The organism is Allobosea sp. TWI1241, assembly GCF_039673065.1.
Classification (GTDB): domain Bacteria; phylum Pseudomonadota; class Alphaproteobacteria; order Rhizobiales; family Beijerinckiaceae; genus Allobosea.
On sequence record NZ_JBDJKW010000012.1, the window covers coordinates 1 to 109,929 of the forward strand.

Annotated in this window: 113 protein-coding genes and 1 tRNA gene (1 of these 114 only partly in view); 65 read left to right on the forward strand and 49 right to left on the reverse strand. The window is 71.1% G+C overall.

All coding sequences use genetic code 11. The features are described from left to right. The coding region (gene mutS / locus ABE438_RS15150; protein ID WP_346503479.1) for a DNA mismatch repair protein MutS at nt 1–1,558 on the forward strand (1,558 nt) is incomplete at its 5' end. A gap of 52 nt (nt 1,559–1,610) precedes the next feature. Here the strand turns inward: mutS and grpE are convergent. Together grpE and ABE438_RS15160 are read right to left on the reverse strand one after the other, a co-directional pair. Then, on the reverse strand, nt 1,611–2,183 hold the full coding sequence (gene grpE, locus ABE438_RS15155; RefSeq protein WP_346503480.1) for a nucleotide exchange factor GrpE: 573 nt from the start codon (nt 2,181–2,183) through the stop codon (nt 1,611–1,613). Between the two features lie 93 nt (nt 2,184–2,276). After that, complete coding sequence (locus ABE438_RS15160; protein WP_465248625.1) at nt 2,277–5,084, reverse strand: [protein-PII] uridylyltransferase; 2,808 nt, start codon at nt 5,082–5,084, stop codon at nt 2,277–2,279. A 290-nt stretch (nt 5,085–5,374) separates the two neighbouring features. On the opposite strand from ABE438_RS15160, the gene ABE438_RS15165 reads away from it, so the two are divergent. The 4 genes from ABE438_RS15165 to ABE438_RS15180 all read left to right on the forward strand — a co-directional run bounded on the left by ABE438_RS15165 (nt 5,375) and on the right by ABE438_RS15180 (nt 8,628). Continuing rightward, the gene (locus ABE438_RS15165; RefSeq protein WP_346503481.1) at nt 5,375–6,355 is read left to right on the forward strand and encodes an aliphatic sulfonate ABC transporter substrate-binding protein; all 981 of its coding nucleotides are present in this window, start codon (nt 5,375–5,377) and stop codon (nt 6,353–6,355) included. 20 nt (nt 6,356–6,375) lie between these two features. After that, complete coding sequence (locus ABE438_RS15170) at nt 6,376–7,230, forward strand: ABC transporter permease (RefSeq protein ID WP_346503482.1); 855 nt, start codon at nt 6,376–6,378, stop codon at nt 7,228–7,230. A 2-nt stretch (nt 7,231–7,232) separates the two neighbouring features. Further along, nucleotides 7,233–8,021: an ABC transporter ATP-binding protein gene (locus ABE438_RS15175; protein ID WP_346503483.1), complete on the forward strand. Its 789-nt coding sequence runs from the start codon at nt 7,233–7,235 to the stop codon at nt 8,019–8,021. A 97-nt stretch (nt 8,022–8,118) separates the two neighbouring features. Then, entirely contained in the window at nt 8,119–8,628 is a 510-nt protein-coding gene (locus tag ABE438_RS15180) for an OsmC family protein (RefSeq protein ID WP_346503484.1), read from the forward strand. 32 nt (nt 8,629–8,660) lie between these two features. Here ABE438_RS15180 and ABE438_RS15185 read toward each other — a convergent pair whose 3' ends face one another. Together ABE438_RS15185 and ABE438_RS15190 are read right to left on the reverse strand one after the other, a co-directional pair. After that, nucleotides 8,661–9,902, reverse strand: coding sequence for an MFS transporter (locus tag ABE438_RS15185; protein ID WP_346503485.1), 1,242 nt, complete (start codon nt 9,900–9,902; stop codon nt 8,661–8,663). A 196-nt stretch (nt 9,903–10,098) separates the two neighbouring features. Beyond that, complete coding sequence (locus ABE438_RS15190; RefSeq protein WP_346503486.1) at nt 10,099–11,280, reverse strand: DNA recombination protein RmuC; 1,182 nt, start codon at nt 11,278–11,280, stop codon at nt 10,099–10,101. 130 nt (nt 11,281–11,410) lie between these two features. Here ABE438_RS15190 and ABE438_RS15195 point away from each other — a divergent pair, with 130 nt between their 5' ends. From ABE438_RS15195 to truA, 3 genes are read left to right on the forward strand one after another with little or no spacing between them, the layout of a single operon-like run. Further along, nucleotides 11,411–11,944, forward strand: coding sequence for a peptide deformylase (locus tag ABE438_RS15195; protein WP_346503487.1), 534 nt, complete (start codon nt 11,411–11,413; stop codon nt 11,942–11,944). 19 nt (nt 11,945–11,963) lie between these two features. Continuing rightward, nucleotides 11,964–12,893 carry a methionyl-tRNA formyltransferase gene (fmt, locus tag ABE438_RS15200; RefSeq protein WP_346503488.1) on the forward strand — a complete coding sequence of 310 codons (930 nt, stop codon included), beginning with the start codon at nt 11,964–11,966 and terminating at the stop codon, nt 12,891–12,893. Nucleotides 12,894–12,897: 4 nt separating this feature from the next. After that, nucleotides 12,898–13,635, forward strand: a complete 738-nt coding sequence (gene truA / locus ABE438_RS15205) for a tRNA pseudouridine(38-40) synthase TruA (protein WP_346503489.1) — start codon at nt 12,898–12,900, stop codon at nt 13,633–13,635. 10 nt (nt 13,636–13,645) lie between these two features. Here truA and ABE438_RS15210 read toward each other — a convergent pair whose 3' ends face one another. The 3 genes from ABE438_RS15210 to ABE438_RS15220 all read right to left on the reverse strand — a co-directional run bounded on the left by ABE438_RS15210 (nt 13,646) and on the right by ABE438_RS15220 (nt 15,912). After that, nucleotides 13,646–14,233 (reverse strand): hypothetical protein, encoded by a 588-nt coding sequence (locus ABE438_RS15210; protein WP_346503490.1) that lies wholly within the window; start codon nt 14,231–14,233, stop codon nt 13,646–13,648. A gap of 69 nt (nt 14,234–14,302) precedes the next feature. Next, nucleotides 14,303–15,496, reverse strand: a complete 1,194-nt coding sequence (gene dapE, locus ABE438_RS15215) for a succinyl-diaminopimelate desuccinylase (RefSeq protein WP_346503491.1) — start codon at nt 15,494–15,496, stop codon at nt 14,303–14,305. Beyond that, nucleotides 15,493–15,912, reverse strand: a complete 420-nt coding sequence (locus tag ABE438_RS15220) for a DUF805 domain-containing protein (protein WP_346503492.1) — start codon at nt 15,910–15,912, stop codon at nt 15,493–15,495. The genes dapE and ABE438_RS15220 overlap by 4 nt, the downstream gene beginning before the upstream one ends. Nucleotides 15,913–16,134: 222 nt before the next feature. On the opposite strand from ABE438_RS15220, the gene ABE438_RS15225 reads away from it, so the two are divergent. The 11 genes from ABE438_RS15225 (at nt 16,135) to ABE438_RS15275 (ending at nt 26,863) form a co-directional block, all read left to right on the forward strand. Continuing rightward, nucleotides 16,135–16,749: a ribonuclease D gene (locus tag ABE438_RS15225; protein ID WP_346503493.1), complete on the forward strand. Its 615-nt coding sequence runs from the start codon at nt 16,135–16,137 to the stop codon at nt 16,747–16,749. A gap of 123 nt (nt 16,750–16,872) precedes the next feature. Continuing rightward, nucleotides 16,873–17,622 carry an LPS export ABC transporter periplasmic protein LptC gene (gene lptC / locus ABE438_RS15230; protein WP_346503494.1) on the forward strand — a complete coding sequence of 250 codons (750 nt, stop codon included), beginning with the start codon at nt 16,873–16,875 and terminating at the stop codon, nt 17,620–17,622. A 43-nt stretch (nt 17,623–17,665) separates the two neighbouring features. Beyond that, a complete protein-coding gene (locus ABE438_RS15235) occupies nt 17,666–18,337 on the forward strand; it encodes an LptA/OstA family protein (RefSeq protein ID WP_346503495.1) in 672 nt (223 codons plus the stop codon). A 121-nt stretch (nt 18,338–18,458) separates the two neighbouring features. Continuing rightward, nucleotides 18,459–19,340 (forward strand): LPS export ABC transporter ATP-binding protein, encoded by an 882-nt coding sequence (gene lptB, locus ABE438_RS15240; RefSeq protein ID WP_346503496.1) that lies wholly within the window; start codon nt 18,459–18,461, stop codon nt 19,338–19,340. 94 nt (nt 19,341–19,434) lie between these two features. Continuing rightward, nucleotides 19,435–20,964: an RNA polymerase factor sigma-54 gene (gene rpoN, locus ABE438_RS15245; protein WP_346503497.1), complete on the forward strand. Its 1,530-nt coding sequence runs from the start codon at nt 19,435–19,437 to the stop codon at nt 20,962–20,964. Between the two features lie 189 nt (nt 20,965–21,153). Further along, a complete protein-coding gene (gene hpf, locus ABE438_RS15250) occupies nt 21,154–21,738 on the forward strand; it encodes a ribosome hibernation-promoting factor, HPF/YfiA family (protein WP_346503601.1) in 585 nt (194 codons plus the stop codon). A gap of 87 nt (nt 21,739–21,825) precedes the next feature. Beyond that, complete coding sequence (ptsN, locus tag ABE438_RS15255; protein ID WP_346503498.1) at nt 21,826–22,287, forward strand: PTS IIA-like nitrogen regulatory protein PtsN; 462 nt, start codon at nt 21,826–21,828, stop codon at nt 22,285–22,287. Nucleotides 22,288–22,422: 135 nt separating this feature from the next. Continuing rightward, entirely contained in the window at nt 22,423–24,039 is a 1,617-nt protein-coding gene (locus ABE438_RS15260; protein ID WP_346503499.1) for a fumarate hydratase, read from the forward strand. After that, nucleotides 24,036–24,383 carry a hypothetical protein gene (locus tag ABE438_RS15265; RefSeq protein WP_346503500.1) on the forward strand — a complete coding sequence of 116 codons (348 nt, stop codon included), beginning with the start codon at nt 24,036–24,038 and terminating at the stop codon, nt 24,381–24,383. The genes ABE438_RS15260 and ABE438_RS15265 overlap by 4 nt, the downstream gene beginning before the upstream one ends. A 60-nt stretch (nt 24,384–24,443) precedes the next feature. Continuing rightward, nucleotides 24,444–25,100, forward strand: coding sequence for an MBL fold metallo-hydrolase (locus tag ABE438_RS15270; RefSeq protein ID WP_346503501.1), 657 nt, complete (start codon nt 24,444–24,446; stop codon nt 25,098–25,100). A gap of 287 nt (nt 25,101–25,387) precedes the next feature. Continuing rightward, nucleotides 25,388–26,863, forward strand: coding sequence for a phospholipase D-like domain-containing protein (locus tag ABE438_RS15275; RefSeq protein WP_346503502.1), 1,476 nt, complete (start codon nt 25,388–25,390; stop codon nt 26,861–26,863). A 382-nt stretch (nt 26,864–27,245) separates the two neighbouring features. Here ABE438_RS15275 and efp read toward each other — a convergent pair whose 3' ends face one another. Further along, nucleotides 27,246–27,815 (reverse strand): elongation factor P, encoded by a 570-nt coding sequence (gene efp / locus ABE438_RS15280; RefSeq protein WP_346503503.1) that lies wholly within the window; start codon nt 27,813–27,815, stop codon nt 27,246–27,248. Between efp and ABE438_RS15285 the strand changes: the two genes are divergently transcribed. From ABE438_RS15285 to ABE438_RS15315, 7 genes are all read left to right on the forward strand, one after another. Next, nucleotides 27,802–27,933, forward strand: coding sequence for a hypothetical protein (locus ABE438_RS15285; protein ID WP_346503504.1), 132 nt, complete (start codon nt 27,802–27,804; stop codon nt 27,931–27,933). The genes efp and ABE438_RS15285 overlap by 14 nt on opposite strands. Then, nucleotides 27,930–28,994: an EF-P lysine aminoacylase EpmA gene (gene epmA, locus ABE438_RS15290; protein ID WP_346503505.1), complete on the forward strand. Its 1,065-nt coding sequence runs from the start codon at nt 27,930–27,932 to the stop codon at nt 28,992–28,994. Before ABE438_RS15285 ends, epmA begins: the two co-directional genes overlap by 4 nt. Then, nucleotides 28,991–30,085 carry a lysine-2,3-aminomutase-like protein gene (locus ABE438_RS15295; RefSeq protein WP_346503506.1) on the forward strand — a complete coding sequence of 365 codons (1,095 nt, stop codon included), beginning with the start codon at nt 28,991–28,993 and terminating at the stop codon, nt 30,083–30,085. Before epmA ends, ABE438_RS15295 begins: the two co-directional genes overlap by 4 nt. A 33-nt stretch (nt 30,086–30,118) precedes the next feature. After that, on the forward strand, nt 30,119–30,781 hold the full coding sequence (locus ABE438_RS15300) for a DsbA family oxidoreductase (RefSeq protein ID WP_346503507.1): 663 nt from the start codon (nt 30,119–30,121) through the stop codon (nt 30,779–30,781). Nucleotides 30,782–30,845: 64 nt separating this feature from the next. Then, entirely contained in the window at nt 30,846–31,550 is a 705-nt protein-coding gene (pyrF, locus tag ABE438_RS15305; protein ID WP_346503508.1) for an orotidine-5'-phosphate decarboxylase, read from the forward strand. Between the two features lie 33 nt (nt 31,551–31,583). After that, nucleotides 31,584–31,871, forward strand: coding sequence for a DUF1330 domain-containing protein (locus tag ABE438_RS15310; protein ID WP_346503509.1), 288 nt, complete (start codon nt 31,584–31,586; stop codon nt 31,869–31,871). A gap of 2 nt (nt 31,872–31,873) precedes the next feature. Beyond that, complete coding sequence (locus ABE438_RS15315; RefSeq protein ID WP_346503510.1) at nt 31,874–32,182, forward strand: DUF1330 domain-containing protein; 309 nt, start codon at nt 31,874–31,876, stop codon at nt 32,180–32,182. Nucleotides 32,183–32,266: 84 nt separating this feature from the next. Here ABE438_RS15315 and ABE438_RS15320 read toward each other — a convergent pair whose 3' ends face one another. From ABE438_RS15320 to ABE438_RS15330, 3 genes are read right to left on the reverse strand one after another with little or no spacing between them, the layout of a single operon-like run. Further along, on the reverse strand, nt 32,267–33,364 hold the full coding sequence (locus ABE438_RS15320) for an NADH:flavin oxidoreductase/NADH oxidase (RefSeq protein ID WP_346503511.1): 1,098 nt from the start codon (nt 33,362–33,364) through the stop codon (nt 32,267–32,269). Nucleotides 33,365–33,422: 58 nt separating this feature from the next. Continuing rightward, nucleotides 33,423–34,442 carry an AEC family transporter gene (locus ABE438_RS15325; protein WP_346503512.1) on the reverse strand — a complete coding sequence of 340 codons (1,020 nt, stop codon included), beginning with the start codon at nt 34,440–34,442 and terminating at the stop codon, nt 33,423–33,425. A 60-nt stretch (nt 34,443–34,502) separates the two neighbouring features. Next, a complete protein-coding gene (locus tag ABE438_RS15330; RefSeq protein WP_346503513.1) occupies nt 34,503–35,219 on the reverse strand; it encodes an SDR family NAD(P)-dependent oxidoreductase in 717 nt (238 codons plus the stop codon). A 273-nt stretch (nt 35,220–35,492) separates the two neighbouring features. Here ABE438_RS15330 and ABE438_RS15335 point away from each other — a divergent pair, with 273 nt between their 5' ends. The 3 genes from ABE438_RS15335 to ABE438_RS15345 are packed head-to-tail and all read left to right on the forward strand — an operon-like array spanning nt 35,493 to nt 40,371. Continuing rightward, nucleotides 35,493–36,506, forward strand: coding sequence for an HlyD family secretion protein (locus ABE438_RS15335; RefSeq protein WP_346503514.1), 1,014 nt, complete (start codon nt 35,493–35,495; stop codon nt 36,504–36,506). After that, nucleotides 36,503–39,235 carry a ribosome-associated ATPase/putative transporter RbbA gene (gene rbbA, locus ABE438_RS15340; protein ID WP_346503515.1) on the forward strand — a complete coding sequence of 911 codons (2,733 nt, stop codon included), beginning with the start codon at nt 36,503–36,505 and terminating at the stop codon, nt 39,233–39,235. The genes ABE438_RS15335 and rbbA overlap by 4 nt, the downstream gene beginning before the upstream one ends. Then, nucleotides 39,232–40,371, forward strand: coding sequence for an ABC transporter permease (locus ABE438_RS15345; protein ID WP_346503602.1), 1,140 nt, complete (start codon nt 39,232–39,234; stop codon nt 40,369–40,371). The genes rbbA and ABE438_RS15345 overlap by 4 nt, the downstream gene beginning before the upstream one ends. 73 nt (nt 40,372–40,444) lie before the next feature. On the opposite strand, the gene ABE438_RS15350 is transcribed toward ABE438_RS15345, so the two are convergent. Further along, a tRNA-Gly gene (locus ABE438_RS15350) sits at nt 40,445–40,518 on the reverse strand. Between the two features lie 167 nt (nt 40,519–40,685). Between ABE438_RS15350 and ABE438_RS15355 the strand changes: the two genes are divergently transcribed. Continuing rightward, a complete protein-coding gene (locus ABE438_RS15355; RefSeq protein WP_346503516.1) occupies nt 40,686–40,862 on the forward strand; it encodes a hypothetical protein in 177 nt (58 codons plus the stop codon). A 30-nt stretch (nt 40,863–40,892) separates the two neighbouring features. Continuing rightward, on the forward strand, nt 40,893–41,486 hold the full coding sequence (locus ABE438_RS15360; RefSeq protein ID WP_346503517.1) for an SCO family protein: 594 nt from the start codon (nt 40,893–40,895) through the stop codon (nt 41,484–41,486). Nucleotides 41,487–41,532: 46 nt separating this feature from the next. Here the strand turns inward: ABE438_RS15360 and ubiB are convergent, their stop codons facing one another. Continuing rightward, nucleotides 41,533–43,089 (reverse strand): 2-polyprenylphenol 6-hydroxylase, encoded by a 1,557-nt coding sequence (gene ubiB / locus ABE438_RS15365; RefSeq protein ID WP_346503603.1) that lies wholly within the window; start codon nt 43,087–43,089, stop codon nt 41,533–41,535. Between the two features lie 151 nt (nt 43,090–43,240). After that, nucleotides 43,241–44,002: a bifunctional demethylmenaquinone methyltransferase/2-methoxy-6-polyprenyl-1,4-benzoquinol methylase UbiE gene (gene ubiE / locus ABE438_RS15370; RefSeq protein WP_346503518.1), complete on the reverse strand. Its 762-nt coding sequence runs from the start codon at nt 44,000–44,002 to the stop codon at nt 43,241–43,243. A 97-nt stretch (nt 44,003–44,099) separates the two neighbouring features. Between ubiE and mutM the strand changes: the two genes are divergently transcribed. After that, a complete protein-coding gene (gene mutM / locus ABE438_RS15375; RefSeq protein WP_346503519.1) occupies nt 44,100–44,993 on the forward strand; it encodes a bifunctional DNA-formamidopyrimidine glycosylase/DNA-(apurinic or apyrimidinic site) lyase in 894 nt (297 codons plus the stop codon). Here mutM and ABE438_RS15380 read toward each other — a convergent pair. Next, nucleotides 44,984–45,415: a GFA family protein gene (locus tag ABE438_RS15380; RefSeq protein ID WP_346503520.1), complete on the reverse strand. Its 432-nt coding sequence runs from the start codon at nt 45,413–45,415 to the stop codon at nt 44,984–44,986. The two genes, mutM and ABE438_RS15380, sit on opposite strands and share 10 nt — an antisense overlap. 166 nt (nt 45,416–45,581) lie before the next feature. Between ABE438_RS15380 and ABE438_RS15385 the strand changes: the two genes are divergently transcribed. The 6 genes from ABE438_RS15385 to recF all read left to right on the forward strand — a co-directional run bounded on the left by ABE438_RS15385 (nt 45,582) and on the right by recF (nt 52,550). Next, nucleotides 45,582–46,355: an enoyl-CoA hydratase gene (locus ABE438_RS15385; RefSeq protein WP_346503521.1), complete on the forward strand. Its 774-nt coding sequence runs from the start codon at nt 45,582–45,584 to the stop codon at nt 46,353–46,355. A 107-nt stretch (nt 46,356–46,462) separates the two neighbouring features. Further along, nucleotides 46,463–47,437: a threo-3-hydroxy-L-aspartate ammonia-lyase gene (locus ABE438_RS15390; RefSeq protein ID WP_346503522.1), complete on the forward strand. Its 975-nt coding sequence runs from the start codon at nt 46,463–46,465 to the stop codon at nt 47,435–47,437. Nucleotides 47,438–47,622: 185 nt separating this feature from the next. Then, nucleotides 47,623–47,889, forward strand: coding sequence for a 30S ribosomal protein S20 (rpsT, locus tag ABE438_RS15395; protein ID WP_346503523.1), 267 nt, complete (start codon nt 47,623–47,625; stop codon nt 47,887–47,889). Nucleotides 47,890–48,705: 816 nt separating this feature from the next. Continuing rightward, complete coding sequence (dnaA, locus tag ABE438_RS15400; protein WP_346503524.1) at nt 48,706–50,157, forward strand: chromosomal replication initiator protein DnaA; 1,452 nt, start codon at nt 48,706–48,708, stop codon at nt 50,155–50,157. Between the two features lie 134 nt (nt 50,158–50,291). Next, nucleotides 50,292–51,410, forward strand: a complete 1,119-nt coding sequence (gene dnaN, locus ABE438_RS15405) for a DNA polymerase III subunit beta (protein WP_346503525.1) — start codon at nt 50,292–50,294, stop codon at nt 51,408–51,410. Between the two features lie 12 nt (nt 51,411–51,422). Further along, entirely contained in the window at nt 51,423–52,550 is a 1,128-nt protein-coding gene (gene recF / locus ABE438_RS15410; RefSeq protein WP_346503526.1) for a DNA replication/repair protein RecF, read from the forward strand. Nucleotides 52,551–52,557: 7 nt separating this feature from the next. Here the strand turns inward: recF and ABE438_RS15415 are convergent, their stop codons facing one another. The 4 genes from ABE438_RS15415 to ABE438_RS15430 are packed head-to-tail and all read right to left on the reverse strand — an operon-like array spanning nt 52,558 to nt 56,073. Then, nucleotides 52,558–53,211, reverse strand: a complete 654-nt coding sequence (locus ABE438_RS15415) for an ankyrin repeat domain-containing protein (RefSeq protein ID WP_346503527.1) — start codon at nt 53,209–53,211, stop codon at nt 52,558–52,560. Continuing rightward, nucleotides 53,208–54,290 (reverse strand): heat-inducible transcriptional repressor HrcA, encoded by a 1,083-nt coding sequence (hrcA, locus tag ABE438_RS15420; RefSeq protein ID WP_346503528.1) that lies wholly within the window; start codon nt 54,288–54,290, stop codon nt 53,208–53,210. The genes ABE438_RS15415 and hrcA overlap by 4 nt, the downstream gene beginning before the upstream one ends. A 56-nt stretch (nt 54,291–54,346) precedes the next feature. After that, nucleotides 54,347–55,270 carry a DUF6492 family protein gene (locus ABE438_RS15425; RefSeq protein ID WP_346503529.1) on the reverse strand — a complete coding sequence of 308 codons (924 nt, stop codon included), beginning with the start codon at nt 55,268–55,270 and terminating at the stop codon, nt 54,347–54,349. Further along, the gene (locus tag ABE438_RS15430) at nt 55,267–56,073 is read right to left on the reverse strand and encodes a WecB/TagA/CpsF family glycosyltransferase (RefSeq protein ID WP_346503530.1); all 807 of its coding nucleotides are present in this window, start codon (nt 56,071–56,073) and stop codon (nt 55,267–55,269) included. Before ABE438_RS15430 ends, ABE438_RS15425 begins: the two co-directional genes overlap by 4 nt. Nucleotides 56,074–56,393: 320 nt before the next feature. Here ABE438_RS15430 and ABE438_RS15435 point away from each other — a divergent pair, with 320 nt between their 5' ends. From ABE438_RS15435 to trxA, 4 genes are all read left to right on the forward strand, one after another. Beyond that, the gene (locus ABE438_RS15435) at nt 56,394–57,851 is read left to right on the forward strand and encodes an undecaprenyl-phosphate glucose phosphotransferase (RefSeq protein ID WP_346503531.1); all 1,458 of its coding nucleotides are present in this window, start codon (nt 56,394–56,396) and stop codon (nt 57,849–57,851) included. Nucleotides 57,852–57,960: 109 nt separating this feature from the next. Continuing rightward, nucleotides 57,961–58,707 (forward strand): SDR family NAD(P)-dependent oxidoreductase, encoded by a 747-nt coding sequence (locus ABE438_RS15440; RefSeq protein ID WP_346503532.1) that lies wholly within the window; start codon nt 57,961–57,963, stop codon nt 58,705–58,707. A gap of 77 nt (nt 58,708–58,784) precedes the next feature. Further along, on the forward strand, nt 58,785–60,059 hold the full coding sequence (locus ABE438_RS15445; protein WP_346503533.1) for an allantoate amidohydrolase: 1,275 nt from the start codon (nt 58,785–58,787) through the stop codon (nt 60,057–60,059). Nucleotides 60,060–60,220: 161 nt separating this feature from the next. Next, nucleotides 60,221–60,541 carry a thioredoxin gene (gene trxA, locus ABE438_RS15450; protein ID WP_346503534.1) on the forward strand — a complete coding sequence of 107 codons (321 nt, stop codon included), beginning with the start codon at nt 60,221–60,223 and terminating at the stop codon, nt 60,539–60,541. Between the two features lie 94 nt (nt 60,542–60,635). Here the strand turns inward: trxA and ABE438_RS15455 are convergent, their stop codons facing one another. Next, on the reverse strand, nt 60,636–61,031 hold the full coding sequence (locus ABE438_RS15455) for a DoxX family protein (protein ID WP_346503535.1): 396 nt from the start codon (nt 61,029–61,031) through the stop codon (nt 60,636–60,638). Nucleotides 61,032–61,347: 316 nt separating this feature from the next. Here ABE438_RS15455 and ABE438_RS15460 point away from each other — a divergent pair, with 316 nt between their 5' ends. After that, the gene (locus ABE438_RS15460; RefSeq protein WP_346503536.1) at nt 61,348–63,504 is read left to right on the forward strand and encodes a transglycosylase domain-containing protein; all 2,157 of its coding nucleotides are present in this window, start codon (nt 61,348–61,350) and stop codon (nt 63,502–63,504) included. 27 nt (nt 63,505–63,531) lie between these two features. On the opposite strand, the gene ABE438_RS15465 is transcribed toward ABE438_RS15460, so the two are convergent. Further along, nucleotides 63,532–64,551: a glycosyltransferase family 2 protein gene (locus ABE438_RS15465; protein ID WP_346503537.1), complete on the reverse strand. Its 1,020-nt coding sequence runs from the start codon at nt 64,549–64,551 to the stop codon at nt 63,532–63,534. A 143-nt stretch (nt 64,552–64,694) separates the two neighbouring features. Between ABE438_RS15465 and ABE438_RS15470 the strand changes: the two genes are divergently transcribed. Further along, the gene (locus ABE438_RS15470) at nt 64,695–65,885 is read left to right on the forward strand and encodes a glycosyltransferase (RefSeq protein ID WP_346503538.1); all 1,191 of its coding nucleotides are present in this window, start codon (nt 64,695–64,697) and stop codon (nt 65,883–65,885) included. Here ABE438_RS15470 and ABE438_RS15475 read toward each other — a convergent pair. After that, a complete protein-coding gene (locus ABE438_RS15475) occupies nt 65,851–66,951 on the reverse strand; it encodes an AbrB family transcriptional regulator (RefSeq protein WP_346503539.1) in 1,101 nt (366 codons plus the stop codon). The genes ABE438_RS15470 and ABE438_RS15475 overlap by 35 nt on opposite strands. A 323-nt stretch (nt 66,952–67,274) precedes the next feature. Between ABE438_RS15475 and ABE438_RS15480 the strand changes: the two genes are divergently transcribed. Further along, nucleotides 67,275–68,210, forward strand: coding sequence for an acetamidase/formamidase family protein (locus ABE438_RS15480; RefSeq protein ID WP_346503540.1), 936 nt, complete (start codon nt 67,275–67,277; stop codon nt 68,208–68,210). A gap of 40 nt (nt 68,211–68,250) precedes the next feature. Here ABE438_RS15480 and ABE438_RS15485 read toward each other — a convergent pair whose 3' ends face one another. From ABE438_RS15485 to ABE438_RS15525, 9 genes are all read right to left on the reverse strand, one after another. After that, nucleotides 68,251–69,117 (reverse strand): aldo/keto reductase, encoded by an 867-nt coding sequence (locus ABE438_RS15485; RefSeq protein ID WP_346503541.1) that lies wholly within the window; start codon nt 69,115–69,117, stop codon nt 68,251–68,253. Nucleotides 69,118–69,134: 17 nt separating this feature from the next. Further along, nucleotides 69,135–69,554 (reverse strand): hypothetical protein, encoded by a 420-nt coding sequence (locus tag ABE438_RS15490; protein WP_346503542.1) that lies wholly within the window; start codon nt 69,552–69,554, stop codon nt 69,135–69,137. Between the two features lie 27 nt (nt 69,555–69,581). Then, nucleotides 69,582–70,904, reverse strand: a complete 1,323-nt coding sequence (locus ABE438_RS15495) for a bifunctional folylpolyglutamate synthase/dihydrofolate synthase (RefSeq protein ID WP_346503543.1) — start codon at nt 70,902–70,904, stop codon at nt 69,582–69,584. 29 nt (nt 70,905–70,933) lie between these two features. Next, on the reverse strand, nt 70,934–71,848 hold the full coding sequence (gene accD, locus ABE438_RS15500; RefSeq protein ID WP_346503544.1) for an acetyl-CoA carboxylase, carboxyltransferase subunit beta: 915 nt from the start codon (nt 71,846–71,848) through the stop codon (nt 70,934–70,936). Between the two features lie 33 nt (nt 71,849–71,881). Continuing rightward, nucleotides 71,882–72,730: a tryptophan synthase subunit alpha gene (gene trpA, locus ABE438_RS15505; protein WP_346503545.1), complete on the reverse strand. Its 849-nt coding sequence runs from the start codon at nt 72,728–72,730 to the stop codon at nt 71,882–71,884. A gap of 56 nt (nt 72,731–72,786) precedes the next feature. Further along, on the reverse strand, nt 72,787–73,173 hold the full coding sequence (locus tag ABE438_RS15510) for a DUF488 domain-containing protein (RefSeq protein WP_346503546.1): 387 nt from the start codon (nt 73,171–73,173) through the stop codon (nt 72,787–72,789). A gap of 62 nt (nt 73,174–73,235) precedes the next feature. Next, complete coding sequence (locus ABE438_RS15515; protein WP_346503547.1) at nt 73,236–73,985, reverse strand: SIMPL domain-containing protein; 750 nt, start codon at nt 73,983–73,985, stop codon at nt 73,236–73,238. Nucleotides 73,986–74,017: 32 nt separating this feature from the next. Continuing rightward, nucleotides 74,018–75,235 (reverse strand): tryptophan synthase subunit beta, encoded by a 1,218-nt coding sequence (gene trpB / locus ABE438_RS15520; RefSeq protein ID WP_346503548.1) that lies wholly within the window; start codon nt 75,233–75,235, stop codon nt 74,018–74,020. Next, nucleotides 75,232–75,954, reverse strand: a complete 723-nt coding sequence (locus tag ABE438_RS15525) for a phosphoribosylanthranilate isomerase (protein WP_346503549.1) — start codon at nt 75,952–75,954, stop codon at nt 75,232–75,234. Before ABE438_RS15525 ends, trpB begins: the two co-directional genes overlap by 4 nt. 139 nt (nt 75,955–76,093) lie before the next feature. On the opposite strand from ABE438_RS15525, the gene ABE438_RS15530 reads away from it, so the two are divergent. The 3 genes from ABE438_RS15530 to typA all read left to right on the forward strand — a co-directional run bounded on the left by ABE438_RS15530 (nt 76,094) and on the right by typA (nt 79,781). Beyond that, complete coding sequence (locus ABE438_RS15530; RefSeq protein WP_346503550.1) at nt 76,094–77,410, forward strand: TAXI family TRAP transporter solute-binding subunit; 1,317 nt, start codon at nt 76,094–76,096, stop codon at nt 77,408–77,410. Nucleotides 77,411–77,427: 17 nt separating this feature from the next. Continuing rightward, nucleotides 77,428–77,823: a hypothetical protein gene (locus ABE438_RS15535; RefSeq protein ID WP_346503551.1), complete on the forward strand. Its 396-nt coding sequence runs from the start codon at nt 77,428–77,430 to the stop codon at nt 77,821–77,823. 134 nt (nt 77,824–77,957) lie between these two features. Next, complete coding sequence (gene typA, locus ABE438_RS15540; RefSeq protein WP_346503552.1) at nt 77,958–79,781, forward strand: translational GTPase TypA; 1,824 nt, start codon at nt 77,958–77,960, stop codon at nt 79,779–79,781. 79 nt (nt 79,782–79,860) lie between these two features. Here the strand turns inward: typA and ABE438_RS15545 are convergent, their stop codons facing one another. The 3 genes from ABE438_RS15545 to ABE438_RS15555 form a co-directional block, all read right to left on the reverse strand. Continuing rightward, the gene (locus ABE438_RS15545; protein ID WP_346503553.1) at nt 79,861–80,646 is read right to left on the reverse strand and encodes a YoaK family protein; all 786 of its coding nucleotides are present in this window, start codon (nt 80,644–80,646) and stop codon (nt 79,861–79,863) included. Continuing rightward, on the reverse strand, nt 80,643–80,942 hold the full coding sequence (locus ABE438_RS15550) for a helix-turn-helix domain-containing protein (RefSeq protein WP_346503554.1): 300 nt from the start codon (nt 80,940–80,942) through the stop codon (nt 80,643–80,645). The genes ABE438_RS15545 and ABE438_RS15550 overlap by 4 nt, the downstream gene beginning before the upstream one ends. 112 nt (nt 80,943–81,054) lie before the next feature. Beyond that, nucleotides 81,055–81,516, reverse strand: a complete 462-nt coding sequence (locus ABE438_RS15555) for an MmcB family DNA repair protein (RefSeq protein WP_346503555.1) — start codon at nt 81,514–81,516, stop codon at nt 81,055–81,057. A 124-nt stretch (nt 81,517–81,640) separates the two neighbouring features. Between ABE438_RS15555 and ABE438_RS15560 the strand changes: the two genes are divergently transcribed. Then, nucleotides 81,641–82,654: an MraY family glycosyltransferase gene (locus tag ABE438_RS15560; protein ID WP_465248627.1), complete on the forward strand. Its 1,014-nt coding sequence runs from the start codon at nt 81,641–81,643 to the stop codon at nt 82,652–82,654. Between the two features lie 10 nt (nt 82,655–82,664). Continuing rightward, the gene (locus tag ABE438_RS15565) at nt 82,665–83,588 is read left to right on the forward strand and encodes an NAD-dependent epimerase/dehydratase family protein (protein WP_346503557.1); all 924 of its coding nucleotides are present in this window, start codon (nt 82,665–82,667) and stop codon (nt 83,586–83,588) included. Here ABE438_RS15565 and ABE438_RS15570 read toward each other — a convergent pair. The 3 genes from ABE438_RS15570 to ABE438_RS15580 form a co-directional block, all read right to left on the reverse strand. Beyond that, nucleotides 83,518–85,521 (reverse strand): SDR family NAD(P)-dependent oxidoreductase, encoded by a 2,004-nt coding sequence (locus tag ABE438_RS15570; RefSeq protein ID WP_346503558.1) that lies wholly within the window; start codon nt 85,519–85,521, stop codon nt 83,518–83,520. The two genes, ABE438_RS15565 and ABE438_RS15570, sit on opposite strands and share 71 nt — an antisense overlap. 84 nt (nt 85,522–85,605) lie before the next feature. After that, nucleotides 85,606–86,205 (reverse strand): TetR family transcriptional regulator, encoded by a 600-nt coding sequence (locus ABE438_RS15575; protein WP_346503560.1) that lies wholly within the window; start codon nt 86,203–86,205, stop codon nt 85,606–85,608. A gap of 129 nt (nt 86,206–86,334) precedes the next feature. Then, entirely contained in the window at nt 86,335–87,834 is a 1,500-nt protein-coding gene (locus tag ABE438_RS15580) for a cobyric acid synthase (RefSeq protein ID WP_346503604.1), read from the reverse strand. Between the two features lie 320 nt (nt 87,835–88,154). Between ABE438_RS15580 and ABE438_RS15585 the strand changes: the two genes are divergently transcribed. After that, nucleotides 88,155–89,303 carry an aminotransferase gene (locus ABE438_RS15585; protein WP_346503561.1) on the forward strand — a complete coding sequence of 383 codons (1,149 nt, stop codon included), beginning with the start codon at nt 88,155–88,157 and terminating at the stop codon, nt 89,301–89,303. Nucleotides 89,304–89,313: 10 nt separating this feature from the next. Here ABE438_RS15585 and ABE438_RS15590 read toward each other — a convergent pair whose 3' ends face one another. The 10 genes from ABE438_RS15590 to hisB form a co-directional block, all read right to left on the reverse strand. Beyond that, entirely contained in the window at nt 89,314–90,702 is a 1,389-nt protein-coding gene (locus ABE438_RS15590; RefSeq protein ID WP_346503562.1) for a hypothetical protein, read from the reverse strand. Nucleotides 90,703–90,733: 31 nt separating this feature from the next. After that, entirely contained in the window at nt 90,734–91,084 is a 351-nt protein-coding gene (locus ABE438_RS15595; RefSeq protein ID WP_346503563.1) for a RidA family protein, read from the reverse strand. Nucleotides 91,085–91,162: 78 nt separating this feature from the next. Continuing rightward, on the reverse strand, nt 91,163–91,609 hold the full coding sequence (locus ABE438_RS15600) for a YqaA family protein (RefSeq protein ID WP_346503564.1): 447 nt from the start codon (nt 91,607–91,609) through the stop codon (nt 91,163–91,165). Continuing rightward, on the reverse strand, nt 91,610–92,569 hold the full coding sequence (gene coaA / locus ABE438_RS15605; protein ID WP_346503565.1) for a type I pantothenate kinase: 960 nt from the start codon (nt 92,567–92,569) through the stop codon (nt 91,610–91,612). A 67-nt stretch (nt 92,570–92,636) separates the two neighbouring features. After that, nucleotides 92,637–92,954 (reverse strand): phosphoribosyl-ATP diphosphatase, encoded by a 318-nt coding sequence (locus ABE438_RS15610; RefSeq protein WP_346503566.1) that lies wholly within the window; start codon nt 92,952–92,954, stop codon nt 92,637–92,639. A 53-nt stretch (nt 92,955–93,007) separates the two neighbouring features. After that, nucleotides 93,008–93,772, reverse strand: coding sequence for an imidazole glycerol phosphate synthase subunit HisF (gene hisF / locus ABE438_RS15615; protein WP_346503567.1), 765 nt, complete (start codon nt 93,770–93,772; stop codon nt 93,008–93,010). Nucleotides 93,773–93,887: 115 nt separating this feature from the next. Then, complete coding sequence (gene hisA / locus ABE438_RS15620) at nt 93,888–94,628, reverse strand: 1-(5-phosphoribosyl)-5-[(5-phosphoribosylamino)methylideneamino]imidazole-4-carboxamide isomerase (protein WP_346503568.1); 741 nt, start codon at nt 94,626–94,628, stop codon at nt 93,888–93,890. Further along, nucleotides 94,616–95,272, reverse strand: coding sequence for an imidazole glycerol phosphate synthase subunit HisH (gene hisH / locus ABE438_RS15625; protein WP_346503569.1), 657 nt, complete (start codon nt 95,270–95,272; stop codon nt 94,616–94,618). The genes hisA and hisH overlap by 13 nt, the downstream gene beginning before the upstream one ends. Continuing rightward, nucleotides 95,269–95,757 (reverse strand): DUF2628 domain-containing protein, encoded by a 489-nt coding sequence (locus ABE438_RS15630; protein ID WP_346503570.1) that lies wholly within the window; start codon nt 95,755–95,757, stop codon nt 95,269–95,271. Before ABE438_RS15630 ends, hisH begins: the two co-directional genes overlap by 4 nt. A gap of 31 nt (nt 95,758–95,788) precedes the next feature. After that, a complete protein-coding gene (hisB, locus tag ABE438_RS15635; RefSeq protein ID WP_346503571.1) occupies nt 95,789–96,376 on the reverse strand; it encodes an imidazoleglycerol-phosphate dehydratase HisB in 588 nt (195 codons plus the stop codon). A 128-nt stretch (nt 96,377–96,504) separates the two neighbouring features. Here hisB and hslV point away from each other — a divergent pair, with 128 nt between their 5' ends. The 3 genes from hslV to hslU are packed head-to-tail and all read left to right on the forward strand — an operon-like array spanning nt 96,505 to nt 99,522. Next, nucleotides 96,505–97,074, forward strand: a complete 570-nt coding sequence (gene hslV, locus ABE438_RS15640; RefSeq protein WP_465248626.1) for an ATP-dependent protease subunit HslV — start codon at nt 96,505–96,507, stop codon at nt 97,072–97,074. Continuing rightward, nucleotides 97,071–98,165 (forward strand): hypothetical protein, encoded by a 1,095-nt coding sequence (locus tag ABE438_RS15645; protein WP_346503573.1) that lies wholly within the window; start codon nt 97,071–97,073, stop codon nt 98,163–98,165. The genes hslV and ABE438_RS15645 overlap by 4 nt, the downstream gene beginning before the upstream one ends. Nucleotides 98,166–98,214: 49 nt before the next feature. Next, nucleotides 98,215–99,522, forward strand: coding sequence for an ATP-dependent protease ATPase subunit HslU (gene hslU, locus ABE438_RS15650; protein WP_346503574.1), 1,308 nt, complete (start codon nt 98,215–98,217; stop codon nt 99,520–99,522). Here hslU and ABE438_RS15655 read toward each other — a convergent pair. Together ABE438_RS15655 and ABE438_RS15660 are read right to left on the reverse strand one after the other, a co-directional pair. Beyond that, entirely contained in the window at nt 99,512–99,775 is a 264-nt protein-coding gene (locus ABE438_RS15655; RefSeq protein WP_346503575.1) for a hypothetical protein, read from the reverse strand. The genes hslU and ABE438_RS15655 overlap by 11 nt on opposite strands. 5 nt (nt 99,776–99,780) lie before the next feature. Beyond that, entirely contained in the window at nt 99,781–100,317 is a 537-nt protein-coding gene (locus tag ABE438_RS15660) for a Panacea domain-containing protein (protein WP_346503576.1), read from the reverse strand. A 60-nt stretch (nt 100,318–100,377) separates the two neighbouring features. Between ABE438_RS15660 and murJ the strand changes: the two genes are divergently transcribed. The 11 genes from murJ to ABE438_RS15715 form a co-directional block, all read left to right on the forward strand. Then, complete coding sequence (gene murJ, locus ABE438_RS15665; RefSeq protein ID WP_346503577.1) at nt 100,378–101,991, forward strand: murein biosynthesis integral membrane protein MurJ; 1,614 nt, start codon at nt 100,378–100,380, stop codon at nt 101,989–101,991. Between the two features lie 50 nt (nt 101,992–102,041). Continuing rightward, nucleotides 102,042–103,103, forward strand: a complete 1,062-nt coding sequence (gene trpS, locus ABE438_RS15670) for a tryptophan--tRNA ligase (RefSeq protein WP_346503578.1) — start codon at nt 102,042–102,044, stop codon at nt 103,101–103,103. A gap of 82 nt (nt 103,104–103,185) precedes the next feature. Next, nucleotides 103,186–103,680, forward strand: a complete 495-nt coding sequence (locus ABE438_RS15675; protein WP_346503579.1) for a universal stress protein — start codon at nt 103,186–103,188, stop codon at nt 103,678–103,680. Nucleotides 103,681–103,779: 99 nt separating this feature from the next. After that, the gene (locus ABE438_RS15680) at nt 103,780–104,346 is read left to right on the forward strand and encodes a NifU family protein (protein WP_346503580.1); all 567 of its coding nucleotides are present in this window, start codon (nt 103,780–103,782) and stop codon (nt 104,344–104,346) included. 66 nt (nt 104,347–104,412) lie between these two features. After that, nucleotides 104,413–105,096, forward strand: coding sequence for a tRNA (adenosine(37)-N6)-threonylcarbamoyltransferase complex dimerization subunit type 1 TsaB (gene tsaB, locus ABE438_RS15685; RefSeq protein WP_346503582.1), 684 nt, complete (start codon nt 104,413–104,415; stop codon nt 105,094–105,096). A gap of 1 nt (nt 105,097) precedes the next feature. Further along, on the forward strand, nt 105,098–105,595 hold the full coding sequence (locus ABE438_RS15690) for a GNAT family N-acetyltransferase (RefSeq protein WP_346503583.1): 498 nt from the start codon (nt 105,098–105,100) through the stop codon (nt 105,593–105,595). 115 nt (nt 105,596–105,710) lie between these two features. Next, nucleotides 105,711–106,511: a lysophospholipid acyltransferase family protein gene (locus tag ABE438_RS15695; protein ID WP_346503584.1), complete on the forward strand. Its 801-nt coding sequence runs from the start codon at nt 105,711–105,713 to the stop codon at nt 106,509–106,511. A 106-nt stretch (nt 106,512–106,617) separates the two neighbouring features. Beyond that, nucleotides 106,618–107,970, forward strand: a complete 1,353-nt coding sequence (miaB, locus tag ABE438_RS15700) for a tRNA (N6-isopentenyl adenosine(37)-C2)-methylthiotransferase MiaB (RefSeq protein WP_346503585.1) — start codon at nt 106,618–106,620, stop codon at nt 107,968–107,970. 117 nt (nt 107,971–108,087) lie between these two features. Next, nucleotides 108,088–109,218: a PhoH family protein gene (locus ABE438_RS15705; protein ID WP_346503586.1), complete on the forward strand. Its 1,131-nt coding sequence runs from the start codon at nt 108,088–108,090 to the stop codon at nt 109,216–109,218. 47 nt (nt 109,219–109,265) lie between these two features. Beyond that, nucleotides 109,266–109,829 carry an rRNA maturation RNase YbeY gene (gene ybeY, locus ABE438_RS15710; RefSeq protein WP_346503587.1) on the forward strand — a complete coding sequence of 188 codons (564 nt, stop codon included), beginning with the start codon at nt 109,266–109,268 and terminating at the stop codon, nt 109,827–109,829. Further along, a protein-coding gene (locus ABE438_RS15715; protein WP_346503588.1) for a hemolysin family protein crosses the window boundary here: on the forward strand, nt 109,826–109,929 show its start. 871 nt of this gene lie beyond the right edge of the window; only the first 104 of its 975 coding nucleotides appear in the window; it begins with the start codon at nt 109,826–109,828; its stop codon lies off the right edge, out of view. Before ybeY ends, ABE438_RS15715 begins: the two co-directional genes overlap by 4 nt.

The following is a 109,929-nucleotide window of genomic DNA, read 5'->3' on the forward strand; positions in this document are numbered from 1 at the left end:
GCGCGACCTCGCCGCGCTCGGCGCCGGGCTCGACGCGGCCCGCGGCGTCGCCGCCGCGCTGCTGCGCCATGGCGAGATCCCCGACGAGCTGCGCGAGGCGGCGCTGGCGCTCGGCCGCACCGATCCCGACCTCGCGCCGCGCCTGGCCGCGACGCTGGCCGAGGAGTTGCCGCTGATCCGCCGCGACGGGCGCTTCGTGCGCGAGGGCTTCGACCCGACGCTCGACGAGTTGCGGCTGCTGCAGGTCGATTCGCGCAAGGTCATCGCCCAGCTGCAGGCGCGCTACGCCGCCGAGACCGGCTGCCGCACCCTGCGCATCAAGCACAATTCCATGCTCGGCTATTTCGTCGAGGTGCCGCAGGCGGCCGGCGAGGAGTTCCTCAAGGAGCCCTGGCGCTCGGTGTTCGTGCATCGCCAGACCATGTCGGACGCGATGCGCTTCTCCTCGGTCGAGCTCGGCGAGCTCGAGGCCAAGATCGCCTCGGCCGCCGACCGGGCGCTGAAGCGCGAGCTGGCGATCTTCGCAAGCCTCGCCGAGGCAGTTCTGGCGCAGGCCGAGCCGATCAAGGCCGCCGCCCAGGCGCTGGCGGCGATCGACGTCGCCGCGGCGCTGGCCGAGCTCGCGGCCGAGGGCGGCTGGACGCGCCCGCTGGTCGACGACAGCGCCGCCTTCGCCATCAAGGCCGGGCGTCATCCCGTGGTCGAGGCGGCGCTGCGGCGCGAGGGCCAGCCCTTCGTCGCCAATGACAGCGACCTCTCCGCCGCCGCCAAGGGCCGCGACGGGCAGATCTGCCTGATCACCGGTCCCAACATGGCGGGTAAGTCGACCTTCCTGCGCCAGAATGCCCTGATCGCCGTGCTCGCCCAGATGGGCGCCTTCGTCCCTGCGGAGAAGGCGCATATCGGCGTGGTCGACCGGCTGTTCTCGCGCGTCGGCGCCGCCGACGACCTCGCGCGCGGTCGCTCGACCTTCATGGTCGAGATGGTCGAGACCGCCGCGATCCTCAACCAGGCCGGCCCGCGCGCCCTCGTCATCCTCGACGAGATCGGCCGCGGCACCGCGACCTTCGACGGGCTTTCGATCGCCTGGGCCGCGATCGAGCACCTGCACGAGGGCAATCGCTGCCGCGCGCTCTTCGCCACGCATTATCACGAGCTGACCGCATTGGCCGACCGGCTGGAGCGCGTCACCAATGCGACGGTGCGCGTCACCGAGTGGAAGGGCGAGGTCGTCTTCCTGCACGAGGTCGTGCCGGGCGCCGCCGACCGCTCCTACGGCATCCAGGTCGCCAAGCTCGCCGGCCTGCCGCCCGCCGTGGTCGAGCGGGCGCGCGCCATCCTGTCGGAGCTGGAGAAGAGCGAGCGTGAGAAGCCGGTGGCCGCGCTGGTCGACGATCTGCCGCTCTTCGCGGCACAGCTGCGGGCGCCGCCGCCGCCGGCACCTGTGGCCGAAGCCGGGCCGGACCGGCTGCGCGAGGCGCTGTCCGGGCTCGATCCCGACGAGATGACCCCGCGCGATGCGCTGGAGGCGCTCTATCGCCTGAAGGCGCTCGGCTGAGGCGCCGGGCGCCGGGCGGGAGCGGCTTGCCGCTCCCGGTGACGTCGCCGGCTCAGGAGGCCTGGCCTTCGCCGCCCTCCTGCGGGGCGGGCTTCGGCGCGCCGGCCGAGACACCGACCAGCGCCGGGCGCAGCACGCGCTCGCCGATGCTGTAGCCGGTCTGGATCACCTTGGAGACCAGGCCCTTGGCCAGCGTCTCGTCGGGCGCCTCGAACATCGCCTGGTGCATGTTCGGGTCGAACTTCTCGCCCTGCGGGTCGATCTTGCGCACGCCATGGCGCTCCAGCGTCTTGAGCAGCTCGCGCTCTGTCAGCTCGACGCCCTCGACGATCGCCTTCAGCGCGCCCTCGGCGCCCTCCGGCACGTTCTCCAGCGCGCGGCGCAGATTGTCGGCGGAGCCAAGCAGGTCGCGGGCGAAGCTCGTCACCGCATAGGCCTTGGCGTCGGCGATCTCGCGCTCGGTGCGCCGGCGCAGGTTCTCCATCTCGGCGAGGGTGCGCAGCAGCTTGTCCTTGAGGTCGTCGCGCTCGGCCTCGATCGCCGCCAGCGCCTCGGCGGCCTGCGCCTCGGTGCCCTCGGTTGCGGTCTCGGGGGTGGGATCGTCCATCGCGGGGTTCTGCGTCATCGCGTCATCCGGCTCCAAATCGGCTGCCATGCCGGAGCGGCGTCGAGCGCCGCTTCCGTTCCGTCGCCGATATCGGCTTTCGAGGGGGCGAAATCAAGCACGCGCCGGCGCGCGGCCCTTGGCCCCCGGGACTTTCTGGAGTTCGAGGTTGAACACGGCGAGCAGCGCCTGGCGGATCACCAGCTGGCGCCCCGTCGAGGTGATCTTCGCCCCCGTCAGGTCGGTGACGTAGAACACATCGACCGCCTTCTCGCCGAAGGTGGCGATATGGGCCGAGGCGATGTTGAGGTTGAGCTTCCCGATCGCGGTGGTCAGGTCGTAGAGCAGGCCCGGCCGGTCGAGGCCCGAGACCTCGAGCACCGAATGGCGGGCCGAGAGCACGTTGTCGATGATCACCTCGGGCGCGAGCTGGAAGGTCTGGCCGCGCGGCGGCGGGGCGCGGCGCTGCTCGACTAGGTCGGCGATGCGGATCTCGCCCTTCAGTGCCCGCTCGATCGCGGCGGCGATGCGCTCGCCGCGGCGCATCTCGTCCTCGTCCTGCTCGAAGGCGCGCGACAGGAAGATGGTGTCGAGCACCAGCCCGTCGCTGGTGGTGAAGATCTGCGCGTCGACGATGTTGCCACCGCCGGCCGCGCAGGCGCCGGTGATGATGGCGAGCAGGCGCGGATGGTCGGGCGCCAGGATGGTCAGCTCGGTCACGCCGCGGAAGCGGTCGGTGACGACGCGGGTGGCGGTGGTGCGCCCCGCGCGCTCCGCCTCGCGCAGGAAGCGGGCGTGCAGCTCCTGCCGCTCGGGATCGACCTTGATCCAGTAGGCCGGGTAGTGGCGGGCGAGATAGGCCTCGCGCTCCTGCGGCGTCCAGTCGGTCAGCCGCGCTTCCAGCGCCGCCTGCTTGTGGCCGACGCGCGCCTTGCGCTCGATGGCGGAATGGCCGCCGGCCAGCACCATCTCGGTCTCGTAGTAGAGCGTGCGCAGCAATTCGCCCTTCCAGCCGTTCCAGACCCCGGGGCCGACCGCCTTGATGTCGGCCACCGTCAGCACCAGCAGCAGCTTCAGCCGTTCCAATGTCTGAACGATGCCGGCGAAGCTCTCGATCGTCTTCGGGTCGCCGAGATCGCGGCTCTGGGCGGTGGTCGACATCACCAGGTGGTTCTCGACCAGCCAGGCGACCGTCCCGGTCTGCGCCTCCGTCAGCCCCAGCCGCGGGCCGAGCTTGCGGGCGATCTTCGCCCCGGCGATCGAATGGTCCTCCGGCCGGCCCTTGGCGATGTCGTGCAGGAAGACCGCGACATAGAGCGCGCGCCGGTTGGCGATGCCCGGGAAGATCGCATTGGCGAGCGGATGCTCGGCCTCCAGCGCCCCGGCGTCGATCTCGGCCAGGATGCCGATCGCGCGGATCAGGTGCTCGTCCACCGTGTAGTGATGATACATGTTGAACTGCATCATCGCGACGACCCGGCCGAAATCCGGGATGAAGCGCCCGAGCAGCCCGGATTCGTTCATGCGGCGCAGCACGATCTCGGGCGAGCGCCGCGCCGTCAGGATCTCGAGGAAGATGCGGTTGGCCTCGCGGCTGGCGCGCAGCTGCGCCGAGACCAGCCCGAGCGACTGCGTCACCAGCCGGCTGGTGTCGGGATGGATGGCGAGGTCGTCGCGGCTGGCGATCTCGTAGAGCCGCAGCAGGTTGACGGGATCGCGCCGGAAGGCCTCGTCGTCGATCACCGCCAGCCGCTGGCTCCGCAGCGTGAAGTCGGGATGGCCGAGCGCCCGCACGCGGCGGCGCTTGGCGATCGAGCCGATCAGCCGGCTCAGCGTGGCGCGGGGCTTCTGCTGGCGTGCCTCCAGCTCGGCGCAGACGATGGCGGTCAGGTCGCCGACATCCTTGGCGACGAGGAAATACGCCTTCATGAAGCGCTCGACCGGGGCCTGGCCCGAGCGCCCGGCATAGCCGATCGCCGCCGCGACCTGGCGCTGCAGGTCGAAGGAGAGCCGCTCCTCGGCGCGCCCGGTGATGAAGTGCAGCCAGCAGCGCACCCGCCAGAGGAACTCCTCCGAGCGCTGGAACATCCGGAATTCGCGCTGGTCGAACAGCCCGGCCTCGACCAGCTCGGCCGCGTCGCCGACGCGATAGGCGTATTTCGCGATCCAGAACAGGGTGTTGAGGTCGCGCAGCCCGCCCTTGCCGTCCTTGACGTTGGGCTCGACCAGGTAGCGCGAGGCGCCGGCGCGCGCCACGCGGGTCTCGCGCTCGGCCAGCTTCGCCTCGGTGAACGCGGCGGCGCTGCCCTCGACCACCTCGGCGCCGTAGCGCGCCGTCATCTCGCGGAACAAGGCGGCGTCGCCGGTGACCAGCCGCGCCTCCAGCAGCGCGGTGCGGATCGTCATGTCGCCGCGCGCCTCGCGGATGCAGTCGTCGATCGAGCGCACCGAATGGCCGACCTTCAGCTTCAGGTCCCAGAGCGGGTAGAGCATCGCCTCGACCACGCTCTCGCCCCAGGCGGTCTGCTTGTCGGGGAAGAGGAAGAGCAGGTCGACGTCCGAACCCGGCGCGAGCGTGCCGCGGCCATAGCCGCCGACCGCGACGATGGCGATGCGCTCGCCCGAGGACGGGTTGTCGACCGGGTAGAAGTGCCGGGTGGCGGCGACGTGCAGGGCGCAGACCACCGCATCCATCACCGCCGAGAGCCGGCGCGCGCAATTCAGCCCGTTGCGGGTGCGGGCCAGCAGCTCGCGCGCCGCGGCATGGCCGTCGTCGAGGCTCGCCCTGAGCGAGGCGACCAGGGCTGCGCGCAGCGCGTCGCGCTCGCAGACAGGGATGGCGCGGGCCAGGCCCTGCACGGCGGCGGCCGGGTCGGCGGTGAGCTCGGACAGGCGGAAACGGGCGGCGTCGGTGGCGGGCACGCGGGTGCTTTCGGCGACAGGAGGCAGGCGAGGACCGGGAACTCGCGACGATGCCTAGCACGATCCGGGCCAGCGTCGAAATCGGTTTAAACAGAATAAAAATGTAAAATAAGGCAAAGCACGCCGTTCTCTGCGTTGTTTGACAAAACGAACGGATGGCCCTACGAAACGGATACGCGCCGATTTGAGCCACCAGCTTGCGGGCGCGAAACAAGTGCAGCTAAAGCGTGGGGCGACGGGCCGCTTCGAGGCTCGATCCCTCCGCAGGATCAGACCAGGAGGGACCGCCCATGTTCGTTTCATCGACCCGCCGCATCCTCGTCGCCGGCCTCGCCGCCGCGAGCCTCGCCGGGCTTCTGCCCGTCGCCGCCGCCCGCGCCCAGGGGCCGAAGGAGGTGCGGATCGACTATGCCACCTACAACCCCGTCAGCCTCGTGCTGAAGGAGCGCGGCCTGCTCGAGAAGGCGCTCGCGCCCGACGGCATCACGGTGCGCTGGGTCCAGTCCGCCGGCTCGAACAAGGCGCTGGAATTCCTCAATGCCGGCTCGCTCGATTTCGGCTCGACCGCCGGCGCCGCCGCCCTGATCGGCCGGATCAACGGCAATCCGATCAAGTCGATCTACGTCTACTCCCGCCCGGAATGGACCGCGCTGGTCACCGGCGCCAAGAGCGACGTCACCAGCGTCGCCGACCTCAAGGGCAAGCGCGTCGCCGTCACCCGCGGCACCGATCCGCACATCTTCCTGGTGCGCGCCCTGGCCGAGGCCGGGCTGACGGAAAAGGATGTCCGCCTCGTCCTGCTCCAGCACGCCGACGGCCGGCTGGCGCTGGAGCGCGGCGACGTCGCCGCCTGGGCCGGGCTCGACCCGATGATGGCGGCCGCCGAGGTGGAATCGGGCGCGAAGCTGTTCCACCGCAAGGCGCAGGACAACACCTGGGGCGTGCTCAACGTCCGCGAAGAGTTCGCCCGGGACAATCCGGCGCTCGTCGCCAAGGTGCTCGCCGCCTATGAGCAGGCGCGCGCCGTGGCGCTGGCCGAGCCGGCGGTGGTGCGCAAGGCGCTGGTCGAGGCGACGAAGCTGCCCGAGCCGGTGATCGAGCGCCAGCTGACCCGCACCGAGCTGACCCACAGCACGATCGGCGCCGCCCAGGCTGAGACCATCCTCGCCGCTGGGCTGGCGCTGCAGCAGGCGGGCGTGATCAAGCCCGAGGTCGACGTGAAGGCGACCGTCGACGCGCTGATCGACCGCCGCTTCGCCGTCGGCAACTGACGCTGGAGCGGGCGCCCGCGATGAGCAGCACGGTCGGGATCGCGCCGGCGGAAGCGACGCAGACCACCGCGACGCAGGCCGTCGCGGTGGCGCCGGCCCGGCGAGCCGGCCGGCTGCGCCTGCGCCTCGCCGGGCTGCTCCTGCCCGTGCTGATCGCCGCGCTCTGGGAGGCGCTGGTTGCAGCCGGCCTCGCCAATGGCCGGCTGATGCCGCCGCCCAGCGTGGTCGGCGCGACGCTGCGCGATCTCGCGGCGAGCGGCGAGCTGTTGACCCATGCGGCGGCGACGCTCTGGCGCGTCGGCGCCGGCTTCGGCATCGGCGCGGCCGCCGGCACGGTGCTCGGCGCGCTGACCGGGGCCCTGCCGGTGGCGCGTGCCCTGCTCGACCCGACGCTGCAGGCCCTGCGCGCCATCCCCTCCATCGCCTGGGTGCCGCTCTTCATCCTCTGGTTCGGCATCTTCGAGGCCTCGAAGGTCGCGCTCATCGCGGTCGGCGTCTTCTTCCCGGTCTATCTCGGCGTCGCAGCCGCCATCCTCGGCATCGACCGCAAGATCGTCGAGGTCGGCCGGGTCTTCCGGCTGTCGCGGCTCGCCATGGTCCGGCGCGTGCTGCTGCCCGCCATCCTGCCCGACTGGTTCACCGCGCTGCGCGGCGGGCTCGGCCTCGGCTTCATGTTCGTGGTCGCCGCCGAGATCATGGGGGCGAGCGAGGGGCTGGGCTATCTGCTGGTCGATGGCCAGCAGCTCGGCCGGCCGGATACGATCATCGCCGCCATCATCGCCTTCGCCGTGCTCGGCAAGCTGGCGGACGGGGTGCTGCTCGCCCTGACGCGCCCGCTGCTGCGCTGGCAGGACACCTCGCGGGACAGGCTGTGACCATGGCTGCGCTGCGCTTCGAGGCCTTGTCCAAGACCTATGCCGACGGCACGCGCGCCCTGTCGGGCATCACGCTCGGCGTCGGGGCCGGCGAGATCCTGGCGCTGGTCGGCGGCTCGGGCTGCGGCAAGACCACGCTGCTGCGCCTCGTCGCCGGGCTAGACCGGCCGAGCGCCGGCCGCATCCTGCTCGGCGGCGCCGCCATCACCGAGCCGCGCGCCGATGTCGGGGTGATCTTCCAGGAGCCGCGGCTGTTTCCCTGGCTCAGCGTCGCCGACAATGCCGGCTTCGGCCTGGCCGACCGGCCGGCGGCCGAGCGGCGGCGCCTGGTCGAGGCGGCCCTCGAACGGGTCGGTCTCGCCGGCTACGGGCCGCGCTGGCCGCGCGAGCTCTCCGGCGGCCAGCAGCAGCGCGTCGCCATCGCGCGGGCCCTGGTGACGCGGCCGGCGCTGCTGCTGATGGACGAGCCCTTCTCGGCGCTCGACGCCACCACCCGCGCCAGCCTGCACGGCCATCTGCTCGCGCTGTGGGAGGAGAGCCGGCCGACCGTGCTGATGGTCACCCACGATGTCGAGGAGGCGGTGACGCTGGCCGACCGCATCGTGGTGATGCAGCCGCGGCCGGGCCGCGTCTTCGACGAGCTCGACAACCCGCTGGCGCGCCCGCGCGATCCGCTCTCGCCCGCCTTCGAGGCCGGCAAGCGCGAGGTTCTGCGCGCGCTCGACCGCTCGCTGCGCGGCGAGGCGCCGCTGCAGGAGCAGGCGGCCGAGAACGCCGGCATGTGGTGGTGAGCGCGGCCGGGGCGGCGACGGAGTTCCCTCGGCGCCCGGCCGGCGCTACAGCCGGCAGCAGGACATCGCCACGCGACTTCATCGAGAGGACATGATCATGGACGTCACCGCCCTGCGCGCGCTTCAGGCCCCGCTCAAGGACAAGTATCGCGACAGCCCCGACGCGGCCGTGATCACCCTCAAGGCCCGCGGCGAGCTCGACGACCAGCACATCGCCTGCAAGGTCGAGACCGGGCGCGCCATCGCCCTGGCCGGCCTGCATCCGGCCACCGGCGGCTCGGGCGCGGAACTCTGCTCCGGCGACATGCTGCTGGAGGCGCTGGTCGCCTGCGCCGGCGTGACGCTGAAGGCGGTCGCCACCGCGCTCGAGATCGAGCTGAAGCGCGGCGAGGTCCGCGCCGAGGGCGATCTCGACTTCCGCGGCACGCTCGGCGTCGCCAGGGACGCCGCCGTGGGCTTCACGGCGATCCGGCTGATCTTCGACGTCGAGACCGACGCGCCGCAAGAGAAGCTCGACACGCTGTTCAAGCTGACCGAGCGCTATTGCGTCGTGTTCCAGACCCTCAACGTCAAGCCGCAGCTCTCGGCCGCGCTCCAGCGCGGCTGAGGCGGGGCCAAGGGGGCAGCTTCGGGGCAGCCTCAGGCCGGCAGCGGCCGCGGGCTGCCGTCGGCCTCCGTCGCCTCGGGCTCCTGCGAGATCGGCGCGGTCATTGGGTCGATGATGGCGAAGGGCCGCTCCGCCATCTGCTCGGCCGGGGCACGCGCCTTGATGCGCCAGAAGGTGATCGCGGCCAGCGCCGCCGTGATCGCCGCCATGAAGTAGAGCAGCCCGTTGATGTCGAGGCGCGCCATCACCTGCGCGCCGAGGATCGGGCCCATCGCCGAGCCGATGCCGCCGATCAGGATGAGATGGCCGCTCACCGCCACGACGCGGTCCTGCGGCATGCGGTCCAGCGCATGGGCGACGCAGACCGGATAGAGCGTCGACATGAAGCCGCCGAGCAGCGCCGCCACCGGCAGCACCGCCGCCAGCGATTTCGGCACGAGGTCGAGCGCGATCGCCGCCACCGAATAGCCGAGCGCCAGCCCGGCCAGCACGATGCGCCGGTCGCCGCGATCCGACAGCCGCCCCACCGGCACCTGCAGCGCGAAGCCGCCGAGCACCGCCACCAGCATGAACAGCGCGATCGTCTCCTGCTGGATGGCGTTGGTCGCCATCCAGGCCGGGAAGAGCGCGTAGAAGGCGCTGGTCACCATGCCGGCGATCACCACGCCGATCACCGAGATCGGCGCCTGGCGCACCAGCTCCATATAGGGCAGCGAGCTGTCGCCCGGCAGCGCCGGCTGCTCGGCGCGCGTGCCGCTGACCAGCACCAGCGCCAGCGCGAACAGCGCCGCGATGATGTTGAAGGGCAGGGCGCTGTCGACCTTGAGCAGGCCGATCAGCAATTGCCCGCAGGCCAGCGCCAGGAAGGTGCCGACCATGTAGATCGAGAACACCCGGCCGCGCTGCTCGGGCGCCGCCTTGCTGCTGAGCCAGCTCTCGGTGGTGATGAACAGGCCGACGCAGCCGACGCCGATCGCCATGCGCGCCACGATCCAGCCGGCGGGCGAGACCAGGATCGGCATGGCCGAGGTGCCGATCACCACCATGCCCGCGAAGGCGGCATAGGCGCGGATATGGCCGATGCGCCGCAGCACCCGCCCGCAGCCGACCGCGCCCAGCGTGTAGCCGATGAAATAGGCCGAGAGGATGATGCCGGTCAGCGTCGGGCCGAAATTCTCGGTGGTCAGCCGCAGCGAGAGGAAGGTGTTGAAGAAGCCGTTGGCCAGCTGGACGAGGCTCGTGGCGATGATGAGCGTTCCGATCTGGACGGGCACGGCTGGCAAGACTCCCGGGAGGCTGTGGACCGGCCGTGCGAGCGGGGCAGGCTCGCCGGATCGAACCGGTCTGGGGACTAAGGCCGGACGGCCGCGGGCGCATCGCGATGCGGCGGCGAGTCGGCGGTTGGCCGCCCAAGGAGGCCTGCGATTGTGATCTGCCGATGGCGGCTTACCATTTTCCGAACCGCTTGCGTCACTCCGCCGCCTTGAGGCGGGTCGCGGCGGCGAAATCCGGCGCCGGCGGCGCGGCCGGCTCGTCGAAGTCGAGCGCGCCGATCCGCTCGGCCCGGCCGGTGACCTTCCCGGCCGAGGTGCGGATCTGGGCGACGTCGTCCTGCGCCTGGCGGAAATGGCCATCGAGCTTTTCGACGCGCTCGCCGAGCCGGCGGACATCGTCGAGCAGCCGGCCGACCTCGGTCTGGATGACGCGGGCCTCCTCGCGCATGCGGGCGTCGCGCACCAGCGACTGCATCAGCTGGATCGCCAGCGCCAGCAGCGAGGGCGAGACGATCATCACCCGGGCCCGGTGGGCGCGCTGGACGATGTCGGCGAAATGCTCGTGCAGGTCGGCGTGGATCGCTTCCGAGGGCACGAAGAGCAGCGCCATCTCCTGCGTCTCGCCGGGTAGGAGATAGCGCTCGGCGATGTCCTTCACATGCTGGCCGACATCGCCGCGCACCCGCGCGGCTGCGGCCTTGCGCGCCTCCTCGCCGCGCGCCTCGCGCAAGGCGGTGAAGCTCTCCAGCGGGAACTTGGCGTCGATCACCAGGCCGCGCCCGTCGCCCGGCAGGGTGACGACGCAGTCCGGCCGGCGCCCGTTCGAGAGCGTCGCCTGGAAGGCGTAGAGGCTCGCCGGCAGCCCGTCGCGGACGATCGCCTCCATCCGGCCCTGGCCATAGGCGCCGCGCGCCTGCTTGTTGGCGAGCACGTCGCGCAGCGTCACCACCTCGCCGGTCAGGTCGGTGAGGTTCTTCTGCGCCGCGTCGATCACGGCGAGCCGCTCCTGCAGGCGCCCCAGCGTCTCGCCGGTCTGGCGCACATTCTGCTCCAGCCCGCTGCCGACCTGCTGGCGCAACCCGTCCATCCGGTCGGCGACGAAGCGGGCGAGGTCGCCCTGCCGGGTCGAGAGGATTTCGGCCATGGTCTGCATCCGGCCGGTCAGCTCGGCCTGGAGCCGGTTCATCTCGGCGATCTTGTCGTCCATCTCGCGGGCGCGCTCGGCCTGCGCCGCAGCCTCGGCCGCGCGGCGCCGCCCGCCCCGCCAGGCGAGCAGCAGCGCCAGCGCCGGCAGCAGCAGGGCGAGCACGCCTGCGGCCAGCGCGAACGTCGCCCAGCTCACGGGGCGCTCCAGCAGGGTGAAGGCGATCTGGTCCATCCGCGCATCCTGCCACGAAACCGGGCGTCGATCCAGAACGTATGGGGAACGGTTTGACCGTGCCGTCACAAGCGCTTATGTCGCGGGGCAAGTGCCCGACACGCTCCAGAAAGCCCGCCAGAGCCCCGCCATGGCCATCCGTCCCCTCGTCATCCTGCCCGATGCCCTCCTGCGCAAGCCGTCGGAGCCGATCGGCGAGATCACCCCCGCCATCCGCGCGCTGGCGCAGGACATGCTGGACACCATGTACGACGCGCCCGGCATCGGGCTCGCCGCGGTGCAGATCGGCGAGATGGTGCGTCTCGTCACCATTGACATCTCGAAGAAGAGCGAGGACGACGAGGAGACGCCGAAGGCGCCGATGGTCTTCGTCAATCCGGAGATCGTCTGGGCCTCGGACGAACTGAACGTCCACGAGGAGGGCTGCCTCTCGATCCCCGACTACTATGAGGAGGTCGAGCGCCCGGCGCGGGTGCGGGTGCGCTATCGCGATCTCGACGGCGCGGCCCAGGAGATCGAGGCCGACGGCATCCTCGCCACCTGCCTCCAGCACGAGATCGACCATCTCGAGGGCGTGCTGTTCATCGACCATCTCTCGCGGCTCAAGCGCGAGCGCGTCACCAAGCGCTTCGCCAAGCAGGCCAGGCGGGAGAGCGCGGCCTGACCGGCCGGAGCCTGATGTCATGAGTTTGCGCGTCATCTTCATGGGCACGCCGGATTTCGCCGTGCCCACCCTCACCGAGATCATCGGCCAGGGCCACGAGGTCGTCTCGGTCTACACGCGTCCGCCGGCCCCGGCCGGGCGCGGCATGGATCTGCGGCTCTCGCCGGTCCACGTCACCGCCGAGCGCTTCGGCATCCCGGTCTTCACGCCGCGCTCGCTGAAAGGCGAGGAGGCGGCCGCGATCATGGCGACGCATGGCGCCGATGTCGCGGTGGTGGTCGCCTACGGGCTGATCCTGCCGCAGGCGATCCTCGACCTGCCGGAGCTCGGCTGCCTCAACCTGCACGCCTCGCTGCTGCCGCGCTGGCGCGGCGCCGCGCCGATCCAGCGCGCCATCATGGCCGGCGACGCCGAGACCGGCGTCTGCGTCATGAAGATGGAGGCCGGGCTCGATACCGGCCCGGTCGGCATGGTCGAGCGGTTGCCCATCGACAGCGACGCCACCGCCGGCGAGATGCACGACCGGCTGGCCGGCCTCGGCGCCGACCTGATGGTGCGTGCGCTGGCGGCGCTCGGCCGCGGCGGCCTGCGCTTCACGCCGCAGGCGGAGGAGGGCGTCACCTATGCCAGCAAGATCGGCAATGACGAGGCGCGGCTGAGCTGGAACCGGCCGGCGCAGCAGGTCCACGATCTGGTGCGCGGCCTGTCGCCCTTCCCGGGCGCCTTCGTCGAGGTCGATCTCGGCAAGGGGCCGGAGCGGCTGAAGCTCCTGCGCACCGCGCGCGCCGGCGGCGCGGCCGAGCCCGGCACGCTGCTCGACGACGAGGGCACGGTCGCCTGCGCGGTCGGGGCGGTGAAGCTGCTGCAGGTGCAGCGCGCCGGGCGCGGCCCGGTCAGCGGCGCCGAGTTCCTGCGCGGCGCCCGGCTTTCGGCCGGCGCGAAGCTCTGACGCGATGCCGCGCTACAAGCTCGTCATCGAATATGACGGCACCCCCTTCTCGGGCTGGCAGCGCCAGGCCAACGCGAATTCGGTGCAGCAGAGCGTCGAGGAGGCGGTCGAGGCCTTCTGCGGCCATCCCGTGCGCCTGCACTGCGCCGGCCGCACCGATGCCGGCGTCCACGCCACCCATCAGGTCGCCCATGTCGACCTCGCCCGCGACTGGCGCACCGACGTGGTGCGCGACGCCAGCAATGCGCGGCTGAAGCGCCTGCCCGTGGCGGTGCTGTCGGCGGAGGCCGTGCCCGAGAGCTTCGACGCCCGCATCTCGGCGACGCGGCGCCATTACGTCTACCGCATCCTCGACCGGCGGGCGCAGCCCGCGCTCGATGTCGACCGCGTCTGGCACGTGCCGGTGCGGCTCGACCACGAGGCGATGGACCGGGCCGCCAAGGCGCTGCTCGGCCATCACGACTTCACCACCTTCCGCGCCGCCGAATGCCAGGCCAACGGGCCGATGCGCACGCTCGACCGGCTCGACGTCCGGCGCGAGGGCCAGGAGGTGGTGGTGTACGCCCATGCCCGCTCCTTCCTGCACCATCAGGTCCGCTCCATGGTCGGCTGCCTGAAGATGGTCGGGATGAAGCGCTGGCACGAGCGGCGGGTCGGCGAGGTGCTGGCGGCGCGCGACCGGGCGCAATGCGCCGCGCTGGCGCCCTCCTGCGGCCTCTACCTCGCCGGCGTGGACTACTGACGGCGCGCGCTCAGAAGGCGGCCAGCCCGAAGGTCCTCAGCACCGCGTAGTCGGCGAGCGCGCTGGCGCAGGCGATCGCCGCGGCGATGCCGTTGCCGCCGCCGAAGGCGGCGCGTGCCACGCAATAGCGCAGCCGCAGCACGATCGCGGCGAAGCCGAGGCTCTGGAACATCGCGATCTGCGGATTGGACCAGCCGATCGCGAACACCGCCGCCGGCACCGCCATCAATCCCGCCGCGAGCACGCCCGACCAGTTCCAGGCGATGACGAAGCCGGTGAAGCGCGGATCGCGCCGCATGGCCGGCGCCAGGGCAAGGAGCAGCAGGGGAACCGCCAGGATGGTCGCCAGCTGCGCGCCGGCGACCGAGGCCGCCAGCATCGGCGCGGCGAACAGGTTCTCGCCGTCGGGCAGATGCGCCAGCAGGCGCTGCGCCGCCAGGGTCGGGATCATCGCTGGCACCGTCAGCAGCAGTGCCGCATAGGACGACCAGAAGCCCTGGCGGGAGAGGTCGAAGCCGGGCAGGGCCTGGCTCTCGGCGCGCAGCAGGCGCCAGGAGGCCCGCAGCGACCGTGTCACGTCATCGGCAGCAAGCCGCATGGTCCGGCCCTCCGCAGCTCATCACATTAGACTTTCGTCTAAACACTGAAGGCTGCGAAAGCGTTCCGGTCAAGCCCCGCCGGCTGCGGCGAAGTAGTCGTCGAGCAGGCGGGCGGTGATCTTCTCCAGCGTGACGAGGTCGGCGACGGCGACCTGCTCGTCGACCTTGTGCATGGTCTGGCCGACCACGCCGAACTCCACCACCGGGCAGTAGCTTTTGATGAAGCGCGCATCCGAGGTGCCGCCGGTGGTCGAGAGCGCCGGCGTGCGCCCGGTCTCGGCCGCGACCGCGCGCGACAGCATCGCCACGAACGGGCCGGGCTCGGTCAGGAAGGCCACGGCGTTGGTCGGCTGGAAGGCGACCTCGTACTGCACCTCGTTGCCGGCCGCCTCGCGCAGGCGCCGCTCGATCTCGGCGGCGAGCGTCTCCGGCGTCCAGAGATCGTTGAAGCGGATGTTGAACACCGCCTTCGCCTGGGCCGGTACGACATTGCTGGCCGGGTTGCCGACATCGAGCGTCGTCACCTCGAGATTGCTCGGGTCGAAATGCGTGGTGCCGGCGTCGAGCGGCGTCGCCTCCAGTCCGGCGAGCAGCCGCACCATGCCGCGGATCGGGTTGCGGGCGAGATGCGGGTAGCCGACATGGCCCTGCACGCCCTGCACCAGGATGCTGCCCGTCAGCGAGCCGCGCCGGCCGATCTTGATCATGTCGCCCATGGCGTTCGGATTGGTCGGCTCGCCGAGCAGGCAATGGTCGAAGCGCTCGCCGCGCGCCTTGGCCCAGGCCAGCAGCTTCACCGTGCCGTTGACCGCCGGCCCCTCCTCGTCGCCGGTGATCAGGAAGGCGATCGAGCCCGGTGCGTCGGGCGCGGCGCGGCGATGGCGGATCGCGGCGGCGACCATGGCGGCGAGCCCGCCCTTCATGTCGCAGGCGCCGCGGCCGTGCAGCACGCCGTCGGCGATCTCGCCGCCGAACGGGTCGCGGCTCCACGCCGCCGGGTCGCCGGGCGGCACCACGTCGGTGTGGCCGGCGATCGCGAAGACCGGGCCTTGCGTGCCGATGCGGGCATAGAGGTTCTCGACGTCCGGCATGCCGGGCTCGGAGAAGACCGGGCGTTCCACCGTGAAGCCCTCGGCGGCGAGCACGCGCTCCAGCAGCGAAAGCGCCCCGCCTTCCGCCGGCGTCACGGAGGGGCAGCGGACCAGCGCCTGGGCGAGGGCGACGGGATCGGCGGGATCGAAGGGCAGGGCTTGCATCGTCATCGCACCGGTTTAGCAGCGGGCGCCGCCGGCGCAACGCCCGCGGCCGCCGGCCCGGGCTTCCCGGGCAGCAGGCCGAGATCGACCAGCGCCACCAGCCAGAGCGCGAGGCTGGCGAGGCCATAGCCCTCCTCCGGGAAGACGCGCCCGGCGAGGCCGAGCAGGACGATCCCGACGACCATCAGCATGCCGTAGAGCGGCGAGCGCCCGCGGTCGATCGCGCGCCGCGCCGCCAGCAGCGACCAGGGCAGGATGGCGAGGCTCTCGGCGAAGGCGGGCACGTCGGCCCCGAACGGGAGCAGATCCTCCGGCAGGTGCTTCAGCGCCAGCACGACGAGTGCCACCAGCAGGCTGCCGAGCCAGAAGCCGGCGCGGCCGAGCGGGCCTTCGAGCGCGGCGAGGTCGCGGATGGACTGCATGGCTTCGGCTCGCATCCTCGGCCGGGCGTGGTGGTTGGGCCCCTTGTCGCATGCGCGGGCCTGCCGGCGAAGATCGTGGTGAAGGAAGGGTTAACGCTACGCCGCGAGGAAATCGCGCCGCAAACCCCCGCCTGCCGCGCCGCGAGCCCAGAAAAGGCTTGTGCGGCGGGAACCGCGTCGCTAGCTGGCGGGAGCGCTATTCACGGAAGTCCTTAAACCGCCATGACCATCCGTCTGCACCGCGGCGACCTGCCCGCCGACTACGATCCGGGCCCGGTTCTCGCCATCGACACCGAGACGCTCGGCCTCAACCCGCAGCGCGACCGGCTCTGCGTGGTGCAGCTCTCGCGCGGCGACGGCTCGGCCGATGTGGTGCAGATCCCGAAGGACGCGCCGCCGCCGCCCAATCTCTGCCGCATCCTCGCCGATCCGGCGGTGCTGAAGCTGTTCCACTTCGCCCGCTTTGACATCGCGGCGCTGAACAAGGCCTTCGGCGTGGTCACCGCCCCGGTCTACTGCACCAAGATCGCCTCGAAGCTGGTGCGCACCTACACCGACCGCCACGGGCTCAAGGACCTTGTGCGCGAGCTGCTCGGCGTCGAACTCTCCAAGCAGCAGCAATCCTCCGACTGGGGAGCCGACACGCTGACCGAGGCGCAGCTCGGCTACGCCGCCTCCGACGTGCTGCACCTGCACGCGCTGAAAGCCAGGCTCGACGTGCTGCTCGCCCGCGAGCAGCGCAGCCATCTCGCCAAGGCCTGCTTCGACTTCCTGCCCGTGCGGGCCGAGCTCGACCTCGCCGGCTGGCCCGAGGTCGACATCTTCGCACATACCTAGATTTGATGTATTCCAGCCCGCGCACCCTCCGCGCGGCCGGTCGGGCGGCGGCGCGGCGATGAGCCTGCGCGCCGCGCCGACATCAAAAAGCCGCCTGTGGTTGGCATTGGGCGGGACATGACCTTGGCGACGACATCACCGGACGCAGGCCCGACGAGGCAGGACAAGGCGCGGCGCGCCGCCTTCCGCTCGGCCCGGCGCCATTCCGGCGTGGTGCGCTGGCTGCGCCGCGCCATCCCGATCGGCGCCGGCCTCGCCGTGATCGCCCTGGTGGCGACGCCCTTCCTGCGCCCGCTCGGCAAGATGGAGCAGGTCTCGCTCGGCTCCGTCGGGGTGTCCGGCGGCAAGGTCGTGATGGAGGCGCCCAAGCTCGCCGGCTATCGCAAGGACAACAGCCCCTACGAGGTCACGGCCAAGTCGGCGCTGCAGGACATCCGCAACCCGACGCAGATCGAGCTGGTCGAGATGATCGCCCGCATCCAGATGAAGTCGGAGGAGGGCTGGGTCACGGTCAACGCCCGCAGCGGCCTGTTCGAGCAGCAGAAGGAGCGGCTCAAGCTGGTCGACGATGTCAGGATCCGCACCGAGTCGGGCTATGACGTGCGCATGCGCGCCGCCGATGTCGACTTCAAGGCCGGCACCGTCAATTCGCGCGAGCCGGTGACCGTCAATCTCGGCACCACCACCGTCGACGCCAACACGCTCGACGTGAAGGACAATGGCGCGCTGATCACCTTCGAGGGCAATGTCCACGTGCTGATCCAGAACGCCCCGGCCGGCAGCCTGGCCGGCCCGCAGCGCGAAGGCAGCACCCCGCGCCTCGACCTGTTGAAGCCGGGGGTGGCGAACGAGGCCCGGGCAGGGCAGAATTGAGATGACGGCGCGGACGGCCCGGGCCCGGAAGGACAAACAAGGCATGCGCATGACCCCCTACCGTCTCGTGCTCGCGGCGGCGCTGGCCGTGGCGCCCGCCGCGGTGGCGCTGGCGCAGCAGCCGGCCAAGCCCGCGACAGCCAAGCCGCGCGGCGGCGGCGCCGGCTCGCCCTTCTCCGGGCTGGGCGGGGACAGCAAGGAGCCGATCAAGATCGACGCCAACAAGCTCGACGTGCTCGACAAGGACAACAAGGCGATCTTCTCGGGCAATGTCGTCGCGGTGCAGGGCGAGACCACGGTGCGCTGCTCGGTCATGACGGTGTTCTACGAGGGCCGCGGCCGCAACGGCGCCGGCGGCGAGGCCAAGCGCCCGGCGACGCCCGCCCCGCAGGCGCAGGGCCAGGGCCAGTCCAACGACGGCGCGATCAAGCGCATCGAGTGCACCGGGCCGGTCACGGTGGTCTCCAAGACCCAGGCGGCGACCTCCGACAACGCCGTGTTCGACCGCTCGACCAACAAGGTCATCATGACCGGCAATGTCGCGCTGAACGACGGGCCCAACATCACCCGCGGCGAGCGGCTGGTCTACGACACGCAGACCGGCATCGCCAATGTCGAGACCAAGCCCGGCGGCCGCGTGCAGGGCTTCTTCGTGCCGAGCTCGGGCGAGCAGGGCAAGGAGACCGGCAAGCCGGCCCCGAAGCCGACCAACTGACGGCGCGCCCGCGCCGCCTTCCCCGTTCCGGGCGTCGCCAGCCCGGCATCCCCTCCCCAGGAGAGCTGCCCGCCAGCTCGTTCCGGAAGCCAGCAGCCGCCTCGTGAGCTCCTCTCCCCACATGCAATCCGATGCCGGCCGCCCCCGCAGCGGGGTGATGTCGCGCCTGCGGGGCCTCTTCGGCGGCCGCGAGCCGCGCAAGGCGCAAGCCCGTCCGGCCGCGGACGCGCCGCGTGACGGCCTCGACGATTCGCCGGTCGCGGCCGCGATGCCCAGCGGCAGCGGCGTTCTGTCGATCAGCGGCCTGCGCAAGAGCTACGGCGCCCGCAACGTCGTCAGCGAGGCCTCGCTCTATGTCCGCAATGGCGAGGCGGTCGGCCTGCTCGGCCCCAACGGCGCCGGCAAGACCACGATCTTCTACATGGTCACCGGGCTGGTCTCCGCCGATCTCGGCACGATCACGCTGGAAGGCGACGACATCACCCATCTGCCGATGTACCAGCGCGCGCGCCTCGGCATCGGCTACCTGCCGCAGGAAGCCTCGATCTTCCGCGGCCTCTCGGTCGAGGACAATATCCGCGCCGTGCTCGAGGTGGTCGAGCCCGACCGCAAACGCCGCGAGCGCGAGCTCGACAAGCTGCTCGACGAGTTCAACATCACCCGGCTGCGCAAGGCGCCCTCGATCGCGCTCTCCGGCGGCGAGCGCCGGCGCTGCGAGATCGCCCGCGCGCTCGCCGGGCGGCCCTCCTTCATCCTGCTCGACGAACCCTTCGCCGGCATCGATCCGATCGCGGTCGGCGACATCCAGCAGCTGGTGCGCCAGCTCACCGATCGCGGCATCGGCGTCCTGATCACCGACCATAATGTCCGCGAGACGCTCGGGCTGGTCGACCGCGCCTACATCATCCATTCCGGCCGGGTGCTGACCGAGGGCTCGCCGGCCGAGATCATCGCCAACGCCGATGTCCGCCGCGTCTATCTCGGCGAGGATTTCCGTCTCTGACGGCCTTTGACGCGACCGCTCACTGCCGCTAGGCTTGCCCAAAGGCAAGAAGCGTGCCGATTTGGTGGCGAGCGTGTGAGGGAGCCGGGCCGCGATGGCGATGATGCCGCGCATGGAGCTGCGCCAGGGCCAGTCCCTGGTGATGACGCCGCAGCTGCTGCAGGCGATCAAGCTTCTCCAGCTCTCCCATCTCGAACTGCAGACCTTCGTGGAGAACGAGCTCGAGCGCAATCCGCTGCTCGAGCGGGCCGACGAGGCGCCGGAGCCGGTGGTGCCGGACGCGATGGCGAGCGCCATGGCGGCCGATACCGAGCGCTATGAGCGCGCCGAGAGCCTCAACACCCAGGAAGGCATGGAGACGCGGCTCGGCACCGGGCTCGACAACGTCTTCCAGGCCGAGCAGCCGCAGGTGGCGCGGCTGGAGGCGCAGGGCGCCGACACGCTGCCGGTGACCGGTGGCAGCTATGGCGGCAGCGGCGGTAGCTTCGACGAGGGGCCGGAGGGCTTCGAATCGGGGCTGGTCGCCGATCTCAGCTTGCACGACCATCTCGCCGCGCAGCTCGACCTGATCGTCACCGCCCCGGCCGACCGGCTGATCGGCGCCCATCTCATTGATGCGGTCGACGAGGCCGGCTACCTCTCCGAGCCGGTCGCCGAGATCGCGGCCCGGCTCGGCGTCGCCGAGGCGCGCGTCGAAAAGGTGCTGCATCTCGTCCAGGGGCTCGATCCCAGCGGCGTGGCGGCGCGCGACGTCGCCGAATGCGTGGCGATCCAGCTGCGCGACCGCGACCGCTACGACCCGGCCATGCAGGCGCTGGTCGCCAATCTGGCGCTGGTCGCCCGGCGCGACCTCGCGGCGCTGAAGCGCATCTGCGGCGTCGACGACGAGGACATCGCCGACATGATCGCCGAGATCCGCCGGCTCGATCCCAAGCCCGGCCGGGCCTTCGGCGGCGGCACGGCCGCGACCGTGGTGCCGGACGTCTTCATCCGCCCGGCGCCGGACGGTTCCTGGCTGGTCGACCTCAACCCGGAGACCCTGCCGCGCGTGCTGGTCAACCAGACCTATCATGCCCGCGTTTCGGGCCGGGCCCGCAACGAGGAGGAGCGCTCCTTCATCGCCGAGTGCCTGCAGACCGCCAACTGGCTGACGCGCTCGCTGGAGCAGCGCGCCCGCACTATCCTCAAGGTCGCCAGCGAGATCGTGCGCCAGCAGGACGGCTTCTTCGCCCATGGCGTCGAGCATCTGCGCCCGCTCAACCTGAAGACCGTCGCCGACGCGATCGGCATGCACGAATCGACCGTGTCGCGGGTGACCTCGAACAAGTATCTGGCCTGCCCGCGCGGCGTCTTCGAGATGAAGTACTTCTTCTCGGCGGCGATCGCCGCGACCGGCCATGGCGAGGCGCATTCGGCCGAAGCGGTGCGACACCGCATCCGCCAGATGATCGACGAGGAGCCGCCGGGCGCCGTGCTCTCCGACGATGCGATCGTCACGAAGCTCAAGGATAGCGGCATCGACATCGCCCGGCGGACCGTCGCCAAGTACCGGGAATCGCTGCGGATTCCATCCTCGATGGAACGCCGCCGCGAGAAGGCCGCACGCGGCGCCGGCCAGCGCTGAACGCGGCGCGGGACGGGCGGCCGGCAGGGCGTCCCGGCCGTCGGCGACGCGCGCTTCATGGCGCCGGCATGGCGGCCCGGCCAGTCGCCCCGCTGGCCCTTGGCCGCATTGACAAGCCCGCGACCCCGTCCTTACCTCCAAGGGATGGCCGCTGACTTTGGCCATGGCGACAAGAAGGGGAAGCACTCCATGAGCTTGCGAATCTCCGGCAAGAATCTCGACGTTGGCGAGGCCCTGCGCGGCCAGGCCGAGGCTCGGGTGGCCGCAGCCCTCGGCAAATATTACGAGGGCGGCTTCCAGGGCCATGTGACCGTCGGCAAGGACGGCAGTGCCTTCAGGACCGACGGCGTGCTGCATCTTTCGTCGGGAATCACGCTCGAGGCTTCGGCCACCGCCCACGACGCCTATGCCAGCCTCGACAAGATGGCGGAGCGTATCGAGAAGCGCTTGCGCCGCTACAAGCGCCGCCTCAAGGACCGCTCCGCTGCCCAGAACGGCCGCGAAAGCCTCGAAATCCCCAGCTATGTGATCGCGGCCCCGGACGAGGATACCGAGGAGCCGGAGCGCGACGCCGCCGGCGAAAACCCGGTGATCGTGGCCGAATCGACCCGCTCCCTGCTGCGGATGACGGTCAGCGACGCCGTCGCCGAGCTCGATCTGACGGGCTCTCCGGTGATCGTCTTCAGACATGCTGGCAATGACAGGGTGAACGTCGTATATCGCCGCGGTGACGGCAATATCGGCTGGATCGATCCGCCGGCTTCCCTCTCGTGAAGTCCCGCCGCCTTGCGCAGCTGGTTCCGGGCAGGCCGACCCTCGGCTCTGCCCGGTTTCCGGCATGGGACGTGCATGGACAGGTCTATGACGCTAACCGATCTTCTCCGGCCGGACGCGGTGATCTCGCCGCTGCGGGCCAACAGTAAGAAGCAGGCGCTCCAGGAGCTGGCGCAGCACGCGGCGGTCCTGACCGGGCTGCCCGAGCGCGACCTTTACGAGGCGCTGATGCAGCGCGAGCGCCTCGGCTCCACCGGCATCGGCGACGGCATCGCCATCCCGCACGGGCGCGTCGCCGGCTCCGACAAGCTGGTTGGCCTGTTCGCGCGCACCGAGAAGCCGCTCGACTTCGAGGCGCTCGACGGCCAGCCCGTCGACATCCTCTTCGTGCTGATCGCGCCGGAAGGCGCGGGCGCCGACCATCTCAAGGCGCTGGCGCGCGTCGCCCGCGTCCTGCGCGATCCCGCGGTGCAGGAGCAGGTGCGTCAGGCGCACGATCCCGCCGCGATCTACGCCATCCTCTCCGATATCGCCGCCCAGGCCGCCTGAGGCGCCGGGCGCGCACCGCCTTTGAATCATTTCAATCCGGGCTTGGAGGGCTTGTCCCGAAGGGCTATGACGCGGCCAGACGTTCAGGGCGCCGCGTTTCGCGTGGACGGCGCCGACATCGCCGGAGCCGCACCGATGGCCTATGCCCATGTCGACCTCTTCCCCCTTGGCGAGGACGAGACCCCCTACCGCTCGCTCGGCAGCGAGGGCGTCGCGGTCGAGACCGTCGGCGGCCGCGAGATCCTGACGGTGTCGCGCGAGGCGATCCGCCGGCTCTCCGAGCAGGCCTTCATCGACATCAACCATCTGCTGCGCCCGGGCCATCTCGCGCAGCTCGCCAGGATCCTCGACGATCCCGAGGCGACCGCCAACGACCGCTTCGTCGCCTACGACCTCCTGAAGAACGCCAACATCGCCGCCGGCGGCGTGCTGCCGATGTGCCAGGACACCGGCACCGCGATCATCATGGGCAAGAAGGGCGCCAGGGTCTGGACCGAGGGCGGCGACGAGGCCGCGCTGGGCGAGGGGGTCTACGACGCCTATCGCAAGCGCAACCTGCGCTACTCCCAGGTCGCGCCGCTCTCCATGTTCGAGGAGAAGAACACCGCGACCAACCTGCCGGCGCAGATCGAGATCTATGCCGAGGGCGAGGACGCCTACAAGTTCCTCTTCGTCGCCAAGGGCGGTGGCTCGGCCAACAAGACCTTCCTGTTCCAGGCGACGCCCTCTCTGCTGACGAAGGACCGGATGATGGCCTTCCTCAAGGAGAAGATCCTGACCCTGGGGACGTCGGCCTGCCCGCCCTATCATCTCGCCATCGTCATCGGCGGCACCTCGGCCGAGCAGAACCTCAAGGCGGTCAAGCTCGCCTCGACCCGCTATCTCGACGCGCTGCCGACGCAGGGTTCCGAAGCCGGCCACGCCTTCCGCGACCTGGAGATGGAGGCGGAGGTCCACAAGCTGACCCAGGCGCTCGGCGTCGGCGCGCAGTTCGGCGGCAAGTATTTCTGCCATGACGTGCGGGTGATCCGCCTGCCGCGCCACGGCGCCTCGCTGCCGATCGGGCTCGGCGTCTCCTGCTCGGCCGACCGCCAGGCCAAGGGCAAGATCACCAAGGACGGCATCTTCCTCGAGGCGCTGGAGACCGACCCGTCGACCTACCTGCCCGAGATCGACGAGGCCAAGCTCGGTGGCGATGTCGTGAAGATCGACCTCGATCGGCCGATGAGCGAGATCCTGGCGACGCTCTCGCGCCACCCGGTCAAGACGCGGCTCTCGCTCACCGGCACCATCATCGTCGCGCGCGACGCCGCCCACGCCAAGATCCGCGAGCGGCTGGAGCGCGGCGAGGGCATGCCGGACTATTTCAAGAACCACCCGGTCTACTATGCCGGCCCGGCCAAGACGCCGGACGGCATGGCGTCCGGCTCGTTCGGGCCGACCACGGCCGGCCGCATGGATTCCTTCGTCGACCAGTTCCAGTCCTTCGGCGGCTCGATGGTGATGCTGGCCAAGGGCAACCGCTCCGCGGCGGTGCGCGAGGCCTGTGCGAAGCATGGCGGCTTCTATCTCGGTTCGATCGGCGGGCCGGCGGCGCGTCTGGCCCAGGATTGCATCCGCAAGGTCGAGGTGCTCGAATATCCCGAGCTCGGCATGGAGGCGGTCTGGCGCATCGAGGTCGAGGATTTCCCCGCCTTCATCGTCATCGACGACAAGGGCAACGACTTCTTCAAGGAGCTCAATCTCGGATGATCGCCCGCGCCGTCCTCGCCGCCTGCTTGGCGCTGTCCGGCCTCTGGCTGGCGGCGGAGCCCGTGCGCGCCCAGGGCCGGCCGCTGCCGGCGACCTGCGCGCGCGACCTCTTCCAGAACGAGGCGGCGATGCGCCAGCGCCAGCACCGGATGCAGGCGGTGGCGAGCGCCGACCAGGCGACGCAATGTGCCGCCTGGCGCGACCATGTCGGCTTCCTGCAGAAGGCGCGTTCGGTCTTCGCGACCTGCCAGAGCGGCCGCGAGCGCGAGCAGAACGTCGCCGAGATGGACCAGTCGCTGGCGGATTATCGCGCGTTGCTGGCCAATCGCTGCGGCAAGCGCTGACGCCCTCCGCGCGATCGCGCCGCCGCGCGCGGCCACGCCCCCTTCCGAGAAAGGCCCGCCATGACCGACCAGACCGAAGGCCCGCTCGGCATCGCCGTCGTGCCGGTGACGCCCTTCCAGCAGAACTGCTCGATCGTCTGGTGCACGCGCACGAAGCAGGCGGTGGTGGTCGATCCGGGCGGCGACGTGGCGCGCATCCGCGAGGCGTTGGGGCAGCTCGGGCTCACCCCGACCGCGATCTGGCTGACGCATGGCCATCTCGACCATGCCGGCGGCGCCGCCGAACTCGCCGAGGCGCTTGCCGTGCCGGTCGTCGGCCCGCACGAGGCCGACCGCTTCCTGCTCGACGAGCTGCCGAGCTCGGGCCTGCGCTTCGATATCCGCGACATGCGCGCGGTCACGCCCGATCGCTGGCTGGTCGAGGGCGACACGGTCCAGGTCGGCGACGCGGTGTTCTCGGTGCTGCACGTGCCGGGGCACACGCCCGGCCACGTCACCTTCTTCCAGAAGGATCTGCGCTTCCTGCTGGCCGGCGACACCGTCTTCGCCGGCTCGGTCGGGCGCACCGATTTTCCCTATGGCAGCCACGAGACGCTGATCGAGGGGGTCCGCACCAAGCTCCTGCCGCTCGGCGACGAGGTGCAGTTCCTGCCCGGCCACGGCCCGGCGAGCACGCTCGGCGAGGAGCGTCGCAACAATCCCTTCCTGCAGGGCTGAGCGGCAGCGCTGGTTCTGTGGGTTTGGAAGGCGACGGGGCATTGCTGCGCGCCGGTCGCGAGAGGCCGTGACGGGGGCCTGAAAATGCCAACGGCCATGTCCGTGAGGGGCGCGCGTACATCCGGCGTCGCCGACCTTACGAAACCATGGCCGTCTCCCGCGACGGAGGGCGCTCTGAGGCTCCCTCGACATCGCGATGAGGCCGATATGGTCATGGGGCGGCCGGCTTTCAAGGGCCGCCGCCGGCCGCGGTTGCCGGCGCCGGGCGCCGTGCCATAGTGGCCGCCATGTGGGCGATTCTCGAAGGTTACTGGCCGCATCTTCTGGCCGCGGCGACGCTGATCCTGTCGACGGCGGCCGCGATCCACGCGGTGATGACCAAGGACGAGGTGCGCGCCGCGCTCGGCTGGGTCGGCGTCATCCTGCTCTCGCCGCTGCTCGGGCCGCTGATCTACGCCATCGCCGGTATCAACCGGATGCGCCGCGCCTCGATCATCTCGCAGCGGCGCACCGATCTCGGGCCGCGCGCCACCGGCGATCCCTTCGGCGTGACCGACGATTTCGTCGGCGAGGTCTTCGGCCGCCGCTTCGTCGGCCTGCGCACGCTGGGCGACAGGGTGGCGCGGCGCCGGCTCAGCGCCGGCAACGGCATCGCCACGCTGCGGACCGGCGACGAGGCCTATGCGGCGATGATCGCGGCGATTGAGGCCGCGCATCGCTGCATCATCCTGGAAAGCTACATCTTCGACCGCGATCCGGTCGGCCTGCGCATCGCCGATGGGCTGATCGCGGCGGCGTCGCGCGGCGTCGCGGTCCGGGTGCTGATCGATGCGGTCGGCGCCCGCTATTCGGTGCCGAGCATCGTCGGCCATCTGCGCCGGGGCGGCATCGCGGTCGACGTGTTCAACGGCAACATCGTCATGGGGCTGCGGCTGCCCTATGCCAATCTGCGCACCCACCGCAAGCTGCTGGTGGTGGACGGCCGGGTCGCCTTCGCCGGCGGCATGAACATTCGCCAGGGCTTCACCGCCGAGTTCGCCGGCGAGGCCATGGCGCGCGACACGCATTTCCGCATCACCGGCCCGGTGGTTGCCGATCTCTTCGCGGTCGCGGCCGAGGACTGGCGCTTCGCCTCGGGCGAGGCGCTGGAGGGTGATCTCTGGCGCGCCGTGCCGGCCGGCCCCGCCCCGGCGGAGGAGGACGGTTCGCACCGCGGCGTGCTGATGCGTGCCGTCGCCTCCGGCCCCGATTCCAGCCTCGAGACCAATCACCGCATGCTGATCGGCGCGTTTTCGGTGGCGCGCGAGACGATCCGCATCATGTCGCCCTATTTCCTGCCGGATCGCGAGCTGATCAGCGCGCTGGTCACCGCCTCGCGGCGCGGCGTGGCGATCGACATCGTGGTGCCCGACGTCAACAATCTCGTGCTGGTCGACCGGGCGATGCGGGCGCAGTTCGACCAGGTGCTCAAGGATGGCTGCCGGGTCTGGCGGGCCGGCGGCGCCTTCGACCATTCCAAGCTGATCGCGGTCGACGGCGCCTGGGCCTACGCCGGCTCGTCCAATATCGACCCGCGCTCGCTGCGGCTGAACTTCGAGATCGACCTGGAAGTGCTCGACCACGCCTTCGCGCGCGACATCGAGGAGCGGGTGGACGCGGCGATCGCCCGCGCCCGCCCGGTAACCCTGGCCGAGCTCAGGGCCAAACCCTTCCCGATCCGCCTGCTCGACCGCACGCTCTGGCTGTTCTCGCCCTATCTGTAGGGGGCGGGGACAGAGCACGACCGCCGTCATTCCGGGGCGGGCCGAAGGCCCGAGCCCGGAACCCATGAACACGGCCTGTCCAGGACCTGTCTCGGATCGGCCGCGCCTTCCCGTTGATCCTCGTGTTCATGGGTTCCGGGCTCATCGCTCCGCGATGCCCCGGAATGACGGGGCGTTTCGCGGCAGGACGGTGCGGTCGCCGGTACGCCGCCGCTTCCGCGACCCGGCGCTGCCGCCTGCGCACGCGCTCCGGACGACGCAAGCGCTCGCGGTCACCGCACTTCCGGCGACGCAAGCGCTCCCGGTCACCGCGCTCCACCCCACAGACTAAAACGGGCCCGCGCGGGGCCCGTTGCGTCTCGATCGTCAGGCGCCTGTGGCGTCAGTCCTTGGCGCGTTCGACATAGGAGCCGTCGGCCGTCATCACGACGACGCGGGTGCCGACGCCGATATGCGGGGGCACCGCGCTGCGCACGCCATTGGAGAGGATGGCGGGCTTGTAGGAGGAGGAGGCCGTCTGGCCCTTGGTGACCGGCTCGGTCTCGACCACCTCGAGCGTGACGCGCTGCGGCAGCTCGATCGCCACGGCGCGGTCGTCGAAGATCGACAGCGTCACCTTCATGTTCTCGAGCAGATAGGGAGCGGCATCGCCGATCACGTCGGCGTCGACCGGGATCTGGTCGTAGCTCTCCGGGTTCATGAAGACGTACTGCTCGCCGTCCTGGTAGAGATAGGTGAAGTCGCGGTCCTCGACATAGGCGCGCTCGACCTGCTCGGTCGTCTTGTAGCGATGCGAGACCTTCACCGAGTCCGAGATGCGGCGCATGTCGATCTGGGTCGTCGGCGTGCCCTTGCCGGGGAAGAAGCTCTCTGCCGACAGCACCGTGCAGAGCTGGCCGTCGATCTCGAGGACGTTGCCCTTGCGGACGGAGGAGGCGATGACCTTGACCACGTGGAAATCCTTGCTGGTGCGCGACGGGCGCGCACGTTATGTCGTTCTCGTCGCCCGCGCACTACCGCATTTGCGCGCGAAACGGAAGCTGCCGGCAGGTTTTCGCGAGGATCGATGAGGCAAGCCCCCCCGCCGTTCTGGCGGCCGGACGTCCATGCCGACCGCCGCCCGGCCCTGCTGGCGCGCGGTCGCGTCAGGGCGGCGCTGCGGCGCTGGTTCGAGGCGCGCGACTTCGTCGAGGTCGAGGGCGCGATCCTGCAGCGCTCGCCCGGCAACGAGACGCATCTGCACGGCTTCGCCACCACGCTCGTCGATGATGCCGGCGTCGATCACCCCTATTACCTGCACACCTCGCCGGAATTCGCCGCCAAGAAGCTGCTGGCCGCCGGCGAGCGCCGCATCTTCGATTTCGCCCGCGTCTTCCGCAATCGCGAGCGCACGGCGCTGCACCATCCCGAGTTCACCATGCTGGAATGGTACCGGGTCGGCGAGCCCTACAGCGTGCTGATGGAGGATTGCGCCGCGCTGCTGGCCGAGGCGGCGCGTGCCGCCGGCGTCGCCGTGCTGCGCTGGCGCGGCCACGAGGTCGATCCCTTCGCCGAGCCGGAGCGCCTGACCCTGGCCGAGGCCTTCGCCCACCATGCCGGCATCGACCTGATGGCGACGATCGCGCCCGACGGGACGACCGATCGCGACGGGCTCGCCGCCGCGGCGCGCGGCGCCGGCATCCGGCTGGCGCAGGATGACAGCTGGTCCGACATCTTCAGCCGCGTCCTGTCGGAGACGATCGAGCCGATGCTCGGCCGCGGTCGCGCCACCATTCTCTGCGAATACCCGGTCTCGGAAGCGGCGCTCGCCCGGCCCAAGCCCGGCGACCCGCGCGTCGCCGAGCGCTTCGAGCTCTATGCCTGCGGCGTCGAACTCGCCAACGCCTTCGGCGAATTGACCGATGCGGCCGAGCAGCGCCGGCGCTTCGAGGCGGACATGGACGAGAAGCAGCGCATCTACGGCGAACGCTACCCGATCGACGAGGATTTCCTCGCCGCGCTCGCGACCATGCCCGAGTCCGCCGGCATCGCGCTCGGCTTCGACCGGCTGGTGATGCTCTGCACCGGGGCGCGCCGCATCGACGACGTGCTCTGGACGCCGGTGGCAGCGCCGCAGGACGGGCCGCGATGAGCGCGCGCGTCTCGGTCTTCCCCGTGCGGCCGGCCGCCGAGGCGGAAGGCGCCTCGCTGCGTAACGTCGACGCGCTGGTCGAGCGCGGGCTGGTCGCGGCCGAAGCCCGCGCACCGCTCGACGCGGTGGCGCGCCGCTACGCCGTCTCGCTGACGCCTGCGGTCGCGGCGCTGATCGATCCGTCCGATCCCGCCGACCCAATGGCGCGCCAGTTCGTGCCCGATGCGGCCGAACTGGTCACCGCGCCCGAGGAACTGGCCGATCCGATCGGCGACGCGGCGCATTCCCCAGTCGAGGGCGTGGTGCACCGCTATCCCGACCGGGCGCTGCTCAAGCTCGTCCATGCCTGCCCGGTCTATTGCCGCTTCTGCTTCCGCCGCGAGATGGTCGGGCCGGGCGGCGATGCGCTCACCGGCGAGAAGCTCGACGCCGCCTTCGCCTATCTCGCCGCCCGCAAGGAGATCTGGGAGGTCGTCATGACCGGCGGCGACCCGCTGATCCTCTCGGCGCGGCGGGTGCGCGAGATCACGGCCCGGCTGGCCGGGCTCGACCATGTGAAGGTGACGCGCTGGCATACGCGGGTGCCGATGGTGCAGCCCGAGCGCATCACCGCCGATTATGCACGCGCGCTGCTGGTGCCGGGCAAGGCGAGCTATCTCGCGGTCCACGCCAACCATCCGCGCGAATTCACCCCGGCCGCCCGCGCGGCGCTGGCCCGGCTCGCCGATGCCGGCCATGTCCTGATCAGCCAGAGCGTGCTGCTCAAGGGCGTCAACGCCGATGTCGCGACATTGTCGGCGCTGATGCGCGCCTTCGTCGAGAACCGGGTGAAGCCCTATTACCTCCACCATCCCGACCTCGCGCCGGGCACCGGCCATTTCCGGCTCTCGCTCGCCGAGGGGCAGGCGCTGGTGAAGAGCCTGCGCGGTCATCTGTCCGGCCTGTGCCAGCCGACCTATATCCTCGACATCCCCGGCGGCGCCGGCAAGATCCCGGTCGGCCCCGCCTTCCTCTCCGGCTGCGAGACGCCGGGGTCCGGCGGCGTCGCCGAGGATCGCGACGGCCGCCTCCACGCCTATCCGCCGGCCTGAGCGGCCGTCGACTGCCGCGAAGGAGCGGACCCGATGCTCACACCCTCCACCCCGGAGAAGCTGGCGATCGCCATCGTCTCGGACCTCGCCTGCCCGTGGTGCTTCATCGGCAAGGCCCGGCTCGAGACGGCGCTGGAGCGCCTCGGCCTGAGCGAGCGCGTCGCCATCACCTGGCTGCCCTACGAGCTCAACCCCGAGATGCCCGAAGACGGCATGGACCGCACCGCCTATCTCGACGCCAAGTTTGGCGCCGGCAAGCGCCGCGAGATTGAGCTGCGCCTGTCGGAGGCGGCGCTGGAAAGCGGCGTCACCTTCAACTGGTCGGCGGTGACGAAGAGCGTCAACACCCGCCTCGCCCATATGCTGGTCGCGGCTGCCGCCACGGTGCAGCGCGCCGGAGAGATGACGGCCGCCCTCTTCGCCGCCTATTGGCGCGACGGGCGCGATATCGGCGATCTCGACACGCTCGTCGCCATCGCGGTGGAGCTCGGCTTCGACGAGCAGGCGGTGCGCGACGAGCTCGCCAATGACGAGCTGCGCGACACGGTGATCGGGCTGGAGGATCACGCCCGCAAGGTCGGCGTCACCGGCGTGCCCTTCTTCATCGTCGACGGCCGCCTCGCCGTCTCGGGCGCCCAGCCCCCCGAGGTCTGGAGCCAGGTCTTCGCGCAGGTGGCGGCCGAGCGGCGCGGCTGAGCCCTCCGGCTTGCATCGGGCGGCGCTCCTGTGTCATCGCCCGGGGCGAGCAGGAGAGAGCAGCATGGCCCGCAAGACCGAACTCAAGGACCGCATGATCGTCGCGCTCGACGTGCCGACGATCTGGGACGCCTATCGCATCGTCGGCGCGCTCGGCGACGAGGCCGGCTTCTACAAGATCGGCTACCGCCTCGCCTTCGCCGGCGGGCTCGACCTCGCCCGCCAGCTGGTGGCCGAGGGCAAGAAGGTCTTCCTCGACCTCAAGCTGCACGACATCGGCAACACGGTGACCGAGGGCGTCGACTCGCTGACCCGGCTCGGCGTCACCTTCCTCACCGTCCACGCCTATCCGCAGACCATGCGCGGCGCGGTCACCGGCCGCGGGGAGGCGGCGATGCGCCTGCTCGCGGTCACGGCGCTGACCTCCTATGACGACGGCGATCTGAAGGATGCCGGCTACGGGCTGGCGGTGCGCGACCTGGTGCGCATGCGCGCCGAACAGGCGCGGGTGGCGGGCGTCGACGGCATCGTCTGCTCGGCGGCGGAGACGCAGCTGGTGCGCGACGTGATCGGCTCCGACATGGTGATCGTCACCCCCGGCATCCGCCCGGCGGGCAGCGCCGCCGGCGACCAGAAGCGCACGCTGACGCCGGCCGAGGCGATCCGCGCCGGGGCCGACCATCTCGTCATCGGCCGCCCGATCATCCGCGCCGCCGATCCGCGCGCCGCGGCCGCCGCGATCATGGACGAGATCGCCTCCGCCGCCTAATCTCCGGCCGCCACGAAACGGAGATTCCGGCGAATGCCCAAGGGATATGTGATCGGTCGCGCCAAGGTGACCAATGCCACGCAGTGGGCGGCCTATGCGGCCCGTTCCTCCGAGGTGATGAAGCAGTTCGGCGGCACGCCGATCGTCCGCGGCGGCCAGATGACCGTCGGCGAGGGCGAGGGCCGCGCCCGCAACATCGTCATCGAGTTCCCCGACTTCGCCTCGGCTAAGGCCTATGTCGCCTCGGCGGAGTACAACGAGGCGCGCAAGCTGCGCGAGGGGGCCGGCGAGATCGACCTCGTCGCCGTCGAAGGGGTCTGAGCGTGGCCAAGGGTTACTGGATCGCGCGCGTCGACGTGCAGAACGAGGCGGAATACGCCGCCTATCGGTCGCTGAACGCGATCGCCTTCGCCAAATACGGCGCGAAGTTCGTCGTGCGCGGCGGCGAGTACAAGCTCGCCCGCGGCGAGGGCCGCAAGCACAACGTCGTGCTCGAGTTCAAGGACATCGAGACCGCCCGCGCCTGCTACGAATCGCCGGAATACCAGGCGGCGGTGCAGCATCTCGCCAAGGTCGGCCCGACGGACCTCGTGATCATCGAGGGCTATGAGGGCGCGCAGCCGGGCGACTGAGGTCGCCGGCCGGCCATCCGTCCGGGGCTCGCGCGCGGCGCCTGCCCCGGACGCTCGGGCGCGCGGCGCGGATGCGCCGCCCGCTCAGCTCTCGAACAGCGTGCGGTAGCGTGCCGGCTGCGAGCGCAGATACTGCTTCGGCGCCTTGACTGTCGCACCGAGATGGGCGGCGGCGTGCCAGGGCCAGCGCGGGTCGAACAGGATGCCGCGGGCCAGCGCCACCATGTCGGCATCGCCGCCGGCGACCACCGCCTCGGCATGCTCGTAATCGGTGATCAGCCCGACCGCCATGGTCGGCACGCCGGTCGCCTGCTTCACCGCCCGCGCCAGCGGCACCTGGTAGCCCGGCGCCAGCGCGATTCTCTGCGCCGCCGAGAGCCCACCGCTCGAGACGTGCATGAAGTCGACGCCGCGTGCCTTCAGCGCTTCCGCGAAGGCGACCGTCTGCTCGCTGTCCCAGCCGCCCTCGACCCAGTCCGTGCCGGAGACGCGCACGCCCACCGGCAGCCCGGCCGGCGTCGCCGCGCGCACCGCCTCGAAGACCTCGAGCGGGAAGCGCATGCGGTTCTCCAGCGTGCCGCCATAGGCGTCGTCGCGCTGATTGGAGAGCGGCGAGAGGAACTGGTGCAGCAGGTAGCCATGGGCGGCGTGGATCTCGATCGCCTGCAGGCCGATGCGGGCGGCGCGCCGCGCCGCGGCCGCGAAGGCCTCGCGGATGCGGGCGAGGCCGGCTGCGTCGAGCGCCAGCGGCAGGCGGTCCTCCTGCTGCATCGGCAGGGGCGAGGGCGCCACCGTCTCCCAGCCGCGCTCGCCCAGCGGATACTGGCCGCCGCCGAGCCAGGGCGCCCGCACCGAGGCCTTGCGGCCGGCATGGCCGAGCTGCACGCCGATCGGCATGTCGGAATGGCGGCGTACCGTCTCGAGCACGCGCGCCAGCGCCGTCTCGTTGACGTCGCTCCACAGGCCGAGATCGTCCGGGCTGATCCGCCCCTCGGGCTCGACCGCGGTCGCTTCCAGGATCAGCAGCCCGGCGCCGGAGAGCGCCAGATTGCCGAGATGGAGGGTGTGCCAGTCGGTCGCGTCGCCGTCGACGGCCGAATACTGGCACATCGGCGCGATCACCACGCGGTTGGGCAAGGTGAGGCCGCCGAGATCGATCGGGCGGAAGAGCTGGCTCGCCATGGTGGATTCGGGCTCCCGGAATGCGGTGTCTGTCGTCAGGATGAGGGCGGGGCGAAGGCTAGCCCGAGATCGCCCAGATCGCGAAGGGGTAGGTCAGCGCCGCCAGCGCCGTCGAGATCACGATCGCGACGGCGATCGGCCGGCTGCCGGTCTCGAAGCGCTCGGAGATGATGAAGACGTTGGCGGCGATCGGCACCGCCGCATAGAGCACGCCGGCCTGCACCCAGAGCGGATCGAGCCGCAGCAGCACCGCCAGCACGAACCAGGTCAGCAGCGGATGCAGGATCAGCTTGCCGGCGACCAGCGGCATGACGATGCGCCATTGCAGGTCGCCGCTGCGGGCCCAGAGGAAGGCGGCGATGCCGAGCGCGAAGATGCCGACCGGCGCTGCCGAGGAGCCGAGGAAGAGCAGGAAGCGGTCGACCGGCTCGGGCAGGACGAGGCCGCTCAGCGACAGCGCCAGCCCGCCCAGGATCGAGAGCATGAACGGGTTGACGAGGGTGCCGCGCACCAGCCGCAGCCCGATGCGCCAGGGCGAGCCGCCGCCGCGCCCGGCCTCGATCAGCCCGATCGAGAGCGGCACGATCAGCGCGGTGTCGACGATCAGCGCGATCACGATCGGCGCCGCGGCCCGGTCGCCCATGAAGGCGAGCATCAGCGGCACGCCGAGGAAGGTGAAGTTGCCGCCGACCAGGCATTGCGACCGCGACACCGCGGTCGGGAAGGGCAGGCCGGCGAGGCGCCGGAAGAGCAGGATGCCGCAGGCCAGCACCGCGACGCCGAGCAGCGCCATCGCCGCGAAGAACAGGCCGTTCCACAGGGCGGCGACCGGTTCGCGCGACATCACCCGCAGCACCATGGCGGGCGCCGCGATCAGGAAGGCGTAGGCGTTGAGCACCCTGACCGTATCGAGGCTGAACATCCCGCGCCAGGCGCTGAAGGCGCCCAGCCCGATCACGGCGAAGAAGGGAGTACTGACGGCGAGCTTTTCCCGTTGGGGGGGGGCGGGGGGCCGGCTGGGGGCCCCGCCGCCCTCCTTCGCGGCGGGCGCCCGCCGCGCGCCCCCCCGCCGGCGCATGCGCCGGCGGCGTCCGTGGATGGGGCGGCAGCATGCGGGCGGGTCGGTCCGCCGCGCGGCTCAGCGCGCCAGGAAGCCGCCGTCGACCGGCAGGGTGTGGCCAGTGACCATGCCGGAGGCCGGGCTGGCGAGATAGAGGAAGGCGCCGGCGACCTCCTCGACCTCGGCGAGGCGGCCCATGGGGGTCGCCGCCTCGACCTCCTGCTGCAGGCCCGGCCGCTCGAGCAGCTGCGCGGTCAGCCCGGTGCGCACGAACCAGGGCGCGACCGCGTTGACCCGGATGCCGCCCTGCGCCCACTCCACCGCGAGCGCGCGGGTCATGTTGACGATGGCGCCCTTGGTGGTCTGGTAGGGCGCGTTGGGATAGAGCCCGCCCGACAGACCCATCACCGAGGCGGTGTTGACGATGCGCCCGCCGCCGGCCGGCAGCATGTGGCGCGCCGCCGCCCGGGCGCAGAGGAACATGCCGGTCATGTTGACCGAGACGACGCTGTTCCAGTCGGCCGCCGAGATCTCCAGCGTCGGGCGCCGGATCGCGATGCCGGCATTGTTGATCAGCACGTCGAGCCGGCCATGGCGCTTGACCACGTCGTCGAAGAAGGCGTCGACCGCGGCCTCGTCGGTGACGTCGAGCGAGGGCTCGGAGCTGCGGTCGGCGATCACCACCGTGGCGCCGGCCTCGGTCAGCGCCTCGGCGACCGCGGCGCCGATGCCGCTGGCGCCGCCGGTGACGATGGCGACTTCTCCGTCGAGCCGGAAACGATCGAGAATGCTCATGGGCGCTGGTCCGTCATGCGGGGTCGGGAAGGCTCGGAAGGGCGCGCCGGCCCGCGGCCGCCTCGCCCCGCCGCCCGCGCGGGTTCCGCTCGGGCAGCGCGCGTCTGTCGCGCATATCGGCGGGCGAGTCGACCCGGTGCCGGCGCGGCGGCCATGCGGCCGCGGCGCCGTTGCACTGCGATAGGCTCTTGATGCGGCGCATGCCGGCGGGCCAAATAGCGCAAGGCCGCCGCCCACGACCGGCCGGCGGCGCCAGCGAAGGATACCGGAACGATGCTGCCCAGACGTCTCGTCGCGGTCCTGCTGGCCCTGCCGGTCCTCGCCTGGCCGGCCCTGGCCCCCCAGGTGCAGGCCCAGTCGCGTATCAAGGCGCTGATCGAGCGGCTGCGCGGCGACAGCATGCCGGCCGGGGTGATCAAGTCGAACGGGCGCATCGAGGCCACCCAGATCGACGTCGCCTCGAAATATGCCGGGCGCCTCGCCGAGGTGAAGGTCAAGGAGGGCGACGAGGTCACCGCCGGGCAGGTCATCGCCCGCGTCGCCTCGCCGGAATACGAGGCGCAATTGCGCGCCGCCCAGGCGCAGGTGCTGCGCGCCCGCCAGTCCCAGGCCGAGGCCGAGGCGCTGATCGCGCAGCGGCGCAGCGACCAGATCTTCGCCCGCACCGAGGTCGAGCGCGGCAAGGAGCTGGTGGCCAAGGGCTATCTCAGCAAACAGGTCTACGACCAGCGCGTGGCGCGCGCCGATGCCGCCGACGCGGCGCTCAGGGCGGCCGAGGCCCAGCGCGAGCAGGCGCAGTTCGCCATCCGCGCCTCCGAGGCCGATGCCGAGCAGATCAAGGCGATCCTGGTCGATCTCTCGCTGGTGGCGCCGCGCAGCGGCCGCGTGCAGTACCAGCTCGCCCGCACCGGCGAGGTCGTGGCCGCCGGCGCGCGCGTCATCACCATCCTCGACCTCTCGGACGTCTACATGACCATCTATCTCCCGGCCGCCGAGGCCGGGAAGCTGGCGCTCGGCGACGAGGCGCGCATCATCCTCGATCCCGTGCCGCAATTCGTCATCCCGGCGACGATCGGCTTCGTCGCTGCCGACGCGCAGTTCACGCCCAAGGCGGTCGAGACCGCCGAGGAGCGCGAGAAGCTGGTCTTCCGGGTCAAGCTGCAGCTCGACCAGCAGTTGCTGGCGAAGTACCACCGCCAGGTGAAGACCGGCGTGCGCGGGCTCGGCTTCGTGCGCACCGGCGCCGACATCGCCTGGCCCGACAGCCTGGGCGTGAAGCTGCCATGACGCAGGCGGCGCCGGTCGCAAGCCTCGCCGGGGTCTCCCACCGCTATGGTCGCAGCGTCGCGCTCGACGCGCTCGATCTCGACATCCCCGGCGGGCAGATGGTCGGCGTCATCGGCCCCGACGGCGTCGGCAAGTCGACGCTGCTGGCGCTGGTGGCCGGCGTGCGCGCCGTGCAGCAGGGCAGCGTCCGGGTGCTCGGTGGCGACATGGCCTCGGCCTCCGACCGGGCCGCGCGGCGCGGCCGCGTCGCCTACATGCCGCAGGGGCTCGGCCGCAACCTCTATCCGACGCTGAGCGTCTTCGAGAACATCGACTTTCACGCCAGGCTCTTCGGGCAGGACGCGGCAGAGCGCCGCCGGCGCATCACCGAATTGCTGACCGCGACCGGGCTCGACCCGTTCGAGGACCGGCCGGCGGCCAAGCTCTCTGGCGGCATGAAGCAGAAGCTCAGCCTGTGCTGCGCGCTGATCCACGATCCCGACCTGCTGGTGCTGGACGAGCCGACCACCGGCGTCGACCCGCTGTCGCGCGGCCAGTTCTGGGACCTGATCGACCGCATCCGCGCGCGCCGCCCCGGCATGAGCGTCGTCGTCGCCACCGCCTATATGGAGGAGGCCGAGCGCTTCGACTGGCTGGTCGCCATGGACGAGGCGCGCGCCATCGCCACCGGCACCGCCGCCGAATTGCGCGCGCGCACGGGCGAAGCCACGCTCGACGACGCCTTCGTCGCGCTGCTGCCCGAGGCCAAGCGCGCCCAGCACCACAAGGTCACGGTGCGGCCGCGTACCGAGAGCGATGACGCCACGCCTGCGATCGAGGCGGAGGGGCTGACCCGCAGCTTCGGCGATTTCGTCGCGGTCGACCATGTCAGCTTCCGCATCGGGCGCGGCGAGATCTTCGGCTTCCTCGGCTCGAACGGCTGCGGCAAGTCGACGACGATGAAGATGCTGACCGGCCTGCTGCCGGCGAGCAGCGGCACCGCCAAGCTCTTCGGCCAGCCGCTCGCCGCCGATGACATGGAGACCAGGCGCCATGTCGGCTACATGTCGCAGGCCTTCTCGCTCTATGGCGAGCTGACGGTGCGCCAGAACCTGCGCCTGCATGCCGGGCTCTACCATCTGCCGGCCGAGGAGATCCCGGGGCGGATCGACGAGCTCCTGACGCGCTTCGACCTCGCCGACGTCGCCGACGAGCGGCCCGAGAGCCTGCCGCTCGGCATCCGCCAGCGCCTCCAGCTCGCGGTGGCGGTGCTGCACCGGCCCTCCATGCTGATCCTCGACGAGCCGACCTCGGGCGTCGATCCGGTGGCGCGCGACGCCTTCTGGCGCATCCTGATCGATCTCTCGCGCGACGACGGCGTCACCATCTTCCTCTCGACCCATTTCATGAACGAGGCGGAGCGCTGCGACCGCATCTCCTTCATGCATGCCGGCAAGGTGCTGGCGGTCGGCACGCCCCAGGAACTGACCGCGGCGCGCGGCAGCGCCACGCTGGAGGAGGCTTTCGTCTCCTATCTCGCCGAGGCCGCCGGCATCGCGCCCGGGGCGCCGGAGCCGGATGCGCCTGCCGTGTCGGCCGAGGCCGGGCCGGAGGTGCCGCGCCTTTTCGATCCGCGCCGGCTCTGGGCCTGCGCCCGCCGCGAGGCGATGGAGCTTTTGCGCGATCCGATCCGGCTCTCCTTCGCCTTCCTGGCGCCGGTGCTGCTGATGCTGGCCTTCGGCTTCGGAATCTCCTTCGACGTCGAGAAGCTGCGCTTCGCCGCCTTCGACCAGGACAATTCGCCGGAGAGCCGGCAACTCGTCGAGAGCTTCTCCTCCTCGCGCTATTTCGACGAGCGCGCGCCGATCCGCTCGGTCGAGGAGCTCGACGCCAGGCTGCGTAGCGGCGAGCTGCAGCTCACCCTCGAGATTCCGCCCGGCTTCGGGCGCGACCTGCTCTCGGCCCGCCGGCCGCAGGTCTCGGTGACGCTGGACGGCGCCATGCCCTTCCGCGCCGAGACGACCCGCGGCTACGTCACCGGGCTCGCGACGCAATATGCCCGCGACAGCCTCGCCGCGAAGGCGCCGTCGAGCCATGTCGCCGCGCCGGTCTCGATCGAGACGCGCTTCCGCTACAACCAGGCCTTCAAAAGCGCCAACGCCATGGTGCCCAGCGTCATCATGCTGATGCTGATCCTGATCCCGGCGATCATGTCGGCGATCGCGGTGGTGCGCGAGAAGGAGACCGGCTCGATCGCCAATTTCCGCTCGACGCCGATCAGCCGCTTCGAGTTCCTGCTCGGCAAGCAGCTGCCTTACATCGCGGTGGCCATGGTCTCCTTCGTGCTGCTGCTGATCATCGCCCGGCTGGTCTTCGACGTGCCGGTCAAGGGCTCGGCCTGGGTGCTGGCGCTGGCGACGCTGCTCTACGTCGCCGGCACCACCGGCTTCGGCCAATTGATCTCAAGCTTCACCCGCACCCAGGTCTCGGCGGTGTTCGCCACGGCGATCCTCTCGATCATCCCGGCGATCAACTTCTCGGGGCTGATGGTGCCGGTCGCCTCGCTCTCCGGCGGCGGGCGGATCATCGGCCTGTCGTTACCGCCGGCCTGGTACCAGCCGGTCAGCGTCGGCACCTTCACCAAGGCGCTGGGCTTCGCCGAGCTCTGGCCGAATCTCCTGGTGCTCGGCGGCTTCTTCCTGCTCTTCCTCGTCGTGGCGCAACTGGCGCTGCGCAAGCAGGAGGCCTGAGCGTGAAGGGTCTCCGCCTGCACCTGTCGAACATCGCCCAGCTCGTGGTGAAGGAGCTGCGCAGCATCCGGGCCGACCCGATGATGCTGCTGCTCGTGGTCTACGCCTTCTCGATCGCGGTCTACACGGTGGCCAGCGGCGTCAAGCTCGAGGCGCGCGACCTGACCATCGCCATCGTCGACGAGGACCAGTCGGAGTTCTCGCGCGGGCTGACCGGCGTGTTCGGCCCGCCGCTCTTCAAGACGGTCAAGCGCATCGCGGCCTCGCAGATGGACGCCGAGCTCGATTCCGGCCGCTCTGTCTTCGTGCTCGAGGTGCCGCCGAATTTCGAGGCCGACATCCGGCGGGGCCGGCCCGCCTCGCTGCAGCTCAGCATCGACGCCACCGCGATGACCCAGGCCGGCAACGGCTCGGTCTATATCCAGCAGATCCTGACGCAGGAGGTTTCCCGGCTCTCCGCCCGCGGCGAGGGCGCCGCCGCGACGCCGATCGACCTGGTGATCCGGGCGCGCTTCAACCCGAACCTCGATTCGGGCTGGTTCAGCTCGGTGATGCAGATTCTCAACAACATCACCCTGCTCACCATCATCCTCACCGGCGCGGCCCTGATCCGCGAGCGCGAGCAGGGCACGGTCGAGCACCTGCTGGTGATGCCGGTGACGCCGGTCGAGATCATGCTGGCGAAGATGACGGCGAACGCGCTGGTCATCCTGGTCGCGGCGGTGCTCTCGCTCGTCTTCGTGGTCGAGGGCTGGCTCGGCGTGCCGGTGGCGGGCTCGCTGACCCTCTTCGTCGCGGGCGCGGCGATCTACGCCTTCGCGGTCGCGGCGCTCGGCATCATGCTCGGCACGCTGGCGACGACGATGGGCCAGTTCGGCCTGCTGGCGATCCCGGTCTTCGTGGTGATGCAGCTGCTCTCGGGCGGCACCACGCCGATGGAGAGCATGCCGGTCTGGCTGCAGTGGACGATGCGGACGCTGAGCCCGACGCCGCATTTCGTCGCCTTCGCCCAGGGCGTGCTCTATCGCGGCGCCGGGCTCGGCGTGGTCTGGCCGCAGCTCGTCTTCGTGGTGGTGATCGGCGCCGCCTATTTCGCCGTGGCGCTGCGCCGCTTCAGGAAGGTGATCTTCTCCTGAGGCGCGCAAACGCGGCGACGCGTCGGAACGGTCGCTGGCGGAGATGATGCTGGCGGGCGCGATGTCGGGAGGCTGGAGCGGGTGAAGGGAATCGAACCCTCGTATTCAGCTTGGGAAGCTGCTGCTCTACCATTGAGCTACACCCGCGTGCCCCCTAGGTGCCAAAATCGCGGACGGAACGCAAGGCCCCGCTGCGGCCGATCGCTGCGAAGGGCGATGGCCGCCATGGCTGCGGCCGGCCCGCCGCCTCGCGCCCGGGCCTGCGGCGTGAAGGCCGCTTCCGGGCCCCGTGCTAACGGGCTAGATTGGCGGCCATGAGCGAGGGAACCCCATCGGTATCGCCTGAGGAGCACGGCTCGCCCCGGCTCGGCCTGTGGCTTCTGGCGGGCGGCGGCGGCTTCCTGCTGCTGGCCGGGCTGCTGCTCTGGTGGCGCGAGGGCGACCGGCTGTTCACCGACGGGCTGATCGCCGCCATCCTCGCCTGCTTCTGACCGGAAGCGCCGTCCACCGGGATATTCGCCGTGAACCGCCGCCTGCTCCTGCCCTTCCTCGTCTTCGTGTTCGGTGCCGCGGTGCTCGCCGCCGCGGCCGTCATCACCTTCGCACCCCGTCCGGCGCAGGATGGCGGCAGCCAGGCCGCCAGCGTCGGCGGGCCGTTCGCGCTCACCACCGCCGAGGGCAAGACCCTGACCGACGCCGAGCTGCGCGGCGCGCCCTTCCTGGTCTTCTTCGGCTTCACCCATTGCCCGGACATCTGCCCGACCAAGCTGTTCGAGCTGTCGGAGGTGATGCGCGCCGCCGGCCCGAAGGGCGACAAGCTCAAGGCGCTGTTCGTCACGGTCGATCCCGAGCGCGACACCGCCGAGACGATGAAGAGCTATCTCGGCTCCTTCGACCCGCGCATCGTCGGCCTCACCGGCGACCGCCCGGCCATCGACGCGATGATCAAGAACTACCGCGCCTATGCCCGCAAGGTCCCGATGAAGGACGGCGACTACACCATGGACCACACGGCGCTGGTCTATCTGATGGGCAAGGACGGCAACTTCATCGGCGCCTTCAACATCGAGCGCCCGCCGGCCGAGGCCGCGCAGGAATGGCTGCGCCACCTCTGATCCGGCCTCTCCTGCCGTCCGGCCTGCGGGCCGATGACGGCGGCGCCTAGCTCAGCACCGCCCAGGCGAGCAGCCCCGCGATCACCCACAGCGCCCAGTTGCCCCAGCGGTTGCGCGCGGCCTCCGCCCGCCCGATCGCCTGCACGCTCGCCTCGTCGAGGGCGAAGCCGTGGCGCGAGGCATCCTCGAGCTGGCCGAGCACGCGCTCGGCCCGGCCGACCGTCTCCGGCAGCGCCGCGACGCTCGAGGCCAGCGAGCGCAGCCCGCGCCCGGCATCCTCGAGCCGGCCGAGCGGGCCAAGGTTCTGGGTCATCCAGTCGCGCACCACCGGCTCGGCCGTGGTCCACATGTCGAGATGCGGATCGAGCGTGCGCGCCACGCCCTCGACCACGACCATGGTCTTCTGCAGCATGACGAGCTCGGTGCGCGTCGCCATGTCGAACAGGCCGGTGATCTCGAAGAGCAGGGTCAGCACCTTCGCCATCGAGATCTCGTCGGCGCGACGGTCGTGGATCGGCTCGCCGACGGCGCGGATCGCCTGGGCGAAATCGTCGATCGCATGATGGGCCGGCACATAGCCGGCCTCGAAATGCACCTCCGCCACCCGGCGATAGTCGCGGGTGATGAAGCCGAGCAGGATCTCGGCGAGGAAGCGCCGCTCCTTCATGCCGAGCCGGCCCATGATGCCGCCGTCGACCGCGACGAGACGGCCCTGCGCGTCGACGAACAGGTTGCCGGGATGCATGTCGGCGTGGAAGAAGCCGTCGCGGATCGCGTGCTTCAGGAAGGACTGGATGACGATCCGGCCCAGCTCCTTGAGGTCGTGGCCGGCGGCGCGCAGTCCCTCGATGTCGGAGAGCCTGACGCCGTCGATCCATTCGTCGACCAGGATCTCGCGGGCGGTCAGCTGCCAGTCCGGCGCCGGCACGCGGAAATCCGCGTCCTCTCGGGTGTTCTCGGCGAACTCGGAGAGCGCGGCCGCTTCCAGCCGCAGGTCCATCTCCATGGTGACCGAGCGCGCCAGCGTCTCGACGACCGCGCCCATGCGCAGCCGCCTGGCCTCGGCCGAGCGCGCCTCGGCGAAGCGGGCGCCGAAGCGCATCGCGCCGAGATCGCGCTGGAAGCGGTCGCGGATGCCCGGCCGCAGGATCTTCACCGCGACCTCGCTGCCGTCCTTCAGCCGCGCCCGGTGCACCTGCGCGATCGAGGCGGCGGCCATCGGCTCGCCGAATTCGGCGAAGATCGCCTCGACGGGGCGGCCATGGGCGGCCTCGATCGCGGCGCGCGCCTGGGCCATCGGGAAGGGCGGCATCCGGTCCTGCAGCGCCGAGAGATCGGCGGCGATCTTCATGCCGACCACGTCGGGCCGTGTCGCGAGGAACTGGCCGAACTTGACGTAGGAGGGGCCGAGCCGGGTCAGCGCCGCGGCCAGCCGCGTCGCCGAGGAGCCGGCGCCGCGCCGCTCGATCAGCCGCCCGAGCGCGACGAGGCCGCGCGCCGCCGGCGGCAGAACGGACGGGTCGACGAGGGCGAGCGCGCCTTCGCGCGCCAGTACGAAGCCGACGCGGGCAGAGCGGGCGAGATGGACGACGGTGGAGATCATGCCGTCAGCAACGCGCGATGCGCCTTCCTCGTCATGGTCGGGCTCGTCCCGGCCATCCACGCCGTCTTTCGGGCAGCGCGGCGTTCAAGACGCGGATGCTCGCCACGAAGGCGAGCATGACGGCGGTGGGCTGTCACACCCGCGGTCTCGCTCACAGCTTCCAGCCGGAATGCAGCGCCACGACGCCGCCGGTCATCGGGGTGAAGCCGGCGCGGCGGAAGCCGGCCTGCGTCATCATGTCGGCGAAGACCTGCGGGCGCGGGAATTTGCGGATCGACTCGACGAGGTAGCGATAGGGCTCCGCGTCGCCGGTCACCATCCGGCCCATGGGCGGGATGAGGTTGAAGGAATAGGTGTCGTAGATCTTGTCGAGCAGCGGCACGTCGACATGGCTGAATTCGAGGCAGAGGAAGCGTCCGCCGCGCTTGAGCACGCGGTGCGCCTCCGCCAGCGCCTTGTCGATGCGCGGCACGTTGCGGATGCCGAAGGCGATCGTATAGGCGTCGAAATGGTTGTCGGGCAGGCCGAGCTCCTCGGCATTGCCCTGCACGAAGCGGATGCGCCCGTCGTCGGGAAAGCGCTTCTGCGCCCGCTCGCGCCCGACGCTCAGCATCTCGGCGTTGATGTCGAGCACGGTGACGTCGGTCAGCGGGCCGCCGGCCTCAAGCACCTTGAAGGCGACGTCGCCGGTGCCGCCGGCCACGTCGAGATGGTGGAAGGGCCGGTCGCGCGGCACTTTCAGCGCCGTCAGCAGCGCCTCCTTCCAGACGCGGTGGAGACCGGCCGACATCAGGTCGTTCATCAGGTCGTAGCGGCCTGCGACCTTGTGGAAGACATCGTCGACCTTGGCCTGCTTCTCGCCGAGCGGGACGGTCTCGAAGCCGAAATGGGTGGTGTCGCTGGCTGCTGTCACGGCGTGGAGCGCTCTTGTGTTCGGGTCGGGCGATGAATAGCGAAAGCCGTGGCCCTTGTCGCGGGCCCTCTCGACGCATGCTGAAGAGCGCAAGCCGATGCCCGAACTTCCCGAGGTCGAAACCGTCCGCCGCGGGCTGGAGCCCGCCATGCTCGGCCAGCGCTTCGCCGCGGTGTCGCTGCGCCGGGCGGATCTGCGCTTTCCGCTGCCGGAGCGCTTCGCCGAGCGGCTGACCGGGCGCCGGGTCGAGGCGCTGTCGCGCCGGGCGAAATACCTGATCGCCGATCTCGACGACGCGCAGGCGCTGGTGATGCATCTGGGCATGAGCGGGCGCTTCGTGGTCGAGGCGCCGGGCACGCCGCCGGCCGAGCCGGGCGCCTATTACAACGAGATCGGCCGGCATCTCCGGCACGATCACGTCGTCTTCGACTTCGGCTCGGGCGCCCGCGTCACCTATAACGACGTGCGACGCTTCGGCTTCATGGACCTGCTGCCGCGCAGCGGGCTGGAGACCAGCCGGCACTTCGCCGGCATGGGTATCGAGCCGCTCGGCAACGAATTGTCCGGCGAATTGCTGGCGGCGCTCTTCGCCGGCAAGCTCGCCCCGCTCAAGGCGGCGCTGCTCGACCAGCGGCTGATCGCCGGGCTCGGCAACATCTATGTCTGCGAGGCGCTGTTCCGGGCCGGGCTGCATCCGCAGGCACCGGCCGGCTCGCTGGTCGCGCCGGACGGCACGCCGCGCGAGAAGGCGCATCTGCTCGCCCGCATCATCCGCGAGGTGCTGGAGGAGGCGGTCGCGGCCGGCGGCTCGACGCTGCGCGACTTCGCCCATGCCGACGGCTCGCTCGGCTATTTCCAGCACCGCTTCAAGGTCTATGACCGCGAGGGCGAGCCCTGCACCACGCCGGGCTGCGGCGGCACGGTGTCCCGCCTCGTCCAGGCCGGCCGCTCGACCTTCTACTGCCCGCGCTGCCAGCCGGCTCAGCGCTGAGGCGGGGCCGGTGGCTGGCCGGCGCAATTGGCCAGGCTCTCGTCGATCAGGCCCCAGCTCGGGGCCGAGCCGGTCCAGATGAAGCCCTCGGGCCGGCCGAGCTCGGGTGTGTCGAGCGTGCCGGCGCGCACCACCATCATCTCGGGGCGGCCGGAGGACTGGCTGAACATCGGGGTGCCGCAGGCGCGGCAGAAGCGACGGCGCATGGTATTGCCGCTCTCGGCCCGGCCGACATGCTCGCCGAGCTCGCCCGTCACCGTGCAGGCATCGGCGCGGAAGACCAGGTTCACCGTGGCGTTGCCGGCGGCGAGATACTGGCAGTCGCGGCACCAGCAGGCCCGGCGCGCCAGCGGCCCGCTGGCGAAACTGTAGCGCACCGCCCCGCACAGGCAGCCGCCCGTCACCTCGGTCGTCGTCGTCATCGCCGGTTCCTTCCCGATATCCGCGCTTGCGTCCGGCGCAGACTGGCACGGCCGGCGCGATCTTGCGGATGCGGGCGCGCCCATGCGGTCTTGTGCGCCCGCGCATGGACTTCCCCGGCCCGCGCCCGCTAAAGCTTGCGGCCACAGCACGTCCGGGGAGACCGCCATGGCTTATGAGACCATTCTCGTCGAGGTGAAGGACAGGGTCGGCGTGATCACGCTGAACCGGCCGCAGGCGCTCAACGCCCTCAACGGCCGGCTGATCTCCGAGATCAACACCGTGCTCGACGGTTTCGAGCGCGATCCGCAGATCGGCTGCACCGTCATCACCGGCTCCGAGAAGGCCTTCGCCGCCGGCGCCGACATCAAGGAGATGCAGGAGCGCACCTGGCCCGGCACCTATCTCGACGACCGCTTCGCCGAATGGGACCGGATCGGCCAGCGCCGCAAGCCGATCATCGCCGCGGTCGCCGGCTTCGCGCTCGGCGGCGGCTGCGAACTCGCCATGATGTGCGACCTGATCATCGCCGCCGACACGGCCAAGTTCGGCCAGCCCGAGATCAATCTCGGCGTGATCCCGGGCGCCGGCGGCACCCAGCGCCTGACCCATGCCGTCGGCAAGGCCAAGGCGATGGACCTGATCCTGACCGGGCGCATGATGGATGCCGAAGAGGCCGAGAAGGCCGGGCTCGTCGCCCGTGTCGTGCCCTATGCCGAGCTGATGGAGGTGGCGCTCAAGGCCGCCGGCCAGATCGCCGCCAAGTCGCTGCCCTCGGTGCTCGCCGCCAAGGAGAGCGTCAACCGCGCCTCCGAGACGACGCTGGCCGAGGGGCTGCGCTTCGAGCGCCGGGTGTTCTCGGCGCTGTTCGCCACCCACGACCAGAAGGAGGGGATGGCGGCCTTCGCCGAGAAGCGCAAGCCGCTGTTCACCAACCTCTGATCCGCGATGACGCCGCTGCCCGCCGCGCATGGCGGAGGGCAGCGGACCCCCATGGCGTTCGCCGCCCCGGGCTGGCAGCATGCGCCGCCAAGCCCGAGGGAGCCGAGATGACCGAGACCGCCATTGCCCTGCCGACCTTCGCCGATGTCGAGACCGCCGCCGGGCGCCTCGCCGGCGTCGCCCACCGCACGCCGGCCCTGACCTCGCGCACCGCCAATGCCCGCACCGGCGGCAATCTCGTCTTCAAGGCCGAGAGCCTGCAGCGCATGGGCGCCTTCAAGTTCCGCGGCGGCTACAACGCCATCGCCGCGCTCTCGGCCGAGCAGCGCCGGCGCGGCGTGCTCAGCTTCTCCTCCGGCAACCATGCCCAGGCGATCGCCTATGCCGGCCGCCTGCTCGGCACGCCGACCACCATCATCATGCCGGAGGACGCGCCGGCGGCGAAGGTCGAGGCGACGCAGAACTACGGCGCCGAGGTCGTGCGCTACGACCGCTACAGCCAGGACCGCCAGGAACTGGCCGACCGGCTCGCCAGCGCGCGCGGCCTGACCGTGATCCCGCCCTACGACCATGCCGACGTGATCGCCGGGCAGGGCACGGCCACCCTCGAGCTGATCCAGGACGCCGGCCAGTTCGACGTGATCCTCGCCTGCGTCGGCGGCGGCGGGCTGCTGGCCGGCACGCTGCTGGCTGCCAAGGCGCTCAATCCCGGCTGCCGGGTCTATGGCGTCGAGCCCGAGGCCGGCAACGACGCCCAGCAATCGCTGCGCAAGGGCGAGATCGTTCGCATCGACGTGCCCAAGACCATCGCCGACGGCGCGCAGACGGCCTTCCTCGGCCAGCTGACCTTCCCGATCATCCGCGACCTGGTCGAGGACATCGTCACGGTGAGCGACGCCGCCCTGGTCGCCGCCATGCGCTTCTTCGCCGAGCGCATGAAGCTCGTGGTCGAGCCGACGGGCTGCCTGGCGGCGGCGGCGGTCTTCACCGGCGCCGTGCCGGTCGAGGGCAAGCGGGTCGGCATCCTGATCAGCGGCGGCAATGTCGACCTGCCGAGCTATGCCCGCTTCATCGGCGGCTGAGCAGGGTCGCGGGGCCTGTTCGCGATTCCGGCGTTGACTGCGCCCGGCCCAGCGACTATAGGCTCCCATCACTGCGACGGTCCGCTCCGGCTGGGCCGTCGCTCGCGCTTTCACAGATAGGATTTCCGGTCGCGTCCGCCGGCTTTCGGGCCAGGCATCGACCGTGATCAGGACAGGGACTGACGATGGCCAATACGACCTCGGCCAAGAAGGCCGCGCGTAAGATCGAGCGCCGCACCGCCGTCAACAAGGCGCGCCGCAGCCGCATGCGCACCTTCCTCCGCAAGGTCGAGGAGGCGATCGCCTCCGGCGACAAGGGCGCCGCGAGCGAGGCTCTCAAGGCCGCTCAGCCGGTGATCATGCGGGCGGCGCAGAACGGCGTGGTTCACAAGAACACCGCCTCGCGCAAGGTCTCGCGCCTGGCCCATCGCATCGGCGCTCTCGCGTCCTGATCCGACGCCGCCACGGCGGCGCCACGATCCGTTTCGACCCGGCTCCCACGGAGCCGGGTTTTTTCGTGTTCCGGGCACCCGGGATGCTGCGTGCCGCGTCGGTCCCCGAAGCCGATTCCGCAATATTTTCACGGTTTTAGGGACTTGACTCCTGCGGCGTTCCGCGGGGTCGAAATCAGGCTTTTCGGTCCTTTCGGCCGCTCAGAATTAGGCCATATTTTTCATCATCTTAGTGGGCAAAGCATTCGGTTTCGCCGAATCGCGGCGCTTCCATGGCCGTCCGCGCGGGCCCTTATGAAAAAAGAATCGGGGCGCGCGCGGCGCGCTTGCCGGCCCGAAAAGTCCAACGTCCCCAACTGATTGCAGGGGCCCCTTGCGCGGCGTCTCAGGCGGGTCCGTCGGCTGATTCGCGCGGGCCCCCGAACGGCCACTTGCCCCCGTTCGAGGCCGCCCTATAAGGTCACTTCATCGCCGGCCGGGCAGCGATGTCGGGCCGGACTTTCCAGAGATCGATGATCTTTTTGGCTTGCAACCAGGGGGTTGGAGGGATGGCGTTCTTTGTCTTCCACTGTTGATCAGATCGGGATGAAGAGCGGCCGCGTCCTTCGCCGGACCCTCTTCCGCTAGCAGAGACGAAGCGCTCGTTGGAGCGGCCCGCACCGCCGGTGACCACCGGTGGCGGGGAGGTCTTTGCTGTCACCAGAAGCGGCACTGCGGACCGGCCTCGTCGCCGGACCGCACAGGTGCGCCATACATATTGAACGGGGCGATAGACAGATGCTGGAGCGGACAGGGCGCGGCGATGGGGCGGGCACGATGACGGATTCCGTCGAGGCCGGAGTTGCGGCTGCCATCGGTGACAACTGGGACCGCGTTCGCCGCCGCCTGCGGGCCGAGCTGGGCGAGGACGTGTTCTCCAGCTGGTTCGCCCGGGTCGAGATCGCCGCGGTGGTCGAGGGCGTCGCCCATCTCACCGTCCCCACCCGTTTCCTGAAGAGCTGGCTCGAGGCCCATTACGCCGAGCGCCTGCGGGCGCATTGCATGGCCGAGCTGGACGCCCCCCACGGCGTCTCGCTGAGCGTGCGCCAGGTCGCCCGCGACGCGGCCGCCTCGCGCCCCGACCTGGCCTCGCTGCAGCGTCCGCGCCCGGCGCCGGCCCGCCCGGCCGCGGTCGAGGCTGAGGCGCCGGCCGCGCCGGCCCCCGCCGGTGAGCGCGACGTCATGGATGCCTGCGGCACCCTGCTCGACCGCCGCATGACCTTCCAGAGCTTCGTGGTCGGCAAGCCGAACGCGCTGGCCTTCGCCGCCGCCGAGCGCATCGCCGGCGCCTCGCAGGAGGCCACGCCCTACAATCCGCTCTACCTCCATGCCGGCGTCGGCCTCGGCAAGACGCATCTGATCCAGGCCATCGCCCAGGATGCGCGCCAGCACGGCAAGCGCGTCGCCTATTTCACCGCCGACCGCTTCATGTACGGCTTCGTCGCGGCGCTGAAGTCGCAGACCGCGCTCGCCTTCAAGGAGAAGCTGCGCGGCATCGACCTGCTGATCGTCGACGACGTCCAGTTCATCCAGGGCCGCTCGATCCAGCAGGAGTTCGGCCACACGATCAACGCGCTGATCGACGCCGGCAAGCAGATCGTCGTCGCCGCCGACCGGCTGCCGAGCGACCTCGAGACCATGGACGAGCGCATCCGCTCGCGGCTCGCCGGCGGCCTCGTCGTCGAGATCGGCGAGCTGGACGAGGCGCTGCGCGTCGAGATCCTGACCGGCCGGCTCGATGCGCTGAAGACCGCGCATCAGGGCTTCCAGGTCAATCCGGACGTGATCTCCTATGTGGCCCGCGCCGTGGCGACCAATGGCCGCGACCTCGACGGCGCCGCCAACCGCATCCTCGCCCATGCGACGCTGACCGGCGCCACCGTGACGCTGGAGACCGCCGAGGCGGCCATCCGCGATCTGGTGCGCACCCGCGAGCCGCGCCGCGTCAAGATCGAGGAGATCCAGAAGCTGGTGGCGACGCGCTACAATGTCAGCCGCGCCGACATCCTCTCCGAGCGCCGCACCGCGGCGGTGGTCAAGCCGCGCCAGATCGCGATGTATCTCGCCAAGGCGCTGACCCCGCGCTCCCTGCCGGAGATTGGTCGCCGCTTCGGCGGGCGCGACCACACCACGGTGCTGCACGCCGTGCGCAAGATCGAGAAGGCGATCGGCGAGGACCGTTCGCTGCACGAGGAGGTCGACCTCCTCAAGCGCATGCTGCAGGAGTGAGCCCGGGCGCGGCGTTTCGCCTGTGAGAGAACCCGCCGGGCGCCCTTGCGCCCGGGACGGGGCTCCGGCAATGTCGCGGGCCCTCTTTCTCGCCGCGCGCCGATGGCGCGCGCGCCAGCACGCCAGATAGAGCCATGAAGGTTACAGTCGAACGCTCCACGCTCCTGAAATCGCTCGGGCATGTCCATCGCGTCGTGGAGCGCCGCAACACGATCCCGATCCTCTCCAACCTGCTGCTGCGGGCCAATGAGGAGGGGCTGAAGCTCAAGGCCACCGATCTCGACATCGAGGTGGTCGAGACCGTGACGGCCGAGGTGGTCGAGCCCGGCGCCACCACCGTGCCGGCCCACACCCTCTACGACATCGTCCGCAAGCTGCCCGACGGCTCGCAGGTCTCGCTCGAGACCACCGGCGAGAGCGGCCAGATGGTGCTGCGCTCCGGGCGCTCGCGCTTCACCCTGCAGACCCTGCCGGAGAGCGATTTCCCCGACATCACCGCCGGCGAGATGGCGCATCGCTTCGTGCTGCCGGCCGGCGAGCTGAAGCGCCTGATCGACAAGACCCAGTTCGCGATCTCCACCGAGGAGACGCGCTACTACCTCAACGGCATCTACCTGCACACGATCGAGGTCGAGGGCCGGCCGCTGCTGCGCGCCGTCGCCACCGACGGCCACCGCCTCGCCCGCGTGGACACCGCCGCCCCGCAGGGCTCGGTCGGCATGCCGGGCGTGATCGTGCCGCGCAAGGCCGTCGCCGAGATCCAGAAGCTGCTGGAGGATGGCGACAGCGAGGTCCGCGTCGAGCTCTCCGCCACCAAGATCCGCGTCGCCGCCGCCGCGGTGGTGCTGACCTCGAAGCTGATCGATGGCACCTTCCCCGACTATCAGCGCGTCATCCCGGCCGGGAACGACAAGCTGCTCACCGTCGACAAGGGCGATTTCGCAGCGTCCGTCGACCGCGTCTCGACCATTTCCTCGGAACGCGGCCGCGCCGTGAAGCTCTCCATGGCGGATGGGCGCATGACGCTGTCGGTCACCAATCCGGATTCCGGCTCGGCGACCGAGGAGATCGAGGTCGAGTACGAGGCGAGCCCGCTCGATATCGGCTTCAACGCCCGCTATCTGATGGACATCGCCGCCCAGCTCGACGGCGACACCGCCCTGCTGAAGCTCGCCGATCCCGGCTCGCCCACGGTGATCCAGGACCGCGAGGGCGCCGCCGCGCTCTACGTGCTGATGCCGATGCGGGTCTGAGCGCCGGCGCTCTTGACCGCGGTCGCGCAGCTCACCCTCCAGAACTTCCGCTCCTATGCCGCCCTCGATCTCGCGATCGAGGGGCGGCTCGTCGCGCTCTGCGGCGAGAACGGCGCCGGCAAGACCAACATCCTCGAGGCGCTCTCGCTGTTCGCGCCCGGCCGCGGCCTGCGCCGCGCCGATCTCGCCGAGATGGCGCGCCGGCCGGGCGAGGGCGGCTTTGCCGTCTCGATCGGCCTCGCCGAGGAGGGCGCGCGCCTCGGCATCGGGCTGGAGGCGCCGGACGCCGAGGGCAGGCGGGCCAGGCTGGCGCGCATCGACGGCGCCCCGGTGGGCTCGGCGCTCGCCTTCAGCGACCATGTCCGGCTGGTCTGGCTGACGCCTGATCTCGACGCGCTGTTCCGCGGCCCGGCCGGCGATCGCCGCCGCTTCCTCGACCGGCTGGTGCTCGCTGTCGATCCCGGCCATGGCAGCCGCTCGAACGCGCTGGAAAAGGTGCTGCGCACGCGCAACCGCCTGCTCGAGGAAAGCCCCGGCGAGCGGCGTTGGCTCGACGCGATCGAGCGCGAGATCGCCGAGCTCGGCGTGGCGGTGGCCGCGGCGCGGGCCGAGACGGTGGCGCGGCTCTCGGCCATCATCGCCGCGACGCGCGAGAAGGCCTCGCCCTTCCCGCATGCCGATCTCCGGCTGGAGGGCGAGATCGACGACCTCGTCGCCACCCTGCCGGCGCTCGACGCCGAGGACGCCTATCGCGAGCGCCTCGCTGCCATGCGCCCGCGCGACAAGGCGGCCGGGCGCACGCTTGCCGGCCCGCAGGCCTCCGATCTCGCCGTGCGCCACGCTGCTAAGGACATCCCCGCCGGCCAGGGCTCGACCGGCGAGCAGAAGGCGCTGCTGATCGGGCTGGTGCTGGCCCATGCCCGGCTGGTGGCGGCGATGAGCGACCTGCCGCCTCTGGTCCTGCTCGACGAGATCGCAGCGCATCTCGATCCGCGCCGCCGCGGCGCGCTCTATGCCGGGCTGGTCGATCTCGGCTGCCAGGTCTGGATGACGGGGGCGGACCCGGCGCTGTTCGGCGATCTGCCGGCGCAGGCGCAACGCCTGCTGGTCACGCCCGGCCGCATCGACCTGTTGCCCTGAGGCGTGGTCAGCGGCCGCCGGCCGCCGCGATCAGCGCCGCGACCGCGTCCTGCCCGCGCTGGCGGGCATGGGCCAGCGGGGTGACGCCGTCGCGATCGGCGAGATTGGGATCGGCACCGGCGGCGAGCACCAGCTTCGCGACGCTCTGATGGCGCGGGCCGCCATTGCCGAGGATCACGATCTCCAGCAGGCAGGTCCAGCCGAGATCGTTGACGTGGTTCACGTCGATGCCGCTGGTCAGCAGCAGGCGCACCGTCTCGACATGGGCGCGCTCGCAGGCCGGGATCAGCGCATTGCCGCCATAGCGGTTGCGCAGGGTGAGATCGGGCTTCAGCGGCAGCATGGCGGCGATGATCTCGCTGCGCCCGCTCGCCCCGGCCAGGAGCCAGGGCGTGTCGCTGTTGACGGCCTGGGCGTTGAGGTCGGCGCCGGCGGCGAGCAGCGCCTTGGCGATGGCGCTGCGGTTTTCAGCCACCGCCAGCAGCAGGGGCGTGCGCCCCTGGCCGTCGCGCGTATCCAGCGCGGCGCCGCTGCCGATGGCGCGCTCGATACCGGGAAGGTCGCCCGCGGCGACCAGTGCGTGGAGATCGTCGCCCGCCATGGCCTGCATCCCCGTCGTCAGCGTCAGGGCGAGCGCCAGCCAGGCGGCGGCCGGCCTCATCGCCCCTCGTCCAGGAGGCGCCCGACCACGCGGGCGGTGTAGTCGACCATCGGCACGATGCGGGCATAGTTCAGCCGCGTCGGGCCGATGATCCCGACCACGCCGACGATGCGCTGCTCGCCGTCGCGGAAGGGGGCTGCGACGATCGAGGAGCCCGACATCGAGAACAGCTTGTTCTCCGAGCCGATGAAGATGCGCACCCCGTCGCCGGCCTCGGCCCGCGAGAGCAGGTCGATCATCTCGGTCTGGGCCTCGAGATCGGAGAAGAGCAGCCTGATCCGCTCGAGATCCTCCTGCGCCCTGAGGTCGTCGAGCAGGTTGGCCTGGCCGCGCACGATCAGCTGGCGGTCGCCCGACAGGCCCGACGAGGTCGCGACCCCGCTCTCGACCAGTCGCGCCGTCAGCCCGTCGAGCTCGCGCTCCATCTCGGCGCGGCTCTCCTCGATCTCGCGATGCAGCTCGGCCAGCGTCTTGCCGGCGATGCGGGCGTTGAGGAAGTTGCCGGCCTCGACCAGCGCCGAAGCCGGCAGGCCGGGCGGCAGGGCGAGGATGCGGTTCTCGACCGTGCCGTCGTCGGCGACCAGCACGACGAGGGCGCGATGGGCGTCGAGCCGCACGAATTCGATATGGCGCAGGCGGGCGTTCGCCTTGGTGGTGACGACGACGCCGGCCCCGCGCGATAGGCCCGAGAGCAGCACGGAGGCTTCCGCCAGCGTGGCGTCGAGCGTGCGCTGGCTCGCGGCGGCGCGGATCTGTGCCTCGATGCGCGCGCGCTCGTCGCCCGTGAGGTCGCCGACCTCCATCATCGCGTCGACGAAGAAGCGCAGGCCCCGCTCGGTCGGCAGCCGGCCGGCCGAGGTGTGCGGCGCGTAGATCAGCCCGGCCATCTCGAGGTCGGTCATGACGTTGCGCACGGTCGCGGGCGAGAGCGACATCGGCAGCAGGCGTGCGATGTTGCGCGAGCCGACCGGTTCGCCGGTAGTCAGATAGCCGTCGACGATCTGCCGGAAGATCTCGCGCGAGCGCTGGTCGACCGCGACCAGACCGCCGGGCGGCTCCGGGGGCCGGTGCAGGCTCATGCGGGGACCGTGCGCTTGCAGGACATCGCCTTATTGTCCACGCGGCGGCGGCGCGATCAAGGGGCGCGGCGCGATGCGGAGGCTGCGTCGGGCTGGGCCTCGAACAGCGCCTGCAGATGCGCGACCGGCTCGCCGATGAAGGACTGCACCCCGACCGCGACCTGGCCGGGCTCCAGAACCTGCTCGAAGCTAGACAATCCGGCGAGCGGCTCGCGCTCATCGCCCCAGTAGACCTTGCACAGCTCCAGCGCCTCGCCGAAATGCCCGGCGCGCTCGCGCCCCAGCACCTGGTCGACATAGTAACCGTAGATCAGGTACTCCGAGAACCGGCGCATGCGCCCGATCGCCGAGACCCAGTCGCGCCCGGCGCGCTCGGCGATCAGCGCGAGCATCGCCACGACATGCTCGCGGCGCCAGCTCACCAGATTGTTGATGTAGTCGTCGCTCGGCATCGCCGGCGCAGGCAGGCCGAGCAGGCTGGCGGCGTTGCGGCACCAGGCGGCGTGCTCGGTCATCTCGGCCCGGATGTGGCCCGGCTTGACGTAGAGCCTGACCGCTTCGCCCTGCGACAGGCTGGCGAGGTCGAAGGGCCGCAGGAACATCATGTCGGAATCGGCGAAGATCACCACGTCTTCCGGCATGGCGAGCGGCAAGGCGAGCTTGCGCAATTGCTGCGCGTGCCAGCCGCGCAGCGGCGGCACGCCGCGGCGCAGCGCGCCGAGACCGGTCCAGACCCGGCGCCGGCCGAGGCTGAGCGGATCGGGCCGCGCCTTCAGCCAGGCGGGAAGCAGCGCCGATTCCGGTAGCACGGTGCGGCGCGGGCCGGCCAGCGGCTTGAACAGCGGAAGGTCGGCATCCTCGACCAGGAGGTAATGCGTGCTGTGGCCGGAGAGATAGCGGTCGATGCTGGCGCAGAGCAGGCGGCAGCGCGCGAAGTCCCCGGCATGGCTCGGCGTCGCGATGGCGTAGCTGCGGCTCATCGCCGGCTTCGGCCGGTGCGCAGCTTGTGGATCAGGACACGCGCCAGGAAGAGCGGATTGCCGACGACATAGCGCCGCCAGAGCCGGCGCGGCTCGCGCGCCAGCCGGAACAGCCATTCCAGCCGCAGGCGGCGCATCGTCTCCGGCGCGCGCGGAATGTCGCCGGCTATGAAGTCGAACAAGGCGCCGACACCGGCGGCGATGCTGCAATGGGCGGCGCTAAGATGCCGCGCAATCCAGCGCTCCTGGCGCGGATTGCCGAAGGCGACCAGCAGCAGGTCCGGCCGGGCATCCTCCAGCCGGCGCAGCAGCGCGGTTTCCTCGGCCTGCGAGAAATAGCCCGGGCCGAGCACGGTGAAGTCGTGTGCCGGATGGGCCTGGCGCAGCACCTCGGCCGCGCGCTCGGCGACGCCGGGCCGTCCACCGAGCAGGGCGACGCGGCGCCCGCGCGGCTGGGCCGCCAGCAGCGCCGGGATGAAATCGGTGCCGTTGAGATTGGCCGGGAAGCCCCTGCCGTGCAGCAGGCGCGAGGCGATGTCCATGCCGACGCCGTCGGGCAGGATCAGGAAGCCGGCGAGCTGCGCCCGCAGCGTCGCGTCGCGCGCGGCGTGGTTGACCAGATTGGCGTTCGAGAAGGCGAGGCGCAGGAAGCGGCCTTCGTCCATCGCCTCGGTCAGGCTCTGCACCGCATCGGCGCGCGACAGGGCCGCGACCTGGACGCCGGCGATGTCGCGCGGCGGTTCGGACGGGTGCGGTCCGCGCGAGCGGCCGAGCGTCGGGTGGGTCACGGAAAGCGCGTTCATCTTGGGGGCCCGCGGGGCTGCGCGTCGGCGCGCAGATCGCCCGTTGCCGCGCATGTGGGACGCGGGGCGCGCGGGGTCAAGGGCGGGTATGTACATGATGTCCACGTGGTTTCCAGAGCGTTGCGGCGGCTGTCCCGTTTCGGGACGGGCCTGGCGGCCTTCGCTGTCGCCTGGCGCTGGTCGCGCCGGTTTGCGTGCCGCTTCCGGTCAGAACGCCGTGGTGCCGCTCCGGCACCGGCTTTGCGCTGCGGCACGCAGGCGAGCCGACCGGGCAGGCGATTGTGCCGCTTCGGGTCGGTCGGGCCGGAACGGATCCTGTCATGACCACCCTCGACGACCTGCATTATCGCGGGAGCCTGCGGTCCGACGATCGCGCCAATGCCTGGCGGCACTGGATCGGCCCCGCCACCGCGCTCGTGGACCTGATGCTGGTGCTGGTCGTGGTCGGCCTGTCCTCGGTGGCCTATCACCTCGTGGCCTATGGCCATCCGGGCGCCTACCGGGTGACGCTCGAGCTCGCCTCGATGATCGCGGCGATCTTCGTGTTCATCAACGCGCTGCGGGGCCGCTACCAGCTCGCCAACTATCTTGCGGTGAAGGGGCAGATGCGCCAGGCCTTCGCGGTCTGGAACGTCACGATGGTCGCCTTCATCGCCTTCGTCTTCCTGGCAAAGGTCGTCGACCATTATTCGCGCGCCGTGGTGATCGTGACCTACCTCGCCGGCATCCCGCTGGTCGCCTTCGCGCGCTCGGGCATCGTCCGGGCGGTCTCTCTCGCCAGCAAGACCGGCCGCATCACCGCCGAGCGCGTCTTCCTGATCGGGCGCGAGGAGGAGGTGATGTCCTTCGTGGCGCGACACCAGCCCTGGAATGTCGGCTTCGCCATCGCCGACGTCGCCTTCCTGCGCAGCAACGACGCCCGCCGCATCAACGATCCGGCCACCGCCCTCGCCGCCGACCTCGCCAGCGCCGCGGCGCGCGCCCGCGCCCTCAAGCCCGACGCCGTCTTCATCGCGCTGCCCTGGTCGGACCAGGAGACGATCGACGCCTGCGTCGACGCCTTCATGAACCTGCCGGTCGCGATCCATCTGACGCCGGAGCGGGTGATGGACCGGTTCGAGAGCCCGCGCATCGTGCGCGTCGGCACGCTCGCCTCGCTGCGCCTGACTCGCCCGGCGCTCTCCTTGGCCGAGATCATGGCCAAGCGCGTCTTCGACGTGCTCGCCGCCAGCGCCATCCTCGTCGCCAGCCTGCCGCTGCTGCTGGTGGTCGCGCTCGCCGTGCGGCTGGAGACGCGCGGGCCGGTACTGTTCCTGCAGCGCCGCTACGGCTTCAACCAGCAGCCCTTCCGCATCGTGAAGTTCCGCACCATGACCACCACCGACGACGGCGAGGTGGTCAGCCAGGCCAAGCGCAACGATCCGCGCATCACCCGCGTCGGCGCGGTGCTGCGGCGCTACAATCTCGACGAGCTGCCTCAGCTGCTCAACGTCATCGCCGGCCAGATGTCGCTGGTCGGCCCGCGGCCGCATGCGCTCGCCCATGACCGCGAGTACCAGCTGAAGATCGCGCTCTATGCCCGGCGCCACAATGTCCGCCCCGGCATCACCGGCTGGGCGCAGGTCAACGGGCTGCGCGGCGAGACCGATACCGACGACAAGATGGAACGCCGCGTCGCCTTCGACCACTGGTACATCGACAACTGGTCGTTCTGGCTCGATCTCGGCATCCTGCTGCGCACCGTGTTCAGCCCCAAGGCCTTCCGCAACGCGCGCTGAGGCGGCGCCCGGCCCGGCCGGACGCAACCCCGCCCCGTGAAATGATGGCTTCGCAGCGCCGCCGTTTGCGCTAGGCTCCGCCCTGCCCGAAGGGAGGGGCGTCACTGCAATGAATCAAATCGATTTGAATGGTCGCGTCGCCGTCGTCACCGGTGGAGCGCAAGGCATCGGCCGGGCGGTGGTCGAGCGGTTCGTGGCCAGCGGCGCGCAGGTCGAGATCTGGGATCTCGACGGCGATCTGGCGGCGAAGTCCGCCGCGGAGATCGGCCAGGGCGTGACCGGCGTCGGCGTCGACGTCGCCGACTATGCCTCGGTCGAGTCGGCCGCCAAGGCGTTGGAGGCCCGCCTCGGGCGCATCGACATCATGGTCACCAGCGCCGGCATCGCCGGGCCGATCCACAAGACCTGGGAATACCCGCTCGACGCCTGGAACAAGGTGATGCGCGTCAATGTCGACGGCACGATGCATTGCTGCCGCGCCGTCATCCCCGGCATGATCGCGCGCAATTACGGCCGCCTCGTCCTCGTCGCCTCGATCGCCGGCAAGGAAGGCAACCCGGGCGCCTCGGTCTACTCGGCCTCGAAGGCGGCGGTGATCGCGCTGACCAAGTCGCTCGGCAAGGAGGTCGCCGACAAGGACATCGCGGTGAACTGCATCACCCCGGCTGCGGCCAAGACCCGCATCTTCGACCAGATCACCCAGCAGCACATCGACTACATGCTGGCCAGGATCCCGCGCGGCCGCTTCCTGCAGGTCGAGGAGGCCGCCGCCATGGTCGCCTTCCTCGCCTCGGCCGACAACAGCTTCACCACCGGCTCGGTCTTCGACCTGTCGGGCGGTCGCGCCACCTACTGACGGCGGCGTCCCGCTCGGTTGCGACGGATGGCGGAAGGGGCTGGCCACCGGCCGGCTCCCGATTCTAGGGTACCGGCATGAGCCCAGTCCTTCCTTCCGCCTCCGTCCTCGGCGCGCGCGCCTTCGCCGCGCTCGCCGGTCTCAACCGCTTCAGCGACGAGCCGGGCAAGCTGACCCGGCTCTATCTGTCGCCGGCCCACCGGCAGGCGGCGGAGTTCACCAAGGGCGCGATGGAGGTCGCGGGCCTCACCGCCTTCATCGACGCCGCCGGCTCGGTGCAGGGCCGCCGCGAGGGCCCGCGCCCCGGCCTGCCCGCCGTGGTCATCGGCTCGCATATCGACACGGTCCGCGACGGCGGCCGCTATGATGGCAATCTCGGCGTGATCGCCGGCATCCTCGCCGCCCAGGCCATCCGCGACGCCGGCATCGTGCTGCCCTTCGCGCTGGAGGTGGTGGCCTTCGGCGACGAGGAGACGGTGCGCTTCCCGACCTCGCTCTCGACCTCCTCGGCGCTCGCCGGCCATTACGACGCGGCCTGGCTCGATTCGCGCGACGCGGACGGCGTGGTCCTGCGCGACGCGCTCGTCGCCTTCGGTGGCGATCCGGCTGGCATCGCCGCGCTCGCCCGGCCGCCGGGCGCGATCCGCGCCTATCTCGAAGTGCATATCGAGCAGGGGCCGGTGCTCGAGGCGGAGGGCGAGGCGGTCGGCATCGTCACCACCATCAACGCCCAGTGCCGGGCCCGGGTGCGCGTCACCGGCGAGGCCGGCCATGCCGGCACCGTGCCGATGGCGCTGCGCAAGGACGCGCTGACCGCCGCCGCCGAGATGGCGCTGGCGCTGGAGGCGATCGCCGTCGCACACGACCAGGCGGTCGGCACGGTCGGCGTCTTCCGGCCCGATCCCGGCGCCACCAATGTCGTGCCCGGCGCGGTCGAGTTCACCATCGATTTCCGCGCCCCGCTCGGCGAGACCGTGACCGCGATGGAGGCGGCGATTCGCGCCCGCTTCGGCGAGATCGCGGCGCGCCGCGGCGTCGGCCTGGAGATCGTGCCCTATTCGCGCGAGGAGGCGACGCCGATGGCGGCCGAGCTGCAGGAGGCGCTGGCCGCCGGCATCGCCCGGACCGGCTCCAACCTCTCGGCGCGCCGCCTGCCCTCGGGGGCCGGCCACGACGCCATGGCGATGGCGCGGATCTGCCCCGCGGCCATGCTGTTCGTGCGCTGCGAGAAGGGCATCAGCCATTCGCCGCTGGAGGCGATGAGCGAGCTCGACGCCGGCATCGCGGTGCGCGTGATGATCGAGACCGTGCTCGAGCTCGCCCGCCGCGACGGCGCCGCCATCCCCGGCTGAGCCGGCCGGCATGCTGGCCCGTTCGCGGCCAGGCTTGCGCTGGGCGCGCCCCCGCCTTGCCGGCGGCGGCGCGAGCCTTGACCCGTCCTGCCGCCGTTCATAGCTTCGCGGGCGACAGGCGGCGCTGGTGCCGCGCTTACGAGATTGAAAGGCTGCGAGCCATGGCGACGAGCAAGGTGACCGATGCGAGCTTCGAGGCGGACGTCCTCAAGTCGAGCGAGCCCGTCGTGGTCGACTTCTGGGCCGAGTGGTGCGGCCCCTGCCGCATGATCGGCCCGGCGCTGGAGGAGATCGCCGGCGAGATGGAAGGCAAGGTCAAGATCGTCAAGATGAACGTCGACGAGAACCAGGCCGTCCCGGCCCAGTTCGGCATCCGCTCGATCCCGACCCTGATGCTGTTCAAGGACGGCAAGCTGGCCTCGCAGAAGGTCGGCGCCGCCCCCAAGAGCGATCTCAGCCGGTGTTTCGCCTCGGCGGTCTGATGCCCGGAACCCGCTATGCGACAAGCTATGGGCCGCTCCCGGGAGGGAGCGGCCCTTTTGCATTGTCGTTGCCCCGGCCTTGCGGCCGGACGCCTCACTTCGCGCGGTTGTCGAGCGCGAAGGAGCCCGGGCCAGCGAAGAAGAGATAGAAGAAGATGAAGCAGAACAGCATGGCCGGCTCGCCGCCGTTGAGCAGCGGGTAGAAGCTCTTCGGCGCATGCGCCATGAAGTAGGCCACGGCCATCAGGCCCGAGAGCAGGAAGGCGGTCGGGCGCGTCAGGAAGCCGAGGACGAGCAGCGCGCCGCCGACGAGCTCCATCACGCCGGCGACCCAGCTCAGGCTGAAGGCGGCGGGCATGCCCCAGGACGGCGCCGCCGGGAAGGCGAGCAGCTTCTGCGTGCCGTGGCTGATGAAGGAGGCCGCGGTGACGATGCGCAGCAGCCCGAGGGCGTGGGGCGCGAAGCGCGAAAGCGAATTCAGGGCCTGCATGAGCGTGTGCTCTCCTGTTGGTGGGTGGGCTTCGGCAAAATGCGCCCTAACCATATGCGATGCTTCGGGAACTGGCATCCCGCCGCGCCGGTGCGCCCTTCTCCGACGCCTGCGACATCGCGGCAACTCACGTTTTCGTTTGCGATGCAGCGCGAATGTTGCGATGCACAGGCGAACGGAGCGCGGCGGGCCGGTAAGGCCGTCATTCGCCCGACATTGCGCTTAACCGGCCCTTAAAAGCGCCATGTTTGACTCCTGTCTGGAGCCCGTCGCCGTTTGGGCGGGACATGGCGGGCAGGGCCTTCGACGGGGCGGAATGAACGATCGGACGAAACGAGCCGGAGAACGGCGTGAGCCTTCCTTCGAGCCGGTGCGCGACGACCGGTACGAGGAGGATGATTTCCGCCTGTCCGCCGACGATCGGCCCTATCGCGGCGGAGGATCAGAGCCGGTGGCAGCGCGGCGCGGACGCACCCAGGAGAGCAAGCCCCGGCAGAGCCAGCCCAAGCGCGGGCGTGGCGGGCGCGGCGGCGGACGCCGCAGGGGCCGCTCCTTCCTCGGGCGCATCGCCTATTGGGGCCTCGTGCTCGGCCTCTGGGGCGTGCTCGGGCTCGGCGGCATCGTCGCCTATCACGCGGCCCAGCTGCCGCCGATCGACCAGCTCACCGTGCCGAAGCGGCCGCCAAATATCGCGATCCTCGCCGCCGACGGCTCGCTGCTCGCCAATCGCGGCGAGACCGGCGGGCGCACGATCACGCTCGGCGAGGTGCCGCCCTATCTGCCGGCGGCCTTCGTCGCCATCGAGGACCGGCGCTTCTACGACCATTTCGGCATCGACCCGATGGGCATCAGCCGCGCGCTGGTCAACAATCTGCGCCGCCGCGGCGGCGTGCAGGGCGGCTCGACGCTGACCCAGCAGCTCGCCAAGAACCTGTTCCTGACCCAGGAGCGCACCGCGGCCCGCAAGATCCAGGAAGCGATCCTCTCGCTCTGGCTGGAGCGGACCTACACCAAGCAGCAGATCCTCGAGCTCTATCTCAACCGGGTCTATTTCGGCTCCGGCGCCTATGGCGTCGAGGCGGCGGCCCAGCGCTATTTCAACAAGTCGGCGCGCGCGGTCACCGTGGCGGAGGCCGCGATGCTGGCCGGGCTGGTGCAGGCGCCCTCGCGCCTCGCCCCGAACCGCAATCCCGAGGCGGCCGAGAAGCGAGCCCAGCTCGTGGTCGCGGCGATGGTCGACCAGGGCCTGATCTCCGCCACCGCCGCCAAGGACGCGCTCGGCGCGCCGGCCGAGGCGCATGAGCGCATCGGCGCCGGCTCGGTGAACTACGCCGCCGACTACGTCATGGACGTGCTCGACGACTTCATCGGCGCGATCGAGGGCGACGTCACCGTGCTGACGACGATCGATCCCAAGCTGCAGTCGACCGCCGAGACCGTCCTGGTCGAGACGCTGAACGCCCAGGGCGGCAAGCTCGGCGCCAGCCAGGGCGCAGTGGTCTCGATGGCGCCGGACGGCGCGCTGCGGGCGCTGATCGGCGGCCGTGACTACACCAAGAGCCAGTTCAACCGCGCCAGCGTCGCACGGCGCCAGCCGGGCTCGGCCTTCAAGCCCTTCGTCTATCTCGCCGCGATCGAGGCCGGGATGACGCCGGACACGATCCGCGACGATTCGCCGGTCTCGATCCGCGGCTGGGCGCCCGAGAACAACAGCCGCACCTTCCGCGGCCCGGTGACGCTGAAGACCGCCTTCGCGCTGTCGCTGAACACCATCGCCGTGAAGCTGAACCAGGAGGTCGGCCCGCGCGAGGTGGTGCGCGTCGCCCAGCGCCTCGGCATCAATTCGGCGCTGCAGGCCAATCCCTCGCTGGCGCTCGGCACCTCCGAGGTCACGGCGCTGGAGCTGACCGGCGCCTTCGCCAGCTTCGCCAATGGCGGGCAGGGCGTGCTGCCCTATGTCATCCGCGAGGTGAAGACCACCGCCGGCAAGCTGCTCTACGGCCGCAAGCCGCCGGCGCTCGGCGAGGTGGTGCAGCCGCAATACCTCGCCATGATGAACGCCATGTTCAACGAGACCATGCGCGCCGGCACCGGCAGCAAGGTCAATCTCGCCGGCTGGGAGATGGGCGGCAAGTCCGGCACCAGCCAGGACTTCCGCGACGCCTGGTTCGTCGGCTTCACCAGCCGCGTCGTCACCTCGGTCTGGGTCGGCAATGACGACAACTCGCCGATGAAGCGGGTCTATGGCAGCGGCCTGCCCGCCGAGATCTGGGGCAAGTTCATGAAGGCGGCCCATGCTGGCCAGCAGCCCGCGCCGCTGCCGGGAGGCCTCTGGCACAGCCAGCCCAAGTCGATCTTCGAGCCGGGCGAGCCGGTGGCGGGCGTCGCGCCGCGTGCGCCCGAGGGCGACCGTGTCTGGACGCCGCCGCCGCCGCAGGAGCGCAATTTCTTCGAGCGGCTCTTCGGCGGCTGAGGGGTCGCCTCCCCGGCGGCCGTCGGCTCAGTTGGCCTCGGGCGCCCGATACTGCTCGTGGCCCAGGCCGAACTCGCTGCCGAGCCGGCCGAGCGCCACCTGGAGATGATAGAGCCCGATCGTCGCCGAGCGCGTCTCGAGCCCGAGCTTGAGCCCGCGCAGCGGCGCTGCCGCCAGCAGAGCGAGGCTCTTGGCCAGCACGCGCGCCCCGCCGAGCCGGCCGGGATGGCGGCCGCGCTCGATCCGGGCCGAGATCGCGCCATTGCGATAGCCGCGCGCCCTGATCCAGTCGCCCTGGGTGCGCCGTGCCGGCATGGTCTCGCGCTGCGCCGCCTCCTGCACCCACCAGAAGCGGAAACCGGCCGCCGCCGCGCGGGCGAAGAAATCGCTGTCGCCGCCGCCGGTGAAGTCGAAGCGCTCGTCGAGGAAGGGATGGCCGAGCCGCTCCAGCACCTCGCGGCGGATCAGGTAGTTGGCGCTGGAATAGAGGATCGGCACTGGCCCGCTGCGATCGTAATGCGAGCGGAAGATCGGATGCGCGCCGAGCCAGCCCTTGGTCGGATCCTCGAAGCGCGGCGTCACCGAGCCGCCGAACAGCTCGGCCGGCGCAGTCTCGGCGGCGCGCAGGAAGGCGGCGAGCCAGAAGGGCTCGGCCTCCTCGTCGTCGTCGATCCCGGCGATCTGCCGCAGTGCCGGCAGGCGGCTCAACGCGCAGCGCCAGGCGGCATTGTAGGCCTTGCAGTTGCCCTGGCGCGGCTCGACGATCACCAGCCCCTCGAACAGGCCTTCGGCGAGCAGCGCGCTGGCCCGGGCGGCGCCCTCGCGCCGCGCGCCCTCGTTCTCGACCACGATCACCGCGAAGGGGCCGCAATCGCGCTGGGCTGCGAGCGAGCGCAGGGTCTGCTCCAGCATGTCGGGCCGTTTGAAGGTCGGCACGCAGACCGCCGTGTGCACCGTCGCCAGCAGCTCCGGCGCCGATTGGGCGACGACCTCGAAGCTCTCCGGCCTGTCGAAGCCGCCGATCGCCGCCGCACCGCGTTCCGTCATCATCCGCTCCACGGGCGTCCGCCGGCCCGGCCCGGACAGGACGCGATTCGCTTTAAGGGATCGTTTGCGACGCGGCCCGGCCGGCCCTTGACCCCGCCGCCCGCCTGCCGCTTGGTCCGGGAACCCCTTCCGGAGCCGACATCGTGCGCATCGCCTTCCTGACCGCTCTGGTGCCCGTCGCCAAGCCCGATACCGGCTTCGAGATCGCCAATGCCGCGATCCTCTCGGCGCTGCGAGAGGCCGGGCACGAGGTCGTGGCCTTCGGCTTCGTGCGTCCCGGCGAGGTCCCGGCCGAGCCCGACGGGGCGGTGGTGATCGACGCGGTCGACATCGAGAACGCGGTCGCCTCGCCGGCGCGCAAGCTGCGCTGGCTCGGCAGGGCGCTGCGGGACGGCATCCCCGTGGCCTGCGCCAAGCTGCGCCTCGCCGGTGGCGGGCGGCTGGTCGCTGCGGTGGCGGCACAGGGGCCCTTCGATGTCATCGTGCTGAATTCGGTGATGCTGCCCGGCGCCTTTCCCGAGCTGACCCGGCTCGGCCCCTGCGTGCTGGTCGAGCACAATGTCGAGCATGTCTCGGCCCGCCAGAACGCCGCCAATGCGGCGAGCCTGCCGATGCGCATGCTCTTCGCCCGCGAGGCGCGCCTGCTGGAGCGCATCGAGCGCCGGCTCTGGGACGAGGCCGATTTCGTCTGGACGCTGGCCGAGGAGGATCGCGCCGCGCTCGGCCCGGAGCGCGCCGGCAAGTCGGCCGTGCTGCCGCTGGTCTCGGGCGAGCCGGTGCGGCTGCCGGCCGAGCCCGTCGCGCCCGCCTTCGACATCGGCATGATCGGCACCTGGACCTGGATGCCGAACTACACTGGGCTGGACTGGTTCCTGCGCGCGGTGGTGCCGCTGCTGCCGGCCGATCTCTCGATCGCGGTCGCCGGCCGGCTGCCGCCCGACATGCCGTCGCCGCCGGCGCGGGTCAGCCTGCTAGGCCGCGTGCCGGATGCCCGTGATTTCCTGCTCTCCTGCCGCGTGCTGGCCTTGTCGAGCCGGGCCGGCACCGGCGTGCAGCTCAAGACCATCGAGGCGATGCAGCTCGGCGCGCCGGCGGTGGCCACCCCGCTCTCCTGCCGCGGCTTCACCGAGCTGCCGGCGAATTTCCGTCTGGCCGATACGCCCGAGGCCTTCGCCGCGGCGCTGGTCGCGACGGTGGCGGAGGCCAAGGCCGGCATGCTGGTGCGCAGCGACGGCACAGCCTTCATAGCCCGCCAGCGCGCGGCGCTCGCGGCGGCGCTGGAGCAGGGGCTCGCCGCCGCTATCGCCCGCCGCCGATCCGCCCGGTCAGCCTGAACAGCGGCCCGGCGCCGATCATCACCAGGAAGACCCGGATGATGTGGTGGGCGGCGACGAAGGCGACCTCGGTGTGCAGCGCCAGCGCGATCAGGCTCATCTCGGCCAGACCGCCCGGCGAATAGGCCAGGATCAGCGGCACCGGCGCATAGCGCGAGACATGGGCGACGGCGAAGGCGAAGATCAGCGTCAGCACCACCAGGATCGCGGTGGAGCCGGCCGAGATCGCCAGGATGCGCAGGATCGCCCGCGGCGGCGTGCCGACGAACCGGCAGCCGATGGTCACGCCGAGAATGAGTTGGGCGAGGTTGACGATCTCGAAGGGCGGCACCGAGTCGCTCAGCCCCGCGACATGCACCGCCGCCGAGACGATCATCGGGCCGAGCAGCTGTTTGGCCGGCATGCGCAGCGCATGCGCCAGCATCACGCCGAGCACCGCGCAGGCGACGAGCCAGAACCAGCCCATGACGGGCGTGTCGAGCATGGAGGGGCCCGAGGCGCGGGTGACGCCGAGCGAGACGCCCTCGATCCACTGCACGATGAAGGGCAGGGTCATCACCACCAGCAGGATGCGGGCGGAGTGGATCAGCGCGATCACCCGCGCGTCGCCGCCCTTCTCCTCGCCGGCGATCACCATTTCGAGGAGGCCGCCGGGCATGCCGGAGAAGAAGGCGGTGACCGGGTCGTAGCCGGCGACGCGGCGGAAATAGGCGACGCAGCAGACCGCGCAGCTCGCCATGAACAGCACGAGGCCGGCCAGCGTCGGCAGCCAGTTCGGCAGCTGCGCCACGAGATCGGGCCGGAAACCCGAGCCGAGCAGCACGCCGATCACCGCCGTCATCGGCGGCCGGATCACGCCGGGTGCGGCCACCGGCGCGCGCAGGATGGCGGCGGCGGTGCAGAACACCATCGAGCCCAGCATCCAGGGCAGCGGCAGCCTGCCCTGCACGAATAGGAAGCCGCCGAGCACGCCGAGCGCCAGCGCGAGCAGGAAGCGGCGCCAGGGAAAGCGCCCCGGCGCCAGCGCCCGCACGCCGTCGACCGCGTCTGCGAACAGGTCCCGCATCGTCTCGTCCGCGTTCCGCTGCTGTCGGTCAGGGCCGGCGGCGCCGGGCGAGCCCGGCCCGGTCGCCTGCCGCAGCCGATCCAGGAAGGATGGATGATTATCCGGCGCCCCGGCGGGGCAGGGCCGATCTATAGGGCAAGCGTCCGGGCTTGGCAGGGCCGGCTGGCGAATGCGGCGGCTGCATCCGACGCGCAGCGGCCGTGTCGTCTGAACTCCTGCGGGAGGCGCCGGTCGCCGCTGCGGCGAACGCGCTTGCCGCAGCGTGAGCCGGCGGCCATCGTTTCCGGCGTGCCACGCCTTCGCGCCGCCGGACAGGATAGCCGATGACCCATCACCAACTCGACGCCACCCCCGCCACCTGCCATTGGGGCTTCTTCGACGCCAGGCTGAAGCCGGCCATCGAGATCGAGAGCGGCGACAGCGTCACCATCCGCACCCTGACCGGCGGGCCGGAGACGCTGCCGGAGGGCAACGCCACCATCCCGCCCGAGATCCATGCGGTCCACCGCGACAGCGAGCGCATGCTGCCCGGCCACATCCTCACCGGCCCGGTGGCGGTGAAGGGGGCGAAGCCCGGCCATGTGCTCGAGGTCCGCATCCGCGAGGTCAAGCCGCGCACCGATTTCGGCTACACCTTCATCAAGCCGCTCGGCGGCACCTTGCCGGACGAGTTCGACGCCTTCACCTTCCGCCATATCGGCCTCGACGCCGCCCGCGGCGTCGCCACCCTGCCCTGGGGGATGGAGCTGCCGCTGGCGCCCTTCTTCGGGGTGATGGGCACCGCCCCGCCGGCGCATTGGGGCCGCCAGACCTCGCTGGTGCCGCGCGCCTTCGGCGGCAATCTCGACAACAAGGAGCTGCGCCCCGGCGCGACGCTCTACCTGCCAGTCTTCGTCGAGGGCGCGCTGTTCTCCTGCGGCGACGGCCATGGCGCCCAGGGCGACGGCGAGGTCTGCGTCACGGCGATCGAGACCATGCTGGAGGGCACCTTCGAGTTCCATCTGCGCGAGGACATGACGCTGGAGGTGCCGCGCGCCGAGACGCCCACCCATCACGTCACCATGGGCATCGATCCCGATCTCGACGTCTGCGCCCGCAACGCCCTGCGCGAGATGATCGGCCTGATCACCGCCCGCACGGCGCTGAGCCGGGAGGAGGCCTACATGCTCTGCAGCCTCGCCGCCGACCTGCGCGTCACCCAGACGGTCAACGGCTCCAAGGGCATCCACTGCATGCTGCCCAAGACGCTGGTGCCGTAAGCCCGGCGCGGCGCCTCGACCGGCGCTTCCTGGCGCGGCCTCAGAGCATCGGCAGGAAGCGCGGCTTCGGCCCGCGGGGGAAGGCCGCGTCGATGCGGGCGATCTCGTCTGGGGTGAGCACCAGCGCCAGCGCGCCGGCATTGTCCTGCGCATGGGCGGGGCTGGCCGCCTTGGGGATGGCGAGGCGGTCGCCGTCGCGGGTCAGGAAGGCGAGCGCCACCTGGCGTGCGGTGGCGCCATGGGCGGCGGCGATGTCGGCCAGCACCGCGCCCTGCGCCGAGCCGGGCGCGGGAAAATCGCCCTGGCCGAACGGGCTGTAGGCGACCAGCGCCACACCGTGGCGGGCGCACCAGGGCAGCACCGCGTGCTCGATGGCGCGCTCGCGCAGATGGTAGAGCACCTGATTGCAGGCGATCCGCCCGGGCCCGGCGACGGCCAGCGCCTCGTCGAGATCGTCGACGTCGAAATTGCTGACGCCCCAGGACAGGATCTTGCCGGCCTCGCGCAACCGCTCGAAGGCGGCGAAGGTCTCCTCCAGCGGATGCTCGCCGCGCCAGTGCAGCAGGTAGCCGTCGAGCCTGTCGGTGCCGAGCCGCTTCAGCGAGCGCTCGCAGGCGGCGATCGTGCCGGCGCGCGAGGCGTTGTGGGGCAGAACCTTCGAGACGAGGAAGACCTCGTCGCGGCGCCCGGCGATCGCCGCGCCGGTGATCGCCTCGGCCTCGCCCGACGCATACATCTCGGCGGTGTCGATATGGCCGAGCCCGAGGTCCAGCCCCCGGCGGAGCGCCGCGATCGCCTCGGCACGCGCAGCCTGCTCGATGTTCCAGGTGCCCTGGCCGATGCGCGAGACCGGCTCGCCGTTCCTGCCGAAGCGATGGCCCGTCCCTGCGTTCGTGCCTGCACCCATTTCTGCTCTCCCGTGCCTCAGCGCAACGTGATGGCGAAGCGGCCGGTGCGCGTCTCGCCATCGGTGTAGCGGACCCTGACGGCGAAGCCGTCCGGCCCGCGATAGCCCGGCGCGCTGGTGTATTCGAAGGCGAGCGAGCGGCCGATCCGCCCATCGCAATGCGCATAGGCGCCGGGACCGTAGACCGCCGCCGCGTCGCGGGTCAGCATCCGCACGCGGCCATGCCGTGGCGGCTCGGTGACGACCGCGCTCGGGCGCGGCTGCGGCCGGCAGCGCCGGTCCATGGTCATGTAGGTCTGCGGCATCAGCGTCGGCGTGCCGGAGCTGACGATGTCCACCGGCCCGTCGCCGCGCATCGCCTCACCGCCGCCGACGCAGCCGCCGAGCAGGCCGCAGGCGAGGAGGAGGGCCAGCTGGGTCAGACCGGGAAGCAGCATGGCGTCTCCTGGAGGCGTGCGCCGGCCTCAGACCGGCGGCGTGCCGTTGGCGGCGAGCACGTCGCCGGCGAGATAGAGCGAGCCGCAGATCAGGATCCGTGGCGGCGAGCGCCAGTCGCGCGCCGCGATCTCGCGCAGCGCCTGCTCGACCGAGCCGGAGACCTCCGCCGGGATGCCGGCGCCGCGGGCCAGCGCCGCGACCTCCTCGGGCGGGCGGGCCGCGAGCTGGCCGGCGATCGGCACGGCGAAGAGCGTCTGGGCCAGGCCCTTGAAGTGCCCGAGCGTCGCGGTCGCGTCCTTGGTCGAGAGCAGGCCGGCGATCATCACCAGCGGGGCGGGGTTGCGCTCCTCGAGATCGGCCATGGCCTGCGCCAGCACGCGCCCGCCATCGGGGTTGTGCCCGCCGTCGAGCCAGAGTTCGGAGCCCGCCGGGGCGAGCTCGGCCAGGCGGCCGCGCGCCAGCCGCTGCAGCCGCGCCGGCCATTCGGCCTCGGCCATGCCGCGCTCGAAGGCGAGCGCCGGCAGGCCGCCATAGCCGGCGGCCCGCAGCGCCGCGATCGCGGTGCCGGCATTGACGTGCTGGTGGCGCCCGGTGAGGCGCGGCAGCGGCAGGTCGATCAGCCCGTCGCCATCCTCGTAGACCAGGCGCCCGCCATCCTCGTGGACGGAAAAGTCCTGCTGGCCGACCAGGATGCGCGAGGCGCCGGCACGCTCGGCCGCGGCCTCCAGCACGGCGGTCGGCTCCGGCTCCTGCGGCGCGATCACGGCGGGCGCGCCGCGCTTGAAGATGCCGGCCTTCTCGCCGGCGATCTTGGTGACCGTGTCGCCGAGATATTCCGAATGGTCGAGCGAGACCGGGGTCACCACGGTGCAGGCCGGATGGTCGATCACGTTGGTCGCGTCGAAGCGCCCGCCCAGCCCGACCTCGAGCAGCACGACATCGGCCTTGTGCTCGGAGAAGAGCAGGAAGGCGGCGGCGTTGGTGATTTCGAAGAAGGTGATCGGCTCGCCGGCATTGGCGCGCTCGCAGCGCTCCAGCGCATCGACCAGCACCGCCTCGTCGACGAAGCGGCCGCCGCCCGGGCGGCCGAGGCGGATGCGCTCGTGGAAGCGCACCAGATGCGGCGAGGTGTAGACATGCACCGAGAGGCCGGCGGCCTCGAGGATCGCCCGCATGAAGGCGATGGTCGAGCCCTTGCCGTTGGTGCCGGCGACATGGATCACCGGCGGCAGCCGCTTGTGCGGATCGCCGAGCCGCTCCAGCAGGCGCAGGATGCGGCCGAGCGACAGGTCGATCAGCTTGGGATGCAGCGCGAGGAAGCGCGCCAGCAGCAGGTCTGAGGTGCTCATGGCAACCGGCTCCCGGCCGGCCTCGCGGCTCAGGCGGTCTCGGCGGCGGGCTCGGTCGCGGCCGTCTCGACCGGCACCGGCGCCACGCTGCCCGGGGCGGGCTGCTTGGTCAGCAGGCGGCCGAGCCTGGCCAGCGTCGCCGGGATCTCGTGGCGGTGCACGACCATGTCGACCATGCCGTGCTCCTTGAGATATTCGGCGCGCTGGAAGCCGTCGGGCAGCTTCTCGCGGATGGTCTGCTCGATCACGCGCGGGCCGGCGAAGCCGATCAGCGCGCCGGGCTCGGCGATATGGACGTCGCCCAGCATGGCGTAGGAGGCGGTGACGCCACCGGTGGTCGGGTTGGTCAGCACGACGAAATAGGGCAGGCCGGCAGCGCGCAGGCGCCGCACCGCCACGGTGGTGCGCGGCAGCTGCATCAGCGAGAGGATGCCCTCCTGCATGCGCGCACCGCCCGACGCCGCGAACACGACATAGGGCGTGCGCTTGTCGAGCGCCGCCTCGGCACCCTTGATGAAGGCCTCGCCGGCGGCCATGCCGAGCGAGCCGCCCATAAAGTGGAAATCCTGCACCGCGATGGTCATCGGCAGGCCTTCGACCGTGCCCTGGCCGACCTTGAAGGCGTCGGCGGCGCCGGTCTTGGCGCGGGCGTCCTTGAGCCGGTCGACATAGCGCTTCTCGTCGCGGAACTTCAGCGGGTCGACCGCGACCTCGGGCAGGGCGATCTCGGTCCACTTGCCGTCGTCGAAAGTCATGCGCAGCCGGTTGGCCGCGGTGACGCGCATATGGTGGTCGGAGCCGGGGATGACGAAGCCGTTGGCCTCGACGTCCTTGTGGAAGACCATCTGCCCGGAATCGGGGCACTTGATCCAGAGGTTCTCGGGGCTCTCGCGCTTGAACAGGGTCTTGATGCGCGGGCGGACGACGTCGGAAATCCAGTTCATCGGATCATCCTCGAATAAGCTGGGATGGCCGGGTCAGGCCGCGGATCGGGCGACCGAGCGAATGCCGGCGGCGAGCTCGGCGACGAGCGAAGTGACAGCCGAAACCGTCTTTTCCGTGGCCTTGCCCTCGCCGTCGAGCGATTGGCGCACGCGCTCGACCAGCGCCGAGCCGACCACGACGCCGTCGGCGCCGCGGGCGATCTGCGCCGCGTCCTGCGCGGTCTTGACGCCGAAGCCGACCGCGACGGGCAGGGTTGTGTGCTGCTTGATGCGGGCCACCGCGTCGCCGACCGCGTCGTAATTGGCGATGGTGCCGCCGGTCACGCCGGTCATCGAGACGTAGTAGACGAAGCCCGATGTGTTCTGCAGCACGCGCGGCAGGCGCTTGTCGTCCGTGGTGGGCGTTGCCAGGCGGATGAAGCTCAGCCCCGCCGCGAGCGCCGGCAGGCAGAGCTCGGCGTCCTCTTCCGGCGGCAGGTCGACGACGATCAGCCCGTCGACGCCGGCTTCGCGCGCCGCCACGAGGAAGGCGTCGACGCCGAAGGCGTAGATCGGGTTGTAATAGCCCATCAGCACGATCGGCGTGTCGTGGCCGGCGGCGCGGAAGGCGCGCACCATGGCGAGCGTCTTACGCAGGGTCTGGCCGGCCTTGAGCGCGCGCTGGCCGGCGAGCTGCACCGGGATGCCGTCCGCCATCGGGTCGGTGAAGGGCACGCCGAGCTCGATGATGTCGGCGCCGGCTTCCGGCAGGGCGTGGAGGATCGCGCTCGCGGTGTCGAAGTCGGGATCGCCGGCGGTCACGAAGGTGACGAGCGCGGCGCGCCCCTCGGCCGCGCAGGCGGCGAAGCGGGCTTCGATGCGGGACTGGCCAGTCTGTGTCATGCCGGAGCGGTTAGCATGGCGGCGCCCGGCTGGCGAGAGGCGTTGGCGCGCCCCGGCTAGGCGATGGCCGCGCCACGCTCGGCGAGCAGGGACCGCAGCAGCGAACGGTGGCAGCGTGCCTCCTCGGCGCAATAGCAGCCAACCGAGAGTTCGGTGCCATGCGAGAGCGCGGCGACGAGGTCGAGCGCCTGGCGGGCGGCGGGCTCGGCCATCTCGGCCCGGAAGCCCTTGGCGAAGCCCGTCCACTGCGCCGCCGTTTCGGCCGCCTTCGCCTGCGCCATCAAGGCGGGGCTGGGCGACAGCACCGGAAACCAGACGTCGAACCAGTTCTCGCTGGCGTAGCACTCCTTTGGCACGCCGCGCGGGACGCGCCGCACGGTGCCGATGCGCGTGCCCTCGCCGGGCAGGCGCGGGGAGCCGAGGCGGACGATGCGGACGGCCATGGCTGCCTGACGGCTCCCGGAACGGGCGGACGCCGCACGCAAGGCGCGGCGTCCGGAACGGCTTACTTCTCGATGCGCCAGACGGTGCGCAGCGCGGCGGTGATGCTGATCTCGCCGGGCTCGACCGCCATCGGCGCACCGGCCGAGGCGACGCGGTAGGCGCGCATCTCGGCCATCGGGCGGATCGGCGCGTCGGCCTCCGCCTCGACGATCGAGACGACCTCGCCGAGCTTCACGCCGAGCTTGCCGGCATAGAGCTCGGCCCGGCCGCGTGCCGCCTCGGCCGCCTTGGCGCGGGCCTCGTCCCTGGCCTTCTCCTCGTCGGCGAGGCCGAAGCTGATGCCCGACATGTCGTTGGCGCCGGCGGCGGCCAGCGCGTCGATCAGCGGCCCGGCCTTGGCGATGTCGCGCACGATCACCGTCAGCCCGGTACGGGCCTCGTAGCCGTCGATCTTCGGCGCGCGCGGCTGCGCCGAGGCGGAGGCGGAGGGCTGGGTCATGCGCGGCGAGAGCGAGACCTGCGAGGTGGTGATGTCCTTGGCCGCGATCCCGGCCGCCTTCACCGCCTCGACCAGCTTGGCCAGCGCCGGGGTGTTGCGGTTCAGCGCCTCGGCGGCGGTCTTGCCCTCGCTGACCACGCCGGCGTGGATCGTCGCGAGGTCGGGCTTCACCCGGACCTCGCCCTCGGTGCGGATCACGATGCCCTCGGCCGGTGCCAGCGGCGCTGGCGCCGGGGCGGGGGCCTGGGCGAGCGCGGGGGTGGCGAGAGCGGCGAGCGCGGCCAGCAGCAGGGCCTTCTTGGTCTTGGTCATGGTCTTCCTTCGCGTTTTCGGCGCGAGGACGATCACCGCGCGCCGAGAATCTCCGCGACCTGCGGGATGTCCTTGTCACCACGGCCGGAGAGGTTGACCACCATGAGATGGTCCTTCGGCTTTTTCGGGGCGAGCTCGGCGACGCGGGCCAGCGCATGCGCGGATTCCAGCGCCGGGATGATGCCTTCGAGCCGCGAGATCAGCTGGAATGCCGCGAGCGCCTCCTCGTCGGTGGCCGAGAGATAGGTGACGCGGCCCGTCTCGTGCAGCCAGGAATGCTCCGGGCCGATGCCGGGATAGTCGAGCCCGGCCGAGATCGAATGGGCGTCCTTGATCTGCCCGTCATCGTCCATCAGCAGATAGGTGCGGTTGCCGTGCAGCACGCCAGGGCGCCCGCCGGTCAGCGAGGCGGCGTGCAGGCCGGAGGGGACGCCGTGGCCGGCGGCCTCGACCCCGTAGATCTCGACGCTCTTGTCGTCGAGGAAGGGGTGGAACAGCCCCATCGCGTTCGAGCCGCCGCCGATGCAGGCGATCAGCGAATCCGGCAGGCGGCCCTCGGCCTCCTGCATCTGCGCGCGGGTCTCGGTGCCGATGATCGACTGGAAGTCGCGCACCATCGCCGGATAGGGATGCGGGCCGGCGACCGTGCCGATGCAGTAGAAGGTCGAGGAGACGTTGGTGACCCAGTCGCGCAGCGCCTCGTTCATCGCATCCTTGAGCGTCTTGGTGCCGGATTCCACCGGCACGACCGCCGCGCCCAGCATCTGCATGCGGAAGACGTTCGGCGCCTGCCGGGCGACGTCGACCGCGCCCATGTAGACGATGCATTCCAGCCCGTAGCGGGCGCAGAGCGTCGCGGTGGCGACGCCGTGCTGGCCGGCGCCAGTCTCGGCGATGATGCGCTTCTTGCCCATGCGCCGCGCCAGCAGGATCTGGCCGAGCACATTGTTCACCTTGTGGGAGCCGGTGTGGTTCAGCTCCTCGCGCTTCAGATAGATCTTGGCGCCGCCGAAATGCTCGGTCAGCCGCTCGGCGAAATAGAGCGGCGAGGGCCGGCCGACATAGTGCTTCAGCCCGTCGGCCATCTCGGCGTGATAGGCGGGGTCGGCCTTGGCCGCCTCATAGGCCGCCTCCAGCTCGAGGATCAGCGGCATCAGCGTCTCGGCGACGAAGCGGCCGCCGAACTGGCCGAACCGGCCGTTCTCGTCCGGACCGGTGCGGAAGCTGTTCGGAGTGTGCGGCGCGTTCATGCCCGTAAAGCCTTCTGAGAGACGTGGTGGTCCTGAGCCCGGTCGTCCAGCGCGTCCGCCGCCTTGCGGGCGGCGGCCACGAAGGCCGCGATCCGTGCGGGGTCCTTGACGCCCGGCGCGCTCTCGACCCCGGAGGAGACGTCGACGCCCGCCGGCCGCGCGATGCCGATCGCCTCCGCGACGTTCGCCGGATCCAGCCCGCCCGATAGCATGAAGGGGAAAGCCGGGTCGAGGCCGGCGAGCAGCCGCCAGTCGAAGGGCCGGCCGTGCCCGCCCGGATAGGCGGCGTCCGGCGGCGGCTTGGCGTCGAGCAGGATCAGGTCGGCCGCGTCGCGATAGGGCGCGATCGCCGCGAGATCCGCGGCGGTGGCGATGCCGAGCGCCTTCATCACCGGCCGGCGCGTCGCCTGCCTGATGGCGCGGACCTGCTCGGGCGTCTCCGATCCGTGGAGCTGCAGCATCGGCTTGTGGGGCGCCAGCGCCGCGACCAGCTCGACGGCGCGCGCCGGCTCGATATCGACCACCAGCGCCACGATGCCGGCCCGGCCCGCCGCCAGCGACGACAGCGCCCGCGCCTGCTCGATGGTGACGAAACGCGGGCTGCGCGGATGGAAGACCAGGCCGATCATGTCGGCGCCGGCATCGAGCGCCGCTTCGACGCTCGACGGGGTCGAGAGGCCGCAGATCTTGATGCGGAAGGAGCGGGCGGTGAGGTCCATGGCCAAGCTCTAGCGCAGAACCGCGCCGGGCGGAAACCGCGGCGCGGCTGGCGCGTTCCCGTTCCGCCCGGCCGCACTTGTGACATGATGCGGGCGGAGAGAGCCGGCGGGCGAGCAAGGCGACAGGGCGGGCAGGCCGATGGGGCGGCGTTTCTTCAGCATGGTCGCGGGATTGCTGCTGTTCTCCGGCGGCACGGCGCTCGGCGTCTATCTCTGGAGCCAGCCCAGGACGCTGCGCCTCGCGGTCGGGCCTCTGGGCTCGGAGGATGCCCGCCTCGCCGCGGCGCTGGTCCAGGGCCTCAACCGCGAGAAGAAGCCGATCCGGCTGCGGCTCGTCCTGACGGGCGGCTCCGAGGAGAGCGCCAGGCGCCTCGACGACGACGAGGTCGACCTCGCCATCGTGCGGCCCGACATCGCCATCCCCGCCAAGGGCGACACCGCCCTGATCACCCGCCGCTCGCTGCCCTTCTTCATCGGCCCGGCCACGCTCGCCACCGACCGCGTCTCGGGCCTGCGCGGCAAGCGCATCGGCGTGGCGCGGCTGCCCGCCGGCAATCTCGCGCTGCTGCGGCTGGTGCTGGCGCAGTACGAGGTCGCGCCCGAGGAGGTCACGATCGTCCCGCTGGCACCCGACGATATCGCCAACGCCATTCGCGACGGGCGCATCGAGGTGCTGTTCGCCGTCAATGCGCTCAATGCCCGCATCGCCTCCGAGGCCGGCGCGCGGCTGCGGCAGGCCTTCGGCGGCGATCCGACCATCGTGCCGATCCGCGAGGCCGATGCGCTCGCCACCCGCAACCGCGCCATCGAGAGCGGGGAGATCGTGCGCGGGGCCTTCGGCGGCGACCCGCCGCGCCCGGCCGAGAACCTGCCGACGATCTCGATCACCTCGCGGCTGATGGCGGCGCAGGATCTCGACGAGGCCCGCGTCGGCGAGCTGGTCGACGCCGTGCTCTCGCTGCGCGCCACGCTGGCCGGCGAGCTGCCCGCGATCCAGGGGCTGGAGGCGCCTTCCACCGACAAGGACGCGGCCCTGCCGGTCCATCCCGGCGCCGCCGCCTTCCTCGACGGCGAGCAGGAGAGCTTCTTCGACCGCTATGGCGACTGGTTCTATCTCGGGGTGATGGCGCTGTCGCTGCTCGGCTCCGGCGCGGCCGGGCTGCTGGGCTATGACAGCGCGGCCCGCCGGAAGCTCGCCATGGCGGGACTGGGCCAGCTGGTCGATCTGCTCGCCGAGATGCGCGCCGCGCCCGACGAGGCCCGCATCGCCGCGATCGAGGCGCGGGCCGACGCGATCCTCGCCGCCGTGCTCACCGACTATGCCCGCGGCGACATCGACGCCGGCGGCGTCGGCGCCTACCGCCTCGCCATGGACCAGCTCGGCCGGGCGGCGGCGGAGCGGCGCCAGTATTTTGCCGAGGCGGAGGATCTCCCCCCGGCCCTCGCCCGGGGATGATCGCAGGGATGACATCGATGACCGGACGCCATGGTCTGGCGGCGCTTCTGGCCGCATCGCTCTTGGCCGCGTCGTTCCTGGCGGGACCCTCGGCTCGCGGCCAGGCTCCGGCGCCGGATACTCCGCCTGCACAGCTCGATCCGCGTAACGACCCCCGCGCGGAAAGCTGGCCGAAGGTGAAGTGCGACCGCTGGCGCAGCGCCTATGAGCAGGCGCTCGCCCGCTTCGGCAGCAAGGGCATCGGCGCCGAGTTCACCGCCCGCCACGACGCCTTCCTCGCCTCGGGGTGCCAGGCGCCGCCCGATGTCTGCCCGCGCAGTGCGGAGGAACTCAACCTTGCCAATGTCATGGTCATTGCCGGCATGAACGCCGGAATGGCGAGCACCTTCATGCCCTTCGCCTGCCGGAAATGATTCGGTGACGGTTGCCGAAACGGCCCGCAACCGTTATGTGCAGCGCAACTAACCCCAGATCGCTCATCGAACAGGCTGCGCCGGCCGGGACGTCCCCTGTCGGCTCGCGGTCTTGAACCAAGGCCGCTTTCCGCATGTCCATGCGCAACATCGCCATCATCGCCCACGTCGACCACGGCAAGACCACGCTCGTCGACAAGCTCCTGCAGCAGTCCGGCTCCTTCCGCGAGAACCAGCGCGTCGCCGAGCGCGTGATGGATTCCAACGACCTCGAGAAGGAGCGCGGGATCACCATCCTGGCCAAGGCCACCTCGGTGGTCTGGAAGGACACCCGCATCAACATCGTCGATACCCCCGGCCACGCCGATTTCGGCGGCGAGGTCGAGCGCATCCTCAACATGGTCGATTCCGCGATCGTGCTGGTGGACGCCGCCGAGGGCCCGATGCCGCAGACCAAGTTCGTGGTCTCCAAGGCGCTCCAGCTCGGCCTTCGCCCGATCGTCGCGATCAACAAGGTCGACAAGGCGGATGCCCGCGTCCAGGAGGTGATCAACGAGGTCTTCGACCTGTTCGCCGCGCTCGACGCCACCGACGAGCAGCTCGACTTCCCGATCCTCTACGGCTCGGGCAAGCAGGGCTGGATGGCCGATTCGCCGGAAGGCCCGCAGGACCAGGGCCTGGCGCCGATGTACGACCTGATCCTCAAGCACGTCCCGCCGCCGAAGGTCGAGGACGGGCCGTTCCGGATGATCGGCACCCTGCTCGAGGCCAACCCCTATCTCGGCCGCATCATCACCGGCCGCGTCACCTCCGGCACCGCCAAGCCCAACCAGGTCATCAAGGTGCTCTCGGGCGACGGCACGACCGTCGAGACCGGCCGCATCTCGAAGATCCTCGCTTTCCGCGGGCTCGAGCGCCAGCCGATCGAGGAAGCCGTCGCCGGCGACATCGTCTCGATCGCGGGGCTGGTGAAGGGCACCGTCGCGGACACCTTCTGCGACCCGTCGGTCGATACCCCGATCGTCGCCCAGCCGATCGACCCGCCGACTGTCTCGATGACCTTCTCGGTCAACGACTCGCCGCTGGCCGGCACCGAGGGCGACAAGGTCACCACCCGCGTCATCCGCGACCGCCTGTTCAAGGAGGCCGAGGGCAACGTCGCGCTCAAGATCGAGGAAGCGACCGACAAGGACAGCTTCATCGTCTCGGGCCGCGGCGAGCTCTTGCTGGCCATCCTGATCGAGACCATGCGCCGCGAGGGCTTCGAGCTCGGCGTTTCCCGCCCGCGCGTCGTCTTCAAGCGTGACGAGGCCGGCAAGCTGCTCGAGCCGATCGAGGAGGTCGTCATCGACGTCGACGAGGAGCATTCCGGCGTCGTCGTGCAGAAGATGAGCGAGCGCAAGGCCGACATGCTGGAGATGCGCCCCTCCGGCGGCAATCGCCAGCGCCTGGTCTTCCACGCCCCGACCCGCGGCCTGATCGGCTATCAGGGCGAGCTGCTCACCGATACGCGCGGCACGGCCATCATGAACCGGCTCTTCCACGACTATGCGCCGTACAAGGGCGAGATCGCCGGCCGCCGCAACGGCGTGCTGATCGCGATGGAGACCGGCGAGGCCGTGGCCTATGCGCTGTGGAACCTCGAGGATCGCGGCCCGATGATGATCGAGCCCGGCTGGAAGGTCTATCAGGGCATGATCGTCGGCGAGCACACCCGCGAGAACGATCTCGAGGTGAACGTGCTCAAGGGCAAGAAGCTCACCAACATCCGCACCACCTCGAAGGACGAGGCGGTGCGCCTGACCCCGCCGATCCGCATGACGCTGGAGCGTTCGCTGGCCTGGATCGACGACGACGAGCTCGTCGAGGTCACGCCGAAGTCGATCCGCCTGCGCAAGGCGATCCTCGACCCGAACGAGCGCAAGCGCGCCCAGAAGATCAAGGCCGAAGTGGCCTGAGATCCGGCCTGAGCCGCCAGGGCTCTCGCGAAGACGACCACGAAGGCGGCGGACCCCGGTCCGCCGCCTTTCGCTTGTGTCAGGCCTGCTCGCCGGGCGAGGCCAGGACGCTGCGGGGGCGCGCCGGCCGCATGCTCGCCACCGCGAAGCTCATCAGCAGCAGCGCCAGCGGCACCGAGAAGCCGTAGCCGACCTGCCCGAAGCCGAGCGCGCCGATGACACCGCCGCTGAAGAACATGCCGACGACCCGCAGCAGGATGCCGAGCTTGCGCCGGTCGGCCATCACCATCAGCTCCGGCGCCCGCCGGTCGCGGTTCCAGTAGGCCAGCTTGCCGAGCTCGATGCCGATATCGGTCACCATGCCGGTGAGATGGGTGGTGCGCATGCGCGCGCCGGAGATCTTGGTGATCGTCGCGTTCTGCAGTCCCATGATGAAGCAGAGCAGCGGCGCCGCCAGCAGCATCAGCCCGGGCATCCGCCCCGACGCGGCGCCGATCGCGCCGAAGACCAGCAGCAGTACCGCCTCTAGCCCGATCGGATAGGCATATTGCCGCCGGCGCGCATTGCGGCGCCCCCAGTTGATCAGCATGGCGGAGCAGGCCGAGCCGGCGCCGAAGGAGACCAGCGCCACGAGCCCGGTGCCGACCAGGCCGAACACGCCGAGCACCAGATTGTCGGCGATTGCCGAGACCACGCCGGTCATGTGCGAGGTGTACTGGCCGACCGCGAGGAAGCCGCCCGCATTGATCGCGCCGGCGATGAAGGCGAGGCTGGTGCCGAGTATCTCGTCGGAGATCGCCGACCGCCGGTGGGCGGCGGCCGAATAGAGCAGGCGCAGCCGGCGCCGGCGCCGCGGCGCCCTCACGACACGGACCTCGCTCCCTGAGGCCGGGGCGCGCCGGTCGCAGGCTGGGCCGGCTCGCGCAAGCGGACGCCGCGGCCCTGGCCCTCGCTACTGGAGCGTTCGCCGATCAGCTCGACGCCGGCCGCTTCGAGCGCCGCGACCACCTTGGTCAGCGTGTCGACGATGCCGCGCACATGGCCGTCGCTCGCCTCCATGCGCTGGATCGTCGGCAGCGAGACGCCCGACAGCGCCGCCAGCGTCTTCTGGTCGATGCCGAGCAGCGCCCGCGCGGCGCGCAACTGGGGAGCGGTGATCATGGCACGGACCTTCGCATTATGCGGGATGCTCCAGCCTCGTCCATCGATCATGATCGTTCAAGCATCAGGATCGATGGCTGATATGGCAACACCGCATGACGGCCGGCGGCATCTAGGTCGCCGGGTCCTCGATCGCCAGCAGGCGGCAGGCCGCCAGCCTTGCGATGGCGATCGTCAGCATCTTGCGCCGCGCCGCCGCCAGCGGATGGCGCGGCGGCTCCCGTAGCAGCTCCCCGCCCCAGGCGTCGGCGACGATCAGCCCGACATCGTCCGGCAGGATCTCATGGGGGAAGTCCGGCGCCACCGCGAAGAGGAAACCGTCGCAGTAATCGCGATAATCCGGCCATTTCCCGTCGACGCGATAATCGGCCAGGCCGGACTTGACCTCCACCACCAGGATCTCGCCGCTCGGCGACAGGGCGACGATGTCGCCGCGACGGCCATTGGCGAAGCGCATCTCCTTGACGATGGCATAGCCGCGCGCCTGCAGATGCCGTGCGGCACCGCGGCAGACGGCACGGGTGATCTCCGGCCGCGCGGGCGCCGGGACGAGCACGGAATCGGACAGATCCATGCGAGGCATGTTCTGCTTTTGTGCCTGTGCGCGCAAGCCCGCGCGGTCCGGGGCCGCCATGCGCGCGCCGCAACAAGCGCTTGCGGCCCGGCCCGTGCCCGCTATGGTCCCGCGCGCCCTGGACATCGTCATGATCACCCTGCTCACCGTTGCCGTCGCCGGCCATGTCGCCTGGTTTCTCTGCCTGCTGCTGCGGCCGCTGATGGTGCGCTATGCGCTGGCGCGCCCGAATGCGCGCTCGAGCCACCAGGTGCCGACCCCGCAGGGCGGCGGCATCGCGGTGCTCGGCGGCGTGGTGCTGGCGCTGCTGCTGGCCGGCGCGCTCGGCCTGCTGCCGGCACAGGCGCGCCCGGCGCTGGCGCTGGTCCTGGCGGCGGCCGTGCTGGTCGCCGGCGTCGGCGCCTGGGACGATATCGCGCCGCTGCCGGCGGGCCTCAGGCTCGGCTTGCAGACCGTCGCCGTTTCCGTCGTGCTGATGCTGGCCGCGCCGGAACTGCGCCTGCTGCCCGATCTGCTGCCGCTCTGGGCCGAGCGGGCGCTGTGCATCCTCGCCGGCGTCTGGTTCGTCAACCTCGTCAACTTCATGGACGGGATCGACTGGATCACCATCGCCGGCATCGCCCCGCTCTGCGCCGCGCTCGCGGCCGCCGGCGCGCTCGGCGTCCTCGATCCGGCGAGCGGCCTTCTGGCGGCGGCGCTGCTCGGCGGCCTGCTCGGCTTCGCCCCGCTCAACCGGCCGGTGGCGAAGATCTTCCTAGGCGATGTCGGCTCGCTGCCGATCGGCCTGTTGACGGCCTGGCTGCTCTATCGCCTCGCCGCCGAGGGCGCGCTCGTCGCGGCGCTGATCCTGCCGCTCTACCATGTGCTGGATTCGACCATCACCCTGCTGCGACGGCTGGCGCGCGGCGAGAAGGTCTGGCAGGCGCATCGCTCGCATTTCTACCAGCAGGCCACCGATAACGGCTTCTCGGTGTCGCAGGTCGTGGCGCGGGTGGCCGGGCTCAATCTCGGGCTGGCCGTACTCGCCGGCCTCACCATCCGCTTCCCCGCGACCGCGGTGCAGCTCGGCTGCCTTACGCTGGCGCTCGCGCTGACGGCTTTGCTGCTGGCGCGCTTCGCGCGGCGGCGGACGGCATGAGGGCCGGGCGATGAGGCCGAGCCGCATCCTGCTGACCGGAGCCAGCGGCTTCGTCGGCCGCCACCTCGCCCGCGATCTCGCGGCGCGCGGCCATCTGGTGCGCTGCGCCGGCCGGGCCGGCCTGCCCGAGGGGGCCGGCATCGAGGCGGTCGCGACCGGCGATCTCGCCGGCGAGATCGACTGGCGGCCGCTGCTCGCCGGCGTCGACCAGGTCGTCCATGCCGCCGGCCTCGCCCATGCCGATTCCGACCTGCCGGAGGAGCGCTACCGCCGGGTCAACACCCAGGCGACGCTGGCGCTTGCCGCGGCGGCGCGCGCCGCCGGGATCGGCCGCTTCGTCTTCCTCTCCTCGATCCGCGCCCAGACCGGCCCGGTCGCCGCGGGCCCGCTGCGCGACGCCGATCCGCCGTTGCCCACCGACGCCTATGGCCGCTCCAAGTTGGCGGCCGAGCAGGGGCTGGCCGGGCTCGATCTCGACTGGGTGGCGCTGCGGCCGGTGCTGGTCTACGGGCCGGGCGTCAAGGCCAATATGGCGGCGCTGCTGCGTCTGGCGCGCCTGCCCGTGCCGCTGCCGCTCGGCGGGCTCGCCGCGCCGCGCTCGCTGCTGGCGGTGGAGAATCTCTGCGAGGCGGTCGCCTTCGCGCTGACGCCGCTCTGCCCGGCGCGCCGCAGCTATATCGTCGCCGATCCCGAGCCGCTTTCTGTGGCCGACATGCTCGCCGCGATGCGGGCCGGGCTGGGACGGCGGCCGGGGCTGGTCGCGCTGCCGCCGGGGCTGCTGAAGCTCGCCGCCCGGCTGGCGGGGCGCCCCGCCGCCTATGAGCGGCTGGCCGGCGGGCTCGTGGCCCTGCCGGAAGACCTGCTCAATGCGGGCTGGCGCCCGCCGCTGGCGACGCGGGCTGCGCTGGCGCGTCTGGCTGCTGGCGGCGGCTGAAGTCGGGGATCGCCTCGCTCAGCACCGCTTCGGCCGCGACGCGGTCGTCGGCGGCGACGGCACGCGCCAGCCGGTCGAGCCAGCCCTGCATGCGGGCGCGGCCGGCGAAGATCGGCTTGGCCGCCATGACGCCGTCCAGCCCGGTCTCGGCCATCGGCTCGTCCTTGGCGAACAGGATCTCGTTGAGCCGCTCGCCCGGGCGCACGCCGGTGAAGGCGATCTCGATGTCGAGCCCGGGCTCGTACCCGGCGAGCCGGATCATGCGCTCGGCCAGGTCGACGATCTTCAGCGGCTGGCCCATCTTGAGCACGTAGACGGCGGCGCGCTCCTGCCCGTCCTCACCTTGGCCGCCCTGGCCCTGCTCGTCTTCGCCCTGGACGCCGCTGGCGGCGCCGGCATGGGAGGCGGCGGTCAGCACCAGGTCGCAGGCTTCGCGGATCGTCATGAAGTAGCGGATCATGTCGGGGCTGGTCACGGTGACCGGGCCGCCGCGCTCGATCTGCGCCTTGAACTTCGGCACCACGGAGCCGACCGAGCCGAGCACGTTGCCGAAGCGCACCGCGACGAGGCGCATGCCGCTCGCCCCGCCGGCGAACTCCGCGTCGCGGGCCTGGGCGTACATCTCGGCGAAACGCTTGGTCGCGCCCAGCATCGAGACCGGCTCGATCGCCTTGTCGGTCGAGATCATCACGAAGATCGAGGCGCCGGCCGCGATCGCCGCTTCCGTCACCGCGACCGAGCCGAAGACGTTGGTCTTGATGCCCTCGCCCCAGTCGGCCTCGAGATAGGGCACGTGCTTCAGCGCCGCGGCATGGATGACGATGTCGGGCGCGAAGGCCCTGAACAGCGGGTTGATCCGGGCCTGGTCGCGCACATCGGCGATGGCGCCGGTGACGCGCACCGGCAGGCCCTGCGCCGCCAGCGCCTCGGTGACGTGGAACAGCGCCGGCTCCGAGCTCTCGACCACGAGGATCTCGGCGGCGCCGAAGGCGGCGCAGCGCAGGCAGATCTCAGAGCCGATCGAGCCGCCGCCGCCGGTGACGATGACGCGCTTGTCCTTGAGGAAGCCGCCGAGCCGGTCGCGATCGATGCTGATCGTCGGGCGCACCAGGAGGTCCTCGATCTCCAGCGGCGCGAGCTCGCTGCCGCGCAGCCCCTCGCCGAGCGAATCCAGCCGCGAGATCGGGATGGCCAGCTTGCGCGTGCCGGCGAGCCATTTGTCGGGCTCGGATTCGGGCAGCAGCGCGCTCGGCGTCGCGACGATGCGGCGGAAGGCCTCGCCGCGGTCCGACGCCTCGCTCGCCACCGTCTCCATCTGCGAGAGCAGGCCGAGCACCGGCACGCCGCGGATCGACTGGCCGAGATCGTCGCCGCGCGGCGACAGGATGCCTGCCGGGCGCAGGCGGCCCATCGTGCCGGCCTCCATGGCGCGGATCACCACCTCGACGTCGACGGCGCGGCCGAGCAGCAGCGCCGGCAGGCGCGCCTCGCGGGCCGCGTTGTGCTTGGAGCGGGAGTATTTGAAGTAGCGATAGGCCAGCCGCGGGCCGCCGAGCAGCGCGTTCTGGACGATCCAGTACAGCGCGATGGTGATCTTGCCGAAGTAGAAATTGCCGTAGAGATTCGGCGCGACGATCACATAGTCGGCGACGAGCAGCGTCAGCGCCAGGATCGTCACCGCCCTGACGATGTTCGACAGGTCGGGCAGCGAGGCGAAGCGCCATTTCGAGCGGTAGAGTTGGAAGAACCAGTAGACGCAGCCGGCATAGGCGACGAAGACCGGCAGGATCGTCGGCAGGTAGCGCATGCGCTCCTCGAGCGCCCAGTTCTCGAAGCGCACCGAGAAGACGAACAGGATCGCGAGCGCCGTCATCGCCAGGTCGTGGGCGATCACGGCGAGCTTCTTGGCGCCCGGTTTGGAGAGAGTCAGCATGCGCGGCGGGGTATCCCGCTCCCTTGGTCCCTTGTCAACGCGGCCGGGGCCGGCGGCGCCGGATTGGCTGCGGACAAGGCGGGCTCAGGCGGCGCCCTTCGGGCGGTGGCCGAGGCCGATCAGGATGAAGTCGATCATCGCCTCGGCATCGGGGCTCGGCAGCGCGGCGCATTGGCTCATCAGCAGCGGGTGGAGATAGCGCACAAAGGCGGTGCGGACGCAGCGTGTCGCCAGCGCCGGCTCGGCGACGGTGAACTCGCCCCCGGCGACGCCCTCCCGGATCAGCGCGTCGAGCACCGCGTCGTAGCGCTCGATATGGCCGCGCACCACGTCCCAACTCTCCTCCATGGCGCAGGCGAACATTTCGTGGAGGTGGTGATGTTCGACATAGCGGGCGGCGTTGAGGCGGTGCGAGGCGAGCAGCACCTCGCGCAGGCGTTCGGCGGCCGGGCGCTTGCGGGCGGCGATCTCGTGGACGGCGGCCTCGAGCTCGACCATGGCGCGCTCGGCCACCGCCTCGTTGATCGCCTTCTTCGAGTCGAAGAAGCGATAGACGTTGGCGGGGCTCATCCGCAGCGATTTGGCGATGTCGGCGACGGTGGTCTTCTGATAGCCGATCTGGCGGAAGAAGCCCTCGGCGGTCTCGATGATCTCGCGCCGCGTATCGCGTTCCGGACTGCTCATGCGAAGCGGTGCCTGCTCACTACTACTCTGTGACGGGGTTGATCGGGCTAGTCATATGACGATCTTCGTCAGTCGTCAACGATTTGAGAGATCAGCGAATATTGCCCGCGTCCTGACAAAATTCTGTCGCTACGTCACCGCGGTTGCGCCATCGCGCCGGCTCATTCCGGCTGCGTCGCGTGCCGCCCCCTCCCGGGCGATCGCCAGCAGTGCGGGGATGTCGAGATGGGCGGCGAGATGGGCCGCCAGCGCATCCAGCGCCGCCTCGACCCCGGCCTCGTAGCCCGGCCCGGCCGCGAGCCGCCGGCCGGCGATCCGCGCCAGGAACGCGGCGCGCAGCGCATCGCCTGCTAGCACTCCGTGGAGATAGGTGCCGGTGACGCGCCCGTCTGCGCTCGCCGCGCCCTCCGGCTCGCCCTCGCGCAGGAAGGGTGCGCGCGCCGTGTCCGGGCCGGTGGTCGCGCCGAGATGGATCTCGTAGGCCCGTCCGTCCGTGCCGCTGGCCGGGTGGGCGACCGCGACCTCGCGCACGGTCTTGTCGGGCGTCAGCACGGTCTCGACGTCGAGCAGGCCGAGCCCCTCCGCCTCGCCCGGCGGACCTTCGAGCCCGAGCGGGTCGCGGACGACGCGGCCGAGCATCTGGTAGCCGCCGCACAGGCCGAGCACATGGCCGCCGCGCCGCCAATGGGCGCGCAGATCGGTGTCCCAGCCTTCGGCGCGCAGCCGCGCCAGGTCGCGCAGCGTGGTCTTCGAGCCCGGCAGCACCACGAGGTCGGCGTCGCCGGGCAGGGCAGTGCCGGGCGCAATCATCCGCAGCGCCACGTCCGGCTCCTGCCGCAACGGGTCGAGATCGTCGAAATTGGCGATGCCCGGCAGAACCGGCACCGCGATCTGAAGACGGGCGCCGGTGCGCGCCGGCTCGCGCATCAGGTCGAGACCGTCCTCGGCCGGCAGCCGCGCGGCCTGCGGGAACCAGGGCACGATGCCGAGCGAGGGCCAGCCCGTGGCGGCGGCGATGGTGGCGAGCCCGTCTCGGAACAGCGCGGGCTCGCCACGGAAGCGGTTGATCGCGAAGCCGCGGATCATGGCGCGGTCGCCGGCGTCGAGCACCGCATGGGTGCCGACCAGGCTGGCGATCACGCCGCCGCGGTCGATGTCGCCGACCAGCACGGCCGGCACGCCGGCGGCGCGCGCGAAGCCGAGATTGGCGATGTCGCGGGCGCGCAGATTGGTCTCGGCCGGCGAACCGGCGCCCTCGACGATGACGAGGTCGGCGCCGTCGCCCAGCCGGGCGAAGCTCTCGAGCACGCGCGGCAGGAAATCGCCGCGGCGCGCGAAATCGCCGGCGGCGAGGCGGCCGGCGACGCGGCCCTGCAGCACGATCTGGCTGCCGGTCTCGCTCTCGGGCTTGAGCAGCACCGGGTTCATGTCGACATGCGGCGCGATGCGGGCCGCGCGCGCCTGCAACGCCTGCGCCCGGCCGATCTCGCCCAGCGCGGTCGCGGCGGCGTTGTTCGACATGTTCTGCGGCTTGAAGGGGCGCACCGCCAGCCCGCGATCGGCGAAGAGCCGGCAGAGCCCGGCCACGATCAGCGACTTGCCGACATTGGAGCCGGTGCCGAGCACCATCACGGCGGGGGTGGGGCGGGTGCGTGCCATGGGGCCTGATAGGGGCAGGCGCGGGCCGGGGCAAGCGGCGGCAGAAGCCCTGAAAAAGGTTCGCCGGCCTGCACCGTCCGCCATCGGCTCCAAAGGGGCGAAGAACCGAAGACGGGTCGGTGCGGACCGGCTGATCACGAGAAAACACTGATCGATGACGATTGTCAACAATCATCACTCGAAAGTTTTCACGATGCCGGCGCGCCCCGGCCGGTGCCGGTTCGGGTGCATCTGCGGGGCCGGCGTGCTATGGCGCCTCACCCTGCATCGACCATGACCGGCCTGACGCGATGAACCCGATCTTCTCCGCCCTCGAGACCAGTGTCTTCGAAGTGATGTCGCGGCTCGCCCGCGAGCACGAGGCCGTCAATCTCGGCCAGGGCTTCCCCGACGATCCGGGGCCGGAGGATGTGCGCAAGGCGGCGGCCGACGCCGTGGTCAACGGCTGGAACCAGTATCCGCCGATGATGGGCCTGCCCGAGCTGCGCCATGCCGCGGCGGCGCATTTCCGCCACTGGCAGGGGCTCGACCTCGATCCTGAGAGCGAGGTCATGGTCACCTCCGGCGCCACCGAGGCGATCGCCGGCGCGCTGCTGGCGCTGCTCGCGCCGGGCGACGAGGTCGTGCTGTTCGAGCCGATGTACGACGCCTATCTGCCGCTGGTCGAGCGGGCCGGCGGCGTGGCGAAGTTCGTGACGCTGCGCCCGCCCGCCTTCGGGCTGACGGAGGAGGCGCTCGCCGCCGCCTTCTCGCCCCGGACCAGGGTCGTGCTGTTCAACAACCCGCTGAACCCGACCGCGACCGTGTTCAGCCAGGCCGATCTCGACCTGCTCGCCGCTTTCTGCGTGCGCCATGACGCGGTGGCGATCTGCGACGAGGTCTGGGAGCACATCGTCTTCGACGGCGCCCGCCACCAGCCGCTGATGAGCCGGCCCGGCATGCGCGAGCGCACGGTGAAGATCTCCTCGGCCGGCAAGATCTTCTCGCTGACCGGCTGGAAGGTCGGCCTGGTCATGGCGGCGCCGCGGCTGATGCGGGTGCTCGCCAAGGCGCACCAGTACATCACTTTCACCACTCCGCCGAACCTCCAGGCGGCGGTCGCCTATGGCCTCGGCAAGGACGACGCCTATTTCGAGGGTATGCGCGCCCGGTTCCAGCGCTCGCGCGATCGCTTCGCCGCCGGCCTCGCTGATCTCGGCTTCCCGGTGCTGCCCAGCGTCGGCACCTATTTCCTCAATGTCGACATCGCCCCGCTCGGCGAGAGCGACGACGTCGCCTGGTGCCGCCGTCTGGTCACCGAGCACCGTGTCGCCGCGATCCCGGTCAGCGCCTTCTACGCGCAGGGCGCGGTGCGCACCGTGGTGCGCTTCTGCTTCGCCAAGCACGACGCGACGCTGGACGCCGCGCTCGAGCGGCTGGCGGCGGCCGCGCGGCGCTGATCGGCGGCCGTCAGGCCGGCGGCAGGGTCTTCACCAGGGTCGCGGCCCGGATCAGCAGCGGCTCCATCGGCCGCGCCACCTCGGCCAGCGACAGGCCGCGCAGCGTCTCCACCGCCTGCATGAGTTCGGTCGCGGCCAGCTCGGCCTGAGCCCGCTCGCGCGTCAGTGCGGCCAGCCGCAGCCGCGCCTCGCCGCGATTGGCCACTGTCTTCGCCCACAGCGTCGGCACGGTCTCGCGCCGCCGTTCCAGCAGGGCGGCGTCGCAGGCGGCGATCGCCTCCTCCAGCACCACCGGCTCGCGGTAATAGGCGGCGAGCCCGGTCAGCGCCGCGCCGATCCGGTCCTGCACGTCGGCCCAATCGAGCGGGGTCAGCGCGCGGGTCCAGTCCTGCAGCACGAGGTTGAAGCAGTTCACCGCCGATTCCAGCGCGGCGGCGCCGCTGGCGCGCAGGCCGAGCGCCACATAGGTCTTGCCGAGCTCGAATTGCTGGCGCGCCCATTCGCGCGGCAGGCGCTGACGGTCGATGCCGGCGATCGCCACGCGCAGCGCCGCGACGCTCTGTTCCAGCTGCTCGGCGTCGTCGTCATGCTCGCCCAGCCGGGCCAGCGCCTCGCCGAGCCGGCCCTGCAGCGTCGCCCACAGCCCCGGCGCCTTGTCGCGCGGCAGGTCTTCCAGCGTCTCGCGATAGATCTCGGCCGCCTGGCGCAGCTGGCCGATATCCGCGTCGAGATGCGACAGTCCGGTGATCGAGCGCCCGAGCCGCAGCCGGATCTCGGCGAAATGGACCGGCTCGCGCCAGGGATCGAGCTTGGCGAGCAGCGCCTGGAGATGGGCGATGGCGGAGGAGAAGCCGCTGCGGTCGCGGAAATCGGCGCCGAGCCGGGCCAGCGCATCGGCCTGCTTCCAGCCGAGCACGCGCGCGAGCGCCGGATCGGTCGAGGCCGCGATCAGCGCGGCTTCCGCATAGCGGGTCGCGGCGTCGCGATAGGCCTGGGGGGTGAGCCGCAGCATGGCGACGTCGCCGCGGTCGGTGCGGTAGGAGGCGGCGAGCAGCAGGCGCTCGCGCGTGGCCGCGTCGCCGGCGGTCGTATCGTCGAGATTGCGCTGCTCGGCCTGGGCCAGCAGCCTGTCCGCCTCGGAGAGGCGGCCCTGCTCCAGCGCCTGCGCCGCGCCTGAGCGCAGCGCGTCGATCTCCGGAACCCGGCCGGACGGCGTCTGGAGCCTGCCGCGCAGGGCGAGGAAATCCCCGGCCTTGCGCAGCAGGTCGTGTTCGATCCGGGTGAAGTCGGGCTTCCCGGATGCCGCGCCCATCGAGGCGAGGATACCGAGGAGAAGCGTGGGCGGAACGCCCTCCCGCTGCGACACCCGGGCGAGGATGCCGGACAGATTGGGGTCCATGCGGAGGGCGTCCTCGCCGCGAGGCTTCGTCTCAGACGGCGGCGATGACCGCGATCTCGACCGTGTACTGCGGCCCGGCCAGCTTGGCCTCGACGGTGGCGCGGCCCGGCGTGGCGCCGGCCTGGATCCAGCCGTCCCAGACGGCGTTCATCTCGGCGAAAGTCGACATGTCGGCCAGCCAGATGTTGACCATCAGCAGCTTGGACTTGTCGGAGCCCGCTTCCGCCAGCAGCCCGTCGATGATCGACAGGATCTCGGTGGTCTGCTCGCCGACGCTCTTGCCGGCGCTCTTGTCCGCCACCTGGCCGGCCAGATAGACCGTGTTGCCGTGCACGACGGCCTTCGACATGCGGGGGCCGGGGGCGATACGCTTGATGCTCATGAGGCAGTCTCCAGGATAAAGGCCCTTCGCTGGTAGCCCGGCGGTGGGTGCCGTGCAAAGCCCCGGCACTGCAAAAACTTACATCGCCGCGGTCCAGCCGGCCCAGAGCAGGGCGTAGCGCGCCGCCTTGCCGGCCAGCACCAGCAGCAGGAAGCGCCCGAACGGATAGCCCAGCGAGCCCGCGACCAGGGTCAGCGGATCGCCGACGACCGGCAGCCAGGCGAAGAGCAGAGAGGGCCAGCCGAAGCGGGCGAACCAGCCCTGCGCCTGGGCGAGGCGCCCGGGATCGGGCCGCAGCCGCGCCGGCAGCCGCTCCAGCCCGCCGCTGGCGATGATCCGGCCGAGCCACCAGTTCACCGCGGAGCCGGCGGTGTTGGCGGCGGTGGCGACGCAGAACAGCAGCAGCGGCGGCACGCTGCCGGCGGCGAGCAGGCCAATGAAGACGGCTTCCGACTGGGCCGGCAAAAGCGTCGCGGCGACGAAGGCGGCGCCGGCCATCAGGCCGAGCGCGGCGAGCATCTCCATTCAGAGCCTGCGCAGCGCGACCTCGCGGATGCGATGGCTCGCTCCCTTGGTCAGGATCAGGCTGGCGCGCTGGCGCGTCGGCACGATGTTCTCGCGCAGGTTCGGCAGGTTGATGCCGGTCCACAGCGTCTCGGCGATGGAGAGCGCGTCGGCCTCGGCGATCTCGGCATATTTGCGGAAGAAGGAGCGCGGATCGCGGAAGGCGGTCTGGCGCAGCGTCATGAAGCGGTCGACATACCAGCGGTGCAAATCGTCCTCCTCGGCGTCGAGATAGACCGAGAAGTCGAAGAAGTCGGAGACGAAGGGCAGGGCGGTGCCGCCGCGGGTCATCCGGTTGGGCTGCAGCACGTTGAGCCCTTCGAGGATCAGGATGTCGGGCCGCTCGACCGTGATCTCCTCGCCCGGCACCACGTCGTAGACCAGATGCGAATAGACCGGGGCCGTCACCACCGGCTTGCCGGCCTTGACCTCGGAGAGGAAGCGCAGGATCGCCGCGCCGTCATAGCTCTCGGGGAAGCCCTTGCGCTGCATCAGCTTGCGGCGCTCGAGCTCGGCATTGGGCAGCAGGAACCCGTCCGTGGTGACGAGCTCGACCTTGGGCGTGTTCGGCCAGCGCGAGAGCAGCGCCTTGAGCACGCGCGCCGTGGTCGACTTGCCGACCGCGACCGAGCCGGCCACCCCGATGATATAGGGCACCTTCACCTCGGCCTCGGCCATCAGGAAGCGCTGGGTCGCCTTGAACAGGCCCTGGGTGGCGGCGACGTAGAGCGAGAGCAGGCGCGACAGCGGCAGGTAGATCGCCACGATCTCGTCGAGCGAGATCGGGTCGTTGATCGACTGCAGCTTGATCAGGTCCTCGGCCGACAGCGTCAGCGGCGTGTCGGCGCGCAGATGCGCCCACTCGTCACGGGAGAAGCGGCGATAGGGAGAGACGACGTCGGGGGAGGGCGATGCCGGCATCGGCCGCTGGTCCATGAGCCCCCCGGAATTCCAGGCTTCGAGGTTCAACGCGCGACGAGCCTCGCCATCATCGGGGGCGCGACGCCTTCTCGGCCAGGCCGGAGCGCGCGGTTCGGGCCTCAAGCTGGCTCAACACGTCCTGCAATGCAACATCGCGGGCCTTGAGCAACACGAGCATGTGGTAGAGCACGTCGGCGCTCTCGGCGATCAGCTCGGCGCGGTCGCCCTTCACCGCGGCGATCACGGCCTCCACGGCCTCCTCGCCGAATTTCTTGGCGGCGCGCTCGGGGCCGGCGGCGAGCAGCTTCGCCGTCCAAGATTCCTCCGGCGCTGCTGTCGCCCGCTCCGCGACGATGCGTTCGAGATCGCTCAGCGTGAAGGTCATGTCGCTGGTCTCCGCCGTCTCTGCCGGGCTGGCCGGGCGCGCCGCGCCATCGCTCAGTCGAGCCGCATCGGCAGGCCGGCGGCGGCCATGTGCGCCTTGGCCTGCGGGATGCTGTAGGTGCCGAAATGGAAGATCGAGGCGGCGAGCACGGCCGAGGCGTGGCCCTCGCGCACGCCGGCGACGAGATCGTCGAGATCGCCGACGCCGCCGGACGCGATCACCGGCACCGAGACCGAATCGGCGATGCGGCGCATCAGGCCGAGATCGTAGCCGGACTTGGTGCCGTCGCGGTCCATCGAGGTCACCAGCAATTCGCCGGCGCCGAGCGAGACGACCTCACGGGCGAAGGCGACGGCCTCGATCCCGGTCGGGTTGCGCCCGCCATGGGTGAAGATCTCCCAGCGGCCGGGCGAGACCTGCTTGGCGTCGATGGCGACGACGATGCACTGGTCGCCGAACTTCTCGGCCGCTTCCTTGACGAAGCCGCGATTGGTCACCGCCGCGGTGTTGATCGAGACCTTGTCGGCCCCGGCGAGCAGCAGGGCGCGGATGTCCTCGACCTTGCGCACCCCGCCGCCGACGGTCAGCGGCATGAAGCAGGCCTCGGCGGTGCGCGTCACCACGTCGAGCAGCGTGCCGCGATCCTCGTGGCTGGCGGTGATGTCGAGGAAGCAGAGCTCGTCGGCCCCGGCCGCGTCATAGGCCTTGGCGGCCTCCACCGGATCGCCGGCATCGACGAGGTCGAGGAACTTCACGCCCTTGACGACACGGCCGTCCTTGACGTCGAGGCAGGGGATGATGCGGATCTTCAAAGTCATCGGATGGTTCCGCCGGCGATATCCGCCCGTACCGGAGGGTACGGGCGGCGCAACCTAGAGGGATCGTCCCCAAAAGGGAAATCGCATCCCCGTGCGGCGCTGTCGCGCGCGCCGCCTAGCCCGCTTTCGCGATCCGCGCCAGCGCCTGTGCTGGGTCGATGCGGCCGTCATAGAGGGCGCGGCCGGTGATCGCGCCTTCCAGCATCGCCGCCTCGGGCGCGCAGAGCCGCTCGATATCGGCCATGGAGGCCAGCCCGCCGGAGGCGATCACCGGGATGGAGAGCGCGTTGGCGAGCGCGATCGTGCCGTCCCAGTTGACGCCCTGCAGCATGCCGTCGCGAGCGATGTCGGTGTAGACGATCGCGGCGACGCCGGCGTCCTCGAAGCGGCGGCCGAGATCGACCGCGGCGAGCGAGGAGGTCTCGGCCCAGCCCTCGACCGCGACCTGGCCGTCGCGCGCGTCGATGCCGACCGCGACCTTGCCCGGGAAGGCCTTCGCCGCCTCGCGCACGAAGCCGGGATCGCGCACCGCGGCGGTGCCGATGATGACGCGGGCGACGCCCTTGGCGAGCCAGCCCTCGACCGTCTTCATGTCGCGGATACCGCCGCCGAGCTGCACGGGGAAGCGCACCGCGGCGAGGATCGCCTCGACGGCGGCGGCGTTCATCGGCTTGCCGGCGAAGGCACCGTCGAGATCGACCACGTGCAGCCAGGCGAAGCCCTGCGCCTCGAAGCTGCGGGCCTGGGCGGCGGGATCGTCGTTGAAGACGGTGGCCTGGGCCATGTCGCCCTGCCTGAGGCGGACGCAGCGCCCCTCCTTGAGATCGATGGCGGGGAAGAGGATCAAGGCTGCCACCTCAGGAAGTTCCCGATCAGCCGGAGGCCGAGCTTCTGGCTCTTCTCGGGATGGAACTGCGTGCCGGCGATGTTGCCGCGCGCGACGAAGGCGGTGACCGGACCGCCGTAATCGGTCATGGCGAGCACGTCCTGCGCCCGCTCGGCGACGAGGGCGTAGGAGTGCACGAAATAGGCGTGCCAGCCCGAGGGGCCGGTCTCGATGCCGGCGAGCAGCGGGTGCTCGTCCTGCGCGTGCAGCGTGTTCCAGCCCATATGCGGGATCTTCAGGCTCTCGTCGCGCGGGCGGATCAGCGCCACGTCGCCGGGAATCCAGCCCAGGCCTTCGGTGGTGACATATTCCAGCCCGCGGCTGGCGAGCAGCTGCATGCCGACGCAGATGCCGAGGAAGGGCCGGCCCTTGCCGCGCACGCTCTCCTCCAGCGCCTCGACCATGCCGGAGACCGCGTCGAGCCCCTTGCGGCAATCGGCGAAGGCGCCGACGCCCGGCAGCACGATGCGGTCGGCCGCGGCGACCGCGGCCGGGTCGCTGGTCACGGAGATCGCGGCGGCGACCCCCGCCTCGGCGGCGGCGCGCTCGAAGGCCTTGGCGGCGGAATGCAGGTTGCCCGACCCGTAGTCGACGATGGCGACGCGCTGGCTCATCGGCCGTTGGCCTCCGGGAACAGGCCGATCACCGGCGCGGGCCGGCCGGCGAGGAAGGACGGGACGAGCTGTGCCTCCGGCTGGCGCGGGGCGGCCGGCGCGGCGAGCAGCGCCCGCTCGAAATAGCGCCGCTCGGCCCCGGAGAGGTCGGCGGCCTCGACCACGTCGACCAGCCGCCAGCCCTTGCGGGCGAGCTTGCGCGCCACGAGGTTGTGGCCCTCCAGCCCGAGGAAGAGCCCGAGCGCCGCCTGCGACAGCAGCAGCGAGCCGCCCGGCAGTCCGGCCTGGCGCTGCAGCCAGAACAGCAGCGCCCAGACCACGGCATAGAGGATGAAGGCGAGCCAGAGCCGCTTACAGAGCAGCCAGAGCCCGCCGAAGACGAAGGCCGGCCAGCTGAAACGCTCGGGCAGGAGACGCGCCTGCTCGATCTCCTCCCGCGGGCCGCCAGGGCCGGGCGGAGGCACGAGGACCTGAAAGAACGCCATGTGCGTGGTTCCTCCGGAAACGCGGCCGGCCTCAGAGGGCGCCCTTGGTCGACGGCACGCGGCCGCCCTCGCGCGGGTCGACCTCGAGCGCCTGGCGCAGCGCCCGGGCGAGGCCCTTGAAGCAGCTTTCGGCGATGTGGTGGGCGTTGTCGCCGTAGAGCGTCTCGACATGCAGGGTCAGCCCGGCATTGATCGCGAAGGCCTGGAAGAACTCGCGCACCAGCTCGGTGTCGAAGCTGCCGATCTTCTGCGCCCTGAATTCGGTGCGGAAGACCAGGAAGGGTCGGCCCGAGACGTCGACGGCGACGCGGGTCAGCGTCTCGTCCATCGGCAGGTGCACGTCGGCATAGCGGCGGATGCCCTTCTTGTCGCCCAGCGCCTGCTTCAGCGCCTCGCCGAGCGCGATACCGGCATCCTCGACCGAATGATGGTCGTCGATATGGGTGTCGCCCTTCACCGTGACGAAAAGGTCGATCAGCGCGTGGCGGGCGAAGAGGTCGAGCATATGGTCGAAGAAGCCGACGCCGGTCGCGATCTCGGCCTTGCCCGTGCCGTCGAGCACGAGCCTGACCGCGATATCGGTCTCGTTGGTACGGCGCTTCACTTCGCCCGAACGCATCGCCTGCAACCCTTCCTGTTTCGGTCGGTGCTTTAGCAGCGCCGGTAGGCACGCGCCACCTTGCGATTGTGCCGGCCGGGAAAAGTCCTACATCTGGCCCGGCGAAGCAGACGATGGAAGGCGAAGCCATGGACGATGCCGGCAAAGCTCCGGTCATGCATGCGACCACGATCCTGATGGTGCGCAAGGGAGGCCGGGTCGTGATCGGCGGCGACGGGCAGGTCTCGCTCGGCCCCACCATCATGAAGGGCAATGCCCGCAAGGTGCGCCGGCTGGCCAAGGGCGCGGTGATCGCCGGCTTCGCGGGCGCCACCGCCGACGCCTTCACCCTGTTCGAGCGGCTGGAGGCCAAGCTGGAGCAGTATCCGACGCAACTGCTGCGCGCCTGCGTCGAGCTCGCCAAGGACTGGCGCACCGACCGCTATCTGCGCCGGCTCGAGGCGATGTTGCTGGTGGCCGACAAGGAAGTCTCGTTGCTGATCTCCGGCACCGGCGACGTGCTGGAGCCCGAGCCTTCCGAGCAGGGCGCGGTGATGGCGATCGGCTCCGGCGGCAACTATGCGCTTGCCGCGGCGCGCGCGCTGGTCGATGTCGAGACCGACGCCGAGACCATCGTGCGCAAGGCGATGAAGATCGCCGGCGACATCTGCGTCTACACCAACCACAGTCTCGTCATCGAGAGCCTGGAGGCGCTATGATCCGCGAGGACGACCTGCAAGCGGCCGTCGCCGAGGGCATCATCGACCAGGCCCAGGCGATCCGAATCGCCCACATCGCCCGCATGCGCCGCGAGGCGACGCCGCCGCCCGGCCGCGAATGGTCGGCAGCCGAGCCCCGCACGCTCGACCCCGACGACGAGCGCTTCCGCCTGATCGGCGGCTTCAACGACGTCTTCGTCACCATCGGCGTCGGCCTGCTCGCCGCCGCGCTCTTCGGCCTGGCGCGCGCGCTCGGCCTCGGCGAGGCCTTCGCCGCGACCGGGCTGCTGGTCTCCTGGGGACTGGCGGAATGGTTCTCGCGCCGCATGCGGCTGGCGCTGCCCTCCATCGTGCTCGCGGTCATGTTCGTCGGCTGCGCCGCCATGCTCGCCGTGCTCGGCGGCAGCGTGCTCCTCGGCATGCCGCAGGCGGCGACGCGCGGCGAAGGCCTGCTCGCCATCATCGGCGGCGCCGGCGTGATGGCGGCGGCCGGCCTGCATCACTGGCGCTTCCGCGTGCCGATCGACGCCGCGCTGGGCGCGCTCGGCGTCGTGGCCGTGCTGGCCGGCGTCTTCACCCTGATCGACCCGTCGCTGCTGCGGCTCTATTTCGTGCCGATCACCTTCCTGATGGGGCTCTGGGTCTTCTTCGCCGCGATGCGCGTCGACATGGGCGACCCGCTGCGCCGCACCCGCCGCGCCGACACCGCCTTCTGGCTGCACATGCTGGCGGCGCCGATGATCGTCCACCCGGCGGTGCATCTCGTCACCGGCGGGCTCGAGGGCTTCGGCACCGCCAAGGCGCTGGGGCTGCTGCTGATCTTCGTGCTGCTCGGGCTGGTGGCGCTGGTGATCGACCGGCGTGCGCTGATCGTCTCCGGGCTGAGCTATGCCGGCATCGCCATCGCCTGGCTGCTGGCGGCGAGGCTGCCGGGCGGGCTCGGCATGCCGCTGACCCTGCTCGGCCTCGCCACCGTGGTGCTCGGCCTTTCCGCCGGCTGGCGCGGCTTGCGCGGCGCGCTGCTGCCGCTGCTGCCGGCCGGGCGCTGGCGCGACGGCCTGCCGCCGGCCGGCCCGCCGCCCATCGCGTGACGCGGCCCAAGTGCCCGTCCCCGTTCTTGATCCGTTGCCTGGATATCAGATGACCAGCTTTTCCCCCCGCGAGATCGTCTCGGAACTCGACCGCTACATCGTCGGCCAGAAGGACGCCAAGCGCGCCGTCGCCATCGCCCTGCGCAATCGCTGGCGCCGCCAGCAGCTCGAAGGGCCGCTGCGCGAGGAGGTCGCGCCCAAGAACATCCTGATGATCGGGCCGACCGGCTGCGGCAAGACCGAGATCGCGCGGCGCCTCGCCAGGCTGGCCAACGCGCCCTTCCTCAAGGTCGAGGCCACCAAGTTCACCGAGGTCGGGTATGTCGGCCGCGACGTCGAATCGATCGTGCGAGACCTCGTCGAGGTGGCGATCGGGCTGGTGCGCGAGAGCCGGCGCAAGGACGTGCAGGCCAAGGCGCATGTCGCGGCCGAGGAGCGCGTGCTCGACGCTCTCGTCGGCGCCACCGCCAGCGCCACCACCCGCGATTCCTTCCGCCGCAAGCTGCGCGCCAACGAGCTCGACGACAAGGAGATCGAGGTCGAGCTGGTCGCCGGCGCCCAGGCGGCGCCGATGTTCGAGATGCCCGGCATGCCCGGCGCCTCGATCGGCGCGATCAACCTCTCCGACATGCTCGGCAAGGCCTTCGGCCAGAAGGGCAAGCCGCGCCGCATGATGGTGCGCGACGCCTATGCGCCGCTGCTCGCCGAGGAGAGCGACAAGCTGATCGACCAGGAGGCGATCGTGCAGGCGGCGATCCGCGAGGTCGAGGAGAACGGCATCGTCTTCCTCGACGAGATCGACAAGATCTGCGCCCGCGAGGGCCGCTCCGGCGCTGATGTCTCGCGCGAGGGCGTACAGCGCGACCTGCTGCCGCTGATCGAGGGCACGACGGTGGCGACCAAGCACGGGCCGGTGAAGAGCGACCACATCCTCTTCATCGCCTCGGGCGCCTTCCACGTCTCCAAGCCTTCCGACCTGTTGCCGGAGCTGCAGGGCCGCCTGCCGATCCGCGTCGAGCTCTCGCCGCTCGACGTCGAGGATTTCAAGCGCATCCTGACCGAGACCGAGGCCAGCCTGATCAAGCAGTCGGTGGCAATGATGGCGACCGAGGAAGTCGCGGTCGACTTCACCCCGGACGGCGTCGCGGCCATCGCCCGCATCGCCGTCGAGGTGAACGCCACCGTCGAGAACATCGGCGCGCGCCGGCTGCAGACGGTGATCGAGCGCGTCCTCGACGAGATCTCCTTCACCGCGACCGACCGGGCCGGAGAGCGCATCGTCGTCGATGCGGCCTATGTCGAAGCGCGCATCGGCGACCTCGCCCGCAACGCCGATCTGAGCCGGTTTATCCTGTAGCGTCCGGTTGCCGGCCGACATGCCAGACGACCGCGTACTCGCCGATCTCGACGACGATCCGCAGGATGACGCCGGCGAACAGGGTGAAGACGTAGATCGGGCGGTCGCCGAAGACGGTGAGGCGCCGGAGGCCGGAGCCTCCGGCGAAGCCCAGCTTGAGATCGATGGCCTTGCGCGCGGCCGGTACCCGCTCCGGCGCGATGAGCCGCTCGAGACCGGCAAGCGCCATCTCCGACCACCGGATGGGGATCATGCCGCTCAGCTCGCGCAGGCGTGCTCGCGCATCTGCGCTTCGGCCCAAATCATATCCTCGTCGGTCACCTCGGTCGGGACGAGCCAGTAGGCCGTTTCGTAGGGAATGACCTCCCCCGTCTCGAAGGCATGCCAGGCTTCGTTGTGGCTGAGTTCCGAGATCGCGGTGGCGCTATGGTCGGCCACGAACTTCAGGACCTCGTCCAACAAGGTGCGATCGTCATCCGACAGATGGTTGCTGGCGGGCTCGCGCAGCGATCGGAAGACGTATTTCGGCAAGCCGAAATAACGCTCCTGCGACACCCGGAGCGCGCCCTCCCGCACCAGTTCGTCCAGGCCCCATTTCAGATGCCGCGCGGTCGGCCCGAACTGCTGTTTGACGTAGTCGACCCCGGTGAGAGGCTCGCCTTTGTCGACGAAGTGCAGCATGTCGGCGAAGTACAGCGCCTTATGGAGTTTGACCCTGCCGAAATCCTCGTCCGCATGTCGGCACAGATAGTGGAGGGCGGCCTTGAATTTCTCGCGATCGAATTCTGGCTTCATGGCAGGCTCCCATCTAACTGAAGTGAATCAGCAATCGAACAAAAGGGCAACGATCAAGTTTTGACGCCCGCATCCGGTCCTCCCGAGCAAGCCCTCCCGGCGACTGCACGCCTCGCCCGCGATTCCGCCGTTGTCGGGGCGGCGACGATCCTGTCGCGCCTGCTCGGCTTCGCCCGCGACGTGATGATCGCCCGGCTGCTCGGCACCGGGCCGGTGGCGGATGCGCTGCTGGCGGCGCTGCGCCTGCCCAATCTGGTGCGGCGCGTGCTCGGCGAGGGCGGGCTCAACGCGCCCTTCGTGCCACTCTATCTGGCGATCCGGGGCGAGCGCGGCGCTCAGGCCGCCACCGACTTCGCCGGGCGGGCGCTCGGCCGGCTCGGCCTGGTGCTGCTCGCCTTCGTGGCGCTGGCCGAGATCGCCGCGCCCTGGGTGGTGCTCGCCATGGCCGGCGGCTTCGCCGGCGAGCCCGACACGCTGGCGCTGGCGACGCTCTACACGCGGCTGATGCTGCCCTTCGTGCTGCTGACCACGCTGGCGGCGCTGCTCGGGGCGCTGCTCAACGCCCAGGGCCGCTTTCTCGTCGCCGCGCTGGCGCCGGCGCTGATGAACGTCATCCTGCTGCTCGCGCTGCTCGTCGCCTTCCGCCGCGGCGAGGACGCCCATGGCAGTGCGGTCCTGTTCTCGCTCTGCCTCAGCCTGACCGGGCTCGCCCATCTCGCTTTGGTGCTCTGGGACCTACGCCGCGTCGGCGTGCCGCGCCCGAGCCTGTCGCCCTCGCCGGACCTGACCCGGCTCTTGCGCACCGGCGGGGCGACGCTGCTCGCGGCCTCGGCGGCGCAGCTCGTGCTGCTGGTCTCGACCCAGCTCGCCTCGACCGGGGCGGGCTCGGTCGCGGCGCTGCATTATGCCGACCGCGTCTTCCAGCTGCCGCTCTCCTTCTTCGGCGCCGCCATGGGCACGGTGGTGCTCTCGGCCATGGCGGGGGAGCGCCTTGCCGGTCCCGATCCGCTGCTGGCCCGGGCGCTGGCGCTCGGCCTGGCGCTGGCGCTGCCGGCGGCCGTGGCGCTGATGCTGCTGGCCGAGCCGATCGTCTCGGTGCTGTTCGAGAACGGCCGCTTCGGCGCGGAGGACCGGCTGCGCACCGCAGCCGCGCTCGCAGCCTTCGCGCCCGGCCTGCCGCTGGCTCTGGTCGCCAAGGTCTTCGGCCAGGTCTATTTCGTCCGCCACCGGCCCGGCCCGGCGCTCGCCGCCGGCTTCGCCGCCGTCGCGGTCGCCGTGCTGGCGGGCTTCCTGATGCTCGGCCGCAGCGAGGCCGCGACCGTCGCGGCGCAGGCGGCGAGCGCCGCCTTCCTGGCGCAGGCCGGCTGGCTCGCCCTCTGCCTGCTGCGCGACGGGCTGTGGCGCCCGCGCCTCGCCGGCCTGCGGCCCCTCGTCGCGCTCTTCGCCGCCTGCGCAGCGATGGCGGCCGCGCTCTGGCTGCTGCTGCCGCTGCTGGGCCCCTGGCTGGCGCCGTCGGCGCCGATGCCGGCGCGGCTCGGCGCGCTCGCCGGCCTGTGCCTGTCGGGCGCCGCGGCCTATGCGCTGGCCGGCTTCCTGCTCCGCGCTTTCGACCCCGTCATGCCCGCTCGGCTCTTGCGCCTTCGCGGTGCATCCGCCAGAAGGCCGCGATCCTGAGCCGCATGCGCGCGGCCGGCCCCCTCCCGCCCGATAGACGGAAGCGCCCCATGGCCTCTTTCCCCGAACGCGTCTTCTCCGGCATGCAGCCGACCTCGACGCTGCATCTCGGCAACTATCTCGGCGCCCTGGTGAACTGGGTGGCGATGCAGGACACGCATGAGTGCATCTATTGCGTCGTCGACATGCACGCGATCACGCAGGGCCTCGACGTCTGGGGTGGCCCGGCCGAGCTGACCCGGGCGACGCGCGAGGTCGCCGCCGCCTATATCGCCGCCGGCGTCGATCCGAAGCGCTCGATCATCTTCAACCAGAGCCAGGTCTCCGGCCATGCCGAGCTGGCCTGGGTGTTCAACACGGTGGCCCGCCTCGGCTGGCTGAACCGCATGACCCAGTTCAAGGAGAAGGCCGGCAAGGACCGCGAGGCGGCCTCCGTCGGGCTCTACGATTATCCGGTGCTGATGGCGGCCGACATCCTGCTCTACAAGGCGACGCATGTGCCCGTCGGCGAGGACCAGAAGCAGCATCTCGAGCTGACCCGCGACATCGCGCAGAAGTTCAACAACGATTTCGGCGCGCGCATCGCCGAGCTTGGCCTCGGTACCGGCGAGGAGGGCTATTTCCCGATGCCCGAGCCGATGACGCAGGGCCCGGCGCCGCGCGTGATGAGCCTGCGCGACGGCACCAAGAAGATGTCGAAATCCGATCCGTCGGACTATTCGCGCATCAACCTCGTCGACGATGCCGACATGATCGCCCAGAAGGTGCGCAAGGCGAAGACCGATCCGGAGGCGCTGCCTTCCGAGGAGAAGGGGCTCGAGGGCCGGCCCGAGGCCGAGAACCTCGTCGGTATCTATGCCGGCCTCGCCGGCGAGGCCAAGGCGCAGGTGCTGCAGCGCTTCGGCGGCGGCCAGTTCTCCGGCTTCAAGGCGTCCCTGGTCGATCTCGCCGTGGCGCGGCTGTCGCCGATCGGCGCCGAGATCCGCCGCCTGCTGGCCGATCCGTCGCATATCGACGGCATCCTCAGCGACGGCGCCGACCGGGCCGGCGCGATCGCCGCGCCGATCATGCGCGACGTCAAGGACATTACGGGCTTCGTCCGGCGGCGCTGAGCCGCCGCCGGTGGCGGGGTTGCGCTGACGCTGCGGCGCCTGTCACCATGGCCCATCCGGAATACGGCGACAGGCTTCGGCAATGGTCAAGAGACGGCGGTCCTACGAAACGGGCCATCGCCCGAAATTCCTCGCGGTGGTCGACGACAGCCCCGAATGCGCCAAGGCGGTGCGCTTTGCCGCCCGCCGCTGCGCGCGCCTCGGCGCCTCGATCGTGCTGCTCGGCGTGGTGACGCCGCCGGCCGACGAGACCTGGCTCGGCGTCGGCGAGGTGATGCAGGCCGAGGCCGAGGCCAAGGCCGAGGCGCTGATCGAATCGGCTGCCGATTCGGTGCGCTCGCTAGCCGGTCTCGAACCGGAGAAGGTCGTGCGCACCGGCTCCAAGGCCGACGAGATGGTCAAGCTGATCGAGGCCGACGAGGACATCTCGCTGCTGGTCCTCGCCGCCGGCACCGGCGGCAGCGGCCCCGGCCCGCTGGTCGGCGCGCTCGCAGGCAAGAGCGCCGGCACCTTCCCGATCCCGGTCGCGATCGTCCCCGGCCACCTCGCCGACGAGGAGATCGACGCGCTGGCCTGACGCAGGCTCGTCGCGGCCTTGCGGCTGGAATGATTCCGGACAGCGGCCTATATCGGGAGCAGGAACGGCGGCCTTGACCCGCCGGTACCGGAGGCCACCATGTTCATCCAGACCGAAGCCACACCCAATCCCGCGACCCTGAAATTCCTGCCGGGCCGCGCCGTCTCGCCCGGCGGCCCGGTCGAGCTGCGCGATCCGGCGCTCGCCGAGCGCTCGCCGCTCGCCACCCGCCTCTTCGCGGTGAAGGGCGTCTCCGGCGTCTTCTTCGGCTCCGACTTCATCGCCGTGACCAAGTCCGACGGCGAATGGCCGCATCTCAAGCCGGCCATCCTCGGCGCGATCATGGAGCACTTCATGTCCGGCGCCCCGCTGATGGGCGAAGACGCGGCGCATGACGCGGTTCCCGAGGGCGAGGAGGAGTTCTTCGCCGACGAGGACGCCCAGACCGTCGAGACGATCAAGGAACTGCTCGAGACCCGGATCCGCCCGGCGGTGGCCGGCGATGGCGGCGACATCACCTTCCGCGGCTTCCGCGACGGCGTGGTCTATCTCGCCATGAAGGGCGCCTGCTCCGGCTGCCCCTCCTCGACCGCGACGCTCAAGCACGGCATCCAGAACCTGCTGCGCCACTTTCTGCCGCAGGTTCGCGAGGTGGAAGCCGTCTGATCGCGGCTTGCATCACGGCGTGATCGCGGCCAGAAGCGGACATCCCTTCGTCCGGAACTCGCCCTGATGCGCATCCTCGCGATCGATACGGCGCTCGGCGCCTGTTCAGCCTGTGTCCTCGACGCCGGTGAGAGCGTTCCGGTCGCCGTCGAGCAGACGGCGATGGAGCGCGGCCATGCCGAGGCGCTGATGCCGATGATCGAGCGCGTCGTCGCCGCCACCGCGGGCGGCATCGGCTCGCTCGACCGCGTCGCCGTCACCATCGGGCCGGGCTCCTATACCGGCCTGCGCGTCGGCGTCAGCGCCGCGCGCGCCATCGCCTTCGCCGCGGGCATCCCGGCGGTGGGCGTCTCCACGCTCGCGGCGACCGCGGCGCCGCTGGTCGGCCGCGAGGGCGGGCGAGTCATCGCCGCCGCCCTCGACGCCCGCCACGGCCAGGTCTGGTTCCAGGCGCTGAGTTCCCAGGGCAAGCAGCTCGTCTCCATTCGCCAGGTCAGCCATCGCGACGCGGCCCGCGCCATCGGCGCCGGCCCGGTCTCGCTGGTCGGCTCGGCCGCGCTCGCCGTCGCCAACGAGGCCTGGGCGATCGGTCTGGACGCGGTCGTGGTCGACGATGCCAAGGCGCCCGACGTGGTCTGGGTCGCCCGCCTCGGCCTGATCGCCGATCCGCAGAGCGCCCCGCCGCGGCCGATCTACCTCAAGGAACCCGAGACCACGCCGCAGGACCGGGCCCGCCTGCCGCGCCGCTGAGATGGACTGGCTCGACGCCCTGCTGCGCCGTCCGGGCGGCCCGCCGCGGACCGGCCCGCTCGACGCCTCGCACGCGGCGGCGGTCGCCGCGCTGCACCATCAGGGCGGCTTCGCCCGGCTCTGGGACCCGGCCGAATGCGCCGGCCTGCTCGTCGAGCGCGCCGTGGTCGCCGATGGTGTCTTCTCGGGCGACGGCACGGCGCTGAAGGGCTTCGTGATGTCGCGTCTCGCCGCCGACGAGGCGGAAGTGCTCAGCGTCGTCATCGCCCGGCAGGCGCGCCGGAACGGGCTCGGCGCCGGGCTGATGCGCGCCCATCTCGACCAGCTCGCCCGGCGCGGCATCGCCCGGCTCTTCCTCGAGGTCGATGAGGGCAACACCGCCGCCATCGCGCTCTACCGCCGGCTCGGCTTCGGCGAGGTGGGCCGCCGCGAGGGCTATTATCCCAAGGCCGACGGCAGCCGCGCCGCGGCGCTGGTGATGCGGCGGGACATCGGGTGAGCGGTCTGCGCGGCCATGCAGCGCGCCCGGCCGCCATGGACGCGGCGGGTGCGCGCGACTATAGCCTCGCCGCGAGCGGGGCCCGGCCCCGCGCCCCTTGCATGAACGGACGAGGATGAACGGACTTCGCCCCGGGGCCATGGTGCGGCTCGCGCTGATCGTGCTCGGCACGCTGGTGCTGATTCCGCCGCAGCTGGTGGCGATGCGCTTCGGCCGGCCCTTCTACTTCACCCGCCTGTTCCACCGCGTGGTCTGCCGCGGGCTCGGCGTGCGGATAACCATGCGCGGCACCCCGCCCGGCAAGGGCGAGGGCGGGCTGATCGTCGCCAACCATGTCTCCTGGCTCGATATCGGCGTGATCGGCTCGGTCAGGCCGCTCTCCTTCGTCGCCAAGGCCGAGGTCGGCGGCTGGCCGGTGATCGGCTGGCTCTCGAAGCTGCAGCGCACCGTCTTCATCGACCGGCTGCGCCGCGGCGCCACGGCCGGCGTCGCCGCCGAGATGGGCCAGCGCCTCTCCGACGGGCAGGCGGTCGTGCTCTTCGCCGAGGGCACCACCGGCGACGGCACGCGCATCCTGCCGCTGCGCTCCTCGCTGCTCGGCGCCGCGCACGAGGCGCTGCGCGGCGGCAGCGATGAGGCCGAGGTCACGGTCTACCCGCTCTGCATCACCTATGTCGGCATGCAGGGCCTGCGCGGCGGGCGCGCCGAACGCTCCGCCATGGCCTGGGCCGGCGACGTCGAGCTGGCGCCGCATCTCAGGGACATGCTCAACGCCGGCGCGCTTGATGTCGAGCTGGCCTGGGGCGAGCCGATCCGCATGGGCCGCAAGCTCTCGCGCAAGGAGGCGACGCGCCTCGCCGAGATCGCGATCCGCCGGGCGCGACAGGAGGCCGTCACCGGCCGGTCACGTGCCTGAGCGAAAGCGCGGGGTGGCGGTTGCGCCCGCCGTTGCGGCGGCGATATGGTTCCCAAACCGCGACCGACTGGGGTAGGGAGACGGGACTGAGGCCGGATCCGCGTCGATGAAGAAAGTCCACATCAAGTCCTATGGCTGCCAGATGAACGTCTATGACGGCCAGCGCATGGCCGACGTTCTCGGGCAGGAGGGCTATGTCGAGACTGAGACGCCGGAGGACGCCGACCTCGTCCTGCTCAACACCTGCCATATCCGCGAGCGCGCCTCCCACAAGGTCTATACCGAGCTCGGCAAGCTGCGGGACCTGAAGCGCGAGCGCCGCGCCCAGGGCCGCGAGACCCAACTCGTCGTCGCCGGCTGCGTCGCCCAGGCCGAGGGCGCCGAGATCCAGCGCCGCCAGCCGGCGGTCGATCTGGTGGTCGGCCCGCAGACCTATCACCGCCTGCCCGAGCTGCTGCGCCAGGCGCGCGGCGGCCGCGTCGTCGACACTGAGCTGCCGCCCGAGGACAAGTTCGGCCATCTGCCGGCGCCGAAGCCGGCGGCGATCCTGGCGCGCGGCGTCACCGCCTTCGTCACGGTGCAGGAGGGCTGCGACAAGTTCTGCGCCTTCTGCGTCGTGCCCTATACCCGCGGCGCCGAATTCTCGCGCCCGGTCGCGCAGGTTCTGGCCGAGGTCGCGCGCCTGGCCGAGGCCGGGGTGCGCGACGTCACTTTGCTCGGCCAGAACGTCAACGCCTATCACGGCGAGGGGCCGGACGGCCGCGTCTGGACGCTGGCCCGTCTCATGCATCGCATCGCCGAGGTGCCGGGGATTGCCCGCATCCGCTACACGACGAGCCATCCGCGCGACATGGACGACGAGCTGATCGCCGCGCATCGCGACCTGCCGCAGCTCATGCCCTTCCTGCACCTGCCGGTGCAGGCGGGCGCCGACCGCACGCTGGCGGCGATGAACCGCAAGCACACCGCCGACGAGTATCGCCGGCTGATCGCCCGCATCCGCGAGGCGCGGCCCGACATCGCCCTGTCCTCGGACTTCATCGTCGGCTTCCCCGGCGAGACCGACGCCGATTTCGAGGAGACGATGCGGCTGATCGCCGATGTGCGCTTCGCCTCGGCCTATTCCTTCAAGTACTCGCCGCGTCCCGGCACGCCGGCGGCCGAGATCGCGGCGCAGCTGCCGGCCGCAGTGATGGACGAGCGGCTCTACCGGCTCCAGGCCCTGGTCGAGGAGCACCGGCAGGACTTCAACCGCGCCATGGTCGGGCGCACCGTCGAGGTGCTGCTCGAGCGCGCCGGCCGCCATCCCGGCCAGCTCGCCGGCAAGACGCCCTATATGCAGGCGGTGCAGATCGAGAGCGACAGCCACGCCATCGGCGACCGCGTCATGGTCGCGATCGAGCGTGCCGGCTCCAATTCGCTGTTCGGCCGTCCCGTCCGCCGGGAGCTGGCCGCTTGAGCCGGCTTTGTCCGGCCGGCCCGCGCAACGCGGGTCCGTCTCGTGCGTTCTGGTATCGGTTGCGCTGCGACGCCGCGTGAATCCTGCATCAGGGAGATGCCCTTGGCCCCGGCCGACATGACGAATCCGAGATCCGAGCGCGGCGCCCGCCGCGACGAGACCGAGCGCGACGCCGCCGGCGATCTCGAGCTGAGCTTCGAGGACAACCGGCTCGCCGGCCTGGTCTTCGGCCATTACGACCAGAACCTCGCGCATATCGAGCGCCGGCTCGGCGTGGTGATCAGCCCCAACGGCAACCGCGTCACCATCCGCGGCGGGCGCGAGCCGTCCGAGCAGGCGGGCCGGGTGCTGCGCACCCTCTACGCCCGCGCCAAGACCGGCGCGCCGGTGACGCTGGGCGAAGTCGACGGCGCGATCGAGGAGAGCAACGTCCAGCGCTCGCTCTTCCCCTCCGCCGAGGCCGGCAAGACCAGCTTCGACGCGATCGTCACCCGCAAGCGCGGGCCGGTCCGGGCGCGCAACGCCGCGCAGGACGCCTATCTGCGCCAGCTCAAGCGCCACGAGCTGGTGATCGCCGAAGGGCCGGCCGGCACCGGCAAGACCTGGCTCGCCGTCGGCCACGCCGTCTCGCTGATCGAGCAGGGCGTGGTCGAGCGCATGGTGTTGTCGCGCCCGGCGGTCGAGGCCGGCGAGCGCCTCGGCTTCCTGCCCGGCGACATGCGCGAGAAGGTCGATCCCTATCTGCGGCCGATCTACGACGCGCTGAACGACTTCATGGAGGCGCGCCATGTCGAGCGCGCCCTGCAGACCGGCATGATCGAGATCGCGCCGCTCGCCTTCATGCGCGGGCGCACGCTGAGCAACGCCGTGGTGCTGCTCGACGAGGCGCAGAACGCCACCTCGGTGCAGATGAAGATGTTCCTCACCCGCCTGGGCGAGGGTTCGCGCATGATCGTCACCGGCGATCCCTCGCAGATCGACCTGCCGCCCGGCCAGCGCTCCGGCCTGGTCGAGGCGACGCGGCTGCTGCGCGATGTCGAGGGCGTCGGCTATGCGCGCTTCGCGGAGGGCGACGTCGTCCGCCACGCGCTGGTGCGGCGCATCGTTTTCGCCTATGAGGACGCGGCCCGGCGCGAGCGCGAGGAGCGCGAGGCGCAACTCGCCGCCTTGCAGCCGGCAGGAGCCGCCTCGACCGAGCCGGCCGACGAAGGGTTGAAGCGCATGCTGTCGCGGGAGCGGCCGCGATGAACGACCGACCTCGATCGCGGCGCGCAGCGCCGCGACAAGGTGCCGACATGCCGGCCGAGACGGGCCCGGCGATCTCCGTCAGGATGCAGGCACGCCGCTGGCGCGAGGCCGGCGACCTCGCATCCTTGCGCGCGCGCGTCGGCGAGGCGGTCGAGGCCGCGCTCGCCCTGGCGCCGGTGCGTCCGATGCCGGGCGCCGAGCTCAGCCTGCTGCTCACCGACGACAGGCGCATCCGCGTGATCAACCGCGACTGGCGCGGCTTCGACAAGCCGACCAACGTGCTCTCCTTCCCCGCCGCGCCGGTCGAGCGCGTCGCGGAAAGCCCGGTGCTCGGCGACGTGGTCATCGCCTACGAGACCGTGGCGCGCGAGGCCGAGGCCGAGGGCAAGCGCTTCGCCGATCATGTCAGCCATCTCGTCATCCACGGCCTGCTGCATCTGCTCGGCGAGGATCACGAGACCGAGGAGGAGGCCCAGCGCATGGAGGCGCTGGAGACCGCGGCGCTGGCGCGCCTCGGCATCGCCGATCCCTATGCAGGGTCCGAACCGGACCCGGCCCCGCCGCGGGTGGACGCGGCCCCCAGAGAAGCGAAGACTTCGACAGTGTCATGAGCGACGACCCCCGATCTCCGGGCCAGGACGCCCCCGGCCGCGGCCTGGCGCACTGGCTCGGCCACTTCCTCGACAATCTCGGCCTGCGCCATGTCGGCTC

Coding starts and splice junctions, on each gene's coding strand:
- grpE (WP_346503480.1), bottom strand. CDS start 2,183: ATGACGCAGAACCCCGCGATGGACGATCCCACCCCCGAGACCGCAACC.
- ABE438_RS15165 (WP_346503481.1), top strand. CDS start 5,375: ATGTTCGTTTCATCGACCCGCCGCATCCTCGTCGCCGGCCTCGCCGCC.
- ABE438_RS15170 (WP_346503482.1), top strand. CDS start 6,376: ATGAGCAGCACGGTCGGGATCGCGCCGGCGGAAGCGACGCAGACCACC.
- ABE438_RS15175 (WP_346503483.1), top strand. CDS start 7,233: ATGGCTGCGCTGCGCTTCGAGGCCTTGTCCAAGACCTATGCCGACGGC.
- ABE438_RS15180 (WP_346503484.1), top strand. CDS start 8,119: ATGGACGTCACCGCCCTGCGCGCGCTTCAGGCCCCGCTCAAGGACAAG.
- ABE438_RS15190 (WP_346503486.1), bottom strand. CDS start 11,280: ATGGACCAGATCGCCTTCACCCTGCTGGAGCGCCCCGTGAGCTGGGCG.
- ABE438_RS15195 (WP_346503487.1), top strand. CDS start 11,411: ATGGCCATCCGTCCCCTCGTCATCCTGCCCGATGCCCTCCTGCGCAAG.
- fmt (WP_346503488.1), top strand. CDS start 11,964: ATGAGTTTGCGCGTCATCTTCATGGGCACGCCGGATTTCGCCGTGCCC.
- truA (WP_346503489.1), top strand. CDS start 12,898: ATGCCGCGCTACAAGCTCGTCATCGAATATGACGGCACCCCCTTCTCG.
- ABE438_RS15210 (WP_346503490.1), bottom strand. CDS start 14,233: ATGCGGCTTGCTGCCGATGACGTGACACGGTCGCTGCGGGCCTCCTGG.
- dapE (WP_346503491.1), bottom strand. CDS start 15,496: ATGACGATGCAAGCCCTGCCCTTCGATCCCGCCGATCCCGTCGCCCTC.
- ABE438_RS15220 (WP_346503492.1), bottom strand. CDS start 15,912: ATGCAGTCCATCCGCGACCTCGCCGCGCTCGAAGGCCCGCTCGGCCGC.
- ABE438_RS15225 (WP_346503493.1), top strand. CDS start 16,135: ATGACCATCCGTCTGCACCGCGGCGACCTGCCCGCCGACTACGATCCG.
- ABE438_RS15235 (WP_346503495.1), top strand. CDS start 17,666: ATGCGCATGACCCCCTACCGTCTCGTGCTCGCGGCGGCGCTGGCCGTG.
- lptB (WP_346503496.1), top strand. CDS start 18,459: ATGCAATCCGATGCCGGCCGCCCCCGCAGCGGGGTGATGTCGCGCCTG.
- rpoN (WP_346503497.1), top strand. CDS start 19,435: ATGGCGATGATGCCGCGCATGGAGCTGCGCCAGGGCCAGTCCCTGGTG.
- hpf (WP_346503601.1), top strand. CDS start 21,154: ATGAGCTTGCGAATCTCCGGCAAGAATCTCGACGTTGGCGAGGCCCTG.
- ptsN (WP_346503498.1), top strand. CDS start 21,826: ATGACGCTAACCGATCTTCTCCGGCCGGACGCGGTGATCTCGCCGCTG.
- ABE438_RS15260 (WP_346503499.1), top strand. CDS start 22,423: ATGGCCTATGCCCATGTCGACCTCTTCCCCCTTGGCGAGGACGAGACC.
- ABE438_RS15265 (WP_346503500.1), top strand. CDS start 24,036: ATGATCGCCCGCGCCGTCCTCGCCGCCTGCTTGGCGCTGTCCGGCCTC.
- ABE438_RS15270 (WP_346503501.1), top strand. CDS start 24,444: ATGACCGACCAGACCGAAGGCCCGCTCGGCATCGCCGTCGTGCCGGTG.
- ABE438_RS15275 (WP_346503502.1), top strand. CDS start 25,388: ATGTGGGCGATTCTCGAAGGTTACTGGCCGCATCTTCTGGCCGCGGCG.
- ABE438_RS15285 (WP_346503504.1), top strand. CDS start 27,802: ATGACCTTGACCACGTGGAAATCCTTGCTGGTGCGCGACGGGCGCGCA.
- epmA (WP_346503505.1), top strand. CDS start 27,930: ATGAGGCAAGCCCCCCCGCCGTTCTGGCGGCCGGACGTCCATGCCGAC.
- ABE438_RS15295 (WP_346503506.1), top strand. CDS start 28,991: ATGAGCGCGCGCGTCTCGGTCTTCCCCGTGCGGCCGGCCGCCGAGGCG.
- ABE438_RS15300 (WP_346503507.1), top strand. CDS start 30,119: ATGCTCACACCCTCCACCCCGGAGAAGCTGGCGATCGCCATCGTCTCG.
- pyrF (WP_346503508.1), top strand. CDS start 30,846: ATGGCCCGCAAGACCGAACTCAAGGACCGCATGATCGTCGCGCTCGAC.
- ABE438_RS15310 (WP_346503509.1), top strand. CDS start 31,584: ATGCCCAAGGGATATGTGATCGGTCGCGCCAAGGTGACCAATGCCACG.
- ABE438_RS15320 (WP_346503511.1), bottom strand. CDS start 33,364: ATGGCGAGCCAGCTCTTCCGCCCGATCGATCTCGGCGGCCTCACCTTG.
- ABE438_RS15325 (WP_346503512.1), bottom strand. CDS start 34,442: ATGCGCCGGCGGGGGGGCGCGCGGCGGGCGCCCGCCGCGAAGGAGGGC.
- ABE438_RS15330 (WP_346503513.1), bottom strand. CDS start 35,219: ATGAGCATTCTCGATCGTTTCCGGCTCGACGGAGAAGTCGCCATCGTC.
- ABE438_RS15335 (WP_346503514.1), top strand. CDS start 35,493: ATGCTGCCCAGACGTCTCGTCGCGGTCCTGCTGGCCCTGCCGGTCCTC.
- rbbA (WP_346503515.1), top strand. CDS start 36,503: ATGACGCAGGCGGCGCCGGTCGCAAGCCTCGCCGGGGTCTCCCACCGC.
- ABE438_RS15355 (WP_346503516.1), top strand. CDS start 40,686: ATGAGCGAGGGAACCCCATCGGTATCGCCTGAGGAGCACGGCTCGCCC.
- ubiB (WP_346503603.1), bottom strand. CDS start 43,089: ATGATCTCCACCGTCGTCCATCTCGCCCGCTCTGCCCGCGTCGGCTTC.
- mutM (WP_346503519.1), top strand. CDS start 44,100: ATGCCCGAACTTCCCGAGGTCGAAACCGTCCGCCGCGGGCTGGAGCCC.
- ABE438_RS15380 (WP_346503520.1), bottom strand. CDS start 45,415: ATGACGACGACGACCGAGGTGACGGGCGGCTGCCTGTGCGGGGCGGTG.
- ABE438_RS15385 (WP_346503521.1), top strand. CDS start 45,582: ATGGCTTATGAGACCATTCTCGTCGAGGTGAAGGACAGGGTCGGCGTG.
- ABE438_RS15390 (WP_346503522.1), top strand. CDS start 46,463: ATGACCGAGACCGCCATTGCCCTGCCGACCTTCGCCGATGTCGAGACC.
- rpsT (WP_346503523.1), top strand. CDS start 47,623: ATGGCCAATACGACCTCGGCCAAGAAGGCCGCGCGTAAGATCGAGCGC.
- dnaA (WP_346503524.1), top strand. CDS start 48,706: ATGACGGATTCCGTCGAGGCCGGAGTTGCGGCTGCCATCGGTGACAAC.
- dnaN (WP_346503525.1), top strand. CDS start 50,292: ATGAAGGTTACAGTCGAACGCTCCACGCTCCTGAAATCGCTCGGGCAT.
- ABE438_RS15415 (WP_346503527.1), bottom strand. CDS start 53,211: ATGAGGCCGGCCGCCGCCTGGCTGGCGCTCGCCCTGACGCTGACGACG.
- hrcA (WP_346503528.1), bottom strand. CDS start 54,290: ATGAGCCTGCACCGGCCCCCGGAGCCGCCCGGCGGTCTGGTCGCGGTC.
- ABE438_RS15425 (WP_346503529.1), bottom strand. CDS start 55,270: ATGAGCCGCAGCTACGCCATCGCGACGCCGAGCCATGCCGGGGACTTC.
- ABE438_RS15430 (WP_346503530.1), bottom strand. CDS start 56,073: ATGAACGCGCTTTCCGTGACCCACCCGACGCTCGGCCGCTCGCGCGGA.
- ABE438_RS15435 (WP_346503531.1), top strand. CDS start 56,394: ATGACCACCCTCGACGACCTGCATTATCGCGGGAGCCTGCGGTCCGAC.
- ABE438_RS15440 (WP_346503532.1), top strand. CDS start 57,961: ATGAATCAAATCGATTTGAATGGTCGCGTCGCCGTCGTCACCGGTGGA.
- ABE438_RS15445 (WP_346503533.1), top strand. CDS start 58,785: ATGAGCCCAGTCCTTCCTTCCGCCTCCGTCCTCGGCGCGCGCGCCTTC.
- trxA (WP_346503534.1), top strand. CDS start 60,221: ATGGCGACGAGCAAGGTGACCGATGCGAGCTTCGAGGCGGACGTCCTC.
- ABE438_RS15455 (WP_346503535.1), bottom strand. CDS start 61,031: ATGCAGGCCCTGAATTCGCTTTCGCGCTTCGCGCCCCACGCCCTCGGG.
- ABE438_RS15460 (WP_346503536.1), top strand. CDS start 61,348: ATGAACGATCGGACGAAACGAGCCGGAGAACGGCGTGAGCCTTCCTTC.
- ABE438_RS15465 (WP_346503537.1), bottom strand. CDS start 64,551: ATGACGGAACGCGGTGCGGCGGCGATCGGCGGCTTCGACAGGCCGGAG.
- ABE438_RS15475 (WP_346503539.1), bottom strand. CDS start 66,951: ATGCGGGACCTGTTCGCAGACGCGGTCGACGGCGTGCGGGCGCTGGCG.
- ABE438_RS15480 (WP_346503540.1), top strand. CDS start 67,275: ATGACCCATCACCAACTCGACGCCACCCCCGCCACCTGCCATTGGGGC.
- ABE438_RS15485 (WP_346503541.1), bottom strand. CDS start 69,117: ATGGGTGCAGGCACGAACGCAGGGACGGGCCATCGCTTCGGCAGGAAC.
- ABE438_RS15490 (WP_346503542.1), bottom strand. CDS start 69,554: ATGCTGCTTCCCGGTCTGACCCAGCTGGCCCTCCTCCTCGCCTGCGGC.
- ABE438_RS15495 (WP_346503543.1), bottom strand. CDS start 70,904: ATGAGCACCTCAGACCTGCTGCTGGCGCGCTTCCTCGCGCTGCATCCC.
- accD (WP_346503544.1), bottom strand. CDS start 71,848: ATGAACTGGATTTCCGACGTCGTCCGCCCGCGCATCAAGACCCTGTTC.
- trpA (WP_346503545.1), bottom strand. CDS start 72,730: ATGACACAGACTGGCCAGTCCCGCATCGAAGCCCGCTTCGCCGCCTGC.
- ABE438_RS15510 (WP_346503546.1), bottom strand. CDS start 73,173: ATGGCCGTCCGCATCGTCCGCCTCGGCTCCCCGCGCCTGCCCGGCGAG.
- ABE438_RS15515 (WP_346503547.1), bottom strand. CDS start 73,985: ATGACCAAGACCAAGAAGGCCCTGCTGCTGGCCGCGCTCGCCGCTCTC.
- trpB (WP_346503548.1), bottom strand. CDS start 75,235: ATGAACGCGCCGCACACTCCGAACAGCTTCCGCACCGGTCCGGACGAG.
- ABE438_RS15525 (WP_346503549.1), bottom strand. CDS start 75,954: ATGGACCTCACCGCCCGCTCCTTCCGCATCAAGATCTGCGGCCTCTCG.
- ABE438_RS15530 (WP_346503550.1), top strand. CDS start 76,094: ATGGGGCGGCGTTTCTTCAGCATGGTCGCGGGATTGCTGCTGTTCTCC.
- ABE438_RS15535 (WP_346503551.1), top strand. CDS start 77,428: ATGACCGGACGCCATGGTCTGGCGGCGCTTCTGGCCGCATCGCTCTTG.
- typA (WP_346503552.1), top strand. CDS start 77,958: ATGTCCATGCGCAACATCGCCATCATCGCCCACGTCGACCACGGCAAG.
- ABE438_RS15550 (WP_346503554.1), bottom strand. CDS start 80,942: ATGATCACCGCTCCCCAGTTGCGCGCCGCGCGGGCGCTGCTCGGCATC.
- ABE438_RS15555 (WP_346503555.1), bottom strand. CDS start 81,516: ATGGATCTGTCCGATTCCGTGCTCGTCCCGGCGCCCGCGCGGCCGGAG.
- ABE438_RS15565 (WP_346503557.1), top strand. CDS start 82,665: ATGAGGCCGAGCCGCATCCTGCTGACCGGAGCCAGCGGCTTCGTCGGC.
- ABE438_RS15570 (WP_346503558.1), bottom strand. CDS start 85,521: ATGCTGACTCTCTCCAAACCGGGCGCCAAGAAGCTCGCCGTGATCGCC.
- ABE438_RS15575 (WP_346503560.1), bottom strand. CDS start 86,205: ATGAGCAGTCCGGAACGCGATACGCGGCGCGAGATCATCGAGACCGCC.
- ABE438_RS15580 (WP_346503604.1), bottom strand. CDS start 87,834: ATGGTGCTCGGCACCGGCTCCAATGTCGGCAAGTCGCTGATCGTGGCC.
- ABE438_RS15585 (WP_346503561.1), top strand. CDS start 88,155: ATGAACCCGATCTTCTCCGCCCTCGAGACCAGTGTCTTCGAAGTGATG.
- ABE438_RS15590 (WP_346503562.1), bottom strand. CDS start 90,702: ATGGACCCCAATCTGTCCGGCATCCTCGCCCGGGTGTCGCAGCGGGAG.
- ABE438_RS15595 (WP_346503563.1), bottom strand. CDS start 91,084: ATGAGCATCAAGCGTATCGCCCCCGGCCCCCGCATGTCGAAGGCCGTC.
- ABE438_RS15600 (WP_346503564.1), bottom strand. CDS start 91,609: ATGGAGATGCTCGCCGCGCTCGGCCTGATGGCCGGCGCCGCCTTCGTC.
- coaA (WP_346503565.1), bottom strand. CDS start 92,569: ATGCCGGCATCGCCCTCCCCCGACGTCGTCTCTCCCTATCGCCGCTTC.
- ABE438_RS15610 (WP_346503566.1), bottom strand. CDS start 92,954: ATGACCTTCACGCTGAGCGATCTCGAACGCATCGTCGCGGAGCGGGCG.
- hisF (WP_346503567.1), bottom strand. CDS start 93,772: ATGACTTTGAAGATCCGCATCATCCCCTGCCTCGACGTCAAGGACGGC.
- hisH (WP_346503569.1), bottom strand. CDS start 95,272: ATGAGCCAGCGCGTCGCCATCGTCGACTACGGGTCGGGCAACCTGCAT.
- ABE438_RS15630 (WP_346503570.1), bottom strand. CDS start 95,757: ATGGCGTTCTTTCAGGTCCTCGTGCCTCCGCCCGGCCCTGGCGGCCCG.
- hisB (WP_346503571.1), bottom strand. CDS start 96,376: ATGCGTTCGGGCGAAGTGAAGCGCCGTACCAACGAGACCGATATCGCG.
- hslV (WP_465248626.1), top strand. CDS start 96,505: ATGGACGATGCCGGCAAAGCTCCGGTCATGCATGCGACCACGATCCTG.
- ABE438_RS15645 (WP_346503573.1), top strand. CDS start 97,071: ATGATCCGCGAGGACGACCTGCAAGCGGCCGTCGCCGAGGGCATCATC.
- hslU (WP_346503574.1), top strand. CDS start 98,215: ATGACCAGCTTTTCCCCCCGCGAGATCGTCTCGGAACTCGACCGCTAC.
- ABE438_RS15655 (WP_346503575.1), bottom strand. CDS start 99,775: ATGATCCCCATCCGGTGGTCGGAGATGGCGCTTGCCGGTCTCGAGCGG.
- ABE438_RS15660 (WP_346503576.1), bottom strand. CDS start 100,317: ATGAAGCCAGAATTCGATCGCGAGAAATTCAAGGCCGCCCTCCACTAT.
- trpS (WP_346503578.1), top strand. CDS start 102,042: ATGGCCTCTTTCCCCGAACGCGTCTTCTCCGGCATGCAGCCGACCTCG.
- ABE438_RS15675 (WP_346503579.1), top strand. CDS start 103,186: ATGGTCAAGAGACGGCGGTCCTACGAAACGGGCCATCGCCCGAAATTC.
- ABE438_RS15680 (WP_346503580.1), top strand. CDS start 103,780: ATGTTCATCCAGACCGAAGCCACACCCAATCCCGCGACCCTGAAATTC.
- tsaB (WP_346503582.1), top strand. CDS start 104,413: ATGCGCATCCTCGCGATCGATACGGCGCTCGGCGCCTGTTCAGCCTGT.
- ABE438_RS15690 (WP_346503583.1), top strand. CDS start 105,098: ATGGACTGGCTCGACGCCCTGCTGCGCCGTCCGGGCGGCCCGCCGCGG.
- ABE438_RS15695 (WP_346503584.1), top strand. CDS start 105,711: ATGAACGGACTTCGCCCCGGGGCCATGGTGCGGCTCGCGCTGATCGTG.
- miaB (WP_346503585.1), top strand. CDS start 106,618: ATGAAGAAAGTCCACATCAAGTCCTATGGCTGCCAGATGAACGTCTAT.
- ABE438_RS15705 (WP_346503586.1), top strand. CDS start 108,088: ATGACGAATCCGAGATCCGAGCGCGGCGCCCGCCGCGACGAGACCGAG.
- ybeY (WP_346503587.1), top strand. CDS start 109,266: ATGCCGGCCGAGACGGGCCCGGCGATCTCCGTCAGGATGCAGGCACGC.